This window comes from Serratia sp. EWG9 (genome assembly GCF_019913725.1).
Taxonomy (GTDB): domain Bacteria; phylum Pseudomonadota; class Gammaproteobacteria; order Enterobacterales; family Enterobacteriaceae; genus Serratia; species Serratia ureilytica.
In genome coordinates this window covers 223945-318058 of record NZ_JADNRO010000006.1, presented here as the reverse complement: position 1 = coordinate 318058, position 94114 = coordinate 223945, and the positions used below count along the sequence as shown (strand labels likewise).

Sequence of the window (94114 nt, the reverse complement as noted above, 5' to 3'; positions counted from 1 at the left end):
CACCGGCTGCCGAGCAAGACGGCGTTGTCAGGGGCAACCGGCCAGGGAAGGCCGTTGAGGCGAGACTAACAGGGACGTTTGTCGCAGCCGACCCGCCCGACAACGCAGACACGGCGAGGGTATCCGCGTAGCGGACAGACGGTGTTAAGCGAAGGCGCGGGTGGAGGGGCCGCGCCTTCGGCCCCTCCAATTGCCGTTCGCTACGGCATCAGAGAAATGAGAGATTTTTACGGCAATTCAGGCTGCACGAAACACACAAAGATGGGATAAAAAAATGCCAGTCAGGCTTAACTGACCGGCATTACCGGCGATGCCGGGCTTTTCTTGGACTATATCGTCGGCTGGTTCACCAGACCGTCTATCAGCACCTGCGGCGTGCCCTGCGAGCAACGCTCGATGCGCCCGCGCACGCCATAGACCCGCGCCAGGCTCTGCGGCGTAATCACCTGATCCGGCGCGCCGTCGGCGATCAGATCGCCATCCTGCAGCATCAGCACGTGGTCGCCGTGACGCAGCGCAATGTTGATGTCATGCACCACCACCACCGTCACGATATCGCGCTTGCGGGTTTCGCGGCGCACCAAATCCATCACGTGGAACTGGTAGTTGAGATCGAGCGCGCTCAGCGGCTCATCCAGCAGCAGCAGCGACGGCTGACGGATCAGCGACTGCGCCAACCCCACCAACTGTTTCTGGCCGCCGGACAGCTGATCGAGATAACTCAGCGCCAGGTGGGCGATGCCCAGCTGTTCCAGCAAAGCCATCACTTCCGCTTCGCTGCCGGCGTTGCTGCGGCCGCCCGAGGCGCGCTGCGCCACGATGATCGACTCCAGCACGTGCAGATGCACCCCGGCGGGCAGCGACTGCGGCAGGTACACCACTTTCTCCGCCCGACGGGCGAACGGCATCTGCATCAAATCGCCGTCGTCCAGCCACAGCTTGCCCTGCGCCGGATTCAGCCCGGCCAGCGAGCGCAGCAATGTCGATTTGCCGCTGCCGTTCGGCCCCAGCAACACGGTGATTTGCCCGCGCGGCAGCATCGGCACCGAGAGATTGTCGATCACCTGGCGTTTCGGGTAACCCGCCGAGAAGTTTTCTATCCGTAAACCCTGGCTCATACGTTCCCCCGGTGGCGCAGAATAATGCTCAGGAAGAACGGCACCCCGACCAACGACGTCACGATCCCCACCGGGATGATTACCCCAGGCACCAGGTTTTTCGACGCCACCGAGGCCATCGACAGCACCAGCGCGCCAATCAGCGCACTGGCCGGCAGGTAGAAACGGTGATCTTCGCCGAAGATCATGCGGGCGATGTGCGGCGCCACCAGACCGATAAAGCCGATCGGCCCGACGAAAGCCACCGCCAGCGCCGAGAGCATGCTGATGCGCAGCAGCGTGGTCAAACGCAGCCGACGCACGTCATGCCGAAGCTCACCGCCCGGTCTTCACCCAGACGCAGCGCGGTCAGTTTCCACGAGCTCATCATCGACAGCGGCAGCAGCACGGCGAACACCCCGAACAGAATGCCCAGTTTGTCCCACGAGGCGCGCGCCAGGCTGCCCATGGTCCAGAACACCAACCCCTGCAGCGTGTCCTCGCTGGCGATGAACTGCATCATCGAGACCAGCGCGTTGAAGGTAAACACCAGCGCGATGCCGAACAGCACTACGCCGGAGGTGGCGACCCGCGTCCAGCGCGTGATGCCGTCAAGCATCAGCGCGGCGAACAGCGCGAAGATAAAGGCGTTGGCGGAGATGAACCACTGATCGGGGATCCCCGGAATGCCGATGCCGAGCACGATCGCCAGCGCGGCGCCAAAGGCCGCGGCGGAAGACACCCCGAGGGTGAAGGGGCTGGCCAGCGGGTTATTCAGGATGGTCTGCATTTCCGCCCCGGCCAGGCCGAGCGCAAAGCCCACCACCACCGCCATCAACGCATAGGGCAAGCGGATGTCCCAGACGATCACCCGCGTGCCGGCATCGGCCGCGGCGGGATCAAGCAGCGTTTGCCATAAGGACGACAACGACAGGCCGGACGGCCCCATGGTGAAATCCAGCAGCAGCGAGCCCAGGATCGCCAATGCCAATACGCCCATCATCAACAGGCGATGGCGAAGAATATGCTGATAACGCCCCATCACGCCGGCGTCGGGTTGCCCCTTGGCTTCAGTCATGGGATCGGTGGATACGCTCATTAGTTAAGATACCTGTTGCAACCATCATGACAGCGGCGCGAAAGCGGCCGCCGTGAACCGAGAAGTGTGCGGCAGCAGCCTGCGCACGGCCGTTAACAATAAAACAAACGATAATACTTATCAATCATATCAATAGGTGAAAACGGCGTTATCGAAATGTAATAATTTGTTTTTTATCGCCATTTTTCAAACCACCACGCTTTCCCCCGCCAACGGCCAGTAGGTTAATTATTCTGAAAATTCTTCCTGATCCGACCAGACTCTGACAAATAACGGCAAAACCACATAGAATCCAAAATCACAGCACCGCGCGTGCAAAAAAACTTCAGGCCGCCGCAAGAGCGGCCTTATTGATTGACGAGGCTGTAATGAGAAGTCCATCTCCGGCGGTAACGCCCAAACGCCCGGCGCTGCTGAACTGGCTGTTATACAGCCCGCTGCACGCCGATGACGAGCCGTTTCAACGCCAGCTGCGTCTCACGCTGACGCCCTCTCCTCTCACGCCCTGGCTGAATGCCGCGGGGCCGGCCGCGCTGCTGGCGGGGTACGCCTGGCTGGTCCAGCGGCCGCTCGGCATCGGTTTGTTGCTGCTGCTGCTGTTGTTGACCGCCGGGCGAGCCTGGCTGGCGCGCCGGCGTCAACCGGCCTGGCCGAACGCCATGCTGGTGACGGTGCTGCTGTGGGCACTGCTGGTCGGCGCCAGCGCCGCTCTGGCGATGCTCTCGGGCCGCTTTGTCTTAATGCTGTTCGCCGGCCTGACGATCACCGCCCTGGCCTGCTGGCTGATGCAGCGCCACGCCGCCGCCCCGCGCTTCGCGCTGCTTGAGGTGATCGCGCTGACGCTGCCCTACCTGCTGGCGGCGCCGCTGTCGCGCGTGCAAAACCTGTTTGTCCTGGCGGACCTCGCGCCGCTGTGGCTGGTGCTGGCCCACGGCATGATCGCGCGCTACCACCGCCAGCTGGTGCAGCACGTCACGCTGGCGTGGGAGAAGCAGCAGGCGTCGCACCGCGATCGCCTGACCGGCTTTCTCAACCGCGCAGGCGGCGAGGCGGTGATGCGCAGCATCTGCCGTCCCGGAACGGCGCAGCCGATCTCCCACCTGTTCATTCTTGAATTCGGCCCGCTGGCGGCGCTCTACCAAAGCCACGGCGTCCAGATCGGCGACGACGTGCTGCGCACCGTCGGCGAGCGCCTCAAGACGCTGATCCGCCCCAGCGACTATATCTGCCGCTATACCGGCGGCCAGTTTCTGATTCTGGTGCACGATCTGCCCTACGGCGCGGAAAGCGAGTTCCTGGCGCGCATTGTGCCGCCGCTGGAAGCGCCCTACGATTTTGGCGCGTTCGGCGAGGTGAACATGCAGCTTAACGCCGGCATTGTGGCGCTGACGCAGGATTACGCGACGGTAGAGAGTTTGATGAGCTCGGCGCAGCAGGCGCTGGCGGAAGCCAAAGGCGGGAAAAAGTAAAACAAAACGCGGCGGGAGCCCCCGCCGCGTGTCACTCACCGAAAATTACTTCACGTCCATCTTCGGGAATTCCATCTCGCTGTACTTCACGACACGGGTGCCTTGCGACAGCTTGTAACCAAACCAAATCAGCAGGAACAGCGGAATACCGATGTAAGTCGCGGTCACGCCGTACCAGTCGATCTTGTCTTGCAGGAAGGCCTGGTAGTTCTGCCCCAGGGTGATGATCAGACACAGCACGAAGGCGAAGATCGGCCCCAGCGGGAAGAAACCGGAACGGTACGGCAAATCATTCAGATCGCGCCCCTGCAGCATGTAGCCGCGACGGAAACGGTAGTGGCTGATGGCGATGCCCAACCAGGCGATGAAACCGGTCATGCCCGAAGTGTTCAGCAGCCACAGGTAAACCGACTGGTTACCGAACATCGACGTCAGGAAGCACAGGCCGGCCACCACGCAGGTCGCGTACAGCGCGTTGCGCGGCACGCCGCCTTTCGACAGCTTGGCGAAGATGCGCGGCGCCTTGCCTTCCGAAGCCAGGGTGTACAGCATGCGGGTCGACGCATACATGCCCGAGTTACCGGCCGACAGCACCGCCGTCAGGATCACCGCGTTCATCACCGCCGCCGCCGACAGCAGGCCGGCATGTTGGAACACCAGCGTGAACGGGCTGACGCTGATGTCTTTCACGTCGTTGCGCAGCAGGCTCGGATCGGTGTACGGAATGATCAGGCTGATGATCAGAATGGCGAAGATATAGAACAACAGGATACGCCAAAACACCTGACGCACCGCGCGCGGAATGTTTTTACCCGGGTTTTCCGATTCGCCGGCCGCGATGCCGATAAGTTCGGTGCCCTGAAACGAGAAGCCGACGATCATGGCCACGCCGATCATCGCCGAGAAGCCACCGGCAAACGGCGCGTCTCCTATCGTCCAGTTCTGCCAGCCGGCATGCTCGCCGCCCTTCAGAATGCCGACGATCATCATCACGCCGACGGCGATGAAGATAATCACGGTGCTGACCTTGATCAGCGCGAACCAGTATTCCGCCTCGCCGAACCCTTTCACCGAAATGTAGTTCAGCAGGAACATCAGGCCGAGGAACAGCGCGCTCCAGATCCAACCCGGGGTGTCCGGGAACCAATAGCTCATCACCAACTGCGAGGCCACCAGGTCAACGGCGATGGTCACCGCCCAGTTGTACCAGTAGTTCCAGCCCAGCGCGAAGCCGAAGCCTTCTTCTACGTATTTGGCGCCGTAGGTGGAGAATGAACCGGAGACCGGCATAAAGGCCGCCAATTCGCCCAGGCTGGTCATCAGGAAGTACACCATCAAACCGATCAGAGCGTAAGACAGCAGCGCCCCGCCGGGGCCTGCCTGAGAAACCGTGGCGCCCGAAGCGACGAAGAGACCGGTGCCGATGGAGCCGCCGATGGCGATCATGGTCAAATGCCGGGCTTTCAATTCACGGCGCAATCCGGGTGCTTGCTGCCCCGATGTTTTTATATCCTGCTGAGCCATTCGTTCCCTATCTATCTGCTCTTCGAAAAATGAGGGCGGATTGTAACAAATACCCGCCGGTGAACTAGCAACATTGCACCGATATAAGATAGCTTCATAATTCAGAGGCAATTATTAGCTGCGGCCCTTATAGCCTTACTTACTCTCATTAATGTGAGCGCGCGCAGGTTTTTATGCTTTTTCCGGCCTGCGCGGCAGCAGAGGGCTTGACGTGCCGCCGGTTACAGCACGCAATAGCTGAGAAAACGTTGCAACGCGTTGGAGACGTGCTTTTGCCGATGGCGGATCAGGTACAGGGTACGGCGCAGCGGCGGCAACGGCACCGGCAGTTCCACCAGCGCGCCGCTGGCCAGCTGTTCCGCCACCACCCGCCGCGACAGGCAGCTGATGCCGATGCCGTGCCGCACCGCATGCTTGATCGCCTCCGAGTTGCCCAGCTCCATCACCAGCTGGAAGTGCGGCAGATGCGCCAACAGCAGATGGTCCAACACCTCACGGGTGCCGGAACCGCGCTCGCGCAGGATCCACGGCGCATTGGCCAGCGCCTCCAGCGTCGGCGGTTGACGGGTCAGCGGGTTATCCGGCGCGGCGAACACCACCAGCTCGTCCTCCAGCCACGGCTGCGTCACCAGCTCCGGCATATGGCAAGGCCCTTCGATCAGCCCCAGATCGACGCGAAAATCCGCCACCGCCACGATCACGTCCTGGCTGTTGCCGACGTTCAGCTCCAGCGGCGTGGCGGGAAAATCCCGGCGGTAGCGGGCGATCATCTCCGGCAGCATGTAGTTGCCGATGGTGCTGCTGGCGGCGATGCGCAACGCCCCGCCGTCATGGCGAAACAGCTGCTCTATCTCCCCCGCCTGTTCCAACAGCGCCAGCGCCTTGGGATACAGCAACCGGCCGTGCTCGTTAATCACCAGCCGTTTGCCGACGCGATCGAACAGCTGCACGCCCAACTGCCCTTCCAGATCCGCCAGCGCCGCGCTGACCGCCGACTGCGACAGCGCCAGCACCACCGAGGCCTGCGTGGTCGAACCGCTTTTCAGCACTTCGGTAAAGACTTCCAGTTGACGCAACGTGATATGCATAGCTGTCCCGGTATTGAAAGAGGGTTCTGCCAGAGAACCCCAACATGGTGTGGTGGGCAGCCCGGCCAGGCGACCCTGTTTGCGGCCAGATCGGCGCGCTATTTGCCCAACGCGACCAGCTGCGCCGCCGCGGCCAGCACCGGCTCTCGCGGCGTGCCGGTTTCGTCCCGCAGTATCAATTGCAGCATCGCCGCGAGATGGTCGCGGTCGATCGCCTTGTTTTCTTCAATCAACCGCCGCACCGCGCGGCCCACTTCCTGATCTACCTGCTCTCTGCGTTGATCGTCGGTATCCATCGCCTGCTCCTGTTAGTTGGAAAATTGACGGCGGCTCGCCGCTCCTCCACACCCTAGCCGCAATGCGGCGTTATGCCAATGGCTGACCCCATACCACTTATTCAGATAGGTTATAAATATATAATCAATTTCTCTTTTATTCAGCCCAAACGTACTCTTGACCGCAAGAAACAGACTGAAGGACTGACTTTATATGGCGACTGATACCACTCACACTTACCCCGAGCGACGCTTCCCGCTGTTCGGCCTGCCGCGGCTGGTGCCGGGGCTGGCGCTGACCGGCGCGCTCACCGCGCTGGCCGTCTGGGCCGGCGACATTCCCTGGGTGGCGGAGCTGGGGCTGGGGGCGCTGACGCTGGCGATCCTGCTCGGCATTCTGGTGGGCAACACGCTGTACCCCCGCTGGCAAACCGTTTGTCACAGCGGCGTACAGCTGGCCAAACAGCGCCTGCTGCGTCTGGGCATTATCCTTTACGGCTTCCGGCTGACCTTTCAGCAGATCGCCGACGTGGGCGCCAGCGGCATCATCATCGATGCGCTGACCCTGATCACCACTTTCCTGCTGGCCTGCTGGCTCGGCAAGAAAGTGTTCGGCATCGACAGCCAAACCGCGATACTGATCGGCGCCGGCAGCAGCATTTGCGGCGCGGCGGCGGTGATGGCCACCGAGCCGGTGCTGAAGGCCGACTCCAGCAAAGTGGCGGTGGCGGTTTCGACCGTGGTGGTGTTCGGCACCCTGGCGATCTTCGCCTATCCGTGGCTGTATCAGTTGAATGAGCACTTCCAGTGGCTGCCGTTCAGCCAGGAAACCTTCGGCATCTACGCCGGCTCCACCATCCACGAAGTGGCTCAGGTGGTCGCCGCCGGGCACGCCATCGGGCCTGACGCCGAAAATGCGGCGGTGATCGCCAAGATGATCCGCGTGATGATGCTGGCGCCGTTCCTGCTGCTGCTGTCGGGCTATATCAGCCGCGGCAGCGCAGGAAAGGCGGAAAAATCCGCCATCACCATTCCGTGGTTCGCCGTGCTGTTTATCGCCGTCGCCGGGCTGAACTCCTTCAACCTGCTGCCGGCCACGCTGGTGCGGCACCTGATCACCGCCGACACCTGGATGCTGGCGATGGCGATGGCGGCGCTCGGGCTGACCACCCACATCAGCGCCGTGCGCCAGGCCGGGATGAAACCGATTCTGCTGGCGACGCTGCTGTTCGTCTGGCTGCTGGTCGGCGGCGGCGCGATAAACCAACTGGTGCAACACCTGCTGTAATCTCCCTCGGCGGCCCGCTTCGGCGGGCCGCCGCTTTTCGCCATTCAATCCGCCCGCCATCAATGCCATAATGTCACCGATAACACAGGAGAATGAAGATGAAGTTTGTCGGTGCACATGTCAGCGCGTCAGGCGGCGTGGATCAGGCGGTTATCCGCGCGCACGAATTGGAGGCGACCGCGTTCGCCCTGTTCACCAAAAATCAGCGTCAATGGAAGGCCGCCCCGCTGGCCGCCGACGTGATCGATAAGTTCAAGAGCGCCTGCGCCCAGTACGGTTACGAGCCGGGGCAAATCCTGCCGCACGACAGCTACCTGATCAATCTGGGGCACCCGGTAGCCGACGCGTTGGAAAAATCGCGCGAGGCGTTTATCGACGAGCTGCAGCGCTGCGAACAGCTGGGGCTGACGCTGCTGAATTTCCACCCCGGCAGCCACCTGCTGCAAATCGACGAAGATAAATGCCTGGCGCGCATCGCCGAATCGATCAACATCGCGCTGGATAAAACCGCCGGCGTGACGGCCGTGATCGAGAACACCGCCGGCCAGGGCAGCAATCTGGGCTTCAAATTCGAGCACCTGGCGGCGATCATCGACGGCGTCGAAGACAAAAGCCGCGTCGGCGTTTGCATCGACACCTGCCACGCCTTCGCCGCCGGGTACGATCTGCGCACCGAAGAAGAGTGCGAGCGCACCTTCAAGCAGTTGGGCGACATCGTCGGTTTCAACTACCTTCGCGGCATGCACCTGAACGACGCCAAGAGCGAGTTTAACAGCCGCGTCGACCGCCATCACAGCCTGGGGGAAGGCAACATCGGCAAAACGGTGTTCAGCTACATCATGCGCGATCCGCGTTTCGACAATATCCCGCTGATTCTGGAAACGGTAAACCCGGATATTTGGGCCGAAGAGATCGCCTGGCTGAAAGCGCAGCAGTAACGCGGCGCCCAAACGACAAAACCGGAGCCTGGGCTCCGGTTTTTTTATGGCTGGATCGCCGTTACGCCACGCTGGCCGCCGGTACTTCAGCACGTTTCAGCAGGGCATAAGCCACCCCGGCCAACAGCGTGCCGGCGGCGATCGCCACCAGGTACAGCAACACCGGCGAAATCGCGCCCGGGATCAGCAGCACGAACAAGCCGCCGTGCGGCGCCATCAGCTTGGCGCCGAAGGCCATCGACAGCGCGCCGGTCAGCGCCCCGCCGGCGATACAGCACGGCAACACGCGCATCGGATCGCGGGCGGCGAACGGAATCGCCCCTTCGGTGATGAAGCACAGCCCCAGCACCAACGCCGCCTTGCCGCCTTCCTGTTCGGATTTCGGGAACTTGCGGCGCGCCAGCAGCGTCGCCAGGCCCATCGCCAGCGGTGGCACCATGCCCGCCGCCATGATGGCCGCCATCGGCGCATACACCGAGGAGCTGAGCAGCGCCACACCGAACGCGTAGGCCGCTTTGTTCACCGGGCCACCCATGTCGGTGCACATCATGCCGCCCAGGATCGCCCCCAGCAGCACGGCGTTGGCGGTGCCCAGAGACTGCAGCCAATGGGTCAGGCCTTCCATGATTTTCGCCACCGGCGTGCCAACCACGTAAATCATGATGAGGCCGGTGATCAGGCTGGCCACCAGCGGAATGATCAAGATGGGCTTCAGCGCTTCCATACTTTGCGGCAGGCGCAGCTTGCTGCTGATCGCCCTGGCGACATAACCCGCCAGGAAACCGGCGATGATGCCGCCAAGGAACCCGGCGCCGGTGCTCACCGCCAGCATGCCGCCGATCAGGCCCGGCGTCAGGCCCGGACGATCCGCGATGGAGAAGGCGATGAAACCGGCCAACACCGGCACCATCAGCGCGAAGGCGGAGCCGCCGCCGATCTGCATCAGCGCCGCCGCCAGGGTGCCCTTGACCTCAAACGCCTTGATGCCGAACACGAACGACAGCGCGATGCACAAACCGCCCGCCACCACCATCGGCAGCATGTAGGACACGCCGGTCAGCAGGTGACGATACGGGCCGCTGCCCTCTTTCTTCTTCGCCGTCGGCGCCGCGCCGCTGCGCTGCTGCGGCTGGAACACTTCGGCTTCGGCCAGCGCCTTGTCCAGTTCCTGCGCGGTTTTCTTCAGCGCCAGACCGGTGGAAGTACGATACATCGGCTTACCGGCAAACTTGTCCAGATCCACTTCGATGTCCGCCGCGACGATCACCAGATCCGCCGCCGCCACTTCTTCCGGGGTGATGGCGTTGCCGGCGCCGACGGAGCCGCGCGTTTCCACCTTCACCCACCAGCCGCGTTTCTTGGCTTCACTTTCAATGGCTTCGGCCGCCATAAAGGTGTGCGCCACGCCGGTCGGGCACGCGGTGATCGCCACGATGCGTTTTTGTCCATCGGCTTTCACCGCAGCCGCCTGCGGCGCCTGATAGGTTTCAGCTTCGGCCTGGGCGCGCGCCAGAAACGCGTCCGGTTCACGCACCGCCTGTTCTACCTCGCCCACATAGATCAATTTGCCGTTCAGCGCGGCGTCAGCAGGAGCAGCCTGCCCCGCCACCGCCACCAGTTCGGCGTCCTGCAGCGACTCGACCAGCGTCAGGCCGGCTTTGGCCGCGGCGGCCTCCAGCATGCGTTTCGCCAGGTGGCCACGGGCCTGTCCCTGCGAACTGTCTACCATCAGCAGCGTTTTCATTCTGCCTCCTGCTATTGATTGAAAGGTTTCAGATCGACGCGCGCCATCATCGCGGCCAACTGGGGACGATCGGTCACGCCGACGTTGCTCTGGCTGACCGCCAGCGCCGCTACCGCCGTGGCCAGACGCAGGGTGTGTTCGCTGGATTCGCGCATCAGCAGGCCATAAATCAGGCCGCCGACCATCGAATCGCCGGCGCCCACGGTGCTGACCACCTCACAGGACGGCGGTTTGGCGATCCAGGCGCCGGATGCGTTAACCCACAGCGCGCCTTCCGCGCCGAGGGAGATGACCACGTGGGCGATGCCCTGTTCGCGCAGCGCATGCGCGGCCTCGACCACGTCTGCCAGCGTCGGCAGCGGGCGACCGGCCCAGATTTCCAGCTCGCGGCGGTTCGGTTTGACCAGCCACGGCGAGGCCTTCAGCCCGGCGACCAGCGCTTCGCGGCTGCTGTCGAAAATGATGCACGGGCACTTGGCGCGCAGTTGGGTCATCCAGTCGGTAAACGCGTCGGGATCGACGCCGGCCGGCAGGCTGCCGCTCACCGCCACCATGTCAAACTGGCCCAGCCAGCTCAGCGAGTCGCTGACGAAGCGATCCCAGTCCTGCGGCGTCACTTCGAAGCCGGAGAAGTTGAAATCGGTCACTTCGCCGTCTTTTTCCGTCAGCTTGACGTTGATGCGGGTGCGCCCCGGCACCACCTGAAAGCGGTTGGCGATCCCCAGATCGCTGAACAGCAGCTGGAAACCGTCCTGATTATCTTTGCCCAGGAAGCCGCCGACGGTGACGTCGATGCCTAAATCTTTCAACACCTTGGCGACGTTGATGCCCTTACCGGCGGCATGCAGGCCGGCGGTTTTTACCCGGTTGACTTCCCCGCGTTCAATCTGCGGGCAGAAACCCACCAGATCGTACGCCGGGTTCAGGGTGATTGTTGCTACTCTTCTGCTCATGCTGCGCCCTCGCCCAGTCCTTCATTAATCGCTTCGCCAATCGCCTTCAGCGCGGCTTCAGCATCTTCTCCATTGGCGGTAAAGCGCAGGTGATGCCCTTTCTTCACGCCCAACGCCACCACCTTCATCAGGCTGCGCCCGTTGGCCGGCTTGCCGCTGCCGTCCAGGTTGGTGACGGTGATGTCACTGTTGAAACTTTTGATCACGTTGACCAGCGCCGTACCCGGCCGCGCGTGCAGACCGTGCTCGTTGCGGATCACGAATTCGGCGCTCAGCACGCTGCTCTCTTCCGCCACGTCGCTGGTCAGCAGCGCCAGCACGCCGGCGGCATCCGCCTTCAGCAAGCGTTCAGCTTTGTTGGCCAGCAGCAGATCGCTGAGGTAGTTGAGCACCGCCAGCGGCTGCGCATCGGCGACCGACACCGTCAGCAGCAGCGCCACCGGCTCGCCGTCTTCCACGAAAGCCTGCGCCGGGCGGCTGACGGTGGCCGCGCTGGCCAGGTTGCCTTCAACGCTGTCGCTGAGCCAAATGCCCTGCCCCAGATTCAGCGGTTTGCGGGTGATGGCATCGCTGACGAACTGCGCGTTGACCGCCCCGATTTTTTGCAGACGGCCGGCGTTCAGCGCCTGCAACGTCATCAGGCTGTCGGCGGCGACGTCGAGCGCAATCAGCGAAACGTCGAACTGGAATTCGGCGCTCTGCCGTTCGCCCATCAACAGGCTGCGCAGCTCTTCCGCGGAGGTGGTTTTCGCCAGCCGCTCCGCCACGCTGTCATCGCTCAGCACGTGGGTGAGCTGACGCAGCAGCGCCAAATGCTCGTCGGAACGGGCGGCGATGCCGATCGCCACATAGGCGGTCTGGCCCTCCCCCCACGCGATGCCCTGCGGGAACTGGAACACCTGCACGCCGGTTTTCAACACCAGATCGCGGGTATCGGTGGTGCCGTGCGGAATGGCGATGCCGTTGCCCAGGTAGGTGGACGTCTGCAGTTCGCGCTGCAGCATGCCGTCCACATAACCGGCGCTGACGCAGCCGGCTTCGGTCAGCGCGGCGGCCACCTGACGGATGGCCTCCTGCTTATCGGCGGCAGCGGCGCCCAGATGAATGTCTTGCGGTGACAACTGGAACATGATTCTCCTCTCCTGCTGAATTGAATCGTTTCAGCTTCATTGAGAAAAAGGAGCGTTACCCGCTGCCCACAAGCGGTCGGATAACGCTGAAACGTTTCAAGGAGTGTGTAAGCAGCGCAAGATGAAAGCAAGCTTTCTCCCTTTCGCCATTGCAGATTTTTGAGCTTACGCACACTTTCATCGGCGCATTGGTCAGCGCCGGGGCAAAATGACATACTGTGCTGAAACTTTGCTGACGGAGAAAAGCATGAATGTAGTGACGGGCGTCGGGGTGATCATCGTGAACCCGCAAGGCGAGATTTTGCTGGGCAAACGCTGCGGCTCCCACGCGCCCTTTTGGTCGATCCCCGGCGGGCATCTGGATGCCGGTGAAACCTTCGAGCAGTGCGCCCAGCGCGAAATTGCCGAAGAAACCGGGTTGATCATCGATCCGCCGCGCTTCGTTGGCGTCAGCAACAATCTGCAAACCTGGCGCGCCGAAGGCAAACACACGGTGTCCATCTGTCTGCAGGTGGCGCATCCCGGCGGCGAAGCCGAGCTGAAAGAACCCGAAAAATGCGCCGAATGGCGCTGGTGCGCGCCAGACTCTCTGCCGGAACCCCATTTCGAAGCCAGCCGCACGGCGATCCGCCTGTGGCTGAGCGGCCAAACCTACTTGCCAACGGCCTGAGCCCTTCGCGAGCGCGCGGCGTTCGCGTTGCCTGCCTCACAACCCATCGCTATATAAAATAGAATATAACGCTATTTTTTGCGATATACGCCATTTTTTTGACTACGGATAACCCCATGGGGTTAACCCTCTTCTATCATTACCCCTGCAATCGACGTGGCATTCTGACCTCCGGTCGGCGGCCTTTTGGCAAGATTTTATTTTAAATTCATAATTATAAGCGGGTTTACCATGAGCAAAAAACTGACTGGCTTTGAAAAAAAGCGCCGGTGGGGATGGCTATGGCTTTTGCTGCTGGGGATTATCCTCGGCGCGGCGCTGTTGGCCGGGACCGCCACCGTATTCCATAAAACCAGCGATACCGCCTTCTGCGTTTCCTGCCACACCATGCAACAACCGCTGGCCGAATATCAGGGCAGCGTCCACTTCCAAAACACCAAGGGTATCCGCGCCGAGTGCGCCGACTGCCACGTGCCGCACCAGCCGATCGATTACCTGTGGACCAAGATCCGCGCGGTAAAAGACATCTACGGCGAGATGGTCGGCACCATCGATACGCCGGAAAAATATGAAGCGCACAAGCTGGCAATGGCGCAGTCGGTCTGGAAGACGCTGAAAGAGAACGACTCGGCCACCTGCCGCTCCTGCCACAGCTACGACGCCATGGACATCACCGCCCAGCGTCCCGAAGCGCGCCTGCAGCACCCGGTGGCGATCAAACAGGGCGAAACCTGCATCGACTGCCATAAAGGCGTGGCCCACATCCTGCCGGACATGAGCGGCGAAACCCAGGCCGGCGCCGCCGAGCTGGCCAAGGCCGCGGCGCTGACCGCACCGGGCGCCACCACCCTCTACACCATCGCCACCGAACCGTTCTTCCTCAGCGCAGACGACAGCCATAATGCCGGCAACCTGATGCCGTCCACCGAAGTGCAGGTGGTGAAACAGGATGGCGACAAGGTGCTGGCCACCGTGAGCGGCTGGCAGCAAGACGGGGTCAGCGAAGTGTTCTACGCCGCGCAGGGCAAACGCATCCTCAGCGTGCTGCTGGGTGAAGACGCGCGCAAACAGCTGAAGACAGCGTCCACCCAGACCGATGCGGAAACCGGCCTGGTCTGGCATCAGGTCTCTCTGCAGGTGTGGCTGCCGCGCAAGCAGCTGATCGACGATCAGCAAAAAATCTGGCGCTACGCCGCGGACATGATGTCGGCCAACTGCACCGGCTGCCACGGGCTGACCGCGCTCGATCGCTTCAACGCCAACCAATGGATCGGCGTCATCAAAGGCATGGCGCCGCGTACCTCGCTGACGCAGGAACAGCTGCGCGTGCTGACACAATACGTACAAAAACACGCCAGCGACATGCCACCTACCGCACCGGCCAAGCTTTAAGGGAGAAGCGCAATGAGCAACCAAAAACCGTTAACCATGAGCCGCCGCCGCTTCCTGACCGGCGCCGCCGCGCTGACCGCCGCCCCGCTGCTGGCGGGATTATGGCCCAAAGCGGCGCTGGCGCAGGCCATCAGCGAAGCGCTGCCGCAGTTCATCGTCTTGCGTCAGGCGCAGAAAGGCATTCTGACCGGCGCCCACTGGGGCGCGTTTGAAGCCATCGTGCAGGACGGCAAGATGGTCGGCGTGCAGCCGGTGCAGGACGATCCGTATCCCAATGAGCTGATCACCATGGCGCCTTATCAGGTGCACGCCGAGAACCGCATCAAATACCCGATGGTGCGCAAAAGCTGGCTGGAAGGCGGCCCCGGCAGCCGCACCGAGCTGCGCGGCCGCGACGAGTGGGTGCGCGTCAGCTGGGACAAAGCCACCGAGCTGGTGTGCAATGAGATCACCCGCCTGCAAAAAGATCACGGCCCGCAGTCGATCTACGCCGGTTCCTACGGTTGGAAAAGCGTCGGCATGCTGCACAACAGCCGCACGCTGCTGCAGCGCCTGATGAACCTGACCGGCGGCTTCCTCGGCTACGCCGGCGACTACTCCACCGGTGCGGCGCAGGTGATCATGTCGCACGTGGTCGGCTCGATGGAGGTCTACGAACAGCAGACCGCCTGGCCGAACGTGATCGAGAACAGCGAGCTGGTGATCCTGTGGGGCTGCAACCCGATGGTCACGCTGAAAAACAGCTGGAACGTGCCGGATCACGTCGGCCAGACCGGCTTCGAGGCGCTGAAGAAAAAAGGCACCCGGGTGATCAGCATCGATCCGGTACACAACGACAGCGCCAAGTTCGTCAATGCGCAGTGGATCGCCCCGCGCCCATACACCGACGGCGCCATGCTGATCGGCATCGCCCATACGCTGCTGACCGAGAAGCTGCATAACCCGGACTTCCTGAAAACCTATACCGTCGGCTTCGACAAGTTCCAGGCCTACCTGCTGGGCGAGAGCGACGGCGTGGCGAAAACCGCCGAATGGGCGGCCGACATCAGCGGCGTCGATGCCGACACGCTGCGCGCGCTGGCGCGCGAGATGGCGAAGCATCGCACCATGATCATGGGCGGCTGGGGCATTCAGCGCCAGCATCACGGCGAACAGCAACACTGGCTGCTGGTGACGGTGGCGGCGATGCTCGGCCAGATCGGCCTGCCGGGCGGCGGCTTCGGCTTCAGCTACCACTATTCGTCCGGCGGCAGCCCGACCGCCAAGGGCGGCATCATCGCCGGCATCTCCGCCGGCAACGCGCCGAAGAACTCGCCGGCGCCGATCCCGGTAGCGCGCATCGCCGAATGCCTGAGCAATCCGGGCAAAACCATCGACTTCAACGGTGCCAAGGTCACCTACCCCGAGGTGAAAATGGTGTATGTGGCGGGTGGCAACACCTTCCACCAGCATCAGGACACCAATAACCTGGTCAAAGCCTGGCAGCGGCCGGACACCATCGTGGTCAACGAGCCTTACTGGACCGCCACCGCCAAGCATGCCGATATCGTCCTGCCGGCCACCACCAGCTACGAGCGCAACGATCTGGAAATGGGCGGCGACTATTCGCAGCTCTACGTGTTCCCGATGCATCAATGCGTGCCGCCACAGCACGAGTCGCGCAGCGACTTCGACATCTTCTCGGCGATGGCGGCCAAGCTGGGCGTGCAGGAGGCCTTTACCGAGGGCAAGGATGAAACCCAGTGGCTGAAAGGCATGTACGACGACATGAAAAACCAGGCGCGCGCGCGCGGGTGGCGCTGCCGCCGTTCGACATGTTCTGGCAATCCAATAACTACGTGCGTTTCCCGGTGCCGGAGGCCAATAAGCAGTGGGTGCGCTTCGCCGATTACCGCGACAACCCGCTGCTGAACCCGCTGGGCACGCCGTCGGGCAAGATCGAAATCTACTCCGACGCCATCGCCAAAATGCATTATGAGGATTGCCCGGGCATCCCGACCTGGATGCCGCCGCACGAGTGGTATCGCGGGCCGGAAGCGGCCAAGTATCCGCTGTCGCTCAATACCGCGCACCCGACCAACCGGCTGCACTCCCAGCTCGACAATACGCCGCTGCGCAAGAAATACGCGGTGGCGGATCGTGAAGCGATCCTGATCCACCCGCAGGACGCGCAGCCGCGCGGCATTACCGGCGGCGATCTGGTGCGGGCGTTTAACGATCGCGGCCAGATCCTGGTAGGGGCGGTGGTCAGCGAAGACGTGCGGCCTGGCGTGGTGCGCATCAGCGAAGGCGCCTGGTTCGATCCGGCCGATCCGGCGCAGCCCGGCTCGCTGTGCAAGAACGGCAACGTCAACTGCCTGACCTTCGACATCGGCTCCTCCAGCCTGGCGCAGGGCAACTGCGGGCAGATGGCGCAGCTGCAGATCGAGAAGTATCAGGGGCCGGCGCTGAAAAATACCGCGCACGCCGTGCCGCAAGGCGCCTGATCCCGCGATAAACAGAGGGCGCAACGCGCCCCCTGTTTTCCTCGTCGCCGCGCGACATAGCCGCTTACCCTGCGCCAAGGGATAGCGGTTTGCGTTTCTTTTCAACGGGCGTATGATGCGCGCGACCTCACTTTTTCGACGAATTCTCCATCGCCATGCCGACTTCATCCGCAGTAACGCGACGCACGCCCGATCTCACTTCGCTGGCCTTTTTGGCGGTGGCCTTCCTGACCGGCATCGCCGGCGCGTTGCAAACCCCGACGCTGAGCCTGTTTCTGGAAACCGAAGTCAAGGTGCGGCCGGCGCTGGTTGGCCTGTTCTTCACCGGCAGCGCGGTGATCGGCATTCTGGTCAGCCAGTTTCTCGCCGGCCGCTCGGATAAAAAAGGCGACCGCAAATCGCTGATCTTCCTCTGCTGTATGCTGGGTGCGCTGGGGTTCACGCTGTTCGCCTGGAGTCGCAATTACTACCTGTTGCTGCTCGTCGGCGTGCTGCTCACCAGCTTCGGTTCCACCGCTAACCCGCAAATGTTCGCCCTGGCGCGCGAACACGCCGATCGCACCGGGCGCGAGGCGGTGATGTTCACCTCCATCATGCGCGCGCAGGTCTCGCTCGCCTGGGTGATAGGCCCGCCGATCGCCTTCGCGCTGGCGCTGGGTTTCGGCTTCAAAACCCTGTATCTGGCGGGCGCGGCGGCCTTTGTCCTGTGCGGCCTGCTGGTGTGGAAACGGCTGCCCTCCATGCCGAAAAGCGCCGTGGCGAGCGCGCCTCTGGCCGCACCGCGCCAGCATCGCCGCGACGCGCTGCTGCTGTTTGGCGCCAGCACCCTGATGTGGACCGCCAACAGCATGTACCTGATCAACATGCCGCTGTATATGGTGCACGAACTGCGGTTGCCGGAGCGGCTGGTCGGCGTGCTGATGGGCACCGCCGCCGGGCTGGAGATCCCGATCATGCTGATCGCCGGCATGGTGGCGAAACGCTGCGGCAAACGGTGTTTGATGCTCGGCGCCGCCGTCGCCGGCGTACTGTTCTACTGCGGCCTGCTGTTTATCACCGGCAGTGGGCAACTCATCGCTCTGCAGCTATTGAATGCGGCGTTTATCGGCGTACTGGCGGGGATCGGCATGCTCTACTTCCAGGATTTGATGCCCGGTCAGGCCGGCACGGCCACCACGCTGTTCACCAACACCATTCGAGTCGGCTGGGTTATCGCCGGCGCCATCGCCGGCGCGGTGGCGGAAATCTGGAACTACCATGCGGTGTTTTACGCCGCGCTGGCGATGGCCGCAGGCGCGACGCTGTGTCTGTGGCGGTTGAAAAACGCTTAAGGCGCGGTGTCCGCTTCCAGCCTGGCGAGGTAGATCAGCGCCTGATCGCGGTGATCGTGGCACATGTCGCGGCTCGGCTGCAGGCTGCCGCACACCTTCGGCCGCAGCGGCGAATGAAACAGGCCGCAGCGCAGCTGTTCATCCAAATGAATGCAGCGGGTATTGGCGGGCTTGCCGTTCGGCATGCCGGGGATCGGGCTGGATATTGACGGCGCGATACAGCAGGCGCCGCAGTCGCTGCGACAGTCCATCAGCGCTACTCCTGGTGGGCTGGGGAAAAGAAGCGCGACAATAGCAGCCGCGTGCGGCGGCCGCCAGCAGAATCCCTGCGCCTTGGCGATCTTTACACTCGTCCCGCAACCGTCTTGCCCCGCCGGATTCGCCGCCTGGCGAATAAACGCCCAAAAAGCCGCAATTTAAAGACAAAAACGCGTGAAGCGTGCAATTCCCACGCTTTACATGCGCCATGCACCCATGTACCATTGAGCTAGTACAAAAGAACCTCTTCCATCAGGAGCACACATGTCTACGGACACCATCCAGAAGCTGGCCCGCCCTTCCGTTCTCGGCGGCGCGATGATCATTGCCGGTACCGCCGTAGGCGCCGGCATGTTTTCCATTCCGATCGTCACTTCCGGTGTCTGGTTCAGCGGCTCCGTCGCGCTGCTGGTGTATACCTGGGCCTGCATGTTGCTTTCCGGCCTGATGATCCTTGAAGCCACGCTGCACTACCCGAGCGGCGCCAGCTTCAACACCATGGTCAAGGATCTGCTGGGCAAAGGCTGGAACGCCGTGAACGGCCTGTCGGTGGCGTTCGTGCTGTACATCCTGACCTACGCCTATATCTCCGCGGGCGGTTCGATCATCGCGCACACGCTGGAGGGCATCGTCGGCGTCGGCCAGACCACCGCCGGCCTGGTGTTCGCGCTGGTCGTGGCGTTTATCGTCTGGCTCTCCACCCGCGCGGTCGACCGCCTGAGCACCATTCTGATCGGCGGCATGGTGATCACCTTCGTGATGTCGGTGGGCGACATGTTCACCCACGTGCAGCCTGCGGTGCTGTTCAATACCGGCGATGACCAGGCCAGCTATCTGCCTTATGCCCTGGCGGCGTTGCCTTACCTGCTGACCTCGTTCGGCTACCACGGCAACATTCCCGGGCTGGTGAAGTACTACCACAAGGACAGCGGCTCCGTGGTGCGCAGCCTGGTGTACGGCACCCTGTTAGCATTGGCTATCTACATCCTGTGGCAGTATGTGATTCAGGGCAATATCGCGCGCGACGCCTTTAAGCAGGTGATCGCCGAGGGCGGCAATATCGGCAGCCTGCTCAAGCAAATGGGCAACGTCTCCAGCAGCCAGACCGTCAGCCAACTGCTGAACGCCTTCTCCTATATGGCGCTGGCCAGTTCGTTCCTCGGCGTGTCGCTGGGCCTGTTCGACTACCTGGCGGACTTCTGCAAATTCAAGGACGACGCCGTCGGGCGCAGCAAGACCGCGCTGGTGACCTTTGTGCCGCCGACCCTGGCCGCGCTGCTGTTCCCGAACGGTTTCCTGTACGCCATCGGCTTCGCCGGGCTGGCGGCCACCATCTGGGCGGTGATCGTGCCGGCGCTGATGGCGCGCGCCAGCCGCCGCCGCTATCCGCAGGCCGGTTATCGCGCACCGGGCGGCAACGGCGTGATCCTGTTCGTCATCCTGTTTGGACTGATCAACGCCGCCGCGCATATTCTGTCGCTGTTCGGCCTGTTGCCGGTCTTCCGGTAATCCCCGACGGGAGGGCTGCCGCCCTCCCTTTCCCGCACTGTTTTTGCGCCGGGCTATTGCCTGAAATCGGCGGCGCGAGTACCTTGTCGCAACTTCTCTAATACTCTTCATTGCGGATGAATTGAAATGGCAAGAGCTAACGAAATTAAACGCGGCATGGCGATCAGCTACAACGGCAAGCTGCTGCTGGTAAAAGATATCGACGTGCAGAGCCCGAGCGCCCGCGGCGCCAGCACCCTGTACAAAATGCGCTTCTCCGACGTGCGCACCGGCCTGAAAGTAGAAGAACGCTTCAAGGGCGACGATATCCTGGACACCATTTCCCTGTCGCGCCGCAAGGTGAACTTCTCCTATATCGACGGCGAAGAATACGTGTTTATGGATGACGAAGATTACACGCCGTACATCTTCAAGAAAGACCAGATCGAAGACGAACTGCTGTTCATTCCGGAAGGCGGCCTGCCGGGCATGCAGGTGCTGACATTGGACGGCCAGGTGCTGGCGCTGGAGCTGCCGCAGACCGTGGATATGGAAATCGTCGAGACCGCGCCGGGCATCAAAGGCGCTTCCGCCAGCGCCCGCAACAAGCCGGCCACCATGGCGACCGGTCTGGTGATCCATGTGCCGGAATACCTCAGCGCCGGCGACAAGATCCGCATTCATATCGCCGAACGCCGCTACATGAGCCGCGCCGACTAGTCGCGCCAGCGGGGCCGATGCTCGGCCCCGTTTCCTTTTCCGCTACGGCAATTCCGGGAAAAAGCGCCGCTTGAGCGCCAGCTCGACGCCGCGCAGCTCCGCCAGCCCTTTCAACCGCCCGATGGCCGAATAGCCCGGATTGGTTTTCTTTTTCAAATCGTCCAGCATCTGATGCCCATGATCGGGGCGCATCGGGATCGGCCGCCGATCGCCCGCCCGCTGCCGACGCCGTTCTTCGGTCAGGATCGCTTCGATCACCGCCACCATGTCCACATCGCCCTGCAGATGCGCCCCCTCGTGGAAGCTTTTCGGGTTTTCCTCGCGGCAGGTGGCGCGTAAGTGGGTAAAGTGAATGCGATCGCCGAAGGTTTCAATCATCCGCACCAGATCGTTGTCGGCGCGCACGCCGTAGGAACCGGTGCATAGGGTGAAGCCGTTATGAATGCTGTCGACGGTCAGCTTCAGCCACTGCATGTCTTCGATCGTGGAGACGATGCGCGGCAGGCCGAGGATCGGCCGCGGCGGATCGTCGGGATGCACCGCCAGCCGGATGCCGGCCTCTTCCGCCACCGGCACGATGGCGCGCAGAAAGACCGCCATGTTTTCGCGCAGCTGCGCCTTGTCGATGCCGTCGTATTCCGTCAGGCGGCGGCGGAACTGCTCCAACGTATAGCCTTCTTCCGCCCCCGGCAGCCCGGCGATGATATTGCCCGTCAGCGTGGCTTTCTCCTCCTCGCTCATGGCGGCGAAATAGGCCGCCGCCTGACTGCGCTCTTGCGCCGTATAGTCCGCCTCGGCGCCGGCGCGTTGCAGGATATGCAGCTCGAACGCGGCGAAGGCGATTTGATCGAAACGCAGCGCTTTGGCGCCGTCCGGCAGCGAATAGGCCAGATCGGTGCGCGTCCAGTCGAGGATCGGCATGAAGTTGTAGCAGACGGTGTCGATGCCGCAGGCCGCGAGATTGCGCAGCGTCTGTTGATAGTTGGCGATATGCCGCCGCCAATCGCCGCTGTGGGTTTTGATCTCTTCATGTACCGGCACGCTCTCTACCACCGACCACACCAGCCCTTTTTCCGCCAGCAGCGCCTGCCGCGCGCGGATCTCGTCGATCGGCCAGACTTCGCCGTTCGCAATATGGTGCAGCGCCGTGACCACCCCGGTCGCCCCAGCCTGACGCACGTCATCCAAAGAGACCGGATCGTTCGGGCCATACCAACGCCATGTTTGTTCCATGTTGTGTCCTTATGCCTGTCTCGCATTGCAATGTTGTTATACCAGTTTAATTTAGATGTCAGCTAGCTTTAACTTACTCTTTCGCCGCGCGCTGTCAAAATTGAACCGTTCATTGGTTGATCCGCTTCACGATTCTGGCTTATTTTGGCCTGACCAATTCCCTTAACCTGCCGACAACTTTAGACTGGTGGCAGTTTTTTATCGCCGGCGCCCCGCTGTCCATGCGTCGGCAAACTGGTCCGCTAACTTGACGCAAGTGGCCCGCCAGCTGTCTACTCGCTTTGGAGATGAGATGAATACGATCGCCAACACCCCGCTGCCGGGCGCCGTCCGGCAACCGAATTATGATCGCCGGGCCCTGCGCAGCCGCATCGTGCACCTGGGTTTCGGCGCGTTCCACCGTGCGCATCAGGCGCTGCTGACCGATCGGGTGTTGAACGCCCAGGGCGGCGACTGGGGCATTTGCGAGATCAGCCTGTCCGGCGGCGTGCCGCTGTTTCAGGCGCTGCGGCAACAGGATCATTTATACAGCGTGCTGGAGAAAGGCGCGGACGGCCATCAGGCCCTGGTGATCGGCGCAGTGCATGAGAGCGTGCACCGCAAGCTGGAGGGCATCGCCGCGGTGTTGGAGAAGCTGGCCGAGCCGCAGGTGGCGATCGTCTCGATGACCATTACCGAAAAGGGCTACTGCATCGAACCCGGCAGCGGGCGGCTGGATCGGCGGCATCCGGGGATCGTCGCCGATCTGGCGGCGCCGCATCAGCCGCAGACCGCGCCCGGCATTTTGGTGGAGGCGCTGCGGCTGCGGCGTGAACGCGAGCTGCCCGCCTTCACCCTGCTCTCCTGCGACAATATTCCGGAGAACGGCCACGTGCTGCGCCGGGCAGTGCTCGATTTGGCGCAGGCGCGGGATCCGTCGCTCGCCGACTGGATCGCCTCCGCCGCCACCTTCCCCTGCACCATGGTCGATCGCATCGTGCCGGCCGCCACGCCGGCCACGCTGGATGAGATCGCCGCCGCGCTGGGCGGCGTGCGTGACGAATGCGCCATCGCCTGCGAGCCCTTCATTCAATGGGTCGTGGAAGACAATTTCGCCGCCGGACGCCCGGCGTGGGAGCTGGCCGGCGCCCAGTTGGTCCGCGATGTGCTGCCGTTTGAGCATATGAAGCTGCGCATGCTGAACGGCAGCCACTCGTTCCTGGCATATCTCGGTTACCTGGGTGGCTACCGCTATATCAACGAGTGCATGGCGGACGAGCACTACCGCCGCGCCGCACAGCGGCTGATGCTGTGCGAGCAGGCCCCGACCCTGAGCGTCACCGGCATCAGTCTGCCCGACTACGCCGCGCAGCTTATCGCGCGCTTCAGCAATCCGGCGCTGCAACACCTCACCTGGCAGATCGCCATGGACGGCACGCAAAAGCTGCCGCAGCGCCTGCTGGACGCCGTGCGCTGGCATCTGCGGCACGGCGGCGACTATAGCGGGCTGGCGCTGGGCGTGGCGGGCTGGATGCGGTACGTCGGCGGTGTCGATGACGCCGGCCAACCCATCGACATTCGCGATCCGCTGGCAGATGTCCTGCAACAGACGATCGCCGCCACTCCGGACGATCGGCGGCGCGTAACGGCGCTCCTGGCGCTGAAATCGGTGTTTGGCGAACAGCTGGCGACGCATGCCGCGTTTACCGAGGCGGTGACGCAAGCCTATTTGTCACTGCGCGATCGCGGTGCGCGTGAAACGGTGAAGGAGTGGGTGAAGCGGTGAAGTGCCTGCAGGCTGAGAATAACCATGCCGACGTAACGTTACGCCGGCATGGCGGAACGACTTAACGATAAACGACCGTCATAACAGCAAGTTTCTTCTGTTGGTCTACCCACTTCATTTCGGTTGTGCCAAGATTCAGCGGAAGTTCTTTGCGTGTAGTATCAAAACCTGACAACGCTTGCTGGGCCTGATAATGCTGGCCGTTGCGGTAACATTGCGTATTCGCCTTAGAATCTGCAATCTTGACCGTGCAAGGACTTTCAACGATAGAGCCGACGAAGCGAATTACCCCGCCGGCCACTCCTGCCTGACTCACTGCCGTCCATGAAAACAACATTCCTACGATCAAAAATAACCGAAAGGTATTCATGGCAACCTCATTTTTAGTTAAGCCAATTTAACCATAGAGGATCTTGTTCGGAATAATCGCAAGGAAAGGGACGAGATTTGATCGTTAATCGCGTCATTAACAATGTAAAAACAAGCTACTAACAAAAGTTAACCGTATCTAATACAGGGTTTTATCTAAGAATTTTCTTGCCAAAAAAAGTGGATTTTGCCGGTTGAAAAGCGCAGGGTGGCGTGCAAAATTTGTGAGGCAGAGCACAAATTAAATCGCGCTCGCCGCCGCGACCGCGCAGAATCGCTCATTTATTAGGCAGGTTGATTTTTGCACCCAGGAATGATTAATGACTAAAACCAATCTGATTACCGGCTTCCTCGGCAGCGGTAAAACCACCGCCATCCGCCATTTGCTGGCCCATAAGCCCGAGCATGAACGCTGGGCGGTACTGGTCAACGAATTCGGCGAAATAGGCATCGACGGCGCGCTGCTGGCGGACAGCGGCGCGGTGCTCAAAGAGATCCCCGGCGGCTGCATGTGCTGCGTCAACGGCCTGCCGATGCAGGTGGGTCTGAATATGCTGTTGCAGCAGACCAAACCGGACCGGCTGCTGATCGAGCCGACCGGGCTCGGGCATCCGAAGCAAATCCTGTCGCTGCTGACCCAGGAGAGCTATGCCGGCTGGATCGATCTGCAGGCCACGCTGTGCCTGCTGGATGCCCGTCAACTCAGTCAGCCCCGCTACCGCGACAACGAAAACTTCCGCGATCAGCTGGCCGCGGCCGACGTTATCCTGGCCAGCAAAAGCGATACCTATCGGCCGGAAGACAGACGGGCGCTGGAAGCCTGGACGGCGCAAGATCCGCTGCAGCGGCCCTGCTACGCCATCGCGCAAGGTGAGGCGGATGTCGCGTTGTTGTCACTTCCTCGCACAAATCGTACAGAATTGCCGGACGCACGACATCATCATGGTCAGGCGAAAACGCAAGGACTGGCGGCGTTGCGGCTGCCGGAGAACGCGCGTTGGCGGCGAGCGCTGAACGAAGGGCAAGGCTTCACCAGCTGCGGCTGGATTTTTGACGGCGACACCCGGTTCGACACCGTCGGCTTTATGGAATGGGTGCGGCTGGCGCCGGTCGAACGTGCCAAAGGCGTGGTGCGCATCCCCGAAGGCACGTTGCTGATCAATCGCCAGGGCCAGGATCTCAACATCGAAACCCGCCCGAACGCGCCGCTCGACAGCCGGGTTGAACTGATCCACAGCGAAAATGCCGACTGGAACGCCCTGCAATCCGCCTTGTTTAAGATTCGTTTAAGTTAAACCCCGTACCGTTGCCCCCCCGGTTGCCGCAGGGCGGCCGGTTTTGTTTCATTTTCATTTTTCCAACAGGTTTATGTCATGACACGCCGCAATTTACCCTTCATTCTCTTCTTCAACTTACTGGGCGTTGCGCTGTTTCTGTCCTGGTTCCTGCCGGCCAATCACGGCGGCTGGTTTACCCTGGATTCGGCGATCTTCTTCTTCTTTAACCGCCATCTGGCTACCGACCCAGCATTTTTGCACCTGGTCGCCATCACCAACAACCGCGCGTTCGATGTGATTTCGCTGCTCGCCATGGGCCTGCTGTATTTGTACTTCTACCTGAAGCAGGACGCCGCCGGCCGCCGCCGTCTGGTGATCACCGGCGTGGTGATGCTGCTGACCGCCGTGGTGCTGAATCAGCTTGGCCACCTGCTGCCGGTGAAGCATCCGAGCCCCACCCTGACCTTCGACAATATCAATCGCGTCAGCGCATTGACCGGCATCCCCACCAAGGACGCCTCCGGCGACAGCTTCCCCGGCGACCACGGCATGATGCTGATTATTTTTTCCTGCTTTATGCTGCGCTATTTCGGCCGCGGCGCCTTCGCCGTCGCCCTGCTGATTACGCTGATCTTTTCATTGCCACGCGTGATGATTGGCGCCCACTGGTTTACCGATATCGCCGTAGGCTCGCTGTCCGTGGTCTTGGTTGGCGCCAGTTGGGTGCTGATGACGCCTTGCAGCGACTGGATTATCGAACGGTTGAATCGCCTGTTGCCCGGCAAGCACCGCCCCGGCCAACCATAACTTACGTCTATGAGTCATTCCGGGAGGTGCCCGCCTCCCGCGTTTTATCCCCTCGCGATGCGCAACATTTCTCCGCCCCCCGTTAACGCTTTTGCAACCTGATTTCACGCCAGATTCATACATCGGACAATTGGCGTTTTTTATATGAAGATTTACATTATGTTACATCACAAATTCATATAAAAAAGACCGGAAAAAGACTCGCAATCCCCTATTTGTTCCGGTAATCTCAGATGCGTTTGTGCCTGGTTTAAGTCGAATCAGTACGGAATCCGATAAAAATGTGCGTTCCCGCACGTTTTCAACGGTAACTGATTGTCGATGCAACAGGTGCGGACTAGGCTCGTTTCGTTTGGCATTTTTCAGGTAGCGACTTTCGTCGTTAAGGACTTCAAGGGAAAACAACAACAATGGTCAAATCTCAACCGTTTCTGAGATATTTTTTGCGGGTAGTCCCTGCAATTGCCGCTGCGGTTATGCTGTCAGCGTGCAGCTCGACTCACACTTCGAACTTGAGTAACGCACAAACTGAGATGCGTGCAGTTAATGACAAAGACGGTCTTTTACTGCAAGCCTCTCAGGATGAATTCGAAGCGATGGTCCGCAACGTTGACGTCAAGTCAAAGATTATGGATCAGTACGCGGACTGGAAAGGCGTTCGCTACCGTTTAGGCGGTGACACCAAGCGCGGCATCGATTGCTCGGCGTTTGTACAGCGCACCTTCCGCGAACAGTTCGGCATGGATTTACCGCGTTCTACCTACGAACAGGAAGATCTCGGTAAGAAAATCCAGCGCACCAAACTGCGCGCCGGCGATTTGGTGCTGTTCCGCGCCGGTTCTACCGGGCGCCATGTCGGCATCTATTTAGGCAACGATCAGTTCGTTCACGCTTCTACCAGCAGTGGCGTCATGATTTCCAAGCTGACCGATAACTATTGGAATAAACGTTATCGAGAAGCGCGCCGAGTGTTGACCAACGGCTGACGGCGCAACGCCCTGAAGATCCTGAATACCAAACGAGCGATAAACGCCGCCTACGGGCGGCGTTTTTTTTGGCTGTCAAACGAGAGCCACCGGGGCTGAACCAGGCCTTATCGTCACCTCACACCATTATTTTGATAAACTGCCGGCCGGAAATCGCGCCGACGAGGAAAAACTCGCCTATTATCGTCAGATGACGGCAACGGCGCGCCCGGCGTTATTTAAAACGTTTCCGCTTAATAGGTGCATTATATTTCTGTCGGCGACGCCTTGTATTTAAACGGCGTCGCCGGTTGGGTACGGGATAAAAGGCAAAAAATGAAAAAAAAGCCGTTGGCACAATCCATTAAATGGCTGCGCGACACGCCTGACGCCCCGTTGCAGAGGTCTCGGTTATGGGCTTGAAAAGGGCGTTCTCTCGCAGCGTGTCGCACCGACAGCGCAGTCTGGCCAAAAGCGTTGTCGCCGCCCTGCTATTTTTTACGCTATTCACCGCGGTCACACTTTCTTTGATCAACCACCAGCGCACGCAATATCAACACAAGGTTGAAGCGCGTACGCAAAAATTCGCGCTGGGTTATATCTCGCACCTGACGGATGTCATGCAAAAAATGATGCCGCTGCTGGACAAACCCTGTCTCTCAAGCCAGTCGGACATCACCTATCAGGCGGCCTTTACCAGCGGCGTACGCACCTTCCTGCTGGTGAAAGACGGTTACGCCTACTGCTCCTCCGCCACCGGCGACATGATGCTGCCGATGAAAAACCTGTATCAGGACATCGATACCCACCTGCCTTTGGATCTGAAGCTGCAGCAGGGCACGCCGATCGTGCCGGACAAGCCGGCGGTCGCGGTTTGGCTACGGCATCCTGGCGCATCGGCGACCGGCATCCTCGCCACGCTGGACATCAATTTGATGCCCTACCTGCTGTTCACTTCGCATGACGAGCAGGCGCCGGGCATCGCCATCGTGATGGGCAACCGCGCGCTGACCACCTTCAGCCCGAACCTGATGCCGATCGCGCAGTTGCCGCAAGACAAGGCGGACACCCTGACGCTGCCCAATCTGCCGCTGAGCATCCTGTTCTACAACGAGAAACTGACGCCCAACGATATTCGCCTGACGCTGCTGGGCAGCCTGGTGCTGTCGCTGATGATCGGCGTGCTCTGCTACTACATGCTGCTGTTGCGGCAAAGCCCGGAGCGCGCGCTGCTGCGCGGCATTAAGCGCAACGAGTTCTTCATCGAATATCAGCCGGTGTTCCATACCGGCAGCAACAGCATCGGCGGGCTGGAAGCGTTGATCCGCTGGCAGCATCCTATCGAGGGCCGCATTCCCCCGGATGTCTTTATCCCGTACGCCGAAAGCAACGGGCTGATCGTGCCGCTCACCCGCCATCTGTTCAGGCTGATTGCCGAAGATGCGCCGCAGCTCGCCAAGGCGCTGCCGCGGGGAGGCAAGGTCGGCCTCAATATTTCCCCCGCCCACCTTAGCGCGCCGTCATTCCATCAGGACGTGTATGAACTGTTGGCGCAGCTGCCGGGCGATTACTTTACGCTGGTGTTTGAAATCACCGAACGCGGCATGGTGGAAGAAGAGAGCGCGCTGGCGGAGTTCGACTGGCTGCATAAACAGGGCATCGAGATCGCGGTGGACGATTTTGGCACCGGCCACAGCGCGTTGATCTATCTTGAGCGTTTCACCATGGATTACCTGAAGATTGATCGCGGCTTCGTCAACACCATCGGCCAGGACACCGTCACCGCACCGGTGCTGGATGCGGTGATTTCGCTGGCGAAAAAGCTGAAAATGCTGACGGTAGCCGAAGGGGTGGAAACCGCCGAGCAGATGCAGTTCCTGCAAGAACGCGGCGTTAACTTCATGCAGGGCTATTACTTCAGCAAGCCGCTTAGCATCGCTAATTTCGTCGCTTACTGCAACGCTCATCAGGTCTTTGATTATCAGGAAAAAAATAGTTAATCTTTAAGCATCTTTACCCTGCGCCCGCCCGAAGAATGTTATGCTGGGCGCCGGTTGTACTTTATTCCACAGCAGGAGCTTACCGTCTGATGTCCGTGCGCATTTTCGCTGCTCTGGTGCTCTCGGCACTGAGCTTCGCCTCGCAGGCCGAAGCCCTCAACGAAAGCTACGCTTTCGCCCTTCTCGGTGAACCGAAATACGCCGCCGACTTCAGCCATTTCGACTACGTCAATCCGGCGGCGCCCAAGGGCGGCGACGTGCGCCTGGCGGCCATCGGCACCTACGATAACTTCAACCGCTTCGCTACCCGGGGCGTGCCCGGCGAGCGCACGGATCAACTTTACGACACGCTGTTCGCAACGTCCGACGACGAACCCGGCAGCTTTTATCCGCTGATTGCCGAATCGGCGCGCTTCCCGGCCGACATGCGTTGGGTGGAAGTGGATATCAACGCCCGCGCGCGTTTCCACGACGGCAGCCCGATCACCGCCGCCGACGTGGCCTTCACCTTCAGCAAATTCATGGCCGAGGGCGTGCCGCAGTTTCGCTCCTACTACAAAGGCGTCACGGTCAAAGCCATCTCTCGGTTGACGGTGCGCATTGAATTCCCGCAGCCGAACAAAGAAGCGATGCTGTCGTTATTCGGCAGCCTGCCTATTCTCCCGGCCGCCTTTTGGCAAAACCATAAGCTCAACGAGCCGCTCAACACGCCGCCGCTGGCCAGCGGCCCGTATAAAATCGGCGATTATCGCCTCGGCCAGTACATCACCTATCAACGGGTGCGCGACTACTGGGCCGCCAACCTGCCGGTGAACCGCGGCCGCTATAACTTCGACAGCATTCGCTACGATTATTATCTGGACGATAAAGTGGCGCTGGAAGCGTTCAAGGCCGGCGCTTACGATTTCCGCATCGAGCCGTCGCCCAAGAGCTGGGCCACCCAGTATCAGGGTGGCAACTTCGCGCGCAACTACATCATCAAACAGGACGAGACCAACCAGGCGGCGCAAAACACCCGCTGGCTGGCGTTCAACATCCAAAAACCGCTGTTTGCCGACCCGCGCGTGCGCGAGGCGATCACCCTGGCTTTCGACTTTAACTGGATGAACAAGGCGCTGTATTACAACGCCTATCAACGCGCCGACAGCTATTTCCAAAACACCGCCTACGCCGCCCGCGGCTATCCGGACGCCGCCGAACTGGCGCTGCTGGCGCCGCTCAAAGGCCAGGTGCCGCCTGAGGTGTTCACCAGCATCTATCAACCGCCCGCCTCCGACGGCAGCGGCAACGATCGGCAAAATCTGCTGAAGGCGACCCAACTTTTGAAAGAGGCCGGTTGGGTGGTCAAAAATCAAAAGTTGGTCAACGCCAAAACCGGCCAGCCGTTCGCCTTTGAGCTGATGCTGCTGAGCGGCAGCAACTTCCAGTACGTGTTGCCGTTCCGCCACAACCTGCAGCGGTTGGGCATCGATATGGCAATCCGCGAGATCGACGCCTCGCAATATACGCGCCGCATGCGCGAACGCGACTTCGATATGATGCCGACGGTGTACATGGCGATGCCGTTCCCCACCGCCAATTTACGCATCATTTGGGATTCGGAGTACATCAACTCCAGCTATAACACCCCCGGCGTCAAGGACCCGGCGGTCGACAGCCTGGTCAGGCAAATCGCTGAGCATCAGGGCGACGAAAAAGCGCTGCTGCCGCTCGGCCGCGCGTTGGATCGGGTGTTGACCTGGAACCGCTACATGCTGCCGATGTGGTACTCCAACCACGACCGCTACGCCTATTGGGACAAGTTCTCCACGCCGCCGATCCGCCCGGCCTACGCCATCGGCTTCGACAACTGGTGGTACGATGTCAACAAGGCGGCGCGCTTGCCGGCTCAACGTCAATAAGGAGTCGGCATGGCAGCCTATCTGATACGCAGACTGTTGCTGGTGATCCCCACGCTGTGGGCGATCATCACCATCAACTTTTTTATCGTGCAAATCGCCCCCGGCGGCCCGGTCGATCAGGCCATCGCCGCCATCGAACTGGGTCAGGGCAGCGGTTTCGGCAGCGGCGGGGTCAATGAAGGCCTGGGGCACGCCAGAGCCGGCGTCCCGGCCGCGACCGAAGGGCAATACCGCGGCTCGCGCGGCCTGGATCCGGAGGTGATCGCCGAGATCACCCAGCGTTATGGCTTCGATAAACCGCTGCACGAACGCTATTTCACCATGCTGTGGAACTACATGCGCTTTGACTTCGGCGACAGCCTGTTTCGCGGCGCTTCGGTGATGCAACTGATCGGCCAAAGCCTGCCGGTCTCCATCACGCTGGGCCTTTGGAGCACGCTGATCATCTATCTGGTGTCGATCCCGCTCGGCATCCGCAAGGCCGTCCACAACGGCAGCGCGTTCGATACCTGGAGCAGCACGCTGATCATTATCGGCTACGCCATTCCGGCGTTCCTGTTCGCCATCCTGCTGATCGTGCTGTTCGCCGGCGGCAGCTATCTCGACTGGTTCCCGCTGCGCGGCCTGGTCTCCAGCAACTTCGATACCCTCTCGTGGCCGGCGAAGATCGCCGACTATCTGTGGCACATCACGCTGCCGGTGCTGGCGACGGTGATCGGCGGTTTCGCCACCCTGACCATGCTGACCAAAAACTCGTTCCTCGACGAGATCCGCAAACAGTACGTCACCACCGCCCGCGCCAAGGGCCTGGACGAGAAAAAGATCCTGTACCGCCACGTGTTCCGCAACGCCATGCTGCTGGTGATCGCCGGTTTTCCTGCCACCTTTATCAGCATGTTTTTCACCGGCTCGCTGCTGATTGAGGTGATGTTCTCGCTTAACGGCCTGGGGCTGCTGGGTTACGACGCCACGCTGCAGCGCGACTACCCGGTGATGTTCGGCACGTTATATATCTTCACCCTGATCGGCCTGCTGTTGAACATCCTCAGCGATATCACCTATACCCTGGTCGATCCGCGCATTGACTTCGAGGCCCGCCAATGAGCCGCCTTAGCCCAATCAATCAGGCGCGCTGGGCGCGTTTTCGCCGCAACCGCCGCGGTTACTGGTCACTGTGGATCTTTCTGGCGCTGTTCACGCTCAGCCTGGCCGCCGATCTTATCGCCAACGACAAACCGCTGTTGGTGCGTTATGAAGGCCGGCTATACCTGCCGTTTATGATCAACTACAGCGAAACCGCGTTCGGCGGCGAACTGAACACCGAAGCCGACTATCAGGATCCGTTCGTCCAGCGCCAAATCGACCGGCATGGCTGGGCGATCTGGGCGCCGATCCGTTTCAGCTACGACACGATCAACTTCGCCACCGAGGTGCCCTTCCCCTCCCCGCCTTCGCGCCATAACCTGCTGGGCACCGACAGCAACGGCGGCGACGTGCTGGCCCGCGTGCTGTATGGTTTTCGCATTTCGATGCTGTTCGGCCTGGCGCTGACGCTGTTTTCCAGCCTGATCGGCGTGTGCGTCGGCGCGACACAGGGGTATTACGGCGGGCGTTTCGATCTGTGGGGGCAACGCTTTATCGAAGTGTGGTCGGGCATGCCGACGCTGTTTCTGATCATTCTGCTGTCGAGCATCGTCCAGCCCAATTTCTGGTGGCTGCTCGGCATCACTATTCTGTTCGGCTGGATGAGCCTGGTGGGCGTGGTGCGCGCCGAGTTCCTGCGCACCCGCAACTATGACTATATCCGCGCCGCGCGCGCCATGGGCGTGCCGGATCGCGTGATCATGTCCCGCCACATGCTGCCCAACGCCATGGTGGCGACGCTGACCTTCCTGCCGTTTATCCTCTGCGGCTCGATCACCACCCTGACGTCGCTCGATTTTCTCGGCTTCGGTCTGCCGATCGGTTCGCCGTCGCTCGGCGAACTGCTGCTGCAAGGCAAAAACAATCTGCAGGCGCCGTGGCTCGGCATCACCGCCTTCCTGGTGCTGGCAGTGCTGCTGTCGTTATTAATCTTTATCGGCGAAGCGGTACGCGACGCCTTTGACCCCAGCAAGGCGCATTGATATGGCTACACCTCTGCTCGCCATCCAGGATCTCAGCATCGCCTTCCGCCAGGGCGACGCCGTCACGCCGGTGGTCAACGAACTCTCTTTGCAAATAGCCCCGGCGGAAACGCTGGCGCTGGTGGGAGAATCCGGCTCCGGCAAAAGCGTCACCGCCCTGTCGATACTGCGACTGCTGCCCGCGCCGCCGGTGGTTTACCCTGGCGGCGATATTCTGTTCAACGGCAACTCGTTGTTGCATGCGCCGGAGGCTGAACTGCGCAAGGTGCGCGGCAATCAGATCGCGATGATCTTTCAGGAACCGATGGTGTCGCTCAATCCGCTGCACACCATTGAGAAGCAACTGGCGGAAGTGCTGATGCTGCACCGCGGCCTGCGGCGCGAAACCGCGCGCGCAGAGATCGTCGACTGTCTGGAGCGCGTCGGCATCCGCCAGGCCAAAACCCGGTTGCAGGACTATCCGCATCAGCTCTCCGGCGGTGAACGCCAACGCGTGATGATCGCCATGGCGGTGTTAACCCGCCCGAAATTGCTGATTGCCGACGAACCCACCACCGCGCTCGACGTGACTATCCAGGCGCAGATCCTGACACTGTTGCAAGAATTGAAACAAGAAATGGGCATGGGGTTGCTGTTCATCACCCATAACCTGAATATTGTGCGCCGTCTGGCGGACAACGTGGCGGTGATGCGTCAGGGCCGTTGCGTGGAGCAAAACGGCCGCGCACAGCTGTTCAGCCGGCCGCAGCATCCCTACACACGGCAACTGCTGGCCGCCGAGGAGGTCGGCGAACCGCTGCCGCTGCCGGCCGCAGCCAGCGCGCGCCCCGGCGATGAGCGGCCGCTGCTCAAGGTGGAAGATCTGCAGGTGCGATTCCCCATTCGGCGCGGCCTGCTGCGCCGCACGGTGGACTATCACTATGCGTTGAAGTCATTGAGTTTCGAACTGCGCGCCGGAGAGAGCGTGGGGCTGGTGGGGGAATCCGGATCGGGTAAAAGCACCACCGGGCTGGCGCTATTACGTCTGCTGGCCTCGCAGGGGGCCATCTGGTTCGACGGCGAACCGCTCCACCCGCTGACAATGAAACAAATGCTGCCCTACCGCAGCCGGATGCAAATCGTCTTCCAGGATCCGTATTCCGCCCTCAACCCGCGCCTGAACGTACAGCAGATCATCGCCGAAGGGCTGGAAGTGCACCAGCGGCTGAACGCCGAGCAGCGGGAACAGCGCGTGATCGAGGTGTTGCAGGAGGTCGGCCTGGATCCGCAGCTGCGCCACCGCTACCCCACCGAGTTTTCCGGCGGCCAGCGCCAGCGCATCGCCATCGCGCGCGCGCTGATCCTGCAGCCGCAGTTGCTGATCCTCGACGAGCCGACCTCTTCGCTGGATAAATCGGTGCAGGCGCAGATCCTGACGCTGCTGAAATCGCTGCAGCAACGACACCGGCTGGCTTATCTGTTCATCAGCCATGACCTGCAGGTGGTGCGTTCGCTGTGCCACCAGGTGATTGTGCTGCGACAGGGAGAAGTGGTTGAGCAGGGAGACTGCCGGGCGATTTTCGCGGCGCCCGCAGCCGACTATACCCGACAACTGTTGCAGTTGGCGGATTAGCGGCGAATTCAGAAGGGGTATTGCGCGCTGAGCGGTTCGGCGATCGCGGCGCCGACGTTTTTCAGGCGGCACATCGTCGCGCTCTCATCGCTGCGCTGCACGAACAGGCAAGGTTCCCCTTCCCATTCGACGATCGCGCAGTCGACCTGAATCTCCTGCAACGACAGATTAAGCTGTTGCATCACCTGCCAGGCCTCGGCCCCTTCATGGCTGAGCAGCTTCAGTCCAATCAGGTTGTTATCCTCGTCTATTCCGTTAAACGGAATCGGTTCGACCTTTACGCCGGTGAAACCGGATAGCCAACGATAACTTTGCGGCAAGCGATGCACTACCGAAAGTTGGATACTCTCCACATGAAATCCCTAGTTTGAAAAGGTGAAACACTTTTACCTGACAGGGTTACTAAGTTATAGCCGTTGACTCCCGACTCTGCCGCGCACAAATGTTATTTAAATGTAAATTTTGCCGCAAGCCATTAACCTGACCCCGTGCTTGCCGATGCCGTGCCATTTTTTGGCGCGCCGTGCGGTGTTATTTCACGGCATTTTGCGACTCAGCTCGCATTTTTGCGTTATATGTAACCCTTTCCCGCAGCGATCTCAACTCTTTTTTCTTGCAATGCGACTACTTTTTAGTCGCCATATTTTTACATTGAAGAAACATTTCACCCGTCGCGTTAGCGCACCGCACTCCGCTAATGCCTTGATTTACATCATCCCTAATGCAAACCGCCCGCACCGACCCGCCGGCAAAACGCCGCGCATACCGGAGGATATCGGGCAGCTCAGCGACGGTATTTTTTAACAAAAAGCACACAGAAGGGTAAATGCCCCATTGATTAGCAGGCATATGTTTAGCAACAAAATTTTCATTGCCGGTTGCACCACAAACTGGCAAGGCGAAACCCTGTGACGGCTCGGGACAACCTCGCCCCGAACCTGGAGAACGTCAGGCTGCGCGATCGCGCGGCCGGCTGGCGTACAGATAGAACAACACCGCCACAATGCTGCACAGCGCCATCGAGGTGACCATCGGCCAGGCGCTCTTGCCCGGCGCCATCGACAGAAGCGCGCCCACCAGCGCGCCGATGCTGAAGCGCAACGTGCCGGCCAGGGAAGACGCGGTGCCCGCCATATGCGGAAAATCATCCAGGATCACCGCCATGGCGTTGGAGGAGATCATCGCGATGCACCCCAGATAGACCGCTACGCCGATCACCAGCGCCCAGAAGCCCAGCCCGACGGCGCTCACCGCCAGCAGCCACAGCCCCATCGCCAGCTGCACCAGCAGCCCCAGTTTGAACATCTTGACCGCGCCGAATCGCCGCACATTGCGGCTGTTGATCAGCGTCGTCAGGAACAGGAAGACGATATTCAGCGCAAAGTAGTAACCGAAGTGCTGCGGCGAAACCTGGTTCAGTTCGATGTAGACGAACGGCCCGGCGCTGAGGAACGAGAACATGCCGGCGAACGAGAAGGCGCTGGCCAGCATGTAGCTCAGCACTCGCTTGTGGCGGAACAGCGAACCGAAATTGCCCAGCGTAGTGCGCAGGTGGAACCGCTGTCGCCGCTCTTTCGGCAACGTCTCCTTGATGAACAAGGCCACCAGCAGTGAACCGATCAGCGCCGCGGCGCCCATGGTCCAGAAGATGGCATGCCAGTTGAACCACAGCAGCAGCGCCCCGCCGATCATCGGCGCCAGCAGCGGCGCGATGGTCATCACCAGAATGACGAACGACATCATGCGCGAGAACTCGTCCTTGGTGAACATGTCGCGCATCAAGGCGTTGATCACCACGCTGGCGGCGGCGGCGGCCAGTCCGTGTAAGAAACGCAATCCGATCAGCTGATCGATCGACTGCGCCATGGCGCAGGCGCAACCGGCGATGGCGAAGATCAGCGTTCCCCACAGAATCACCGGTTTGCGGCCGATGCTGTCCGACATCGGCCCATAGAACAGCTGCCCGAAGGCGAAGCCGAGCATATAGGCGCTGAGCGTCATCTGCACGCTGCCGGACTCGACGCCAAACTGGGCGGCGATCACCGGCATGCTGGGCAGGTACATGTCGATGGCCAGCGGCATCAGCATGGACAGCAGGCCCAGAATGAAAATCAAACCGAGATGAGAGGTTCGGTTCTGTTGCACGTTCCACGACTCCTTAATCGGCCGCAATCAATGATCGGTTATCAGTCCTGCAGGTGCGGCGCGCCCACGCTGGCGATCTCTTCTTCGGTCAGTGGGCGATATTCGCCCGGCGCAAGATCGTCATCCAGCACGATGGCGCCGATGCGCTCACGGTGCAATTCGATCACCCGATTGCCGACCGCAGCGAACATCCGCTTCACCTGGTGGTAGCGCCCTTCGCTGATGGTCAGGCGCACCACATGCTCGTCAACCTGCTCCAGCGTCGCCGGCCGCGTCAGATCTTTCTCGTTGTGCAGTTGCACCCCTGCGGCGAAACGCTGCGCGGTGTCTTCCGCCAGCGGGTGCTCCAGCGTCACCAGATAGGTTTTCTCGCAGTGGTGGCGCGGCGAGGTGACGCGGTGCGACCACTGGCCGTCGTCGGTCATCAGCACCAGCCCGGTGGTGTCGATATCCAGCCGCCCGGCGGCGTGCAGTTTGTACGCGACCGGTTCATCGAGGAAGTACAGCACCGTCGGATGATCGGGATCGTCGGTGGAGCAGACGTAACCCTGCGGCTTGTTGAGCATGAAATAGCGCGGGCCGTTCTGCTGCTGCAGCGGATTGCCGTCGAACGCCACCTCTTGTTCCGGGGTCAGTTTGACAGCCCCGCTCTTCACCACCTCACCGTCTACGGTGACGCGTTTAGCCCGAAGTTCGCGCGCGACCAGCGCACGGCTGATGCCTAACTGCTGAGATAAAAACTTGTCCAATCGCATGGGATCTGCTTTGCCTGTCGTTGTTATGATCGCATTGATCGTATTGCCAAAATATGACGCCCGCCGTTGCACCGGGTGCAAATGGCAGGCTCAGGGGGGAAATCGCGTGGGGGCACAGCGATTGCTGTCACACGAGTATAGCGGCACAACGCGCTGCCCGACAGGGGTAATTTTCACGCTTCTCGCACCGCGCGCGCTCAGAAGGCATAATATAGACATTTCTCGGTCGCCCGGGGCGTAAAATGTCAGCGTTTCTGTGGCAACAGCGCTGACAAACCTAACCCCCGCGGCCCATTCCAACCTACGGCGTTCATTTATGGCCTTTACCCTACGCCCCTACCAACTGGAAGCGGTCGAAGCCACCATCAACCATTTCCGGCGGCATCCCGAGCCGGCGCTGATCGTGCTGCCGACCGGCGCCGGCAAAAGCCTGGTGATCGCCGAGCTGGCGAAACGCGCCCGTGGGCGAGTGCTGGTGTTGGCGCACGTCAAGGAACTGGTGGCGCAAAACCACGCCAAATACTGCGCCTACGGCCTGGAGGCGGACATCTTCGCCGCCGGGTTGCAACAAAAAGAGAGCGCAGGCAAGGTGGTGTTCGGCAGCGTGCAGTCGGTGGCGCGCAACCTGCCGCTGTTCGACGGCGCCTTTTCGCTGCTGATCGTCGATGAATGCCATCGCATCAGCGACGACGACGACAGCCAGTACCAGCAAATCATCCAGCACCTGCAGAAAACCAACCCGCAATTGCGGCTGCTGGGGCTGACCGCCACGCCGTACAGGCTGGGCAAAGGCTGGATTTATCAGTACCACTACCACGGTTTCACCCGCGGCGACGGCGCCAGTCTGTTTCGCGACTGCATCTATGAGCTGCCGCTGCGCTACATGATTAAACACGGTTTTCTGGTGCCGCCGGAGCGGCTGGATATGCCGATCGTGCAATACGACTTCAGCCGTCTGGAGGCCAGGAGCAACGGCCTGTTCAGCGAAGCGGACCTGAACCGTGAGCTGAAACGGCAAAACCGCGTCACGCCGCACATCATCAGCCAGATTGTGGAGTACGCCGACGATCGCAAAGGCGTGATGATCTTCGCCGCCACCGTCGAGCACGCCCGCGAGATCCACGGCCTGCTGCCGAACGGCGAGGCCGCGCTGGTCAGCGCCGAAACGCCGCCCGCCGAGCGAGATGCGCTCATCGAGGCGTTCAAACAGCAGCATCTGCGCTATCTGGTCAACGTGGCGGTGTTAACCACCGGCTTCGACGCGCCGCACGTCGATCTGATCGCTATCCTGCGCCCCACCGAGTCCGTCAGCCTGTATCAGCAGATCGTCGGGCGCGGGCTGCGTTTGGCGCCCGACAAAAAGGATTGCCTGATCCTCGACTACGCCGGCAACCCGCACGATCTGTTTACGCCGGAGGTCGGCGTCAGCAAACCGCACGGCGACAGCCAGCCGGTGCAGGTGTTCTGCCCGGCCTGCGGTTTCGCCAACCTGTTCTGGGGCAAGTGCACCGAAAACGGCGACATCATCGAACACTACGGCCGCCGCTGCCAGGGCTGGCTGGAGGACGACGACGGCCACCGCGAACAGTGCGATTACCGCTTCCGGTTCAAGAGCTGCCCGCACTGCGGCGCGGAGAACGACATCGCCGCACGCCGCTGCCATCAGTGTCAGGAGGTGTTGGTCGATCCCGACGACATGCTGAAGGCGGCGCTGAAGCTGAAAGACGCGCTGGTGCTGCGCTGCGGCGGCATGGAGTTGCAAAGCGGCCGCGACGACAAGGGCGAATGGCTGAAGGCCATCTATTACGACGAGGACGGCACCAGCACCAGCGAGCGCTTCCGCCTGCAGACGCCGGCGCAGCGCAAAGCGTTCGAGATGCTGTTCCTGCGCCCGCACCAGCGCGCGCCGGGCGTGCCGTTCGCCTGGCACACCGCCGCCGACGTGCTGGCGCAACAGCAAGCGCTGCGCCATCCGGATTTCGTGGTGGCACGCAAGCGCGGGCAGTTTTGGCAGGTGCGTGAGAAAGTGTTCGATTATCAAGGCCGTTTCCGCCGTGCCAATCAGTTGGCCTGAGCGAACGGCCCCCAATCTGGGCAGGTTTTCGTTGCCCTGCGGGCGGCTTTCCGTTAAAATGCCGCGCGCTTTACCTGGGCCTGCCCAGCGTTAAAGCGGAATTCCGAACTTGCTACTTGGGTCGCCTGTAGCAGGGTAAATTTTCTTTTAAGAGAAAAAACAATGTTCACTATCAATGCAGAAGTACGTAAAGACCAGGGTAAAGGTGCGAGCCGCCGCCTGCGTGCAGCAAACAAATTCCCAGCTATCGTTTACGGTGGCAAAGAAGCTGCAGTTTCCATCGAATTGGATCATGATTCTGTCAAGAACATGGAAGCTAAACCAGAATTCTACAGCGAAGCAGTAACTCTGGTTATCGACGGTAAAGAAACCAAAGTTAAGGTTCAGGCTGTACAGCGTCACCCGTTCAAGCCAAAACTGGCTCACATCGACTTCGTTCGCGTTTAATCGCTACGTTTTCGAACCTTTCGGGACGCCGAAATAAAGAACGCCGCAATTGCGGCGTTTTTTATTGTCTGCGATTCGGCAAGCTTACTTGCCGCTGCCGGTCCGGCGCTGCAGCTGATCGCGCAGGTTCGGCGGCGTGCCTCTGATGGTCAGCGTGTCGGTGGCCGCATCCCAGAAAATGCGCTCGCCGAGCAGCATGGCGTCGAAGTTCAGACTGATACCGCCGCCGCTGCCGGCGAATTTGGTCAGCTGGCGCAGCGTGCCGCGATCCGCCGGGAAGCTGTCTTCCAGCTGATAGCCTTGCTCGCTGGAGAACTGCATAAAGTCTTTCTCACCGACCGGCGACAGCTCCTGCGACAGCGCCTGCAGTTCGATCTCTTCACCCGCCTGCAGCTGTTCGTTGCAGTAGCTGTACACCTGCTGGCGCACCGACTGGCGCTCATTCTTGTCCAGCTGCGCGTCGGCGCAGTAGTCATCCACCGCCTGCAGCAGCCCGCGGTTTTGCGCCTTGGTGTCCAACCCTTCGGACGCCGCCAGGAAATCCATGAAGAAGTCGGCGACCTTACGGCCCACGCGCCCGCGCAGGAAGGTCAGATAGCGGGTCGATTCCGGGTTGGTTTCCCACTCGGTCAGATCGATGCGCGCAACGATATCGGCGTTGTTGATGTCCAGATAGTGCGTAGTGTTGATATCCAGCTCTTCGTTGACGCGCATGCTGTTACGGCTGTTCAGCACCGCGATCAGCAGGTACTCGACCGCCAGATAACGGTATTGACCGAACAGCACCACGCCGCCTTCGGCGAATGGATACTTCGCCAGTTCGTCGCGCAGACGGCCGGTCGCCGCGCGGCTGAAGGCCAGAAAGTCCTTATCGTCCTTGCGGCAGGTGCGCAGCGCTTCCGCCAGCTCGCTGCCCTCGTTGAACAAGCCCAGGGCCTTGCTCTTGGCGCTGTAGACGCGATGCAGTTCCGCCATCATTTCTTCCACCGCCGCGTTGGTGGGAAGCAAGGAATCGCGCAGCACCACGTCCAGCGTTTGCTCGTCGCGTTTCACCAACTGGTGCAGAGCGATCTGGTCGATATCCAGACTCATGGTAAATCCTCCTGTTCTTTAGGCGCGTATTCAAACACTGAAGGCCCCGCCCTGCAATACTAAAAAACCGCGGCAAACCGGAAAGGCGCAGCGGTGAGCGGCCCCGTCGCGGGCGAACCCTTTACCGAATGACAGGAAGTGATAAAAGAGCGGAAAATCACTGTCCTATACGGTAAGATAGGGCACTTTGCAGATTACTAAGCGCAATTTTATGCCACAATCATCCCGTTACAGTGACGAACACGTTGAACAACTGCTCTCAGAGCTGGTCAATGTTCTGGAAAAACACCATACCCCCACCGATCTTTCCCTGATGGTGCTGGGCAATATGGTCACTAATTTGATCAACACCAGCGTTGCCCCCGCGCAGCGGAAAACCCTGGCGAGATCGTTCGCGGAAGCCCTGCAGGCTTCTGTCCGTGAAGATAAAGCGCATTAATATTTATTTATGGTGACAAACCGTCAGCGTTATCGTGAAAAAGTCTCCCAGATGATCAGCTGGGGGCACTGGTTCGCCTTATTCAACATCCTGCTCGCCCTTGGGCTGGGCAGCCGCTACCTGTTTGTCACCGACTGGCCCGCTTCCCTGCTGGGCCGGGTCTATGCCTTGGTCAGCCTGCTGGGGCATTTCAGCTTTATCGTATTCGCCGGCTATTTGCTGGTGATCTTCCCGCTCACCTTCGTGGTGATGTCGCAGCGGCTGCTGCGATTTATTTCCGCCGCGCTGGCCACCGCCGGGCTCACGCTGTTGCTGGTCGACAGCGAGGTGTTCTCCCATTTCCACCTGCACCTCAATCCGGTGGTGTGGGATCTGGTGGTCAACCCGGATCAAAGCGAGCTGTCGCGCGACTGGCAGCTGATGTTTATCTGCGTGCCGGTGATCTTCCTGGTGGAGATGCTGTTCGGCACCTGGAGCTGGCAGAAGCTGCGCAGCCTGAACCGCCGCCGTTTCGGCAAGCCGCTGGCGGCGCTGTTCATCAGCGCCTTTTTCGCCTCGCACCTGATTTACATCTGGGCCGACGCCAACTTCTATCGCCCGATCACCATGCAGCGGGCCAACCTGCCGCTCTCGTACCCGATGACCGCGCGCAAGTTCCTCGAAAAACACGGCCTGCTCGATCAGCAGGAATATGAACGCCGCCTGGTGCAACAGGGCAATCCGGAAGCGGTGGCGGTGGAGTACCCGCTCAGCGATCTCAGCTACGGCGATAAAGGCAGCGGCTATAACCTGCTGATGATCGTGGTGGACGGCATTCGCGCCAAAGACGTGGCGCAGGACATGCCGACGCTGACGCGTTTCGCCCAGGAAAACGTGCGCTTCAGCGATCACTACAGCTCGGGCAACCACGCCGACACCGGGCTGTTCGGCCTGTTCTACGGCATTTCCCCGACCTATCTGGACAGCGTGCTCGCCGGCCGCAAGCCGTCGGCGCTGATCAACGCGCTCGGCGAGCAGGGTTACCAACTGGGGCTGTTCTCGTCCGACGGCTTCAACGCCAGCCTGTACCGTCAGGCCCTGTTGACCGACTTCTCGCTGCCGACGCCGGCGCCGCAAAGCGACGCGCAAACCACGCAGCAATGGCAACGTTGGCTGACGGATCAGGGCGACAAAGAGCCGTGGTTCTCCTATATCAACTTCAGCGGCGCCGAGCCGGCCGAAGGCGCTAAAACTCCGGCGCCGGCCGATTTTATCCAACGCTATCGCACCGGCGCTCAGGACGTGGACGCCCAGATAGCCCAGGTGCTGGATACCCTGAAACAGCGCGGCCTGCTGGATAAAACCGTGGTGGTGATCACCGCCGAGCACGGCGTCGAGTTCAACGACAGCGGCAAAGGCCAATGGGGCGCCGGCACCGCCTTCAACCAGGCGCAGCTGCAGGTGCCGCTGGTGATCCACTGGCCGGGCACGCCGGCGCAGACCATCAACAAGCTGACCGGCCATAACGACGTGATGCGTACCTTGATGCAACGGCTGCTGCACGTGAAAACCGCGCCGAAAGACTATTCGCAAGGCGAAGATCTGTTTACCGCCCAGCGCCGCAACAACTGGATCGCCACCGGCGATGGCAATCAGCTGGTGATCACCACGCCGACGCAGACGCTGATGCTGGACAACAGCGGCAACTATCGCGTCTACGATCAGAACGGCGATGAAATAAAAGACGAGAAACCGCAGCTTGCTCTGCTGTTGCAGGTGCTGACCGATGTAAAACGCTTTATCGCCAACTAACTGCTTAAAACTAAAGCAATCAAGTGGTAAGGCGCTTGCATAAACATCGAGAATCGGTAGTATGATTTTTCATAGCGTCGGCATGTAGCGCAGCCTGGTAGCGCACCGTCATGGGGTGTCGGGGGTCGGAGGTTCGAATCCTCTCATGCCGACCAAATTCAAGAAAACCTGCTGTAACAGCAGGTTTTTTTTCGTCTGTACGTGAGAGGATGAGAGCGCAGACGCTGCCCCCCTGCCTCCCCCAACGATCATTGCGCGCCTCGCTTTCGCGACGGCCTTTCTCTTTACCAGGCTCAGGCTGAGATTTTGTCTTGTTGGTTTTCGGGCGCTGCGGCGATGAACGCCGGTAGCTGAGTACAGGCGTCGTAAATCGCTTTACAGCGCGGGTACCCGCTCAGATCGCACCCCATCCGCAGGGCATTCGCCCACTGAGGGATCAGACAGCAATCTGCCAACGTCGGGCTGTCGCCAACGCAGAAGGGCCCTGGCGGCCTCTGGAGCAACAGCTGTTCCACGGCGCTCAGCCCTTGCCGGATCCAGTGCGCATACCAGCGTTTTTTCTCTTCCTCACTCACCTTCAGCTCTTCACTCAGGTAGCGTAACACCCGTAGGTTATTGACCGGGTGAATATCGCAAGCGATGACATAAACGATTTCCAGTACCCGGCTGCGCGCCGGATCGGCCGTCGGCAACAGCGGCGACTGGGGGAAATGGCGATCCAGCCAGTCGGTAATCGCCAGCGACTGGCTGAGAGACTCGCCGTCGTCCGTGAGCAGCGTCGGCACCAGCCCGACCGGGTTCATACGCCGATAAGCCAGCTCATTCTGCTGCCCGATGCGAATATTGACGCCCACCGTCTGGTAATGGATACCTTTCAGCGCCAGCGCAATGCGCACGCGGTAGGACGCAGAGCTATTAAAAAAACTGTACAGCTTCATCATTCACCTCAGAATCAGCCTCAGACAATCTTCACGGCGATAGGGGTAAGCCCCTCTACATTCCCGGTAATCACATCGCCTTTCACCACCGCCCCCACCCCTTCCGGCGTGCCGGTAAAAATCAGATCGCCGGGCTGCAGCTCAAAAAAGCCGGACAGATAGCTGATGGTTTCATTCACCGACCAGATCAGATGACGGATGTCGCTGCGCTGACGATCGCTGCCATTGACCTGCAGCCAGATAGGCGCATGGTTGACGTCTGCGCTGTCGCCGGCTTTATGCAGTGGCGCGATGGGCGCAGAGAGATCGAACGACTTACCGATTTCCCATGGGCGCCCCATTTGACGCATGTCCATCTGCCGATCGCGGCGGGTCATATCCAGGCCCGTGGCATATCCCCAGATATATTCATGCGCGTTTTCCAACGGAATATCGCTCCCCCGTTTACCAATCGCCACCACCAGTTCGATTTCGTAGTGATAGTTGTCCGTTTGCGCCGGATACGGCAGCGCCAGCGTTTCGCCGGCCGCCACCGGCACCACCGCATCGGCAGGCTTGCAGAAGAAGAACGGCGGCTCACGATCCGGATCAAAGCCCATTTCGCGAGCATGGGCGGCATAGTTGCGCCCGACGCAGTAGACACGGTGCACGGGGAACTGTTTATCACTCCCCACGACAGGAACAGTCACGGGGGCTGGCGGTGCAAATACGTATTGCGTCATTTTGTCTCTCCCAAATTAATAACGTGCTTCACGGAACAGCCCCAGGGCTTCCTGAACCGGCCGGTCCGAAAAACTGAATAACACGGTGTCTTCATGCGCCTGAAACGACACGTCGAACCAGGTCGGCGCCACAAAGATATCTTTTGCCGAAAAGTGAAGGGTTTCGTTGCCGATGCTGACCTGGCCGCGCCCTTCCACCACGTGGTAGAGGGTGCTGTCCGTGGTGCGCGCTTTTCGTGAGGAAAAGCCTTTCGGCAACAGTTGCAGGAAGGCGCCCATCGAGGGCATGGGATAGCCGCCGGTCACCGGATTGACATAGCGCATCTTGTAGCCGTCCCACTCGTCGGCGTCCCCCATGCGGGTGAGGTCGTACAGCGTTTCGCGGCTGCGATCGTAGCGGTAGTTGAAAATGGGCGATGAGTTGCCTTTCTGATGGCGCAGCGGCAGCATATTGGCCGCATAACGCGGTAAATAGTCCCCCTCCCGGCGCGTCACGGGCTGCTGTTCTTGCGGATAGTCTTCCGCGAAACCGCAGCCCAGCAGATTCACCAGCGGCAAATCCAGCCCGTCCAGCCATACCACCGGCTCAGCGCCGGGATTGCCGTGATCGTGCCAGCGCCACTGCGGCGTCAAAATGAAGTCGCCTTCATGCATTTGCGTTCGTTCGCCGTCAACGGCGGTAAACGCCCCTTTCCCTTCGACGATAAAACGCAACGCGGACTGATTATGGCGATGGCTCGGCGCAATTTCGCCCGGCATGATCAACTGCAATCCGGCGTACAGCGTCGGGGTGATGGCGGCTTGTCCGCGCAACATCGGGTTTTCCAGCACCAGCACGCGGCGCACTGCTTCTTTGGTGCCAATCAACTCGCCGCTGGCCAGCAGGTGCGGGCGAATCTCCTGATAGTTCCAGTAAGCCGGGGCGCAGTTTGCATTCGGCGTTGACGGTACCAGATGGTGCAGCGACTCCCACAACGGGGTCAGGTTCTGCCCGGAAATCTGCCGGTAAAACTGCTGGCGGCTGGGGTTAACATCCTGATGGCGTTCAGGCATAGGGATTCTCCTTTTTCATTCACGACGCTGCGCGAGGCAACGTGTCAGGGGCTGGGGCAGACAGACGAACGACAGCCGTCAACAGCATTAACATCACCGTACTGAGCGCCGCCGGAAGGGCAATAATGAAAAATAGCGTATCGAATGAGAAATTTATCGCCATCATCACGCCGCCGGAAAGCGAGCCGACAATCGCGCCGCAGCGGCCAATGGCATTGGACCAGCTGACGCCCGTCGCCCGGCTTTGCGTCGGATAGAGCGTGGCGGTCAAAGCATTCAGCCCGACCTGCGACCCGCTGATGCCGATGCCGGTGCCGAAGATGGCCAGCGCCATTTGCCACAGGCCTTTCTCGCTCAGGCCAATCATGACAATACACACCGCGCCCAAAGCGTAGCTCACCGCCAACACCCGGAAGGGATTGCATTTGTCCATCAACACGCCCAGCCCCAGCGCGCCCACCGTGCCGCCTATCTGGAAAGCGGCGGTCACCCAGGAGGCATGCCGCAGATCAATACCGCGGTGGTTAAGCAGCGTCGGCATCCAGCTGGAGAGCAGGTAGATGATCAGCATGCTCATGAAAAAAACCGCCCAGAGCATGAGGGTGATGCGCAACTGGCGGCCGGCGAACAGCGGGCTGATGCTGCCTTTGGCCGACGTGGCGGCTTCGTTCAGATAAAAATGGGCCTCTTCATCGCACTCGCCAGTCATGGCGCTGACCGTTTTGGCAATCACCTTTTGCGGCAGTTGGCGGCGAACCTGCCAGCGCGGGGATTCCGGCAGGGCAAACAGCAGCGCCGCAAAGAGCATCAACGGCAAGACGCCGCCGAGCACCAAAATGCCGGACCACCCCACCCTCGGCACCAGTTGGGCGCTGACGATCCCGCCCAGGGCCGAACCGAGCGTGAAACCGCAGAACATCAGCGTGACCAGCGCGCCACGGCGGCGAGCGGGCAGATATTCAGAGGTCATCGTGATGGTGTTCGGCATCGCGCCCCCCAACCCCAGGCCGGTGAGAAAACGCAAGACGACCAGCGTTTGCAGATCGGGGGAGAAGGCCGAAATCAGGCTCAGCGCGCCAAACAGCGCCACGCAAAGTTCGATGACGCGCTTGCGGCCAAAGCGGTCAGAGAGCGGACCGCAAAGCAGCGCGCCCGCCGTCAACCCCAGCAGCCCCGCGCCAAACAGCGGCGCCAGCTCACCGGCGGACAGCTGCCACTGGGCACGGATGTCGGGCGCGATGAAACCAATGGCGGCGGTGTCAAAACCATCTAGCATCACCACCAAAAAGCAGCAGAGAATGACGCGCCACTGCGTCTTGCCGATAGGAGCTGCGTCGATCAGTGCTTGTAAATCACGCCGTTGAGTCATAGTGAGCGCCTCGGAGCAGGTAGGGAGATGTCTGTGTTGTTTTAGGTATGTTACGAATTTGTATCTTTAGCGATAAAATGTACAATGGCTTTTCGGGCGGAGACATAACCAGAGGGTTATAACAAATGGCGAACTGGGCGCAGAAATTGAAGCTGCACCATCTGCAAATGTTGGTGGCATTGGGTGAACAGGGAAATCTGACCCACGTTGCGCGGATGATGAACATCTCCCAACCCGCTCTGTCAAAATGGCTGTCGCAGCTCGAAGATGAGATGGGGCTCACGCTCTTTGAGCGGCATAGCAAAGGGCTGCGCCCCTCCGAGGGGGGGAAATTGCTGATTCAGCATGCGCAGCGTTTGATCAATGATCTGGAGCGTTCGCAGTCTGAAATCGCCCGCTTTAAGCAAGGCGGGCTGGTGGGAAGCCTGAAAATCGGCTGCTCGCCGGTGGCGACCGACTGCGTTTCGCAGGCCATATTGAGCCTGCTGCAGGAAATGCCGACGCTGCATCTCAATATTGAGGAAAAGGTGATGACCCCCCTGCTGCACGATCTGCTCGCGGGCGCGGTGGATGTCGTCGTGGGCCGCGTCGGGGGGCGGGCGCTGCAACTGCCGCTCAACTATCAAGTGCTCTACACCGAACCGGTATGCTTCGTTGCCCGCCCTCACCATCCGCTGGCAAAATCCGCCTCCCTCACCTGGCACGATCTCACCCACTGGCGCTGGATAGTCTGGCCGACCGGCACGCCAATCCGCCTCAGCATCGATAATGCGTTGGCAGATAACGGCGTGATGCTGCCTGAAAACACGGTTGAATCGGCATCGATGAACGTCAGCACCAACCTGCTGCAAAGCAGCGACATGATCTCCATTCTTTCACTACGGCTGGCGCAGCGTTATGCCAGCCAGGGGCAACTGGCGATCCTGAACCTGCCGAAGATTGAGCAGAAAGGCAGCGTGGGCGTCTTCTGGCGCAACAGCGAGCCGCCTTTTGCCGCACTGAGCCGCTTTTTGCAGCTGCTGACGCAGGCCAGATAAAAACCGGCCCTCGCCCCGGTTGTGGCTACCCTTAAATTCCGTAACAACCTGCGCAGCGGCTTTTCAGGGCCGCGGTTCGCTGTGCCCTTCGTTCTTGATTGACACTGCGTGAACCAGGCAATATATTCATTAGCAATATTAATGGATTAGGGTAAAATCCTCTCTTCCCGCCGAACAGGCCATCAGCATTCTCCGCAAAACTTGGCGTGGCTCTCTCGCCAGCCGGGCACGCAGGGGGGAAGGCGTTGTTGTCTTGCTTGAATAAAGAGGCATGATGGCCATGTGACATTATTCGCGTCTCATTACGCGACTCGCGGGTTGCGTAATTTGCGCGTTAAATAAGTATGGATAATTAATAACAGAAGAACACGGACTAAATAAGGAGTAAAAATGCAAGGAAATCTCAAGCTCTATGGCCTTTTTGTTGGCCTGACGGTGACCATTATGATCACCTGCGATACGTTGGTTTATAAGGTCTTTGATATCCATAGTTTTAAAATAACGGCAAGCGGCATTGTATTCTCCTTGTGTTTCTTGATATCAACATTGCTGACTGAGGTTTACGGCTATAAATTGTCGGTAAGAGCAATATGGATCATGGTGTTCTGCCAAAGCTTATATGTCATAATACTTAATCTCTCAGCCGTTATTCAGCCAGAAAATAATGATATCGCCACGCACTATTATTCTTTATACCATGAATTTTGGCGAGTCATGATAGGCACCTGGGTGTCCGTTCCGGTCGCTTATTTCGTCAATGGTTTTATTATTTCAAAGATGAAGATTATTTTCTCAGGCAAATACTTCTTTATCCGATATATTGTTGGATCCATGTCTACACAGGCCGCCCTGTTGCTGACAGCCTATCCGATCAGTCTTTCAGGAAAATATACCTTTATAGAGTTGGTTAACATCATAAGCACGACGTGGTCTTATAAAGTTGTCGTCTCTATTGTATTGCTACCGCTCGCTATCGCCTTAGTCGAGTGGGTGAAGAAGATAGAAAACACCGATCACTATGATTGGGGCACTTCATACAATCCATTTAAGTAATATCAACAGGGTATAGCATGAAAGTAATTCAGATTAGTGACATACATATTATGCCTAATGCAAGCGCGCTGGCTTCGAAGCATCTTGCTAATTTCGACAGGGCGATTGACTTCATTAACGCCAATGCCGAAAAAATCAATGCCGACTTAATCATTGTGACGGGTGACATCTCTCATGATGGCGACATCCCCTCTTATGAGCGCTTCTTTGAGATAATGAATCGCACTTCATTACCTTTCTATCTGTTCCCAGGCAACCACGACAACAAAAAAAACCTGGACGATGAAGCCCGTAAACAGGGCGGCAGCTATGATATAAACTCGTTTGAAGATGACGAATGGCGCATGCTCAGCATCGACTCGGTGGTCGATAATGAAGATTTCGGCAGGGTCTCGACGCATTCGCTCGAAACGCTTGAAAAAGCCATAGTCTCGAGCGGCAATAAAAAGATCGCCGTCTTTCTACATCATCACCCAATTCCTGTAGGCACACCCATAGTTGATAGTTGTATGTTAAGCAATGCTGAGGTGCTTTTGAGCCTCTGCCAACGATTAAACGTTAAGTTTATCGGCTCAGGCCATGCACATACGTTATTCCAAAGAAAGCTGGGGGAAACCTTAATCTCTGTTTCCCCGGCGATTTGTTCGCAATGGAAAAACGGCACAAGCGATGTCAGTACCATAGACAATTCGGCTTTCAGCGTGATTACCTTCGATGAGCATATTCACGTCGAACCCTGGTTTATTTAATCAACGTCAGTATTGTTTTTTTAGACCCGTCACTTTTCTTTGCATTTTTCAATGAGGCAGAGAGTGCTCTGCCTTCCTTTACCCCGGCATAAAAGGCTATTTTTGTCGCATCCAAGGACTCGGTTTTGTCAACAAGATCGCGATCCCTTAGAAAATCCGCCCCTGATATTGATATCGAGTCAACGTCATTTTTCAACGTCCACATACAGTTTCGTTTCTCTTCATGAATCGACAGTTTGGCCGAGGCGACTTTTATCTTAGATTCGGTCTCGGCGATAAAAGCGATGTCTTTCGGGTTAACGTGCCTGAGAAAATCGCCCTCAATGAGTTGCCCCCAGCTTTTTTTCACGAAAGTATGGGTGCCAAACTCTTTGAAAAGCCAATATCCATCCGCCGTTCGGATAACGCTACGATCTAACGTGTATAGGTAACTGGGAGAGTATATCTTTCTTAACTTTCTCATTATTTTAAATAAATCCATTTATTTCAGCCTCTTTATCGTTTTCAATAGAACACCGACGATCGCATAATCGCTATAGGACTTCACACTGCTATCTGAATCTAATGAGATGTTTGTAAACAACAAGTCGTCGTCGGAAACAAAAACTCGCCTTAAACATATTGGGTAATTTTTCAGCTTAACCAAGACGATATCGCCATCGCAAAATGGCTCCTTGAGGGAGATCACACAATACGTTCCACGGTCTAATTCAGGCGACAGTGAATTATTCGTTATCTCTACCACAAACAGCGAATCGTCCGTCATGTCATCGACTTCTGTCGTATAGGTATCTGCCGTTCTGATCGTGTTGGCCAAGAAACGCTCTACATCGCTGTAGCTAATGAGCGGAAGCGATCTCACATTGTGTTTATCCTCTCCCGCGGCGCTTAAATCCTTGTCTGTCAGCTCCCCTACTTTTACGCTGAAAAACTCACCAATTGACGCAAGCGTGGCGATCGTGGGATTCCCCACGCCTTTCCTCAGATTATTGATCGTGGCAATACCTATCCCTGTTTCGCTGCTCAACCGACTGGCGTCAATCCCGTGCATACGCATGAGGTAAGTGAGGTTTTCACCAATCATTTTCAATGACATACCATTTTCTTCTGATATTTTAATGTTGTTTAGTTGCATTATAATGTCTTAGCCCTATACTTTAGCGTCATTAAAGTGAATTTAAAAATATTAAACCACTTACAGGGTGTTCATGACAATGACTCAGGGCAAAAGGCATATGAAAAAACAGAAAACTCATTGTAATAAAACGATTTTATTAAAAACCACCGTTCTTGACGAACGCGACTGGCTGCCATTGAAATAATTCAATTTACTTATAAAAACGCTACATTAACTCCGCAGCAATTTAACGCGCAGAAGCCAACCTGGAGAGCAAGACGCATCCCGGTTCAATAATTTTAAAGAAAATGAGATGAATGTTTTATTCAGCGCTCATAGAGCGACTATTGCCTAACACTCGGGATTTTTTCTCCTTCAGAACACGAAGGAACAGCGTCAGGGCCCGTAACGTCGAGTTTCGGCACATACCTGCGTTGATCGATTTTATGCCAAGAACGGCGACCAGAAAGGTGGCGTCGGGCCCCCAACACCAGGGAGCACCCAGCCCGGCGCCACCGCCCTACGTACTGAGTTGTACAGGAGAAAAACACAGGCACCGGGGGGATAATCACGTCCTTTGAAGATTCAACGCGCGAAGCGAGCGGGGAAAATGCAGGCCATCGGCCAGACGTAAGAAAAGGATTCAGCGGCAGGCTTGGCCGCCCGCTGCGCAAGCAAGAATGAACGCCTCATGCAAAATTGCGCCTCCCTCTTGCCAACCCGAGCGCCTCAGGCCAGAATACTGTACATTAAATCAGTGTTTACAGGTGAGTCATGTTTGTAGAATTGGTATACGACAAACGCAACGTCGCTGGGCTGCCCAACGCCGCCGAGATTATTCGCAGCGAGCTGGAAAAACGCGTGCATGTGCTGTTCCCGGAGGCGGAAGTGCGCGTGAAACCGATGCAGGCCAACGGCCTGAACTCCGACGCCAGCAAAAGCGATCGCGAAAAGCTGAACCGGATGTTGGAAGAGATGTTCGAAGAAGCGGATCAGTGGCTGGTCACTGATATTTGACGGGAAAGAACGTTATTCGCAGGGGCGAACTCCCACTCAGCGGGAACCCTGCATAGCGGAACGGGCAGTGACTCTGCCCGAGCCTGGCGTCGATGATGCCGGCGCAGATACCTGAAACCGACTGCACCGGCATTATTTACCTGGCATCCATTCGAGTTTATGAAACCGCGTTGGTTTCCGATGGCGTGTCATCGTTTAACACCAGCGCCTCCGGCGGCAACACTTCCACCTCTTCACGCACCGGCATGGCGAGGCGCAGATCGATCCAGCGTCCCTCAGGGATATCCATCGCTTCGCCGGCCACGACCGTCGCGGTATCGATGTCAAAACGACGTTTGCTGATTTTCACCGTAATGACGCCGTCGTTATCGGTGGCGGTTTCCACAAAGCACAGGCGGTTGCCGTTCACGTCCTGCGGCACTTCGATAGTCCAGCCCTCCTTTGCCAACCCCAGCGATCCATTCAGCTGATAAAGTCCGGTAGCGATTCGTTCCGCGCTCACCCCGGCCGCTTCGCCATTAACGGCGACATAGCCGGCCAAATCAAAGCCGCCGTCCAGATAGTCCGCTTGCATATGCTGCGGCGCCGCGGATAATCTGGCGATCGGCGAGGCTTTCTTGATAAAGCCGTTGGCGTCAACGGTGGTGTTGGCTTCCGACCACATCCAAACCCAGGGGGTAAACGTAGCGCCATTCCAGCTGCGCACGGCAATTTTCCCCGTCTGAGCCGCGCTCACGCCATAGCCGTAACAGGTTTGTACCGTTCGATAGCTGTCGTCAGTTCCCGTCTGCGTCACCGCCCATGAGCGCGTATCGAGGAAATATGTGCCAACGTCTTTAAAGGGGTTGCCAATAGGATCCGTGCCTACATAACCGCGCCGGCTTTGCATTTGCGCATTGAAATTGCCTTTGCTTGCGGCGGTAGCACCTTTACTCAAGCCCCAATCTTTCAGGTTTGCAATATCCGCGACGGTGGGTTGATCGGACGAGCTAAATAACCGCGACCAGGTGATAGTCGAAGGCAATGCGGTAGATGAACTCCCCACCCAAGCCTGCCGCGAAACCGATGTGGCAAAATACGCGCAAGATGGCCCGCCATCCACCGGCAGCGTTAATATGCCCCCGGACACGTTGCCCGGCCGATTGGCCGTCGCTACCGTGTAGCGCTGAATGGAGGATTTATTATCCTTCGCAAATGCATCCTCGGTATGAATTGGTCCGGTACCAAAACCACCGATAGCAGATTGGGCGACAGTAGCATAATCGGGTAACGCCTGGGATTGCGAAAACGAAACGCCCGTGCGCATATCAATTTTCATCACCCCGCTCGGTTCCACCGATTGCTTTACCGCCTTATGCTCCCAGCGCAAGCCGGCCGCGTTCGCGTAGGTGATTTGCTCAACCGTATACCAGCAGTTGATGGTGAAAGTATTCACTTTCACATAGATATCATAATTATCGCGACTGGATTCAATAACCTGAATATCCAAGATCGCCGTTCCGGTATCGTTAAGAAAGGTGCCGCCGATACGATTGACCTTATTGGTCGTATCGCTGGCGCCAAGATTACCCGTTCTCAGCATCAGGCGTGACAGGCCAGCGTTATAAACAAATCCGTTATAGCCGTTCGAACCGTAGAAATTGAGCGCGATCCCGACACCATTTTGCCCCGCATTTTTAAACTGCCCCAACAGGAACCAAGTGGCGATATTGGTGTTGTTTTCCGGGAACTTGAACCGCACATTATCAAAGGCGGTCACCACCTGAGCGGCGCTCTTCGCCGCATTTTGCTCGCTGGTTTTCGCCGCCGCAGCGGAGGAAGATGCCTTGCCTGCGGAAGCGGTCGCCTCTGCACGCAAACGATCGACGGTTTGCACAATCTCCGGCGTGATATCGCTTTCCCCTGGCCGGCTCAGGAAATCATTGAGCGTGCCGGGCAAGGAATCGCTATACACCTCGATAACCCCCACCCGTTCCGGCTGTGCGCCATAGACAGAGATGATAACCTCGTAAGCGCCCGGCTCCACGGGTAGGGAATATTTACCGCTATCATCCGTCACTGATTGTGATTTAGCCAGGCTCAATACCGTTGACGAGGTTCTGACTGCGCGCAGGGTAATGGTTACGCCGGAGCGAGGATCGCCGTAAGGGCCTTTTAATACGCCGCTGATTAATGTCATTGCACTTTCTCCATGAGTTCTTTGATTAATTCATCCTGGCGATCGATTCTATCCAGAGCCTGATTCAATGCGGCCAGGGCCACATATCCCAGCGTTGAATAATCGACGGATTTTACCTTTTCGATATTTCTACCATCTTTTAAGGTGATAGAGCCGCCATCACTGATTAGTAAAGGCATCGTCTTTTCAATTTCCTGAGCTATTCCTCCTATCTGTGGCTTGCCATCACGATTGAAGGAATAAAGCTTCAAACCTCTGATAAGGGAAATTGGATCATTAATAACTTCAATGTCAGTTTTGATGCGGCGATCGGACCCTGTCACCCAACTCCCCGTCATGTTATTAATGTTCCCACTAGCTAACCAGCGAGCCTCATGCCAATTCCCGGCATAGTCCTGATATGAAATATACCCATAGTCTTCAATGCCAATTTCTCGACGTAACGCCATGACCATCGCGGTTTTCAAACCATTTTGCGTCAGCGTTGATAAAAAAGTCCCTCCTGCTACTTGTCCTGCCATAGCAGTCGATGTGCGATGACAGATGACTGAGGGAGATTCATTATTTTTCCCATCAGCAATGAGTCCTTTAGGAGAAAAAATTGTATCATCAAATGTCGTTGACTTACGGAAACGTGAATATCCACCCACATCAAGATTTGCCGTTTTCCCTGTCACCAAAGAACCCTGTAAAGACAGGGAACCTTTAATTTCCTGAGCAGTATCAACCGTCTTGTCTAATTTATTATTCAGCGAAGCCGTAATACTGTTCCAGGCCGGGCCGCTATAGGTGCTACCATCCGGCAATTTAACGGTAATATTTCCGCTGCCGCTGAAGACCTGCTGCCAGTTCTCTTTATCGAGGCTCAGGCCGCGCAGGGCTTTCGCCGTCTCGGCAGCCAACTGTGCGGTGATGGCGTTCATTGCATCGCGCGGCACGGCATACCAGGCAGCACCTGCCTGTGTCGGCCCATCATAAGCTTTAATCAGCGTCGTCTGCGTGGCGCTATCAACGGTTTTAACCGGCAGCGTATAGGTTACGCCGCCGACCACGCTCACGATGAAATCACCGGCTTTCAGCTCGGTATTGAACGCCGTCCCGTTCCCCTTCACTCCAGAAGAGTGACTAGTTAAAGTTATTACTCCTATTGACATAAAACCCCTCTTTAAAAATGGTCATTCAGTTTAAATTGGCCTGGTGGTTATTAATAAAAAACTCACCTAATCATCATTACAGTTATACCATCCATAAATAATAGCGAGCTCATGCCCCCATTATTTTCAGCTTGATACTCCACAGTTACACCCTGTCCAGCAGGTATAACTCCAGAATATGACTTAGGTGCGGACTGTACAGATGATGAATTTGCATGCATGCTAATAACCTTATTCCCATTCACCCAGACACCTATATTCCCAGACAACCCTGGTGTTGTAGGATTCATCAAATGAACCATAGGAATAACGAGTTGCCTAACAAATGAAGAAGGTGGGATATACACTTTATCATTTTTTCCAACATACCATGCCTTAGTTATATCACCCTCAATTTTATCCGCAAACACAGTTCCTTTTACAGTGCAATTCTCCTCAATAATCACATTGTTAAAAAAACCAGATGTAGCATCTATTCGCCCACGCGCATAAATATTATCAAACCAAGCCACTCCATCTTTTTGTATTCTCCACCCATTTACTTTTGACGGATCCGCATTCCACTGCCAGTTATCTGATTGAATAACCTCACCTATCTTTGCATTACTTATGCTTCCGCTCTGAATAAACGCATCGCTAATAAACACCTGCCCATCCACCACGGCAAACGGCGAATACTGATTGCTGTTGTTGCCGCTCATCAGCACGAACTGGTTGGCGTTAAAGCCCACGCGGGTGGTAACCGGCCTGCCGTTTTCCGCCAATACCGCGATCGACATGCCGGCGTTGTAGAAGGTGCCGTTCACCCGCACGCCCGCTTTCAACGTATGGATGGCCGTGGCGCCGTCGGCGTCTACCGTCGCCGTCAGTTTGTCTTCCAGCACCGCCGCCACGTCGTCAATCTGCGCCTGCACCTGGGTTTTCATCTCGGCCAGCCCGCGATCGACCTCCGCGATGGAGGTTTTCACCACCATGATATCGGCGCGCACCGTACCGTACTGCGCCCATTGGTGATCCACCGTCGCGTTGTTGGCCAGCGCATTCTGCAAGATAGCGTCGATGTTGGTGTCGATATCGCCCACCAGCCGCTCGCCGTCTTTCGCGGTCAGGAGATCGTCGCCGATGTTCTCGAGATAATCGCCGGCGTCCGCGTTCGCCTGCCCAGCGGTCCAGCCTGTCCAGTCGCCCTGATTGCCGGTGCGGTCTTGCAACCGCGCGCGGAACCAGAACTCCTGCCCCGCCTTCAACCCTGTCATGGCGTGGGTGTGCAGCGGGTACGGGATATCGGCCAGCAGCATCGCGTTATTTCCGGCCGCGTTGTCCGCATACTGAATTTCGGTCTTGAGCGTATCTTCAGCGCCGCCAGGGAACGCCCAGTCGAGCTGGATGCCCCACAGCAAAGGCGATGCCTTGAAGCCAACCGGCATCGGCGGTTTACCCTCTTTGCCCTTGAGGTAGGTTTCCATCGACGTCGCCCAAATAGACGATACGTCACTGGCGTTGATGGCTCGCACCCGCACCCGATAACGACCGGCGTAAATCCCCGGCACCTCGAAGCCGAGCGCCGAGGTGCGCGGCACCGACACCCAGTTGCCGTTATCTTTGCGCCATTCCGCCTCATAGGCGATGGCATTTTCAACCGCGCCCCAGGCGGCGCGCAGGGTGGTAATGGCGATACCCTGGCTCACCGAGGAGTAGCTGTCGATGGTGATGTTCTTCGGCGGCGCCTGCACGCCGGGCGGAATGATGGAGATCGGACGATCGTCGATACGCGCGCCGGTATCGATGCGGGCGTACTTGTTCGGATCGTGTTCCGCCGCGTTGACGGTATAGGTGTTGTCGCCGTTGTCGGCGATACCCACCACGCGGTAAAGCTGCACCGCCAGGTCGTCCGCGTCGATGGACCAGGCCGCTTCCGGCGCCGGCGTCTCGCTGTAGGCCGTGGTGACGGTCACTACGCGTTCATTCACCGCCTGCACGGTGCGCGCCTGCGCCCGGCCGGAAGGCAGGTTGACGATCAGGCGATCGCCGGCTTTGGCGCCCGGCGTCCTGTCCAGCGTCAGTTTACGGCCGTCCACGCCGCTGAGGCGCCCGCCAATCACCCGCCCGGCCAGCATCTGGTCTGCCACGCCGACGATATGCCCCGGCATGGGGATCATGCCGTCCAGCCCCACGGAAAAGCTGACCGTACGATCCTTGCTGTTAGTCAACAGCGCCCAGCGGCCGCGGCGGTTCGCTTCGCTCGGCGTGGTGCAGCCGATAGCCGTCAGCTCGGTCTGGTTCACGTCGTAGCGGCGCACCAGATCGCTGTCGAATACCGCCTCTATCGCATCGGCGTAATGGTTGCCCGGATCGGACCAGCTGACCATCGCGGTGCTGTAGCGGGTGCGTTCGCTGGCGGACGAGTAGGTAAACTTGCCGTCGATCACGTTGGCGCGGGTGTAGGTGAAGTCCATATCGCGCGGCATGTCCGCCAGGGCGACCATTTGGTTTTGCCCCCAATAGGTCATGCCGCGGAAGATGCCGGCCAAATCGCTCAGCACCGTCCAGGCCTCTTCCCGCGACTGCAGATAAACGTTGCAGGTGAAGCGCGGCTCCATGCCCTCGCCGCCGCGCCCGTCCGGCACCGGCTGATCGCAATACTGCGCGATGCGGTACAGTTCGGACTCGGAGACCTGGGAGGCGTCGATGCGATCGCCCAGGCCAAAGCGCTCGGCCAAAATAATGTCGTAAAACACCCACGCCGGGTTATCGCTGTAGGCCCACTTAAAGCCGCCGCTCCAGATGCCGGTATAGCTGCGCGTTTTCGGATCGTAATTGTCCGGCACGCGGATCAGGCGGCCGCGCGGTTTGCAGCTGATCTTCGGGATGTTGGGGAACTGCTTTGAATCAAACTCCACGTAAAGCAGCGCAGTGTTCGGGTAGCGCAGCTTGGCGTCGATGATTTCGGTCAGCGCCTCGATGTTCATCCGGTCGGCGATCCGGACGCTGTTGGCGTTAGGCGTCAACCGGCGCACGCGCAGCTGCCATCCCGTGGTGGCCTTCGGCAAATTGATGCGGTGCGAGCGTTCATACAGCGAGGTGGTTTTATCGTTGATCGCCGCCGTTAACACCTCCTGGTAACTGCCGCCGTCGGTCGCCACGTCGATGGCGTACTCAATGCGATAGCCGTTGACGTCGCCGTTGTCCGCCTGCTTTTGCAGCATAGGCCACCCCAGGCGCAGGCGGACGGCGGAAAGTTGCAGGTTCGAGACGGAACGCACCCACGGCGCGCCGCTTTTCAGTTCGCTGCCGACCGAGATCTCATTTTCAACGGCGGGAATGCCCTGGATATATTCCTGCGCCTGCGAGCCAGGGCGGAACTCCCAGCGGAAACCGGGAAAGTTTTCTGTTCCGTCGCTGCTCAGTACCGGCGTACCGTCAACAAAAATGTTTGTGCCATCCAGCCCGCCGGCAAATTCCCCTTCGCCTAATGCGAACAGCATCTTCGCTCTGGCGATCGACTGAATGCTGTCCGGCGATTCTACCGGCGTGTGGCCGCCACCGCCGCCGCCTTTTCGCCCACGGATCATGTTCTGTGCCATATTTCGCCCATAAAAAAAGCCGCTATTGCGGCTGTCTGTTCAAACGGATGTCGTTATTGCTGGTCTTCGGTATAAATACCTGCGGAGATAATCGCCCCGCCAATTTCACGCGTGCCGTACAGCACACCGACGGGGTTGCCCTGCGCCGTGGTGTTGACCGGCCCGCCAAAGGCATAGCTCGGTTTATTTTCCGGGCCTTGCCGCATGCGCAGCCCGCCCATTTGTGGGGAAAGCATTTGGACGACACCGCCGAGAGCAAGGGAAGCGCCTGCATAAGCCATAGAAGTCCATCCACCCGTTGCCGAAAATACACCAAGCCCAGCGGGTGAGAAGGCTATGGCCGCACCAATTAATGCCACACCTAAAATAGTTTGGAATAAACCTGCACGCTTACTACCAATCACGACGGGAACAAGGTGAATATCTTCCGACCCTTTGGTGAACTCCAGCTCATCCTGCCCGACATTGCGTTTACCGACGAAAATAGAAAATGTCAGGCCGCGTTTGTGCGCCTCCAGCATGTAGCGTTCAAAGCCTGGAAGCAGATTTTTCATCGCATCGATCGCTTTTGGCACCGTTGGCGCCCGATATTTAAATTCGCGGCCGAAAACCTTAATCATGGGACCATGAAAACGAATGGTTCTGAGAGGAATATCAATAAAATCCATACAGCCTCCAATAAAAAGCCCCACTAGAATGGGGCTGTAAATTTACTTGCGGGCGCTATTTATTATTATTTTACATTCGCGCTTATTAAGTTCAATACCACCTAGTGCTGTGGTTCCATTTTTACAGTCTGTTGAAAGTTTTCTAATACTCAACGCACCATATCTATCACCTTTTGCATCAAGCAGTTCGTTAATTTTTTTTGAGTCTGACGTATTATATTTTTGCTGGGCATCCATTAATGCCATAAACCAAGCCCACTTCCTTACATACTCACCAAGAATTGGATCTTCGTCTATTTCTTTATGATGACTAAGATATGCATCCAGCGTAGTTGCATTAGCAAAAAAAGAAGTCATAAAACACAAAGCCAGCGCAGAGATTATTTTCTTCATTACCCTTTTCCTTAAGCTGAAAAGTGGAATGATAGCATCACATCAGGGCTTTGTAGCGCAACACCTTCACCGTTCGTTCTTTCCAATACCCACCGTAAGGCACCCGCTGGCTAAGCATGCCGTACATATGGTGCAGCAACAGGCCATCTGCCAACAGAATGCCGGCGTGGTTGGCCACCGGCGCCGAAACCTGCATGATCGCCATGTCCCCCGGCTGCGGCGGGCCATCGAACTCGCGAAAGCCGCAGGCATGCCAGTTTTCCAGATAGCGGTTTTCACCCTGCTCCCACCACGGGTAATCAACGCGGTAATCCTGGAGCGTTATGCCGTGCTCCTGGCGGAAATAGCTCATGACCAGCCCCCAACAGTCGGTATGCCCCAGCACGAACTGGCGGCCCACCAGCGGCAGTTCGCCGCGCGGCAAAATGGTGCGCAAATCCCCCTCCGGCCAGCTGGCTATCGCCCAGGGCAACTCCATCGCGTCGCACTGCGCCTTGTCCAGTTCACTCGGCTGCGTGGTGGCGTCCGGGTGGCTGTGCACTATGAGGGTGATGGTGCCCCATTCGGCGGCGGCCACGTAGTCTTCCGGCGCCAGATGAAACTGCTCGGTGGGGTTGTCCGCCAAGTTACGACACGGGAAATAGCGCTCCACGCGGGACTTTTGCGCCACCACACCGCAACATTCGCGCGGATACTCGGCCCTGGCGTGGGCCATAATGGCCGCCGCGGTTTTTTCTTTCATGCTCGCCCCTACTGCCGGATCAACGCCGCGCCGGGGAAGCCGCCAAACGGCAGCGGCTCGTGCTCGCCAAAGCGTTTTTGGCAGTCGCTCAACAGCCCGCCGCAGCGATCCTGGCTCGGGTCATCCACCGGGTTGCCCTTGTCGTCAAAGTAACGGCTACCGGCGTAATCGCAGCCCTTGCCGGTGCGATAGCCGCCGCGCGAGCACCAGGTGCACAGGCTGTGGATTTGCCGGGTCGGGATGCGCAATCCCCGCAGGTCCGCCGGACTCGAGAGTTCGAACTCCACCGCTTCGTCGCTTTCCGTCGCCTTGCGATCGATGTAGAACACCTGCAGCTTTTCCTGCAGCGGATCGGCCGAAGAGTTCCCTTGCGGGAAGTTGCGGGCATCAAGGTAGTGCACCAGCGTGTCGTGGATCCGCACCTTGGCCTGCGCCATGTCTTCAAACTGCAGGCAGAGCGCGCTGATCAGGCCGTTGATATTGGCGACCGACAGCTTGGGCGCGTTGCCCTGGCTGTCGGCGGAAATCTCCAGCCCTTCAACGCTAAACGGCCACGGGCCGTACTCCAGCCCCTGCCACCAGACCGATTTCGCCGGCAGTTTGCTTTCATCACCGCCGGCGGCGGCCAGCTCTTGCGGCGTAAACGGCAGGGTATCGCAATGAAAGCGCAGAATATCGGCGCCAAACCGGGTGCCGTCCACCTCAATCAGGCGGATGCGGTTGCCCGGCTCCAGCTTTTGCAAATCTGAATTCAGCATCATCTCCCCCGGTTAAACGTGAAAAGCCTCGGTAAACGTGGCCGTCAGTGAATAGTTGCCCCCGCCCATCGCGACCGGCTTATAACCCTCGCAGCGGTAAAGGCCGGGAACCTGCGTCGGTGGCGTCCATTGGAAGGACTTCACCCCATGATGATTTTCCAGAAAGACGATGATCGGCGTGATGTAGTCATACTTGCCGACAAAGGTCAGATCCCAGGAGCGCACGATCGGGTTAATGCCGTCGCCGGAGACCTGCGCATAGCCGTCGCCGAACTGCACCTTTCTGACGCGAAAGCGCATATCGCCGGCGGCATTGACGCGCGCCGGAAATTCAAATGTCTGAATGCCCATTACATCCCCTTGATTGCTTTCCAAATCGGCTGGCCCGGCATCAGGTTACGGTTGATTACCTTTTGGCTTTCCTGCGCGGCGATATTGCCCATCCGTTTACCGAACTCGTCCCATCCCGGATCGGCCTGCGAACTGACGTTGCCGCCGTTCTCGATAGTGATGTAGACATTCGGCGCCGCCGCAGACTGCTGGCCGCCGCCGATCGCCCGCACGCCGAGCGAACCGTCCGCGCCGCGTTTGAGCGGCATAATGGCCTCCGGCCCGGCTTCGCCCATCAAGCCGGCGCCTCTGGCGAACGCGAACAACGTGGGATTACTGACGATCTGGCCGCTGAATGCGCTCAGCGAAGGCGAGGCGTATACGCCGCCTTTGGCGTTGGGGACATAGCCTTGCCAACCGGTCGGCATGCCCATCGCGCCTGAACCGGCCGCGCCCGCGCCGGCGCTTGCAGCCCCGCCCAGCAAGCCGCTGCCGATATTCATAAAGGTGGAAAGAATGGTTCTGGTCAACAGCGCCTGCATCGCCAGATCGATCAGTTGCTGAATGATGGACTGCGTCATGGAGGTCATCAAACCGAGCATGCTTTGCTTAAAGTTTTGCGTCCCGGTCAGCAGATCGAACATCATGCCGGAGGTCCGTTCCCGCGTCATATCCACCAGCCCCAGCGCCATCTTGTGCACGCGGCTCTGCCCGCCGAACAGGCTCAGCGCCTGCTGATACTGAGCGTCCGACGATTCTTGCGTCGCCGCCTGCATCAGCTGTTCATAGCGCTGTTTATCCAGAATGCCTTGCTGGTAGTAAGCCTGGTATTGCGCCTGCTGCTGCACCAGCTGGTTGTTAAGGCGAGCGACCGGATCCACATCACCGGCAATGTTCATACGCGGCGCGGCAAGCGCATCGGTTTCAGCCTTCAACCGCTGGCGCGTCGTTTCTTGCTGCTGCATCCGGCTGGCGGAGTGGTACTCGCGTTCGGTCAACAGCCGCCCGTCATACAACGCCTTCAGCTCCTTGCCGACCTCTTGCTCTTTGCGCACCGCCGCCTGCCCTGGCGCGTATTGTTCAGCGAGCTGTTGCCGCTGCCGCTGATACTTCTCGGCGTTCAGCGCCATCGCACGCTGCACATCGACCTGCCCGGCACCGGCTGCCTTGGCCGTTGACGCCAGCCTGGCCTGCGCGCTTTGTTCATCCTGGGTGATTTTTTCGAGGCTGCTCAGATGCGCCTGTTCGATTTCCTGAGGCAGCTGTTGGTACTGATCAAGAGCCTGCTGCTTGCCATTATCGTTAAAAGTACGGCTAACAGGAGCGACACTTGCTTGAAGGCCCTTAGGCTTATCAGCTTTGGTCTCAACATGGCTGTCATTGCCATTTTGTGCATTAACGGCATTGCTTCGCTGAAGCCGGATCGCTTTCTCGCCCTCAATGATATCTTCCAACTGCGCTTGCAAGGCGTTCCGTTCTTTCCTCACCTCTTTTGGATCAGAGTAGAGGAATCCCAATATCCCTTTGCTTCGGCGCTCTAAGAGAGCAAGTCGGATATCGCTCCGATTCGCCAGTTGGTTCTCGATCTTGGCTTTTTCCTCACTGAGCGTCTTTAGCTGATCGTCGAAGGTATCAATTTTGACGGCGAGCTTTGCCTTGGAGAGCTTGCTGAGATCTTCGGCCGTCTCGACCGCCGCATCTTTCAATGCCAAAGCCGACTTACGGGCCAATTGGTTTTGCTCATGGAAGTACAGCATCGCCAATCCCGCCTGGATGGCGACACCGATTGGGCCGCCAAGCATCCCCAGCGCGACGTTGGCGACGCGAGACGCCGCGCCGACGCCTGATGTCGCCTGAGCCGCCCCGCGCGCCGCCGCCGCCTGATCGCGCCAGGCCGCCGCGCTGTCATTCAGGCCGCCGGCCAGTTTCAGCATCTCCTCCGCGCGGCTGCCGCCGTCGCCGGAGGCGCTGCTCGCCTGGCGAGCCGCGTCGTCCAACTGCTTCATCTGCGCCGTCGCGGCGACGGTGATGGACGCAAGTTCGGTGAGCGCCTGTCCATACTGGCGCGAGGTGGCGGCGAGGCCCTGCAGCGACAATTCAACGCCGGCCAGCCCCGCCAGTTTCCCCGCCAGGCCGCCAAGCGTGCCGCCGATGCGTTGATAGGACTCGTCGGTCTTTTTCGCGTCCTGCTGAGCCTGGCGGTTAAATTTGGCGGATTGTTCCCCGGCGGTACGGTAAGCCGCCGTCAGTTTGTTTTTAAAGTTGGTGTCATTCAGTTGCAACCCGACGACCAACTGTGCGGTATCAGCCATTTCCCAGCACTCGCATAACGTCAGCACACTGCATATCAATACTGCTTTGCGCGGGCTGACCGGATTGATGAACGGGGGCACTCTCCGCCGCATCGGCCGTCATGCCTTGCAGTTTGAAGTATGCCCGCCAGTGATTCAGGATGTGCGCCGGCATCGCGGCGATCTTGCGAGGATCCGACTCACCCCAGCGATCGGCCAGTTGGAACACCAACATCAGCCAGGGCGAGTCAGTCAGTTTTTTTCCGCTTCCTCCAGGCTGCCGACCGCATGGCGCTTGACGGCGCCGATGGCTTCGACCAGCGTTGGGTTATCGTGCGCCGCCAGCAGATCGTCAACGCTCGGCAAGGCGCCGGCCGGAATGCGTTTGCCGTCCGGCGTCATCAGGCATGACAGCAGCAGCTGCACGTTAAGCTGCGCGGCTTTGTTCATGTCACCGCTGTCGATGGCGGCCTTCATGCCGTCTTCATTTTCCTGCAGCTCCGCCGCTTTCAAGCGGCGGATAAAGGCTTTGGCGCCAAAGATCTGCGTTTCAATCACGTGGTCGTCGGATTTCAGCAGCGCCGCTTTCAGCGCTTTCAGATCGTATTTCTCTGTCATCAGTTTTTCCTTGTTCAATTCGGTTTACTCTGTACATAAGCGGGTTGCCGCAGGCCACATGGCCCGCGGCGGAAGCGTTCGCGCCGAACGCCCTCAGACGTTAAGCCAGCGCGAACCGTCGGTTTGTCACACTTTCGGGGTGACCGTGCCCCAGGTGTTGCTGTTTTGCTTGCCCTGGACGGTAATCTGAATGACTTCGCTCGCCGGGGCGGTGATCTCATTCATTTTCCAGCCGGACAGCGACAGGATGGAGGTGGAGGTGCGGCCGTTCGGCAACTCGACGTAGAACTGCACCGTTTCGCGCTTGTCCGCCGCATTCAGCAGCGCCGCAAAATCGGCGTTGGACGGATCGTCGATGAAACCGATGGATTTCTCCGCGCCTTCCGGCAGGTCGGAAATAAACTGCTTGGCGGTATCCAGCAGCGTGGTGCAATCGACAAAACCGCCGGTTTGCCCCATTTCACCTACCGCTTTACAGTTGGTCAGCGCCTTCATGGCCGTGGTTGCAGCCCCGACGGTGCCCCATTTGACGATAGTGCCGGCAGGCAGCATGGCGTATTCTGGCGAAGTTTTATCAGCCATAGTTTTTCTCTCTCTTTTTGATGAAGGATGGTAGCGGTCGCTACCGGTTTTCGATGCCATAGCGGACGTGAGCCGCCAGGATGCGTAACACTTGGTGCTTGTGGTGATCCAGCGCAGGGCGAATAAACGGGGCGGCGGCTTGCGTTGCCGTGCCGTACTCCTGTTCCAGGGCTCTGCGGTAATGCTGTTTACTGGGGCCGACGCGCAACGTCACCGCGTTCCATCCGGTAACGGCCGGGCGTATCGCGATACCGGCGCTCAGCGAGGGTTCGCTGTTTGGCGCCCCTCGTTCGGCGCACTGCCGCATGGTGCCAAGAACCGGGGCCAATGCGGCGTGGCCGGCCTCCGGCAGAATGTGACTGGCGACCTCGCGCCGAATCGCTTCCAAACGGCGAGTCAATTCCGCCATGCCGGTAACGTTTATGGCGATCACGCCGCCACCTCGGAATGGGTGATGAGGTAATCGCGGGCCATCCGATATTGGACGCGGTTATCCGCCAGGGGCGTGGCGCTCTGCAAAAGGGTGCTGCGCGTGACCGCTTGTACCGGCCATTCGCCGATATGACCATGTCGAACCCCTTCCCAGGCATTCAAAACCACTTTATCCAGAGCGATCAGCCGGGAGTAATCGTCGATTACGTACAACACGACCTGAAAACGGCTCTGCACCAGCGAGCTGTCAACCAGACCGGTGTTCACTTTCAGATCGCTGATCTTCTGATAGGTCACGCCTTCTTGCTGCGGATCCGGCAGGATCAGCGGGTGAACCGCCAGATGGGTTAGCGCAGTCAGCGAGCGTTGGATTTCATCTTCAATCATTTGGACAAGGTCTCCGTCGTTTCGAGAGTTGAATCGTTCTGCAGATGCATTTGGGCATCAGGAAAGGAATAGCGCGCGTTCCGCCGCACGCCGGGCAACCAGCCCATCGAGCCGCACACCGCCCGCATTCACCCATCGGCCGAACTGGTCGGCCGCCCCCTGCCGATCGCCGGCGTTCAGCCTGCGCAACAGCGTCGAGTTTTCCAACGCGCGCAGGCCCAGGTTATAGGCGAAGCTCACCAGCGCATCGAACTGCCCCTGCGTGACCGTCACCGCCACCAGCCGTTCGACGCCCTGTTCGAATTGAGCGACACCGCACACCAGCAAACGCTCGGCCGTTGCGGCGTTGATCACCATGCCGGCCCCAACTTTTCGTCCCGCTACCGGTTGAGTCCACCCGTAGCCGATCGTCCAAACGCCGACCGAGTCCTGATAAGCCTGCAACCGCAGGCCTTCGAAACGCTTAATCAGCGCCATGCCGTCGTCACTTATCTTCATGGTTTCCTCCTGACGCTTTATTGAGAAATCGGCGTTCCAATGCCTTGATCAGCGATGCTCCCGACCATCCCGCCATACCGCATACGCCGCCCATCACCTCCGAAGGCCAGTCGTAATGCAGCGCAATCATCACCATGGTCAAACCGGCGAAAATAGAAACGAACAGCTGCAAAAACAGCGTCCTCCAGCTAAAGGTTTCGCCGTTCAAGACCTTGAAGGAATAGCTGGCGATCGCTCCCAGCAGCGTCATACCGAAAGCAAGCAGCATTGAAAGGATGTTTGGTTCATTTTTCCAAGGCATAGTCATCACCCTCCCCTTACCGGGGCATAGCCCGATCGTCGGGAGTCATGGAAAAGAGCGGCGAAATGCAGCCCCTAACCGTCATTCCTGTTCCATTTAAAAAACGGCCATTTACGCTGTCGAAAATGGCTTATCCGTTCTGCCCAACCTGAGCAGATAAATAAGGATTGCGCCGTTTTATAAAGGAGAAGGATTAGCCTCCCGTCGTGGCCATTCAACGACAGTCATTATTCAGTGAGTGATTGACCGTTTTGACAAGGAGGCTAAAAATGAAAAACCCCGCCGAAGCGAGGTTTATTTGTCGTGCGGCGGCGCCGGTAACAATTCAGTTTTATCAGATTACACGCTTATTTGCGTACGCGTGAGCCTTTTATCATAAAAAATAAAACCCCGCCGGAGCGAGGTTTAGCTATCGTGCGGCGGCGCCGACAACAATTCAGTTTTATCAGATTACACGCTTATTTGCGTACGCGCGAGCCTTTTATTAATTATTGCAACGCGCATGCGCTATTGTTATTCCTGACGCAATAGGGAAACGAGAAATAAACCCTCATCAACGTCAACGACAGGCGTTTCAGCGATCCATACTCAACTTTATATCCAACATCGCCAGGCATCCCCCGATAAATCCCTCCGCCGTTTGCATCTCTTTGCGTATCGTACCGTCTGAACATTTCCTTTTCAGGGCGATCTTACGCAGAGATATGCCATAAACATGGTGGGCAATGATGAGATCGAACTCTTCGGGTTTGTATTTCTTCAATCTGCCCACGCAACCGTCGATCACCAGGCCGTCATCATCGCAACAGGAACGCTCGCCATTCGACTTATAGGACAACAGCCCTTTGAACCCGGCAGCAATGGGGGAATAGTCGATGCCGCTGTTATCCCTGGCCCATACGCCCCACCGCTCCAAAACTTCATTCATATCTCTCATGCTTCCACCTCCTTTGGGCGTTTGCCATATCGCCAGGGCTCCATGTTGTTGACCGACGTCGATCGAGCCGTTCTTCTGCTCGGCGTGCGCCAAGACGCAACAACCGATCCGCCCGGCGGGCTCACCGAGGGATATCGCACAAAATACTGTACAAATAACCAGTACCAAGTATACCCAGAGGTATCTTTTTTCAATAGCGAAAATCCATTTACCTGCAGGTAAATTTAGGTACGATGGCCTCATGAAAAACGAGCAAAAAATGCACCTGCAGGAGATGCGGCGAGAGCGCCTGATCATCCTGATCGATAACCTCGGCGTCGGGGGGCAAAAGCGCCTTGCCGAGGCGCTCGGCATTGCCGCAGACTATGTTTCTCGTCTGCTCTACCCGCCGGGCAAGAAGGGTAAAAAGGGCATCAGTGGGGACATGGCGCGAAGGATTGAACAGTACTTCGCCGTGCAAATCGGCTGGCTGGATGGCCTGGAGCAGACCGGGCAACGCCCCGTCAGGCAGAAGGCCGCACAGGCCTTGGCTAAAACGCTGCCGCTGCTGGCATGGACATTGCCGTTGTCTCATGAACAGTTGCGCAAAGGAACGACCGTCCACTACCCGGCGATGGTGCAATGCAGCGCTCTGGCCTACTGGTTGCCGGTGCGGGATGACACGATGAGCGGCTCTGCCGGCGCCAATTACCCAAAGGGAGCATTGATTCTTGTCGAACCCATGACTGCCGGTATAACCGAGCTCGTGCCCGGCGATAAGGTGATAGCGAAACGCTGCGACAGCGCAGAACTTATCTTTAGAAGGTATGTTGAGGAAGCCGGTCATCAGTGGCTTAAGGGGAACATGCCGGGTTGTCCGACTTTGAATGCCGATGAGTACATGATTCTCGGGGTGGTGCTCGGTGCCTGGCTGCCCTGACCTGCCCGTTTGAGACGACATAATGCAAAAAACCGCCAACCTTGCGGCTGACGGTTTTTTTGGCACTCAGGGCGCCGGTACTGCTTTATCATGGTGCCGGCTACCGGAATCGAACTGGTGACCTACTGATTACAAGTCAGTTGCTCTACCTACTGAGCTAAGCCGGCTGAATTTGGCGGAAGGACAGAGATTCGAACTCTGGGAGCTGTTACACTCGACGGTTTTCAAGACCGTTGCCTTAAACCACTCGGCCATCCTTCCAATGGGCGCTGATATTAGCGATACCGTTATGAAATGTCTATCGTTTTGATGCAAAAAAATCGCATCGGCGGCGCAGTTGCCTAAACTTCAGGCCTTAAACGCTTAAAAAATGAAAAGCCCCGCAAAAGCGAGGCTTTTATGTTCGGCTGAAACGCGATTACTTCGGCTGCGAATCGTAGTCTGAACAGGTTTGATAGCCCTTGTTCATGACATGGCCCGTGTCGTTGTAGCTGACAAAATACGTTTGCACTTTGCCATCGCGCGGCGCGACCGCATAGGTGTCGCAAGTGCCCTGCGCATGGATCAGCGTGGCGGACGTCGACGGCGGACCGGCAATCGCCCGCACCTGCTGCTTGGTCATCCCTACTTTGACATCGCTGACCACCGGCTCATTGACATAACTGGTTGCACGGTCATAGGCGGTGCAGCCGGCAAGAATGGAAAATACTGCCGCAGTGCCGACGGCCAAAACCAACTTCTTCGTCATAGCTTGTCCTCTTGGAGTACGTTTGTTGTCCCCTAAGTCTAGAAGTGGAAAGGCTTTTCTACAAACTCCCCTTTGTCGATCGGTGCGCTTTTTCTCACGTTCGGCCGGCGCGGGCGCGACATCGGATTCAAAAGCCGAAATCGCTCAGCGCCGGGACATCGTCCGGGCGCCGACCGAGCGGCCAATGAAAACGCCGATCCTGTTCGCGAATCGGCATGTCGTTGATGCAGGCATGGCGGTTGATCATCAACCCTTCCTGATTGAACTCCCAGTTTTCGTTGCCGAAGCTGCGATACCAGTTGCCGGAATCGTCGCGCCACTCATAGGCGAAACGCACCGCGATGCGCGCGCCGTCAAACGCCCACAGTTCCTTAATCAGCCGATACTCCAGCTCTTTCGCCCACTTGCGTTGCAAAAATGCGACCACCGCCACGCGGCCGTCGACAAACTCCGCGCGATTACGCCAATGGGTATCGAGGGAATAGACCTGCGACACCCGCTCAGGATCGCGGCTGTTCCAGGCATCTTCCGCCAACCGTACTTTTTCGATGGCGGATTCACGGGTAAAAGGCGGCAATGGGGGTTTAATGCTCATGATCATCTCCTGCGTATAGGCAAGTAGACAACTCTGTCTACATCATTACGCTAGCGCATGTAGACAGAGTTGTCTACAATCACTCGAAAATAGCTTGGGAGAAAAATGATGACCGCCGATCGCAACACCTTGCCCGCCCGTCAGCGCATCCTGCTGACGGCCCACGATCTGTTCTATCAGGAAGGGATCCGCGCCACCGGCATCGATCGCATCATCAAGGAATCAGGCGTCACTAAGGTGACGTTTTATCGCCACTTTCCCAGCAAGAACGATTTGATTACGGCGTTTTTGGCCTATCGCCACCAGCAGTGGCTAACCTGGTTCAGTACAGCGTTGGATCGACATGTGGCGCAGAGCGGCGGGTTACTGCCGGCGCTGGCGCCCTGCCTGGCGGAATGGTTCGACGATCCGCGTTTTCGCGGCTGCGCGTTTATCAATACGGCCGTGGAGATCGCCGATCTGCTGCCGGAAAGCCTGCACCTCGCCGGCCGGCATAAGCAACAGATGACGGATGAACTGGCGCGCCACCTGCCCGCAGGCCCGCAGCGGGAACAGCACGCCGCGATATTGGCGATGCTGATCGACGGCGCCATCGTCAGGGTGCAGATTGAGCGCCAGCCGCAGCCGGCGTTGCAGGTGCTGAATGCCGCGCTGGCGTTGTTGGCGCAAGGCGGGTTCGATCAGTAATTGGCCCAGATGCCCGGCGTCACCAGTTCCAACAGGTGGGCGTCGGGATCGCGAAAGTAGATGCTCTCGCCACCGTGATCCCAACGCATGCGCCCCTCAATTTCCACGCCGTTGGCCGTCAGATGCCGTTCCCAGTGCGGCAGTTGGTCTTTTGCCACCGCCAGCCCGATATGCGCCGGCCCCACGCCATCGTGCGCGGGAATAAAGCCGGTCGGATAATGCGCCCCACGCAGCGAATCGCCCTCGACAAACAGCAACAATACGCTCCGATCGCCAACGTTATAGGCGCGGAACCGCTCGTTGGCGACCATCGCCGGCAGCCTCAGCACCTCTCGGTAGAAAGCGTCCGCGCGCTCAATATCGCTGACGTACAGCACCGTTTCGATCACCTTATCGATCTTGAGTTCCATATCATCCCCCTCTTTTTTGTACTGACAGCGTAGGCTTAAAGGAGGAAAACCACGGTGCTTCCCGTGCCGATAGCGGATCAATCCGTGCTTTTTTACCGGTTTACAGGCAAAAAAAACGCGGCCCGAAGGCCGCGCGATGACGTTCACACTGAGGTGCTTAGAACTGGTAAACCAGGCCCACGGCAACCACGTTGTCGGTGTTGATACCGGCAGCGTCGGTGAAGTCGTTGTTGTCCATCAGGTTGATTTTGTAATCAACATAGGTAGACATGTTTTTGTTGAAGAAGTAGGTCGCACCCAGGTCGACGAATTTGACCAGGTCTTGATCGCCGTAGTCCTTGCCGTTACCGGCGCGGCCCAGGTCTTTACCTTTGGTCTGGTTATAGCCGACGAACGGACGCAGACCGAAATCGAACTGGTAGTGCGCATAGGCTTCGAAGCTCTGCGCCTTGTTGGCGTAGCCGTAAGCACCATCATCCTTGGCAGAGCTGCCGAAACGCGCCGCGTTGTAGGACTGGGTGAACATCACCGCCAGGTAGACGTCGTTGGCGTCATATTTCAGACCGCCGGAGTAACCTTCGGCCTTGTCGCCGCGGCCCATGATGTTCTGGTGACCGTTAGCGCCGTTCTGCTCGCTGGTGCGGCGAGAGTTGAAGAAGGCGCCCGCCGCGCTGATGCCGTAGCCCATGTCATAGCTCATGGACATACCGTAGCCTTCGCCGTTCTGGCCAAGGACGTCGCGACCGTTGTTGGTCTCTTCACCATTGCCGTTTTTACCCTGGTACTGCAGGGCGAAGTTCAGGCCGTCAACCAGACCGAAGAAGTCGTTGTTACGGTAGGTCGCCAGGCCGCTGGAACGCTGGAACATGAACTGGTCGGCGCCGTAGGTCATACCGTCGAACTCAGGCTGCAAGTCGGTATACGCCGCGACGTCGTACAGCACGCCGGTATTACGGCCGTAGTCGAAGGAACCGTAGTCGCCGAATTTCAGACCGGCGAAGCCGTAACGGGTGAAGTTCTTGTTGTCCTGGTTTTCAGCGTGGTTCAGGTTAGCCTGATATTCCCACTGGCCGTAGCCGGTCAGCTGATCGCTGATTTGCGTTTCGCCGCGCAGGCCAAAACGCATATAAGACTGGTCACCGTCCACGCCGTTGTTGCTGGAGAAATAGTGAAGACCGTCGACTTTACCGTACAAATCCAGTTTATTACCGTCTTTGTTGTAGATTTCCGCCGCGCCTGCTGTGCCTGCAACCAGCAGTGCGGGTACCATCAGAGAGAGTACTCGAAGTTTCATCGTTATTATCCTCGTTAATTATGTCGAGCTACGGCCACTGCCCTTTTCGAGCATTATTAGCACGACTGTGCATTACCATTCTGGTAACAAGGGTTATATTAATCCAGAAAGAAAATGATACCAAGTATCCGATAGTGTTTCAGCGTGATTAATAAAGGTTTCAAAATGTAAATGTGCGCGAACTTTCACAAAACATTACCGACAAACAAAATAAAGCACTTAAAGACAAAGAATAGATTAATTGATAAAAAATCATGTAGTTATACAAATCTTTAAGAAAAAAAAGCCAACCATACAATTGTACTGGACAATAAGCACATTGTGCCAAAACGCCGCCTGCACGCAGCCGCTATAATCACCTCGCTATCATCATTATTTTCATTATTACCTTCATTATCCGAAGATAATTTCTGCATACCTTTAACCGGCTTCTGGCCGGTTTTTTATTTTCCTCCACACTGTCCTCACAATTTCAATCCGCACAAATAGCACGCAAATAAATAACCTAGCGATATAGTTTCGCCAATTTACATCCGCACTAATTGCTAATCTTTTCTCTTATTTTGGTCTACAAATTGAATTTGTTTTTCATTTCGTGCTTTATCTCGCCGAATATTGTGTGTCACAGGCAAAATTGGCCGCAGAGTGTTTCACTTCTGGTAGCCTGAAAAAAAGCTCACCCTCAGCGAGTAAAGTCATGATGCCATTTCACCCAGAGGCGCTATGGCGGCGGCTGCAAGGCTCCCCCTTCCGCGCCCGTTTCCGTTTGAATCCCAAAGACCAGAGCTATCTTGACGACAAAGGCTTGCCGCTGATCCTCAGCCATGCCCGCGACTTTATCGATCGCCGTCTGGCCGCCGCCCACCCCAAAAACGATGGCAAGCAGACGCCGATGCGCGGCCACCCGGTGTTCGTCGCCCAACACGCCACCGCCACCTGCTGCCGAAGCTGCCTGGAAAAATGGCACGGCATACCGCAGGGCATCGCGCTGGACGAGCAGCAAAAAGACTATATTGTCCAGGCGATCGCCCTATGGCTGGTGCGCCGAGGCGGCGCCAGAGAGGAATCAGGCGCGAATCTTTTCGACCCGGATCGCGGATTGTGATAAAAACTGTCAGTAACTTTCGCCACTCTTTTGACCCAAGATCCTGACGCTTACATGACAGCCACCTTGTGCAATGAACAGCAAACGCCCGGCGTTCCTCAACAGATCGCCACCCGCCTGGCCTTTTTCGTCGCCGGCCTGGGTATGGCCGCCTGGGCGCCGCTGGTGCCCTTCGCCAAAACGCGCATCGGCCTCGATGACGGCTCGCTCGGCCTGCTGTTGTTATGTATCGGCGCCGGCTCCATGTTGGCGATGCCGCTGACCGGCTTCCTGACCGGCAAACTGGGCTGCCGCGCGGTGATCCTGATGGCGGGGCTGGGGCTGTGCATCGATTTGCCGTTGCTGGCGCTGATGGACTCCCTCGGCGGCATGGCCGTGGCGCTGCTGTTGTTCGGCGCGGCGATCGGCATGATAGACGTGGCGATGAACGTGCAGGCGGTGATCGTCGAGCGCAACAGCGGCAAGGCGATGATGTCCGGCTTTCACGGCTTCTTCAGTATCGGCGGCATCGCCGGCGCAGGCGGCGTCAGCGCGCTGCTGTGGCTGGGGCTGACGCCGCTGCAATCCACCCTGATCACCGTGCTGGCGGTGATCGTGCTGCTGGCGTTCGCCAGCCGCCATCTGCTGCGTGACAGCGGCGCCGACGACGACGGCGGACCGATGTTCGTCTTGCCGCGCGGTTGGGTGATGTTTATCGGCATTCTGTGCTTTATCATGTTCCTGGCGGAAGGCTCGATGCTCGACTGGAGCGCGCTGTTCCTCACCACGCTGCGCGGCGTCGAACACAGCCAGGCCGGGCTGGGCTATGCGCTGTTTTCCATCACCATGACGCTCGGCCGCCTCAATGGCGATCGGGTGGTGAACTCGCTGGGCCGCTACCGGGTGCTGCTGCTGGGCAGCCTGTGCGCCGCTGTCGGTCTCAGCCTGGCTATCGCCTTCAATCACGCCACCGTTTCGCTGGTCGGCTTTATGCTGGTTGGCCTGGGCGCTTCCAACGTCGTGCCGATTCTGTTCAGCGCCGCGGGCAACCAACGCGATATGCCGGCCAATTTGGCGATCGCGTCCGTTACCACCGTCGGCTATGCCGGTATTCTGGCCGGCCCGGCGCTGATCGGCTTTGTCGCTCAGTTTTCCAGCCTGACGGTGGCCTTCGCCTGCGTAGCCGCTCTGCTGTTGGCGGTGACCGCCAGCGCCAGGGCCGTCACTCGCTGATTCAGGAATGCGCAGCCACTATGCAAAATAAACAACTGACCATTAGCTCCAGCAATATCACTCGCTGCTTCCTGCTGTTTATCGTGCTGCTGACGATCGGCATCGGCCTGTATGGCTACAACTACACCAACGCCTGGCTGGCGGAAAAGAAGTACACGCTGAACAGCATCGCCGGTTCGCTGCAAAAGCGCATCGATACCTATCGCTACATGACCTATCAGGTCTATGACAAATTCGGCAACGCGCCGGCGCAGAATGTCGATCCCGGTTTGCAGGAAACCCGCCTGCGCCCCGACGTCTACTATGTCGAGAAACCGCACAAGAAAACCGACGCGGTGATCTTCGGCAGCCATGACGAGAACACGCTGGCGATGATCGCCAACATCTCGGACTACCTGGACAACCGTTGGGGCGCCAAGACCGAGAGCTACGCCATGTATTACCTCAATGGTCAGGACAACAGCCTCAGTCTGATCACCACTCAGCCGCTCAAAGAGCTGGCTTCGCGCTTTAGGGAAAGCTACCTGACCACTTCGGCGGACGAACGCCGCGCCGAGATGCTGCAACAGGCCAATATGCTCGACGAACGCGAGAGCTTTTCCGATCTGCGCAAACAGCGCTTCCAGAACGCCTATTCATTCTCGATTCGCACCACCTTTAATCAGCCGGGGCATCTGGCGACGGTGATCGCCTTCGACTTGCCGATCAACGACATCATTCCGGCCAACCTGGCCCGCGCCAATTTCCTGCTGCAGCCGGACGATGTCGAGCTCGACGACAGCGCCATCCCGGCGGAAACCGCCCTCGGCGCCCAGGCGGCGATGAGCGGCGGCTGGGTGGAGTTCAGCGCCGCCCTGCCTAATGCGCCGCTGAAGGTGGTGTATCGCGTTTCGGCCATTAATCTGGCCATCGATCTGCTGCGCAACAACATCTGGCTGATCGCGGTCAACCTGCTGCTGTTGGCGCTCTCGATGCTGAGCATCTACTTTATCCGCCGCCAGTACATCCGCCCGAGCGAAAACATGGCGGTTGAGCTGGAGGCCGAGCGCGCGCTGAATCAGGAAATCGTCTCCAGCCTGCCCTCCGGCCTGCTGGTTTACAGCTTCGCCAACAATGCGGTGATCGCCAGCAACAAAATCGCCGAGCACCTGCTGCCGCACCTCAGCCTGCAAAAAATCGCCCATATGGCCGAACAGCACCACGGCGTCATTCAGGCAACGGTCAACAACGAGGTGTATGAAATCCGTATTTTCCGCAGCCAACTGTCGCCGGATACCTACCTGTTCCTGATGCACGATCAGGATAAAGAGGTCATGGTGAACAAGCGGCTGCAGCAGGCACGGCGTGAATACGACAAAAACGTGCAGGCGCGCAAACTGATGTTGCACAACCTGGGCATCGAACTGAATCAGCCGGTGCGCCAGATGCACGATCTGGTCGACAGCCTGCGCAACCAGCCGGATGAGGAACAACAGCAGGCGCTGCTGGGCCAACTGACGGCGGCGTCGTCGTCGGTGCTGGGATTGATCGAGAACATCACTCTGCTGACGCGGCTGGAAACCCAGGACTGGCAACCGACGCGCGAGCCGTTCAACCCGGCGGCGATGATCGACGAGTTGCTGCTGGAAGCCCTGCCCGCCCTCAATCAAAAGGGGCTGGCGCTGTTCAAGCATTTCCAGTTGGACGTCGAACAGAACTACATCGGCGACGCCAACGCGCTGCGCAAAGTGATCTCGCTGCTGGTGCATTACGCCATTATCACCACCGCCTGCGGCAAGATTTCTCTGGTCATCGACCATGAGCCCGAACACCCGGATCGCCTGATTTTCCAGATCAACGACACCGGCTCCGGCATCTCCAACGAAGAGATCAGCAATCTCAATTACCCGTTCCTCAGCCAGACGCTGGTGGACCGCTTCAACCACGGTTCCGGCCTCACTTTCTTCCTGTGCAATCAGCTGTGCAAGAAGCTTAACGGCCAGTTGGACATTCGCAGCAAAGTGGATATCGGCACTCGCTATACCATTCGCGTCGCCATGGAGATGGAGAGAAAAGAGCCGCAGGAACAGGAAAAGCTGCTCGACGGCGTCACCGCCCTGCTGGACATCACGTCAGATGAAGTGCGCGGCATCGTGACCCGCCTGTTGCAGGCTTACGGTGCCGACTGCCTCGTCGCCGAAGATCGCGCGGTCAACCGCGATTATGACGTGCTGCTGACCGATAATCCGCAGCGAGCCGATGATTACACGCTGTTGCTGGCGACCGATGAACCGGGTTGGCAAGCGCTGGATAAACGCTACATTCGGGTGAACTATAACCTGAACGGCGCATTAATCGACGCCGTGCTGATGCTGATCGAACAGCAAATGGCCGCGCTGGAGCAGGAAGAAAGTCCGCTTTCATTGAGCTCAGAAGATATCCAACTCTATGAAAAACAATTGAAATCAAGTGATTACTATGGGCTGTTTGTCGATACAGTACCCGATGATGTCAAAAAACTGTATACTGAGGCGGGCAGCAGTGATTTCAATGCGCTGTCACAAACCGCACACCGCCTGAAAGGCGTGTTTGCCATGTTAAATCTGCTTCCCGGCAAGCAGCTGTGCGAATCGTTAGAACAGCGCATCGCAGAAGGTGATGCGCCCGAGATCGAGAATAACATCAGTCAGATTGATTTTTTCGTCAGCAGACTGCTGAAGCAAGGTAGCCAACAACATGAATAACCTGAACGTAATTATTGCTGATGACCATCCTATCGTACTGTTTGGCATCCGGAAGTCACTTGAGCAAATTGAATGGGTGAATGTCGTTGGGGAGTTCGAAGACTCAACCGCACTGATCAACAATCTGTCCAAGCTGGATGCCAACGTGCTGATCACCGATCTGTCGATGCCGGGTGACAAGTATGGCGACGGCATCACGCTGATTAAGTACATCAAGCGTCATTATCCGCAGTTGTCGATCATCGTGCTGACCATGAACAACAACCCGGCGATCCTGAGCGCGGTATTGGATCTGGATATCGAAGGCATCGTGCTGAAACAAGGCGCGCCGACCGATCTGCCGAAGGCGCTGGCCGCCCTGCAGAAAGGCAAGAAGTTCACGCCGGAAAGCGTCTCCAAACTGCTGGAGAAAATCAGCGCCAGCGGCTATGGCGACAAACGCCTGTCGCCGAAAGAGAGCGAAGTGCTGCGTCTGTTCGCCGAAGGTTTCCTGGTGACCGAAATCGCCAAGAAACTCAACCGCAGCATCAAAACCATCAGCAGCCAGAAGAAATCGGCGATGATGAAGCTGGGCGTAGAAAACGACATCGCCCTGCTCAACTACCTCTCGTCCGTCAGCATGACGCCGTTGGACAAAGACTAAAGCCCGCCTCACGGCAGGTTAACGCCAAACAGGCACGGCATCCGCCGTGCCTGTTTGCTTTTCAGGCCTCGCTGCGGTTGTAGCGTACCTGCTGGCTGTAATAAGCCAATGTCTGCTCCAGCGTCTCCAGCGTAACCGGTTTCGACAGGCAATTATCCATGCCCGCCTCGAGACAGCGCTGCTTCTCCTCCGCCAACGCGTTCGCCGTCACGCCGATCACCGGCGCGCTGAACTGCATCTCCCGCAGCGCCTGCGTCAGGCGATAGCCGTCCATGTTCGGCATATTGACGTCGGTCAACACAATATCGACGTGGTGCTGTTTCAGTACGGCGAGCGCGTCTACGCCGTCGTTGGCGGTCACCACCTGATACCCCAGCGACCCCAGCTGATCGGAAAGCAGACGACGGTTGATCGGATGATCGTCGACCACCAGCAGATGAATATCGCCGTTGTCCGCCGCGCTGGCCTTGGCGGGCACCGGCAGCTGCACCAGCGCCTCTGCCACGCCGTTGCCAACGCCGAACAATCGGTTGATCAAGGTCAGCGTTTCACGCGGCGTAGAGGTGCTGTGCATCCAATAGCCTGGCCGGGTTTCCAGCGACGGGCCGATATGTTCGGTCGAGAACTGGATCTGAGCCAACAGCGGCGTGTTCAGCATCAGCGGATAATCGCTGAGCATCACCTCGTCGGCGGCGGTCTCCTGCCCGTCATAGCGCTGGATATCGGCGCCGTAGCCGCCCAGAATCGCCATCAGGTAGCTTTCCAGCCGCTGATTGCGGATATCCAGCCACAGCCGCCGGCCCTGCCAGGTATCGCTGGCCTGCGGGATCGGGAACTGGGCATTAAACAATGGAATGCGAATACTGAACAAGCTGCCCAGCCCCGGTTCGGACTCGACGGAGACGTCGCCGTCCATCAGGTTGACCAATTTCTCGCAGATCGCCAGCCCCAAACCGGTGCCCTGGAAGTGGCGCTGCACGCCGGTGCCCACCTGGAAGAACGGATCGAACAGGCGTGAGATCTCCTTCTCCGGAATACCGACGCCGGTATCGCGCACGCTGAATTCCAGGTAGCTGCCGCGGGTGCAGACCTGCAGCACGATGCAGCCGGTATCGGTGAACTTGATGGCGTTGTTCACCAGGTTGGACAGCACCTGCTGCAGCCGCACCGGATCGCCGAAGATACGCTCCGGCACGTTTTGCTCGATAAAGCAGTACAGCCCCAAACGTTTCTTCACCACCAACGGCAAATAGTTGCCGGCGATATGGGTGATCACCTCCAGGCAGGAGAACTCACGCGGTTCAATCTTCAGCTGCTCGGACTCGATTTTGGAGAAGTCGAGAATATCGCTGATGATTTTCAGCAGCAGCCCGGAAGAGTTGTTCATCGCATTGACCAGCCGATCGACCCCTGGCGGTAACGCCTTGGTCTGCAGCAGATCGAGGTTGCCGATAATGCCGTACAGCGGCGTGCGCAGCTCATGGCTGACGGTAGCCAGGAACATCGATTTAGACTGGCTGGCCTGCTCCGCCGCCGCCGCCATCTCCTGCAGCGACTCTTCCATTTTCACGCGCGCGCTGACGTCCACCAGCACGCAGATCGCCACCTCTTCGTTGCGGTAACGCGAATGGACAAAGCTGATCTGCAGATTATTGTTGTTGCTGGTCATCACATCGACGAAGTTCGCCTGCTGTTCGCAGATGATGCGCGTAATGCGATCGCGATCTTCGTGGGTCAACAGGTTGATGTAGTTGTGCGCCAGTTCGTTACTCAGAATATTGGTGCCATCGCTGATGCGCAGGATACAGATGCCCACCGGCGCCGAGGCGACGATCTTGCGGTTGAACTGTTCGTGTTCTTCCAGCCGGAAAGCATTGTCCTCCGCCGGCAGGAACATCTTGCGCTCAAACAGCCACGCCAGCGTGAACAGCACGATAGCCGACAACAGGTTCAGCAACAGCGCATTGAGGATCAGCATTTTGAAGCGTTCCACCACGCTTTTCACCGGCAGCGCATAAACGATGCTCAGCGATGAAGGCGGCAGCGCTTTTTTCAGGATCAGATCGCGGTAGTTGTCGACATAACCGAAGTAAGCATGCTCTTCGGGGTAGCTGTTGAGCGCAGCGGCATAGCGATCGCCATCCGCCAGGCGCAGGATCGGATCGTTGTTTTCATCCAGCAGCGTGACGCCGATCGGCAGGTTGCCGGCGGTGACGAAATCTTCCAGCCGGACAGTTTGCTCGATGCCCAGCAGCGCCTCCAGCTTGTTGCCGATATAGAGAGGCGTCAGCACATACAGATAACCGATGTCAGGCCGCTGCGCGCTGGGGCTAACCCAATACAGGTTGTTGTCTTTGTCCAGATTCTTGGCGTTGCGGTATTTCAGAATGCGCTCGTGCAGCAGCTTCAGCATGTTTTCCCGGTTGGCGACCGCGTTGCCGCCGCCGAATTCCGCCAGACACAGGCTGTCGCCGCCGATAAAGAACACCCGGTTGAGATCGTAGGCCGCCACGAAGTTCTCTTTCCAATACTGGATCAGGCCGCTCAGCGAATCGAGTGAACTGCGGTAAGTGGCGCTCAGGGCGCAGTTAGACTCTGGATACAGCGGATAGAATTGCGGTGGGCTGCCCTTGCCGGGGATCACACCGCTGAACATGTCCAAGCCGCTGACCGAACCGTTGAGGCGGTTTTCCGCCATGTACTTGATGTCGCGTATGATGTCGGCAGAATGGCGAATATAGCCCTGCGCCTGATCGAAATTGAGGTTGTACTCCTGGCGGATGTCCGATTCTTTCTGATGCAGGATATTCAGAATATAAAAGGTGGTGAGCAGCGCTCCCAACGACCACAGCAAAATCGCCAGCACCCGGAACAGATAGCGGGATATCTTCAGCGTAGTTCGAAAAGAGGCTAAATATTTCAATCGGATACCATACGAAAGTCAGTGGCGGCGCGCGTTGTCGCCGGCGCAGCGGCCGGCGGCTCGGTGCGCCAATTAAACCATATAACTGAAAAAGGGCCTAGCATCGCTGCCAGGCCCTTTTGTCTCAGTGCATTACGGTGTCGGCATGCGACGCCCTCACCTTGCTTAAACGTTGTCGTCGTCCATCGGCTCAGCCGCGTCGTCGCCATCGTCCAGCGGCGTAGTGTCTTCTTCCACCGCTTCCGCGCCCGGTTCCAGGCTGTCCAGCTCTTCGTCTTCCACCGGCTCGGCCACGCGCTGCAGACCGACGACGTTTTCGTCTTCCGCCGTACGGATCAGCGTCACGCCCTGGGTGTTACGACCGACCACGCTGACTTCCGAAACGCGGGTACGCACCAGCGTGCCGGCATCGGTGATCATCATGATCTGGTCGCTGGTTTCCACCTGCACGGCGCCAACCACCTGGCCATTACGCTCGCTCACCTTGATGGAGATAACCCCCTGGGTGGCGCGTGACTTGGTCGGGTACTCGGTGACTGCAGTACGTTTACCGAAGCCGTTTTGCGTGACGGTCAGAATGTCGCCCTCGCCGCGCGGCACGATCAGCGAAATCACGCTGTCGCCTTCGCCGAGGTTGATGCCGCGCACGCCGGTCGCGGTACGGCCCATCGAACGCACCTGCGTTTCCGGGAAGCGCACCACTTTACCGTTGGCGGAGAACAGCATCACTTCGTTGGTGCCATCGGTCAGATCGACGCCGATCAGCTCGTCGCCCTCGTTGAGGTTGACGGCGATAATGCCGGCGCTGCGCGGACGGCTGAACTCGGTCAGCGCGGTTTTCTTCACGGTACCGCTGGCGGTGGCCATGAACACGTGACGCCCTTCTTCATACTCGCGCACCGGCAGAATGGCGGTGATACGCTCATCGGCTTCCAGCGGCAACAGGTTGACGATTGGGCGGCCGCGCGCGCCACGGCTGGCTTCAGGCAGTTGATACACCTTCATCCAGTACAGGCGGCCACGGCTGGAGAAGCACAGGATCGTATCGTGGGTGTTGGCCACCAGCAGGCGATCGATAAAGTCTTCTTCTTTAATACGCGCGGCGGACTTGCCTTTGCCGCCGCGGCGCTGAGCTTCATAGTCGGACAGCGGCTGATACTTCACGTAGCCCTGGTGAGACAGGGTCACCACAACATCTTCCTGGTTGATCAGGTCTTCGATGTTGATGTCGGAAGTATTGGCGGTGATCTCGGTGCGACGGCCGTCGTTGTACAGCTCTTTGACCGCCACCAGCTCTTCGCGGATCACTTCCATCAGGCGCTCTGGGCTTTCCAGAATAAAGATCAGCTCGGCGATGAAGTTGAGCAGCTCTTTATATTCGTCCAGCAGCTTTTCGTGCTCCAGGCCGGTCAGTTTCTGCAGACGCAGATCCAGAATCGCCTGAGCCTGCTGCTCGGTCAGGTAGTACTTGCCGTCGCGGATGCCGAACTCCGGCTCCAGCCACTCAGGGCGAGCGGCGTCGTCACCGGCGCGTTCCAGCATGGCGCTGACGTTGCCCAGATCCCACGGCTGAGCCACCAGCGCGACTTTCGCTTCCGCCGGCGTCGGCGCACGGCGAATCAGCTCGATGATCGGGTCGATGTTGGCGAGCGCGATAGCCAGCGCTTCCAGGATATGGGCGCGGTCACGGGCCTTGCGCAGTTCGAAGATGGTGCGGCGGGTGACCACTTCGCGGCGGTGGCGCACGAAGGCTTCGAGGATATCTTTCAGGTTCAGCAGCTTAGGCTGCCCCTGATGCAGCGCGACCATGTTGATGCCGAAGGTAACCTGCAGCTGCGTCAGCGCATACAAGTTGTTCAGCACCACTTCGCCGACCGCGTCGCGTTTGACTTCGATCACGATGCGCATGCCGTCTTTATCGGACTCGTCACGCAGCGCGCTGATGCCTTCTACGCGTTTTTCTTTCACCAGCTCGGCGATCTTCTCGATCAAACGCGCCTTGTTCACCTGATACGGGATCTCGTGAACGATGATGGTTTCGCGGCCGGTTTTGGCGTCGGCTTCCACTTCCGCGCGCGCGCGCAGGTAGACTTTGCCGCGCCCGGTGCGGTAGGCCTCTTCAATGCCGCGACGGCCGTTGATGATCGCCGCCGTCGGGAAGTCCGGCCCCGGGATGTGTTCCATCAGCCCTTCGATGCTGATGTTTTCATCATCGATATAGGCCAGGCAGCCGTTGACGACTTCAGCCAGGTTGTGCGGCGGAATATTGGTGGCCATGCCCACGGCGATGCCCGACGAGCCGTTGACCAGCAGGTTCGGGATCTTGGTCGGCATAACGGCCGGGATCTGCTCGGTGCCATCATAGTTAGGCACGAAGTCGACGGTTTCTTTTTCCAGATCCGCCAACAGTTCGTGAGCAATCTTGGACATGCGCACTTCGGTATAACGCATCGCCGCGGCGGAGTCGCCGTCGACGGAACCGAAGTTACCCTGACCGTCCACCAGCATGTAGCGCAGTGAAAACGGCTGAGCCATACGCACGATAGTGTCGTAAACCGCGCTGTCACCGTGCGGGTGATATTTACCGATCACGTCCCCGACGACACGGGCCGATTTCTTGTATGGTTTATTCCAGTCGTTACCCAATACACTCATCGCGTAAAGAACGCGGCGGTGAACCGGCTTCAGTCCATCACGAACATCTGGCAGCGCACGTCCGACAATAACGGACATCGCGTAGTCCAGATACGAGTTTTTCAACTCGTCTTCGATGTTTACCGGTGTGATTTCTCTGGCAAGGTCGCTCATGGAGCTGCTATCCCTCTACTAATGATTCATCTGCCCGCTGCCATAGTGGCAAAGGTGTAAAACTATATCACAAAGCACGCTTTACGGGAAAATAACCGCCGCTGTTTCACGGAAATTGTACAGATTAGTGCGCTAAAAACGCATCGACGCAGACGATGCCGCGCCGGAACATGTATAATCCGCGCAACGAGAACAAGGAGCCAGACAAGCCCATGAACGCAGAATCATCCAGCCGAGTGCAAAACGTTGACCACCAGGAAATCGCCAAGTTCGAGGCCGTCGCCTCCCGCTGGTGGGATCTGGAAGGCGAGTTCAAACCGCTGCACCGCATCAACCCGCTGCGCCTGAACTACATCATGCAGCGCGCCGGCGGCATTTTTGACAAGCAGGTGCTCGACGTGGGCTGCGGCGGCGGCATTCTGGCGGAAAGCATGGCGCGCGAAGGCGCCGAAGTGACCGGCCTGGACATGGGCGGGGAGCCGCTGCAGGTCGCCCGGCTGCACGCGCTGGAAAGCGGCGTGAACGTGACTTACGTGCAGGAGACGGTGGAAAGCCACGCTCAGGCCAACCCGCAGCGCTACGACGTGGTCACCTGCATGGAAATGCTGGAGCACGTGCCCGATCCGGCCTCGGTGGTGCGCGCCTGCGCCCAACTGGTGAAACCGGGCGGCCACGTGTTCTTTTCCACCATCAACCGCAACACCAAAGCCTGGCTGATGGCGGTGATCGGCGCGGAGTACGTGCTGAAGATGGTGCCGCAGGGCACCCACGATCATAAGAAGTTTATTCGCCCTTCCGAACTGATCGGCTGGGTCGACGACACGCCGCTGCGCGAAAAGCACATGATCGGCCTGCATTACAACCCGATCACCGATCATTTCAAGCTTGGGCGCAACGTTGACGTGAACTACATGGTGCACACCCAGCACGAAGGCTGAGCGCTGTAAACCGCGCCGGCCCTGCGTTATCGGGGTTCGGCGCCAACGCGCTGTTAGGAAAAATACCTAATTTCCGCGACTTCGATCAAAATCGTGGTTGTAGACAGTTTTTTAGAATATTAAATCAGATCAATATGCCGTTTTTTTCTAACGTTTAATAAAGCGCCAAACGATCGGTTTTTTCAGTTTTTCAGTAAAATCTGATCTCGCTTATTGACAAGCTTGTCGCGCCAGTCACGGCGCGCACTGCGAACGGCAAGTTACATTTCACCCCCAAGTTATCCACAAATTAGGCCGGTTTTGTTCACTTGCAAACGCCGTTTTTTCTCACTATCTTGTTACCTCACCGACATACAACCCCTATATATAGTGTTTACATACTGAGCAGAGCGACTACACTTCTGCTTAGGGGCACCATACGGACAGGTAAAACACCACATGAACCAAAGTCTGCTTGTAACTAAACGCGATGGCCGTAAAGAGCGCATCAACCTCGACAAAATCCACCGGGTCATCGATTGGGCCGCAGAAGGATTGCACAACGTCTCGGTTTCTCAAGTAGAGTTGCGTTCCCACATTCAGTTTTATGACGGCATCAAAACCGCCGACATTCACGAAACCATCATCAAAGCCGCTGCCGATCTGATCTCCCGTGATGCGCCGGACTATCAGTACCTGGCCGCTCGCCTGGCGATCTTCCACCTGCGTAAAAAGGCTTACGGTCAGTTCGAACCGCCGAAGCTGCACGCTCACGTGACCCGCATGGTCGAGATGGGCAAATACGATAAACATCTGCTGGAAGACTACAGCGCTGAAGAGTTCGAGCAGATGGACTCCTTTATCGATCACTGGCGCGACATGAACTTCTCTTATGCCGCCGTCAAGCAGCTGGAAGGCAAGTATCTGGTGCAGAACCGCGTCAGCGGCGAGATCTACGAAAGCGCCCAGTTCCTGTACATGCTGGTGTCCGCTTGCCTGTTCTCCAACTACCCGCGTGAAACTCGTCTGGATTACGTCAAACGTTTCTACGACGCGATTTCCACCTTCAAGATTTCGCTGCCTACGCCGATCATGTCCGGCGTGCGCACCCCAACCCGCCAGTTCAGCTCCTGCGTGCTGATCGAGTGCGGCGACAGCCTGGACTCCATCAACGCCACCTCCAGCGCCATTGTGAAATACGTTTCGCAACGCGCCGGCATCGGCATCAACGCCGGCCGCATCCGCGCGCTGGGCAGCCCGATCCGTGGCGGTGAAGCCTTCCATACCGGCTGCATCCCGTTCTACAAACACTTCCAGACCGCCGTCAAATCCTGCTCGCAGGGCGGCGTGCGCGGTGGCGCGGCAACGCTGTTCTACCCGATGTGGCACCTGGAAGTGGAAAGCCTGCTGGTGCTGAAAAACAACCGCGGCGTTGAAGGCAACCGCGTGCGCCACATGGACTACGGCGTGCAGTTGAACCGCCTGATGTACCAGCGCCTGATCAAAGGCGAAGACATCACCCTGTTCAGCCCGTCCGACGTGCCGGGGCTGTATGACGCGTTCTTCGCCGATCAGGACGAATTCGAGCGCCTGTACACCCAGTACGAGAAAGACGACAGCATTCGCCAGAAGCGCGTGAAAGCGGTTGAGCTGTTCTCGCTGATGATGCAAGAACGCGCCTCTACCGGCCGTATCTACATCCAGAACGTCGACCACTGCAACACCCACAGCCCGTTCGATCCGCAGATCGCGCCGGTGCGCCAGTCCAACCTGTGTCTGGAAATCGCCCTGCCGACCAAGCCGCTGGAAGACGTCAACGACGAAAACGGCGAGATCGCGCTGTGCACCCTGTCCGCCTTCAACCTGGGCGCGATCGACAGCCTGGACGATCTGGAAGAGCTGGCGACCCTGGCGGTACGTTCGCTGGACGCCCTGCTGGATTATCAGGATTATCCGATCAAGGCCGCGCACCGTGGCGCAATGGGTCGCCGCACCCTGGGCATCGGCGTCATCAACTTCGCCTATTATCTGGCGAAGAACGGCGTGCGCTACTCCGACGGCAGCGCCAACAACCTGACCCACAAGACGTTCGAAGCCATTCAGTACTACCTGCTGAAAGCCTCCAACCGTCTGGCGCAGGAACAAGGCGCTTGCCCGTGGTTCAACGAAACCACCTATTCGCAGGGCATCCTGCCGATCGACACCTACAAGAAAGACCTGGATGCGATCTGCAGCGAGCCGCTGCACTACGACTGGGAAACCCTGCGTAAAGAGATCCAGGAAACCGGTCTGCGCAACTCTACGCTGTCCGCCCTGATGCCGTCGGAAACCTCTTCGCAGATTTCCAACGCCACCAACGGCATCGAGCCGCCGCGCGGCCACATCAGCATCAAGGCGTCCAAAGACGGCATCCTGCGCCAGGTGGTGCCGGAGTATGAGCGTCTGAAAGACAACTACGAGCTGCTGTGGGAAATGCCGAGCAACGACGGCTATCTGCAGCTGGTGGGGCTGATGCAGAAATTCATCGACCAGTCGATCTCGGCCAACACCAACTACGATCCGACCCGCTTCCCGGGCGGCAAGGTGCCGATGAAGCAGCTGTTGAAAGACCTGCTCACCACCTACAAGTTCGGCGTGAAAACGCTGTACTACCAAAACACCCGCGACGGTGCGGAAGACGCCCAGGAAGATTTGCAGCCTGCCAAGGCCGGCGATGACGACTGCGAAAGCGGCGCCTGCAAGATCTAAAGTTTGACCTAGCGGGCCGGAATTTTCCGGCCCCTTCATTTAGCCACGTTACGATGGATTCAGGCTTATGGCTTACACCACTTTTTCTCAGACCAAAAACGACCAGCTGCAAGAGCCGATGTTCTTCGGCCAGTCGGTAAACGTTGCGCGTTTCGACCAGCAAAAGCATGAAATCTTCGAAAAACTGATCGAAAAACAGCTCTCCTTCTTCTGGCGCCCGGAAGAGGTTGACGTTTCCCGCGATCGCATCGATTACCAGGCGCTGCCGGAGCACGAGAAGCACATCTTCATCAGCAACCTGAAGTATCAGACCCTGCTGGACTCCATCCAGGGCCGCAGCCCGAACGTCGCCCTGCTGCCGCTGATCTCGATCCCTGAGCTGGAAACCTGGGTGGAAACCTGGTCGTTCTCCGAGACTATCCACTCCCGTTCCTACACCCACATCATCCGCAACATCGTCAACGATCCGGCGCTGGTGTTCGACGACATCGTCACCAACGAAGAGATCAAGAAGCGCGCGAAAGACATTTCCGGCTACTACGACGATCTGATCGAGATGACCAGCTACTATCACCTGCTGGGTGAAGGCACCCACCAGGTGAACGGTAAAACCGTCACCGTCAATCTGCGTGCGCTGAAGAAGCAGCTGTACCTGTGCCTGATGAGCGTGAATGCGCTGGAAGCGATCCGCTTCTACGTCAGCTTTGCCTGCTCCTTCGCTTTCGCCGAGCGCGAATTGATGGAAGGCAACGCCAAAATCATCAAACTGATCGCCCGCGACGAAGCGCTGCACCTGACCGGCACCCAGCACATGCTGAACCTGATGCGTTCCGGCGCCGACGATCCTGAAATGGCGGAGATCGCCGAGGAATGTCAGCAGCAGTGCTACGATCTGTTCGTGCTGGCCGCCCAGCAGGAGAAAGAGTGGGCGGAATACCTGTTCCGCGACGGCTCGATGATTGGCCTGAACAAAGACATCCTGTGCCAGTATGTGGAGTACATCACCAATATCCGCATGCAGGCGGTCGGCCTCGGTCTGCCGTTCGAAACCCGCTCCAACCCGATCCCGTGGATCAATGCCTGGTTGGTGTCCGACAACGTGCAGGTAGCGCCGCAGGAAGTGGAAGTGAGCTCTTACCTGGTTGGCCAGATCGACTCGGAGATCAACGCCGACGACCTGAGCGACTTCGAACTGTAAGCGATGGCGACGCCAACCGTAACGCTGCGCGCCGCCGGCACGCAGCTCTCTTGCCCTAACAGTGAAAACTGCCTGCTCGACGTGCTGGAACTGCACGACGTGCAGGTGGAGTACCAATGCCGCTCCGGCTATTGCGGCGCCTGCCGCCTGAAGCTGGTGAAAGGCGAAGTGGCCTACCGCCAACAGCCGCTGGCGTTTATCAACGCCGGTGAAATCCTGCCCTGCTGCTGCATGCCGCTGACGGATATCGAGCTGGAAATGTAAAGTCGGGTGCCGGAAACCGCGCCTGGAGACCAGAAGGCGGGGTTGCCCCCGCCCTAGGATTACCGCTTCACCTCACACGCCAACCTGATCAGGATAGTGATATTTTCCTGGTAGATTTTCAGCTCGCACAGCGAGTCTCTTATCATCCAGATAAATAACAAAACCGTAATACATACAACGGTTAGCGAATGAAACACATGCCTTAAGCGCATGCTTGCCTCCTTGCTGTGAAGGGGCTACCATACCGGTGTCTAGGCGGTATGTGCAGCCCCATTCTGATTGAGAGTCAGTCTGGGGCTTTCATCTATCCGCCTTGTCACACAATGCCCAAGACGAACAGTCTCAAGCACCCGTCAAGAGAGTAACAGCATTCCCTCACCGCGAATATCCCCTATAAGATTATGATTAATCAGGGATATATAACTATCCTCAAAGTATTTCCCTTAGCGCCCCTTTCCCGCCGATGTGGAAAAATAACGCGCCGGGGAATCGCCGAAGGCTTTACGAAACATGGCGATAAAATTGCTCGGCGAGGCATACCCCAGCGCCTCCGCAATCTGCAGCACCGTTTCGCCTTCGGCCAGCTTCGCCAACGCATATGACAACCGAGCCTGCTGACGCCACTGGGCAAAACTCAACCCCGTCTCGCCGATCATCAGCCGCCGCAGGGTACGCGGCGACATCGCCCCCCATTCAGCCCACGCCTCCAGTGAACGTTCGCTCCCCGGTTGCGCCAGCAAGGCCTGCAGAACGCCGGCCAGGCGCGGATGGGACGACATCGGTAAATACAGCGGCTCCGTCGGCGCCAGCCGTATCTCGTCACGCATCACCTGCGCCATACGCTCCTGCTCCAGGGTAAGCGCGCTGCGTTTGTCCCAACCTTCCGCACGCTGAGCCAGCGCCTGTAGCACTGCGCTGATGCCGATAACGCAAGGTGTATTCGACAGATCGTGGCAGGCCTCCGGCGCCAGCAGTAAACTCCAGCCGCTCAGCGCGCCGCAAACCTGCACCCGGTGCTCCGTCGCCGGCGGGATCCAACCCGCCCGCTGAGGCGGCAGCACCCAATCGCCCTGCGCCGTGCTTACATGCAGCAAACCGCTTTCAACGCACAGCAACTGCCCGCGCACATGCTGATGCCAGTCGTATTCGCGCGTGCCCAACCGATACTCCCGGCCTGCCGCGTCGCGGCGCCGAGGGCGATCAGCCAGGGGCCCGTCGACCATTCGCTGCAGTCAGCGTCGAGGGCGTGAAGGTTCGCATTCATATTGGCCACTAATCACTATTTTTAGTCCAGATACCGTTATACCAACCTTTTCCTGCACCGACATAATGAAATGCTTCCGGCCGCGACCGTCTGCGGCCACTGACTCACGAGGGAACATGATGACAACACTCAGCATTGGCATTATCGGCGCCGGCCCGGCGGCCTGTGTCTGGCTCAGGGACTGCGCCGCTTTGGCATCCACGCCACGGTGTTTGAACGCGACACCACACCGCAAGCACGCGATCAGGGCTACCGGCTGCGCATCGATCCGTCGGGCCAGCAGGCGCTGGCCGCCTGCCTGCCGCCGACGCACTACCGCTTGTTCTGCGCCGGCAGCGCGCAAAACAGCGGCGAGATCAATCTATGGGATCCGCAGCTTGCCCCGCTCATCGGCCGGCGCCCCGAGCACTGGTTGCCCTCCAGCCAGCACCAAACACAAGAACCGGGCGGCGATCTCGGCATTCATCGCCAAACGCTGCGCGAGATCCTGCTTGCCGGCCTGCAAGACCGGGTGCGTTTCGGCCATACCTTGCGTGAATTTGCACAAACGCCGCAGGGTGTGGAACTTCAGTTCGCCAACGGCGAACACGTGCGGGTCGATGTGCTGATCGCCGCCGACGGCGTCAACTCGCTGGTGCGGCGGCGCTGCCTGCCCGAGGCTGGGCCAGAAGACAGCGGTGCGGTCACCCTCTACGGCAAAACGCCGCTCGATGCGGCGACCCGGGCCCAATTGGCCCCTGAACTGCTGAACGGCGTATCGGTGATCTTCGCCGACGGCGTGTCGCTGGTGGTTGAACCGATGCGCTTTCAGGCCCCCATGGCGCAACTGGCGGCCGACTACGCGCCCGATTGCCGCCTCTCGCCGGTCGACGACTATCTCTATTGGGCCTGTATCGGTTCGGCTGAACGTCTCGGCGGAGCCCCGGGACTGGAGGAGAACACCGCGTTGCAGGCGCGCGTACAGCATATCTCGCAAGGATGGGCGCCGCCTTGCAAACGGCGTTAGCGCTGGCGGATCCCCTGTCGCTCAGCGTGCGGGCGGTGCAGGTTACGGCGACGATGCCGGAATGGCACAGCGAACGCATCGCCTTTCTCGGCGACGCCGTGCACGCCATGAGCCCGGCAGGTGGGCTCGGCGCCAACACCGCGCTGGTAGACGCCGCCAGCCTGGCGGCGCATCTGGCGCACTCAGACAGCGCCGCGCAGGCGCTCAGGAACTACGGTACAGAGCTGCAAACGCGAGGCGCGGCGGCAATACATCTTTCACGCCTGGCGTCCGAACGGCTACAACAAAACAGTGAGGCAGACAACTCAGCGCCATGAGCGTCACTCGATAATTTCCACCACCTCCAGCCAGGCGTTTTTACCGCACGCCTGGCCCCCATTCAGCCAACGGCGCAGCATATCCAGCGCCAGCATCGCCACCGACTCCTGCCGCAGCCGCAGCCCGTGGCGCGACGCGCGATAACGCACGGTCTGGCCAATCCCGCCGCGCGGCGTGTGCAGCGCAATGCTCACCTGCTCATCGCGCATGGCGCTGACCGCCAACGCCAACGGCGCGCCGGTCAATTCCGCCAGCGAGCGGCGCGCGCCAGCGTCGTTTCCAGCGTTTCGATGCAGTGGGCCGGCAGCAGCTCTCCCCCCGCCAGCGGCGCGCCTTCGCTCTGCAGCTGCAGGTTGATCAAGCCGCCGCTGAATTGCTCGCTCAACGCCAGCTTCAGCCCTTGCTGATTCAGGCGCTGCGTCAGCGTCGCCGGCAACCCGACGGTGCCTTCGAAGATGCAGTTGTCCCCCGCTACCTCGCGCACGCGTCGCCAGGCCAGCTCCATCTCCGCGCGCCGGCTTTCCGGCCCGGTCAGCTTCAGCTCAATGATCGGGCTGGACGAGCGGTAACCCAGCACCACGTCCGGCGGCAGCGGCAGGCTGTCCAGTTCGGCGGCCAGATCGCTCTCGGAGGTGCCGAACGTCGTCAGGCGCAGACACAGCGGCGGCGCCGGCAAAGTGAAGCGCTGGCGCAGACGCGGCACGATCTGCTGTTCGACCATCACTTTGAATTCCGAAGGCACGCCGGGGGTGAAAAACATCAGGCATTGGTTCAGCTGCAACGCGAAACCGCAGGCGGTGCCCACCGGGTTATCCAGCATTTCCGCATTGGCCGGGATCTGCGCCTGCTTGCGGTTGGAAGGGGCCATCGGCCGCCCGCGCTCGGCGAAATAGGCTTCCATACGCGCCAGCCAGTCAGCCCGTTCAATCAGCTCTACGCCGCAGGCTTTCGCGGCGGCCAGCGCGCTCAAATCGTCGCTGGTCGGCCCCAGGCCGCCGTTGACAATCAGCACATCGGCGATATGGCTGCGTTCCTGCAGGATCTCGATCAAAGCAGAGAGGCTGTCCCCTACCGTTTCCCGCCCGCTCATCGGCACGCCCTGCTGGAACAGGTAGTCCGCCAGCCAGGCGGCGTTGGTATCAATAATTTGCCCGTGCAGCACCTCATCGCCGGTGCTGAGCATCTCCACCCTTAACATTGATCTCTCCCACATTTTTTGGTCATTCCACTATAGAAGCCCGTAAATAACTTTTCACTAGCCGCCGTCGGATTATTTCCGCCATCGCGTCGTTCATCATGCGCCATGCCGCCCGCAAGATTGTAAACTTTAGTTTACAATGCGCGTAACGCCGGTTTGACACAAATTAGGGCTTCCACTATCCTGCCATCCTCATAAATCGTTACCTATAATTTTCAAAATCTTTCGGCTGGTAGAGAAAAAACGTGAAGAATCGCACTCTTGGCAGTGTTTTTATCGTGGCGGGCACCACCATTGGCGCCGGGATGCTGGCGATGCCGCTGGCGGCGGCCGGCGTCGGTTTCGGCGTCACGCTGGCCTTACTGGTCGGGCTGTGGCTGTTGATGTGTTACACCGCGCTGTTACTGGTAGAGGTTTACCAGCATGAGCAGGCGGATACCGGTCTGGGCACGCTCGCCAAACGTTATCTCGGCGGCG

83 protein-coding genes, 3 tRNA genes and 3 pseudogenes (1 of these 89 cut by a window edge) are annotated in these 94114 nt (G+C 58.7%); 40 read left to right on the top strand and 49 right to left on the bottom strand.

What is annotated here, in order from left to right:
• Positions 1–329 precede the first annotated feature (329 nt).
• Entirely contained in the window at positions 330–1118 is a 789-nt protein-coding gene (locus tag ITX55_RS16075) for an ABC transporter ATP-binding protein (RefSeq protein ID WP_033643795.1), read from the bottom strand.
• Positions 1115–2196, bottom strand: a pseudogene (locus ITX55_RS16070) (FecCD family ABC transporter permease). Before ITX55_RS16070 ends, ITX55_RS16075 begins: the two are co-directional and overlap by 4 nt.
• Positions 2197–2564: 368 nt before the next feature.
• On the opposite strand from ITX55_RS16070, the gene ITX55_RS16065 reads away from it, so the two are divergent.
• Entirely contained in the window at positions 2565–3665 is a 1101-nt protein-coding gene (locus ITX55_RS16065) for a GGDEF domain-containing protein (protein ID WP_033652543.1), read from the top strand.
• A 45-nt stretch (positions 3666–3710) separates the two neighbouring features.
• On the opposite strand, the gene ITX55_RS16060 is transcribed toward ITX55_RS16065, so the two are convergent.
• From ITX55_RS16060 to ITX55_RS16050, 3 genes are all read right to left on the bottom strand, one after another.
• The gene (locus ITX55_RS16060; RefSeq protein ID WP_033643798.1) at positions 3711–5189 is read right to left on the bottom strand and encodes an amino acid permease; all 1479 of its coding nucleotides are present in this window, start codon (positions 5187–5189) and stop codon (positions 3711–3713) included.
• 221 nt (positions 5190–5410) lie between these two features.
• Entirely contained in the window at positions 5411–6277 is an 867-nt protein-coding gene (gene yieE, locus ITX55_RS16055; protein ID WP_021505917.1) for a DNA-binding transcriptional regulator YeiE, read from the bottom strand.
• Positions 6278–6375: 98 nt separating this feature from the next.
• Entirely contained in the window at positions 6376–6573 is a 198-nt protein-coding gene (locus ITX55_RS16050; RefSeq protein WP_033643799.1) for a hypothetical protein, read from the bottom strand.
• A gap of 193 nt (positions 6574–6766) precedes the next feature.
• Between ITX55_RS16050 and ITX55_RS16045 the strand changes: the two genes are divergently transcribed.
• Together ITX55_RS16045 and nfo are read left to right on the top strand one after the other, a co-directional pair.
• The gene (locus tag ITX55_RS16045) at positions 6767–7840 is read left to right on the top strand and encodes a YeiH family putative sulfate export transporter (protein ID WP_033652542.1); all 1074 of its coding nucleotides are present in this window, start codon (positions 6767–6769) and stop codon (positions 7838–7840) included.
• A gap of 98 nt (positions 7841–7938) precedes the next feature.
• Entirely contained in the window at positions 7939–8778 is an 840-nt protein-coding gene (gene nfo, locus ITX55_RS16040) for a deoxyribonuclease IV (RefSeq protein WP_129992836.1), read from the top strand.
• A 61-nt stretch (positions 8779–8839) separates the two neighbouring features.
• On the opposite strand, the gene fruA is transcribed toward nfo, so the two are convergent.
• The 3 genes from fruA to fruB are packed head-to-tail and all read right to left on the bottom strand — an operon-like array spanning position 8840 to position 12605.
• On the bottom strand, positions 8840–10522 hold the full coding sequence (gene fruA, locus ITX55_RS16035) for a PTS fructose transporter subunit IIBC (RefSeq protein ID WP_206358431.1): 1683 nt from the start codon (positions 10520–10522) through the stop codon (positions 8840–8842).
• An 11-nt stretch (positions 10523–10533) separates the two neighbouring features.
• Positions 10534–11475, bottom strand: a complete 942-nt coding sequence (gene fruK, locus ITX55_RS16030; protein ID WP_015378523.1) for a 1-phosphofructokinase — start codon at positions 11473–11475, stop codon at positions 10534–10536.
• Positions 11472–12605, bottom strand: a complete 1134-nt coding sequence (gene fruB / locus ITX55_RS16025; RefSeq protein WP_069100293.1) for a fused PTS fructose transporter subunit IIA/HPr protein — start codon at positions 12603–12605, stop codon at positions 11472–11474. The genes fruK and fruB overlap by 4 nt, the downstream gene beginning before the upstream one ends.
• 247 nt (positions 12606–12852) lie before the next feature.
• On the opposite strand from fruB, the gene ITX55_RS16020 reads away from it, so the two are divergent.
• The 4 genes and pseudogenes from ITX55_RS16020 to ITX55_RS16005 all read left to right on the top strand — a co-directional run bounded on the left by ITX55_RS16020 (position 12853) and on the right by ITX55_RS16005 (position 18484).
• Positions 12853–13275, top strand: a complete 423-nt coding sequence (locus tag ITX55_RS16020; protein ID WP_033652539.1) for an NUDIX hydrolase — start codon at positions 12853–12855, stop codon at positions 13273–13275.
• A gap of 231 nt (positions 13276–13506) precedes the next feature.
• Entirely contained in the window at positions 13507–14667 is a 1161-nt protein-coding gene (locus ITX55_RS16015) for a NapC/NirT family cytochrome c (RefSeq protein WP_223085210.1), read from the top strand.
• A gap of 12 nt (positions 14668–14679) precedes the next feature.
• Positions 14680–17153, top strand: a pseudogene (gene torA / locus ITX55_RS16010) (trimethylamine-N-oxide reductase TorA).
• A 155-nt stretch (positions 17154–17308) separates the two neighbouring features.
• The gene (locus ITX55_RS16005) at positions 17309–18484 is read left to right on the top strand and encodes a sugar efflux transporter (protein ID WP_208061186.1); all 1176 of its coding nucleotides are present in this window, start codon (positions 17309–17311) and stop codon (positions 18482–18484) included.
• On the opposite strand, the gene ITX55_RS16000 is transcribed toward ITX55_RS16005, so the two are convergent.
• On the bottom strand, positions 18481–18735 hold the full coding sequence (locus tag ITX55_RS16000) for a YkgJ family cysteine cluster protein (RefSeq protein ID WP_019453627.1): 255 nt from the start codon (positions 18733–18735) through the stop codon (positions 18481–18483). The two genes, ITX55_RS16005 and ITX55_RS16000, sit on opposite strands and share 4 nt — an antisense overlap.
• 271 nt (positions 18736–19006) lie before the next feature.
• On the opposite strand from ITX55_RS16000, the gene mtr reads away from it, so the two are divergent.
• The gene (gene mtr, locus ITX55_RS15995; protein ID WP_047025330.1) at positions 19007–20251 is read left to right on the top strand and encodes a tryptophan permease; all 1245 of its coding nucleotides are present in this window, start codon (positions 19007–19009) and stop codon (positions 20249–20251) included.
• A gap of 126 nt (positions 20252–20377) precedes the next feature.
• On the top strand, positions 20378–20950 hold the full coding sequence (gene yeiP / locus ITX55_RS15990) for an elongation factor P-like protein YeiP (protein WP_004935725.1): 573 nt from the start codon (positions 20378–20380) through the stop codon (positions 20948–20950).
• Between the two features lie 42 nt (positions 20951–20992).
• On the opposite strand, the gene uxuA is transcribed toward yeiP, so the two are convergent.
• Complete coding sequence (uxuA, locus tag ITX55_RS15985; protein WP_108681576.1) at positions 20993–22183, bottom strand: mannonate dehydratase; 1191 nt, start codon at positions 22181–22183, stop codon at positions 20993–20995.
• A 292-nt stretch (positions 22184–22475) separates the two neighbouring features.
• Here uxuA and ITX55_RS15980 point away from each other — a divergent pair, with 292 nt between their 5' ends.
• On the top strand, positions 22476–23948 hold the full coding sequence (locus ITX55_RS15980; RefSeq protein WP_033652533.1) for a mannitol dehydrogenase family protein: 1473 nt from the start codon (positions 22476–22478) through the stop codon (positions 23946–23948).
• Between the two features lie 61 nt (positions 23949–24009).
• On the opposite strand, the gene ITX55_RS15975 is transcribed toward ITX55_RS15980, so the two are convergent.
• Positions 24010–24318: a type 1 fimbrial protein gene (locus tag ITX55_RS15975; RefSeq protein ID WP_004935734.1), complete on the bottom strand. Its 309-nt coding sequence runs from the start codon at positions 24316–24318 to the stop codon at positions 24010–24012.
• Positions 24319–24637: 319 nt separating this feature from the next.
• Between ITX55_RS15975 and ITX55_RS15970 the strand changes: the two genes are divergently transcribed.
• From ITX55_RS15970 to yejF, 8 genes are all read left to right on the top strand, one after another.
• A complete protein-coding gene (locus ITX55_RS15970) occupies positions 24638–25612 on the top strand; it encodes a GTP-binding protein (protein WP_033652532.1) in 975 nt (324 codons plus the stop codon).
• 78 nt (positions 25613–25690) lie between these two features.
• Complete coding sequence (locus ITX55_RS15965) at positions 25691–26401, top strand: phosphatase PAP2 family protein (RefSeq protein WP_033643814.1); 711 nt, start codon at positions 25691–25693, stop codon at positions 26399–26401.
• Between the two features lie 410 nt (positions 26402–26811).
• Complete coding sequence (gene mepS / locus ITX55_RS15960; protein ID WP_033643815.1) at positions 26812–27387, top strand: bifunctional murein DD-endopeptidase/murein LD-carboxypeptidase; 576 nt, start codon at positions 26812–26814, stop codon at positions 27385–27387.
• A gap of 392 nt (positions 27388–27779) precedes the next feature.
• A complete protein-coding gene (locus tag ITX55_RS15955; protein WP_033652531.1) occupies positions 27780–29366 on the top strand; it encodes a cyclic di-GMP phosphodiesterase in 1587 nt (528 codons plus the stop codon).
• 89 nt (positions 29367–29455) lie between these two features.
• Entirely contained in the window at positions 29456–31267 is a 1812-nt protein-coding gene (locus ITX55_RS15950; protein WP_042785061.1) for an extracellular solute-binding protein, read from the top strand.
• Between the two features lie 9 nt (positions 31268–31276).
• Positions 31277–32371: a microcin C ABC transporter permease YejB gene (locus ITX55_RS15945; protein WP_033643818.1), complete on the top strand. Its 1095-nt coding sequence runs from the start codon at positions 31277–31279 to the stop codon at positions 32369–32371.
• Positions 32368–33393 (top strand): ABC transporter permease, encoded by a 1026-nt coding sequence (locus ITX55_RS15940; RefSeq protein ID WP_042785062.1) that lies wholly within the window; start codon positions 32368–32370, stop codon positions 33391–33393. The genes ITX55_RS15945 and ITX55_RS15940 overlap by 4 nt, the downstream gene beginning before the upstream one ends.
• 1 nt (position 33394) lies before the next feature.
• Positions 33395–35005 (top strand): microcin C ABC transporter ATP-binding protein YejF, encoded by a 1611-nt coding sequence (yejF, locus tag ITX55_RS15935; RefSeq protein ID WP_108681578.1) that lies wholly within the window; start codon positions 33395–33397, stop codon positions 35003–35005.
• An 8-nt stretch (positions 35006–35013) separates the two neighbouring features.
• Here yejF and ITX55_RS15930 read toward each other — a convergent pair whose 3' ends face one another.
• From ITX55_RS15930 to rsuA, 3 genes are all read right to left on the bottom strand, one after another.
• The gene (locus tag ITX55_RS15930; RefSeq protein ID WP_004935763.1) at positions 35014–35358 is read right to left on the bottom strand and encodes a YejG family protein; all 345 of its coding nucleotides are present in this window, start codon (positions 35356–35358) and stop codon (positions 35014–35016) included.
• A 595-nt stretch (positions 35359–35953) separates the two neighbouring features.
• A complete protein-coding gene (locus tag ITX55_RS15925; protein WP_108681580.1) occupies positions 35954–37150 on the bottom strand; it encodes a Bcr/CflA family multidrug efflux MFS transporter in 1197 nt (398 codons plus the stop codon).
• A gap of 41 nt (positions 37151–37191) precedes the next feature.
• Positions 37192–37905 carry a 16S rRNA pseudouridine(516) synthase RsuA gene (rsuA, locus tag ITX55_RS15920; protein ID WP_033652527.1) on the bottom strand — a complete coding sequence of 238 codons (714 nt, stop codon included), beginning with the start codon at positions 37903–37905 and terminating at the stop codon, positions 37192–37194.
• A gap of 316 nt (positions 37906–38221) precedes the next feature.
• Here rsuA and ITX55_RS15915 point away from each other — a divergent pair, with 316 nt between their 5' ends.
• Both ITX55_RS15915 and rplY read left to right on the top strand, forming a co-directional pair.
• Positions 38222–39979, top strand: a complete 1758-nt coding sequence (locus tag ITX55_RS15915; protein ID WP_108681582.1) for a DEAD/DEAH box helicase — start codon at positions 38222–38224, stop codon at positions 39977–39979.
• Between the two features lie 162 nt (positions 39980–40141).
• Positions 40142–40426, top strand: coding sequence for a 50S ribosomal protein L25 (gene rplY, locus ITX55_RS15910; RefSeq protein WP_004935776.1), 285 nt, complete (start codon positions 40142–40144; stop codon positions 40424–40426).
• A gap of 84 nt (positions 40427–40510) precedes the next feature.
• Here the strand turns inward: rplY and yejK are convergent, their stop codons facing one another.
• Positions 40511–41518, bottom strand: a complete 1008-nt coding sequence (yejK, locus tag ITX55_RS15905) for a nucleoid-associated protein YejK (protein ID WP_042785067.1) — start codon at positions 41516–41518, stop codon at positions 40511–40513.
• A gap of 211 nt (positions 41519–41729) precedes the next feature.
• Here yejK and ITX55_RS15900 point away from each other — a divergent pair, with 211 nt between their 5' ends.
• From ITX55_RS15900 to ITX55_RS15890, 3 genes are all read left to right on the top strand, one after another.
• On the top strand, positions 41730–41957 hold the full coding sequence (locus ITX55_RS15900; RefSeq protein ID WP_004935782.1) for a YejL family protein: 228 nt from the start codon (positions 41730–41732) through the stop codon (positions 41955–41957).
• Positions 41958–41966: 9 nt separating this feature from the next.
• Complete coding sequence (gene yejM / locus ITX55_RS15895) at positions 41967–43748, top strand: LPS biosynthesis-modulating metalloenzyme YejM (protein WP_033652524.1); 1782 nt, start codon at positions 41967–41969, stop codon at positions 43746–43748.
• Positions 43749–43826: 78 nt separating this feature from the next.
• Positions 43827–43903: transfer RNA gene (locus ITX55_RS15890), tRNA-Pro, on the top strand.
• Between the two features lie 138 nt (positions 43904–44041).
• Here the strand turns inward: ITX55_RS15890 and maiA are convergent.
• Genes maiA through ITX55_RS15870 form a run of 4 tightly spaced genes read right to left on the bottom strand, consistent with a single transcriptional unit; the run spans position 44042 to position 47830 of the window.
• Positions 44042–44686, bottom strand: coding sequence for a maleylacetoacetate isomerase (maiA, locus tag ITX55_RS15885; protein ID WP_033643826.1), 645 nt, complete (start codon positions 44684–44686; stop codon positions 44042–44044).
• A gap of 20 nt (positions 44687–44706) precedes the next feature.
• Complete coding sequence (locus tag ITX55_RS15880) at positions 44707–45408, bottom strand: fumarylacetoacetate hydrolase family protein (RefSeq protein WP_033652522.1); 702 nt, start codon at positions 45406–45408, stop codon at positions 44707–44709.
• Between the two features lie 15 nt (positions 45409–45423).
• Entirely contained in the window at positions 45424–46461 is a 1038-nt protein-coding gene (gene gtdA, locus ITX55_RS15875; RefSeq protein ID WP_042785069.1) for a gentisate 1,2-dioxygenase, read from the bottom strand.
• A 19-nt stretch (positions 46462–46480) separates the two neighbouring features.
• Entirely contained in the window at positions 46481–47830 is a 1350-nt protein-coding gene (locus ITX55_RS15870; protein WP_223085208.1) for an aromatic acid/H+ symport family MFS transporter, read from the bottom strand.
• Between the two features lie 125 nt (positions 47831–47955).
• On the opposite strand from ITX55_RS15870, the gene ITX55_RS15865 reads away from it, so the two are divergent.
• The 3 genes from ITX55_RS15865 to ITX55_RS15855 all read left to right on the top strand — a co-directional run bounded on the left by ITX55_RS15865 (position 47956) and on the right by ITX55_RS15855 (position 50669).
• The gene (locus tag ITX55_RS15865) at positions 47956–48867 is read left to right on the top strand and encodes a LysR family transcriptional regulator (RefSeq protein WP_108681587.1); all 912 of its coding nucleotides are present in this window, start codon (positions 47956–47958) and stop codon (positions 48865–48867) included.
• A 390-nt stretch (positions 48868–49257) separates the two neighbouring features.
• Positions 49258–49920, top strand: coding sequence for a VUT family protein (locus ITX55_RS15860; RefSeq protein WP_108681589.1), 663 nt, complete (start codon positions 49258–49260; stop codon positions 49918–49920).
• Between the two features lie 17 nt (positions 49921–49937).
• A complete protein-coding gene (locus ITX55_RS15855) occupies positions 49938–50669 on the top strand; it encodes a metallophosphoesterase (RefSeq protein WP_223085206.1) in 732 nt (243 codons plus the stop codon).
• Here the strand turns inward: ITX55_RS15855 and ITX55_RS15850 are convergent.
• Positions 50662–51150: a hypothetical protein gene (locus tag ITX55_RS15850; protein ID WP_108681593.1), complete on the bottom strand. Its 489-nt coding sequence runs from the start codon at positions 51148–51150 to the stop codon at positions 50662–50664. The two genes, ITX55_RS15855 and ITX55_RS15850, sit on opposite strands and share 8 nt — an antisense overlap.
• Positions 51151–51804 carry a helix-turn-helix domain-containing protein gene (locus ITX55_RS15845; protein ID WP_108681595.1) on the bottom strand — a complete coding sequence of 218 codons (654 nt, stop codon included), beginning with the start codon at positions 51802–51804 and terminating at the stop codon, positions 51151–51153.
• Positions 51805–52560: 756 nt separating this feature from the next.
• Between ITX55_RS15845 and ITX55_RS15840 the strand changes: the two genes are divergently transcribed.
• Positions 52561–52803: a DinI family protein gene (locus ITX55_RS15840; protein ID WP_042785072.1), complete on the top strand. Its 243-nt coding sequence runs from the start codon at positions 52561–52563 to the stop codon at positions 52801–52803.
• Between the two features lie 157 nt (positions 52804–52960).
• Here the strand turns inward: ITX55_RS15840 and ITX55_RS15835 are convergent, their stop codons facing one another.
• The 17 genes from ITX55_RS15835 to ITX55_RS15755 form a co-directional block, all read right to left on the bottom strand.
• Positions 52961–54982, bottom strand: coding sequence for a prophage tail fiber N-terminal domain-containing protein (locus ITX55_RS15835; protein WP_197755847.1), 2022 nt, complete (start codon positions 54980–54982; stop codon positions 52961–52963).
• Complete coding sequence (locus ITX55_RS15830) at positions 54979–56136, bottom strand: tail fiber domain-containing protein (protein ID WP_197755846.1); 1158 nt, start codon at positions 56134–56136, stop codon at positions 54979–54981. The genes ITX55_RS15835 and ITX55_RS15830 overlap by 4 nt, the downstream gene beginning before the upstream one ends.
• Positions 56137–56198: 62 nt before the next feature.
• Complete coding sequence (locus tag ITX55_RS15825; protein ID WP_223524730.1) at positions 56199–59720, bottom strand: DUF1983 domain-containing protein; 3522 nt, start codon at positions 59718–59720, stop codon at positions 56199–56201.
• A 53-nt stretch (positions 59721–59773) separates the two neighbouring features.
• A complete protein-coding gene (locus tag ITX55_RS15820) occupies positions 59774–60388 on the bottom strand; it encodes a tail assembly protein (protein WP_072627297.1) in 615 nt (204 codons plus the stop codon).
• Positions 60389–60430: 42 nt separating this feature from the next.
• Complete coding sequence (locus ITX55_RS15815; protein WP_019453668.1) at positions 60431–60781, bottom strand: hypothetical protein; 351 nt, start codon at positions 60779–60781, stop codon at positions 60431–60433.
• Between the two features lie 37 nt (positions 60782–60818).
• Positions 60819–61523, bottom strand: coding sequence for a C40 family peptidase (locus ITX55_RS15810; protein ID WP_033652515.1), 705 nt, complete (start codon positions 61521–61523; stop codon positions 60819–60821).
• A gap of 8 nt (positions 61524–61531) precedes the next feature.
• Entirely contained in the window at positions 61532–62284 is a 753-nt protein-coding gene (locus tag ITX55_RS15805) for a phage minor tail protein L (protein WP_033639816.1), read from the bottom strand.
• Between the two features lie 9 nt (positions 62285–62293).
• On the bottom strand, positions 62294–62632 hold the full coding sequence (locus ITX55_RS15800; RefSeq protein WP_197755845.1) for a phage tail protein: 339 nt from the start codon (positions 62630–62632) through the stop codon (positions 62294–62296).
• The gene (locus tag ITX55_RS15795; protein ID WP_197755844.1) at positions 62632–64923 is read right to left on the bottom strand and encodes a phage tail tape measure protein; all 2292 of its coding nucleotides are present in this window, start codon (positions 64921–64923) and stop codon (positions 62632–62634) included. The genes ITX55_RS15800 and ITX55_RS15795 overlap by 1 nt, the downstream gene beginning before the upstream one ends.
• Entirely contained in the window at positions 64916–65137 is a 222-nt protein-coding gene (locus ITX55_RS15790) for a hypothetical protein (RefSeq protein WP_004935830.1), read from the bottom strand. Before ITX55_RS15790 ends, ITX55_RS15795 begins: the two co-directional genes overlap by 8 nt.
• Before the next feature lie 17 nt (positions 65138–65154).
• Positions 65155–65520 carry a phage tail protein gene (locus tag ITX55_RS15785; protein ID WP_025160180.1) on the bottom strand — a complete coding sequence of 122 codons (366 nt, stop codon included), beginning with the start codon at positions 65518–65520 and terminating at the stop codon, positions 65155–65157.
• Positions 65521–65646: 126 nt separating this feature from the next.
• The gene (locus ITX55_RS15780) at positions 65647–66102 is read right to left on the bottom strand and encodes a major tail shaft subunit (protein WP_033652513.1); all 456 of its coding nucleotides are present in this window, start codon (positions 66100–66102) and stop codon (positions 65647–65649) included.
• Positions 66103–66142: 40 nt separating this feature from the next.
• Positions 66143–66535: an HK97-gp10 family putative phage morphogenesis protein gene (locus ITX55_RS15775; RefSeq protein WP_033652512.1), complete on the bottom strand. Its 393-nt coding sequence runs from the start codon at positions 66533–66535 to the stop codon at positions 66143–66145.
• Complete coding sequence (locus tag ITX55_RS15770; RefSeq protein WP_089192045.1) at positions 66532–66921, bottom strand: hypothetical protein; 390 nt, start codon at positions 66919–66921, stop codon at positions 66532–66534. The genes ITX55_RS15775 and ITX55_RS15770 overlap by 4 nt, the downstream gene beginning before the upstream one ends.
• Positions 66922–66978: 57 nt before the next feature.
• Positions 66979–67419 (bottom strand): lysozyme, encoded by a 441-nt coding sequence (locus tag ITX55_RS15765; RefSeq protein WP_147879905.1) that lies wholly within the window; start codon positions 67417–67419, stop codon positions 66979–66981.
• Positions 67406–67726, bottom strand: coding sequence for a phage holin family protein (locus ITX55_RS15760; RefSeq protein WP_033652509.1), 321 nt, complete (start codon positions 67724–67726; stop codon positions 67406–67408). The genes ITX55_RS15765 and ITX55_RS15760 overlap by 14 nt, the downstream gene beginning before the upstream one ends.
• A gap of 568 nt (positions 67727–68294) precedes the next feature.
• Positions 68295–68657: an antiterminator Q family protein gene (locus tag ITX55_RS15755; RefSeq protein WP_042785760.1), complete on the bottom strand. Its 363-nt coding sequence runs from the start codon at positions 68655–68657 to the stop codon at positions 68295–68297.
• A 241-nt stretch (positions 68658–68898) separates the two neighbouring features.
• Between ITX55_RS15755 and ITX55_RS15750 the strand changes: the two genes are divergently transcribed.
• Positions 68899–69576 (top strand): LexA family transcriptional regulator, encoded by a 678-nt coding sequence (locus tag ITX55_RS15750; RefSeq protein ID WP_108681605.1) that lies wholly within the window; start codon positions 68899–68901, stop codon positions 69574–69576.
• A gap of 91 nt (positions 69577–69667) precedes the next feature.
• Here ITX55_RS15750 and ITX55_RS15745 read toward each other — a convergent pair.
• The 4 genes from ITX55_RS15745 to ITX55_RS15730 all read right to left on the bottom strand — a co-directional run bounded on the left by ITX55_RS15745 (position 69668) and on the right by ITX55_RS15730 (position 70919).
• Positions 69668–69743: transfer RNA gene (locus ITX55_RS15745), tRNA-Thr, on the bottom strand.
• 6 nt (positions 69744–69749) lie between these two features.
• A tRNA-Ser gene (locus ITX55_RS15740) sits at positions 69750–69837 on the bottom strand.
• Between the two features lie 157 nt (positions 69838–69994).
• A complete protein-coding gene (gene osmE / locus ITX55_RS15735; RefSeq protein WP_004935874.1) occupies positions 69995–70324 on the bottom strand; it encodes an osmotically-inducible lipoprotein OsmE in 330 nt (109 codons plus the stop codon).
• 127 nt (positions 70325–70451) lie between these two features.
• Entirely contained in the window at positions 70452–70919 is a 468-nt protein-coding gene (locus ITX55_RS15730) for a nuclear transport factor 2 family protein (protein ID WP_108681607.1), read from the bottom strand.
• Between the two features lie 108 nt (positions 70920–71027).
• On the opposite strand from ITX55_RS15730, the gene ITX55_RS15725 reads away from it, so the two are divergent.
• Positions 71028–71606 carry a TetR/AcrR family transcriptional regulator gene (locus ITX55_RS15725; protein ID WP_033651920.1) on the top strand — a complete coding sequence of 193 codons (579 nt, stop codon included), beginning with the start codon at positions 71028–71030 and terminating at the stop codon, positions 71604–71606.
• Here ITX55_RS15725 and ITX55_RS15720 read toward each other — a convergent pair.
• The gene (locus ITX55_RS15720) at positions 71600–72016 is read right to left on the bottom strand and encodes a VOC family protein (protein ID WP_033651921.1); all 417 of its coding nucleotides are present in this window, start codon (positions 72014–72016) and stop codon (positions 71600–71602) included. The genes ITX55_RS15725 and ITX55_RS15720 overlap by 7 nt on opposite strands.
• Positions 72017–72173: 157 nt before the next feature.
• The gene (gene ompC, locus ITX55_RS15715; protein ID WP_033651922.1) at positions 72174–73310 is read right to left on the bottom strand and encodes a porin OmpC; all 1137 of its coding nucleotides are present in this window, start codon (positions 73308–73310) and stop codon (positions 72174–72176) included.
• A 697-nt stretch (positions 73311–74007) separates the two neighbouring features.
• On the opposite strand from ompC, the gene ITX55_RS15710 reads away from it, so the two are divergent.
• From ITX55_RS15710 to rcsB, 4 genes are read left to right on the top strand one after another with little or no spacing between them, the layout of a single operon-like run.
• The gene (locus ITX55_RS15710; protein WP_089192050.1) at positions 74008–74415 is read left to right on the top strand and encodes a DUF4186 domain-containing protein; all 408 of its coding nucleotides are present in this window, start codon (positions 74008–74010) and stop codon (positions 74413–74415) included.
• Positions 74416–74469: 54 nt separating this feature from the next.
• Positions 74470–75627 carry an MFS transporter gene (locus ITX55_RS15705; protein ID WP_096242445.1) on the top strand — a complete coding sequence of 386 codons (1158 nt, stop codon included), beginning with the start codon at positions 74470–74472 and terminating at the stop codon, positions 75625–75627.
• A 20-nt stretch (positions 75628–75647) separates the two neighbouring features.
• Complete coding sequence (gene rcsD, locus ITX55_RS15700; RefSeq protein ID WP_108681609.1) at positions 75648–78350, top strand: phosphotransferase RcsD; 2703 nt, start codon at positions 75648–75650, stop codon at positions 78348–78350.
• On the top strand, positions 78343–78993 hold the full coding sequence (gene rcsB, locus ITX55_RS15695) for a response regulator transcription factor RcsB (protein ID WP_004935900.1): 651 nt from the start codon (positions 78343–78345) through the stop codon (positions 78991–78993). The genes rcsD and rcsB overlap by 8 nt, the downstream gene beginning before the upstream one ends.
• A 61-nt stretch (positions 78994–79054) precedes the next feature.
• On the opposite strand, the gene rcsC is transcribed toward rcsB, so the two are convergent.
• Together rcsC and gyrA are read right to left on the bottom strand one after the other, a co-directional pair.
• Positions 79055–81916, bottom strand: a complete 2862-nt coding sequence (rcsC, locus tag ITX55_RS15690) for a two-component system sensor histidine kinase RcsC (RefSeq protein WP_197755843.1) — start codon at positions 81914–81916, stop codon at positions 79055–79057.
• Between the two features lie 165 nt (positions 81917–82081).
• Positions 82082–84724 (bottom strand): DNA topoisomerase (ATP-hydrolyzing) subunit A, encoded by a 2643-nt coding sequence (gyrA, locus tag ITX55_RS15685; RefSeq protein WP_033643840.1) that lies wholly within the window; start codon positions 84722–84724, stop codon positions 82082–82084.
• Positions 84725–84936: 212 nt separating this feature from the next.
• Between gyrA and ubiG the strand changes: the two genes are divergently transcribed.
• From ubiG to yfaE, 4 genes are all read left to right on the top strand, one after another.
• A complete protein-coding gene (gene ubiG, locus ITX55_RS15680) occupies positions 84937–85662 on the top strand; it encodes a bifunctional 2-polyprenyl-6-hydroxyphenol methylase/3-demethylubiquinol 3-O-methyltransferase UbiG (RefSeq protein ID WP_072627308.1) in 726 nt (241 codons plus the stop codon).
• Between the two features lie 438 nt (positions 85663–86100).
• Entirely contained in the window at positions 86101–88389 is a 2289-nt protein-coding gene (gene nrdA / locus ITX55_RS15675) for a class 1a ribonucleoside-diphosphate reductase subunit alpha (RefSeq protein ID WP_033632525.1), read from the top strand.
• A gap of 67 nt (positions 88390–88456) precedes the next feature.
• Positions 88457–89587 carry a class Ia ribonucleoside-diphosphate reductase subunit beta gene (gene nrdB, locus ITX55_RS15670; RefSeq protein ID WP_019453694.1) on the top strand — a complete coding sequence of 377 codons (1131 nt, stop codon included), beginning with the start codon at positions 88457–88459 and terminating at the stop codon, positions 89585–89587.
• Positions 89588–89590: 3 nt separating this feature from the next.
• Positions 89591–89851 carry a class I ribonucleotide reductase maintenance protein YfaE gene (gene yfaE / locus ITX55_RS15665; protein ID WP_015378558.1) on the top strand — a complete coding sequence of 87 codons (261 nt, stop codon included), beginning with the start codon at positions 89591–89593 and terminating at the stop codon, positions 89849–89851.
• A 59-nt stretch (positions 89852–89910) separates the two neighbouring features.
• Here yfaE and ITX55_RS15660 read toward each other — a convergent pair whose 3' ends face one another.
• Both ITX55_RS15660 and ITX55_RS15655 read right to left on the bottom strand, forming a co-directional pair.
• Positions 89911–90063 carry a Hok/Gef family protein gene (locus tag ITX55_RS15660; protein WP_004935921.1) on the bottom strand — a complete coding sequence of 51 codons (153 nt, stop codon included), beginning with the start codon at positions 90061–90063 and terminating at the stop codon, positions 89911–89913.
• Between the two features lie 231 nt (positions 90064–90294).
• The gene (locus tag ITX55_RS15655) at positions 90295–91011 is read right to left on the bottom strand and encodes a helix-turn-helix domain-containing protein (protein ID WP_255612370.1); all 717 of its coding nucleotides are present in this window, start codon (positions 91009–91011) and stop codon (positions 90295–90297) included.
• A 312-nt stretch (positions 91012–91323) separates the two neighbouring features.
• On the opposite strand from ITX55_RS15655, the gene ITX55_RS15650 reads away from it, so the two are divergent.
• Together ITX55_RS15650 and ITX55_RS24080 are read left to right on the top strand one after the other, a co-directional pair.
• Entirely contained in the window at positions 91324–92121 is a 798-nt protein-coding gene (locus tag ITX55_RS15650) for an NAD(P)/FAD-dependent oxidoreductase (protein WP_255612369.1), read from the top strand.
• Positions 92106–92438 (top strand): NAD(P)/FAD-dependent oxidoreductase, encoded by a 333-nt coding sequence (locus tag ITX55_RS24080; RefSeq protein WP_255612368.1) that lies wholly within the window; start codon positions 92106–92108, stop codon positions 92436–92438. The genes ITX55_RS15650 and ITX55_RS24080 overlap by 16 nt, the downstream gene beginning before the upstream one ends.
• 3 nt (positions 92439–92441) lie before the next feature.
• Here ITX55_RS24080 and ITX55_RS15645 read toward each other — a convergent pair.
• Positions 92442–93637: pseudogene (locus ITX55_RS15645) on the bottom strand (nicotinamide mononucleotide deamidase-related protein YfaY).
• Between the two features lie 245 nt (positions 93638–93882).
• Here ITX55_RS15645 and tyrP point away from each other — a divergent pair.
• On the top strand, positions 93883–94114 hold the beginning of the coding sequence (gene tyrP, locus ITX55_RS15640; protein ID WP_004935940.1) for a tyrosine transporter TyrP. Its footprint extends 977 nt past the window's final position; 232 of the gene's 1209 nt are visible here — the first part of the coding sequence; it begins with the start codon at positions 93883–93885; its stop codon lies beyond the right edge, outside the window.

Excerpts from the sequence above, each read along its gene's own strand:
- ompC (WP_033651922.1), bottom strand. The coding sequence starts at position 73,310 with ATGAAACTTCGAGTACTCTCTCTGATGGTACCCGCACTGCTGGTTGCA.
- yejF (WP_108681578.1), top strand. The coding sequence starts at position 33,395 with ATGGCTACACCTCTGCTCGCCATCCAGGATCTCAGCATCGCCTTCCGC.
- nrdA (WP_033632525.1), top strand. The coding sequence starts at position 86,101 with ATGAACCAAAGTCTGCTTGTAACTAAACGCGATGGCCGTAAAGAGCGC.
- ITX55_RS15725 (WP_033651920.1), top strand. The coding sequence starts at position 71,028 with ATGACCGCCGATCGCAACACCTTGCCCGCCCGTCAGCGCATCCTGCTG.
- ITX55_RS15780 (WP_033652513.1), bottom strand. The coding sequence starts at position 66,102 with ATGGCTGATAAAACTTCGCCAGAATACGCCATGCTGCCTGCCGGCACT.
- ITX55_RS15750 (WP_108681605.1), top strand. The coding sequence starts at position 68,899 with ATGAAAAACGAGCAAAAAATGCACCTGCAGGAGATGCGGCGAGAGCGC.
- yeiP (WP_004935725.1), top strand. The coding sequence starts at position 20,378 with ATGGCAAGAGCTAACGAAATTAAACGCGGCATGGCGATCAGCTACAAC.
- ITX55_RS15850 (WP_108681593.1), bottom strand. The coding sequence starts at position 51,150 with ATGGATTTATTTAAAATAATGAGAAAGTTAAGAAAGATATACTCTCCC.
- ITX55_RS15760 (WP_033652509.1), bottom strand. The coding sequence starts at position 67,726 with ATGACTATGCCTTGGAAAAATGAACCAAACATCCTTTCAATGCTGCTT.
- ITX55_RS15765 (WP_147879905.1), bottom strand. The coding sequence starts at position 67,419 with ATGAAGATAAGTGACGACGGCATGGCGCTGATTAAGCGTTTCGAAGGC.
- ITX55_RS15785 (WP_025160180.1), bottom strand. The coding sequence starts at position 65,520 with ATGACAGAGAAATACGATCTGAAAGCGCTGAAAGCGGCGCTGCTGAAA.
- ITX55_RS15810 (WP_033652515.1), bottom strand. The coding sequence starts at position 61,523 with ATGAAAGAAAAAACCGCGGCGGCCATTATGGCCCACGCCAGGGCCGAG.
- ITX55_RS15830 (WP_197755846.1), bottom strand. The coding sequence starts at position 56,136 with ATGTCAATAGGAGTAATAACTTTAACTAGTCACTCTTCTGGAGTGAAG.
- gtdA (WP_042785069.1), bottom strand. The coding sequence starts at position 46,461 with ATGCCTGAACGCCATCAGGATGTTAACCCCAGCCGCCAGCAGTTTTAC.
- ITX55_RS16060 (WP_033643798.1), bottom strand. The coding sequence starts at position 5,189 with ATGGCTCAGCAGGATATAAAAACATCGGGGCAGCAAGCACCCGGATTG.
- ITX55_RS15770 (WP_089192045.1), bottom strand. The coding sequence starts at position 66,921 with ATGATTGAAGATGAAATCCAACGCTCGCTGACTGCGCTAACCCATCTG.
- ITX55_RS15805 (WP_033639816.1), bottom strand. The coding sequence starts at position 62,284 with ATGATGCTGAATTCAGATTTGCAAAAGCTGGAGCCGGGCAACCGCATC.
- ITX55_RS15815 (WP_019453668.1), bottom strand. The coding sequence starts at position 60,781 with ATGAAGAAAATAATCTCTGCGCTGGCTTTGTGTTTTATGACTTCTTTT.
- maiA (WP_033643826.1), bottom strand. The coding sequence starts at position 44,686 with ATGAAGCTGTACAGTTTTTTTAATAGCTCTGCGTCCTACCGCGTGCGC.
- nrdB (WP_019453694.1), top strand. The coding sequence starts at position 88,457 with ATGGCTTACACCACTTTTTCTCAGACCAAAAACGACCAGCTGCAAGAG.
- yejM (WP_033652524.1), top strand. The coding sequence starts at position 41,967 with ATGGTGACAAACCGTCAGCGTTATCGTGAAAAAGTCTCCCAGATGATC.
- ITX55_RS16005 (WP_208061186.1), top strand. The coding sequence starts at position 17,309 with ATGCCGACTTCATCCGCAGTAACGCGACGCACGCCCGATCTCACTTCG.
- rplY (WP_004935776.1), top strand. The coding sequence starts at position 40,142 with ATGTTCACTATCAATGCAGAAGTACGTAAAGACCAGGGTAAAGGTGCG.
- ITX55_RS15660 (WP_004935921.1), bottom strand. The coding sequence starts at position 90,063 with ATGCGCTTAAGGCATGTGTTTCATTCGCTAACCGTTGTATGTATTACG.
- ubiG (WP_072627308.1), top strand. The coding sequence starts at position 84,937 with ATGAACGCAGAATCATCCAGCCGAGTGCAAAACGTTGACCACCAGGAA.
- ITX55_RS15955 (WP_033652531.1), top strand. The coding sequence starts at position 27,780 with ATGGGCTTGAAAAGGGCGTTCTCTCGCAGCGTGTCGCACCGACAGCGC.
- ITX55_RS16020 (WP_033652539.1), top strand. The coding sequence starts at position 12,853 with ATGAATGTAGTGACGGGCGTCGGGGTGATCATCGTGAACCCGCAAGGC.
- mtr (WP_047025330.1), top strand. The coding sequence starts at position 19,007 with ATGTCTACGGACACCATCCAGAAGCTGGCCCGCCCTTCCGTTCTCGGC.
- ITX55_RS15840 (WP_042785072.1), top strand. The coding sequence starts at position 52,561 with ATGTTTGTAGAATTGGTATACGACAAACGCAACGTCGCTGGGCTGCCC.
- ITX55_RS15865 (WP_108681587.1), top strand. The coding sequence starts at position 47,956 with ATGGCGAACTGGGCGCAGAAATTGAAGCTGCACCATCTGCAAATGTTG.
- ITX55_RS15855 (WP_223085206.1), top strand. The coding sequence starts at position 49,938 with ATGAAAGTAATTCAGATTAGTGACATACATATTATGCCTAATGCAAGC.
- ITX55_RS15820 (WP_072627297.1), bottom strand. The coding sequence starts at position 60,388 with ATGGATTTTATTGATATTCCTCTCAGAACCATTCGTTTTCATGGTCCC.
- ITX55_RS16050 (WP_033643799.1), bottom strand. The coding sequence starts at position 6,573 with ATGGATACCGACGATCAACGCAGAGAGCAGGTAGATCAGGAAGTGGGC.
- yieE (WP_021505917.1), bottom strand. The coding sequence starts at position 6,277 with ATGCATATCACGTTGCGTCAACTGGAAGTCTTTACCGAAGTGCTGAAA.
- ITX55_RS15945 (WP_033643818.1), top strand. The coding sequence starts at position 31,277 with ATGGCAGCCTATCTGATACGCAGACTGTTGCTGGTGATCCCCACGCTG.
- ITX55_RS15845 (WP_108681595.1), bottom strand. The coding sequence starts at position 51,804 with ATGCAACTAAACAACATTAAAATATCAGAAGAAAATGGTATGTCATTG.
- ITX55_RS15730 (WP_108681607.1), bottom strand. The coding sequence starts at position 70,919 with ATGAGCATTAAACCCCCATTGCCGCCTTTTACCCGTGAATCCGCCATC.
- yfaE (WP_015378558.1), top strand. The coding sequence starts at position 89,591 with ATGGCGACGCCAACCGTAACGCTGCGCGCCGCCGGCACGCAGCTCTCT.
- mepS (WP_033643815.1), top strand. The coding sequence starts at position 26,812 with ATGGTCAAATCTCAACCGTTTCTGAGATATTTTTTGCGGGTAGTCCCT.
- rsuA (WP_033652527.1), bottom strand. The coding sequence starts at position 37,905 with ATGCGATTGGACAAGTTTTTATCTCAGCAGTTAGGCATCAGCCGTGCG.
- ITX55_RS15900 (WP_004935782.1), top strand. The coding sequence starts at position 41,730 with ATGCCACAATCATCCCGTTACAGTGACGAACACGTTGAACAACTGCTC.
- rcsB (WP_004935900.1), top strand. The coding sequence starts at position 78,343 with ATGAATAACCTGAACGTAATTATTGCTGATGACCATCCTATCGTACTG.
- ITX55_RS15965 (WP_033643814.1), top strand. The coding sequence starts at position 25,691 with ATGACACGCCGCAATTTACCCTTCATTCTCTTCTTCAACTTACTGGGC.
- osmE (WP_004935874.1), bottom strand. The coding sequence starts at position 70,324 with ATGACGAAGAAGTTGGTTTTGGCCGTCGGCACTGCGGCAGTATTTTCC.
- ITX55_RS15975 (WP_004935734.1), bottom strand. The coding sequence starts at position 24,318 with ATGAATACCTTTCGGTTATTTTTGATCGTAGGAATGTTGTTTTCATGG.
- ITX55_RS15720 (WP_033651921.1), bottom strand. The coding sequence starts at position 72,016 with ATGGAACTCAAGATCGATAAGGTGATCGAAACGGTGCTGTACGTCAGC.
- ITX55_RS15795 (WP_197755844.1), bottom strand. The coding sequence starts at position 64,923 with ATGGCTGATACCGCACAGTTGGTCGTCGGGTTGCAACTGAATGACACC.
- ITX55_RS15710 (WP_089192050.1), top strand. The coding sequence starts at position 74,008 with ATGATGCCATTTCACCCAGAGGCGCTATGGCGGCGGCTGCAAGGCTCC.
- ITX55_RS16075 (WP_033643795.1), bottom strand. The coding sequence starts at position 1,118 with ATGAGCCAGGGTTTACGGATAGAAAACTTCTCGGCGGGTTACCCGAAA.
- ITX55_RS15860 (WP_108681589.1), top strand. The coding sequence starts at position 49,258 with ATGCAAGGAAATCTCAAGCTCTATGGCCTTTTTGTTGGCCTGACGGTG.
- fruB (WP_069100293.1), bottom strand. The coding sequence starts at position 12,605 with ATGTTCCAGTTGTCACCGCAAGACATTCATCTGGGCGCCGCTGCCGCC.
- ITX55_RS15755 (WP_042785760.1), bottom strand. The coding sequence starts at position 68,657 with ATGAGAGATATGAATGAAGTTTTGGAGCGGTGGGGCGTATGGGCCAGG.
- ITX55_RS15835 (WP_197755847.1), bottom strand. The coding sequence starts at position 54,982 with ATGACATTAATCAGCGGCGTATTAAAAGGCCCTTACGGCGATCCTCGC.
- rcsD (WP_108681609.1), top strand. The coding sequence starts at position 75,648 with ATGCAAAATAAACAACTGACCATTAGCTCCAGCAATATCACTCGCTGC.
- ITX55_RS15940 (WP_042785062.1), top strand. The coding sequence starts at position 32,368 with ATGAGCCGCCTTAGCCCAATCAATCAGGCGCGCTGGGCGCGTTTTCGC.
- ITX55_RS15915 (WP_108681582.1), top strand. The coding sequence starts at position 38,222 with ATGGCCTTTACCCTACGCCCCTACCAACTGGAAGCGGTCGAAGCCACC.
- fruA (WP_206358431.1), bottom strand. The coding sequence starts at position 10,522 with ATGAAAACGCTGCTGATGGTAGACAGTTCGCAGGGACAGGCCCGTGGC.
- ITX55_RS15705 (WP_096242445.1), top strand. The coding sequence starts at position 74,470 with ATGACAGCCACCTTGTGCAATGAACAGCAAACGCCCGGCGTTCCTCAA.
- ITX55_RS16000 (WP_019453627.1), bottom strand. The coding sequence starts at position 18,735 with ATGGACTGTCGCAGCGACTGCGGCGCCTGCTGTATCGCGCCGTCAATA.
- ITX55_RS15790 (WP_004935830.1), bottom strand. The coding sequence starts at position 65,137 with ATGTTGGTGTTCCAACTGGCCGATCGCTGGGGTGAGTCGGATCCTCGC.
- ITX55_RS15950 (WP_042785061.1), top strand. The coding sequence starts at position 29,456 with ATGTCCGTGCGCATTTTCGCTGCTCTGGTGCTCTCGGCACTGAGCTTC.
- ITX55_RS15970 (WP_033652532.1), top strand. The coding sequence starts at position 24,638 with ATGACTAAAACCAATCTGATTACCGGCTTCCTCGGCAGCGGTAAAACC.
- ITX55_RS15825 (WP_223524730.1), bottom strand. The coding sequence starts at position 59,720 with ATGGCACAGAACATGATCCGTGGGCGAAAAGGCGGCGGCGGTGGCGGC.
- ITX55_RS16045 (WP_033652542.1), top strand. The coding sequence starts at position 6,767 with ATGGCGACTGATACCACTCACACTTACCCCGAGCGACGCTTCCCGCTG.
- ITX55_RS15980 (WP_033652533.1), top strand. The coding sequence starts at position 22,476 with ATGAATACGATCGCCAACACCCCGCTGCCGGGCGCCGTCCGGCAACCG.
- nfo (WP_129992836.1), top strand. The coding sequence starts at position 7,939 with ATGAAGTTTGTCGGTGCACATGTCAGCGCGTCAGGCGGCGTGGATCAG.
- gyrA (WP_033643840.1), bottom strand. The coding sequence starts at position 84,724 with ATGAGCGACCTTGCCAGAGAAATCACACCGGTAAACATCGAAGACGAG.
- ITX55_RS15800 (WP_197755845.1), bottom strand. The coding sequence starts at position 62,632 with ATGGGCATTCAGACATTTGAATTTCCGGCGCGCGTCAATGCCGCCGGC.
- uxuA (WP_108681576.1), bottom strand. The coding sequence starts at position 22,183 with ATGGAACAAACATGGCGTTGGTATGGCCCGAACGATCCGGTCTCTTTG.
- ITX55_RS16065 (WP_033652543.1), top strand. The coding sequence starts at position 2,565 with ATGAGAAGTCCATCTCCGGCGGTAACGCCCAAACGCCCGGCGCTGCTG.
- ITX55_RS16015 (WP_223085210.1), top strand. The coding sequence starts at position 13,507 with ATGAGCAAAAAACTGACTGGCTTTGAAAAAAAGCGCCGGTGGGGATGG.
- yejK (WP_042785067.1), bottom strand. The coding sequence starts at position 41,518 with ATGAGTCTGGATATCGACCAGATCGCTCTGCACCAGTTGGTGAAACGC.
- fruK (WP_015378523.1), bottom strand. The coding sequence starts at position 11,475 with ATGAGCAGAAGAGTAGCAACAATCACCCTGAACCCGGCGTACGATCTG.
- ITX55_RS15880 (WP_033652522.1), bottom strand. The coding sequence starts at position 45,408 with ATGACGCAATACGTATTTGCACCGCCAGCCCCCGTGACTGTTCCTGTC.
- ITX55_RS15870 (WP_223085208.1), bottom strand. The coding sequence starts at position 47,830 with ATGACTCAACGGCGTGATTTACAAGCACTGATCGACGCAGCTCCTATC.